This is a genomic window from Jeotgalibacillus sp. JSM ZJ347 (assembly GCF_044383825.1).
Lineage (GTDB): Bacteria > Bacillota > Bacilli > Bacillales > Jeotgalibacillaceae > Jeotgalibacillus.
On sequence record NZ_JBISEN010000001.1, the window covers coordinates 461,372 to 576,714 of the forward strand.

123 protein-coding genes, 1 other RNA gene and 1 riboswitch (2 of these 125 running past the window's edge) are annotated in these 115,343 nt (G+C 39.9%); of the genes, 111 read left to right on the top strand and 13 right to left on the bottom strand.

Annotated elements, in window-relative coordinates; genetic code table 11:
• The 3 genes from ACH6CZ_RS02360 to ACH6CZ_RS02370 form a co-directional block, all read left to right on the top strand.
• On the top strand, positions 1–1,553 hold the 3' portion of the coding sequence (locus ACH6CZ_RS02360; RefSeq protein WP_374095819.1) for an ATP-binding protein. 214 nt of this gene lie to the left of the window's left edge; 1,553 of the gene's 1,767 nt are visible here — the last part of the coding sequence; its start codon lies off the left edge, out of view; the stop codon is at positions 1,551–1,553.
• A 296-nt stretch (positions 1,554–1,849) separates the two neighbouring features.
• Positions 1,850–2,374, top strand: a complete 525-nt coding sequence (gene sigX / locus ACH6CZ_RS02365) for an RNA polymerase sigma factor SigX (RefSeq protein ID WP_374095820.1) — start codon at positions 1,850–1,852, stop codon at positions 2,372–2,374.
• Positions 2,367–3,614, top strand: coding sequence for a hypothetical protein (locus ACH6CZ_RS02370; RefSeq protein WP_374095821.1), 1,248 nt, complete (start codon positions 2,367–2,369; stop codon positions 3,612–3,614). Before sigX ends, ACH6CZ_RS02370 begins: the two co-directional genes overlap by 8 nt.
• 31 nt (positions 3,615–3,645) lie before the next feature.
• Here the strand turns inward: ACH6CZ_RS02370 and ACH6CZ_RS02375 are convergent, their stop codons facing one another.
• Positions 3,646–3,894 carry a ferredoxin gene (locus tag ACH6CZ_RS02375; RefSeq protein WP_204727721.1) on the bottom strand — a complete coding sequence of 83 codons (249 nt, stop codon included), beginning with the start codon at positions 3,892–3,894 and terminating at the stop codon, positions 3,646–3,648.
• A 194-nt stretch (positions 3,895–4,088) separates the two neighbouring features.
• On the opposite strand from ACH6CZ_RS02375, the gene ACH6CZ_RS02380 reads away from it, so the two are divergent.
• From ACH6CZ_RS02380 to ACH6CZ_RS02415, 8 genes are all read left to right on the top strand, one after another.
• Positions 4,089–5,219, top strand: a complete 1,131-nt coding sequence (locus ACH6CZ_RS02380) for a YpbB family protein (RefSeq protein ID WP_374095822.1) — start codon at positions 4,089–4,091, stop codon at positions 5,217–5,219.
• Entirely contained in the window at positions 5,141–6,589 is a 1,449-nt protein-coding gene (locus ACH6CZ_RS02385) for a RecQ family ATP-dependent DNA helicase (protein ID WP_374095823.1), read from the top strand. Before ACH6CZ_RS02380 ends, ACH6CZ_RS02385 begins: the two co-directional genes overlap by 79 nt.
• A complete protein-coding gene (locus tag ACH6CZ_RS02390; RefSeq protein ID WP_374095824.1) occupies positions 6,579–7,145 on the top strand; it encodes a CPBP family intramembrane glutamic endopeptidase in 567 nt (188 codons plus the stop codon). Before ACH6CZ_RS02385 ends, ACH6CZ_RS02390 begins: the two co-directional genes overlap by 11 nt.
• A gap of 1 nt (position 7,146) precedes the next feature.
• Positions 7,147–7,836 (top strand): LysM peptidoglycan-binding domain-containing protein, encoded by a 690-nt coding sequence (locus tag ACH6CZ_RS02395; protein WP_374095825.1) that lies wholly within the window; start codon positions 7,147–7,149, stop codon positions 7,834–7,836.
• A gap of 81 nt (positions 7,837–7,917) precedes the next feature.
• Entirely contained in the window at positions 7,918–8,550 is a 633-nt protein-coding gene (locus ACH6CZ_RS02400; protein WP_374095826.1) for a CBS domain-containing protein, read from the top strand.
• 148 nt (positions 8,551–8,698) lie between these two features.
• Positions 8,699–9,451, top strand: a complete 753-nt coding sequence (locus ACH6CZ_RS02405) for a metallophosphoesterase (protein WP_374095827.1) — start codon at positions 8,699–8,701, stop codon at positions 9,449–9,451.
• 91 nt (positions 9,452–9,542) lie between these two features.
• A complete protein-coding gene (locus ACH6CZ_RS02410) occupies positions 9,543–10,454 on the top strand; it encodes a MerR family transcriptional regulator (RefSeq protein WP_374095828.1) in 912 nt (303 codons plus the stop codon).
• A 90-nt stretch (positions 10,455–10,544) separates the two neighbouring features.
• Positions 10,545–11,510, top strand: a complete 966-nt coding sequence (locus ACH6CZ_RS02415; protein WP_374095829.1) for a YpdA family putative bacillithiol disulfide reductase — start codon at positions 10,545–10,547, stop codon at positions 11,508–11,510.
• Between the two features lie 24 nt (positions 11,511–11,534).
• On the opposite strand, the gene ACH6CZ_RS02420 is transcribed toward ACH6CZ_RS02415, so the two are convergent.
• Entirely contained in the window at positions 11,535–12,506 is a 972-nt protein-coding gene (locus tag ACH6CZ_RS02420) for an asparaginase (protein ID WP_374095830.1), read from the bottom strand.
• An 86-nt stretch (positions 12,507–12,592) separates the two neighbouring features.
• On the opposite strand from ACH6CZ_RS02420, the gene prsW reads away from it, so the two are divergent.
• From prsW to ACH6CZ_RS02600, 36 genes are all read left to right on the top strand, one after another.
• On the top strand, positions 12,593–13,258 hold the full coding sequence (prsW, locus tag ACH6CZ_RS02425) for a glutamic-type intramembrane protease PrsW (protein ID WP_374095831.1): 666 nt from the start codon (positions 12,593–12,595) through the stop codon (positions 13,256–13,258).
• A gap of 239 nt (positions 13,259–13,497) precedes the next feature.
• On the top strand, positions 13,498–14,244 hold the full coding sequence (gene sleB, locus ACH6CZ_RS02430; protein ID WP_374096501.1) for a spore cortex-lytic enzyme: 747 nt from the start codon (positions 13,498–13,500) through the stop codon (positions 14,242–14,244).
• A 17-nt stretch (positions 14,245–14,261) separates the two neighbouring features.
• Positions 14,262–15,572, top strand: coding sequence for a germination protein YpeB (ypeB, locus tag ACH6CZ_RS02435; RefSeq protein ID WP_374095832.1), 1,311 nt, complete (start codon positions 14,262–14,264; stop codon positions 15,570–15,572).
• An 82-nt stretch (positions 15,573–15,654) separates the two neighbouring features.
• Positions 15,655–16,284: a flagellar brake protein gene (locus tag ACH6CZ_RS02440; protein WP_374095833.1), complete on the top strand. Its 630-nt coding sequence runs from the start codon at positions 15,655–15,657 to the stop codon at positions 16,282–16,284.
• A gap of 127 nt (positions 16,285–16,411) precedes the next feature.
• Positions 16,412–17,092, top strand: a complete 681-nt coding sequence (gene cmk, locus ACH6CZ_RS02445; protein ID WP_374096502.1) for a (d)CMP kinase — start codon at positions 16,412–16,414, stop codon at positions 17,090–17,092.
• Positions 17,089–17,670 carry a lysophospholipid acyltransferase family protein gene (locus ACH6CZ_RS02450; protein ID WP_374095834.1) on the top strand — a complete coding sequence of 194 codons (582 nt, stop codon included), beginning with the start codon at positions 17,089–17,091 and terminating at the stop codon, positions 17,668–17,670. Before cmk ends, ACH6CZ_RS02450 begins: the two co-directional genes overlap by 4 nt.
• A 126-nt stretch (positions 17,671–17,796) precedes the next feature.
• Complete coding sequence (rpsA, locus tag ACH6CZ_RS02455; protein WP_374095835.1) at positions 17,797–18,942, top strand: 30S ribosomal protein S1; 1,146 nt, start codon at positions 17,797–17,799, stop codon at positions 18,940–18,942.
• A 14-nt stretch (positions 18,943–18,956) separates the two neighbouring features.
• Complete coding sequence (fni, locus tag ACH6CZ_RS02460) at positions 18,957–20,006, top strand: type 2 isopentenyl-diphosphate Delta-isomerase (protein ID WP_374095836.1); 1,050 nt, start codon at positions 18,957–18,959, stop codon at positions 20,004–20,006.
• Positions 20,007–20,179: 173 nt separating this feature from the next.
• The gene (der, locus tag ACH6CZ_RS02465) at positions 20,180–21,496 is read left to right on the top strand and encodes a ribosome biogenesis GTPase Der (RefSeq protein WP_374095837.1); all 1,317 of its coding nucleotides are present in this window, start codon (positions 20,180–20,182) and stop codon (positions 21,494–21,496) included.
• On the top strand, positions 21,477–22,568 hold the full coding sequence (locus ACH6CZ_RS02470) for an NAD(P)H-dependent glycerol-3-phosphate dehydrogenase (protein WP_374095838.1): 1,092 nt from the start codon (positions 21,477–21,479) through the stop codon (positions 22,566–22,568). The genes der and ACH6CZ_RS02470 overlap by 20 nt, the downstream gene beginning before the upstream one ends.
• Before the next feature lie 144 nt (positions 22,569–22,712).
• A complete protein-coding gene (locus ACH6CZ_RS02475) occupies positions 22,713–22,898 on the top strand; it encodes a DUF2768 domain-containing protein (protein ID WP_374096503.1) in 186 nt (61 codons plus the stop codon).
• Positions 22,899–22,915: 17 nt separating this feature from the next.
• Entirely contained in the window at positions 22,916–23,632 is a 717-nt protein-coding gene (locus ACH6CZ_RS02480) for a hypothetical protein (protein WP_374095839.1), read from the top strand.
• Positions 23,633–23,714: 82 nt separating this feature from the next.
• Entirely contained in the window at positions 23,715–25,193 is a 1,479-nt protein-coding gene (gene spoIVA, locus ACH6CZ_RS02485) for a stage IV sporulation protein A (RefSeq protein ID WP_374095840.1), read from the top strand.
• A gap of 416 nt (positions 25,194–25,609) precedes the next feature.
• On the top strand, positions 25,610–25,882 hold the full coding sequence (locus tag ACH6CZ_RS02490) for an HU family DNA-binding protein (protein ID WP_039809415.1): 273 nt from the start codon (positions 25,610–25,612) through the stop codon (positions 25,880–25,882).
• 150 nt (positions 25,883–26,032) lie between these two features.
• Positions 26,033–26,647 carry a GTP cyclohydrolase I FolE gene (gene folE / locus ACH6CZ_RS02495; RefSeq protein WP_374095841.1) on the top strand — a complete coding sequence of 205 codons (615 nt, stop codon included), beginning with the start codon at positions 26,033–26,035 and terminating at the stop codon, positions 26,645–26,647.
• An 11-nt stretch (positions 26,648–26,658) separates the two neighbouring features.
• Positions 26,659–26,895 carry a trp RNA-binding attenuation protein MtrB gene (mtrB, locus tag ACH6CZ_RS02500; RefSeq protein ID WP_374096504.1) on the top strand — a complete coding sequence of 79 codons (237 nt, stop codon included), beginning with the start codon at positions 26,659–26,661 and terminating at the stop codon, positions 26,893–26,895.
• A gap of 179 nt (positions 26,896–27,074) precedes the next feature.
• Positions 27,075–27,851: a heptaprenyl diphosphate synthase component 1 gene (locus ACH6CZ_RS02505; RefSeq protein WP_374095842.1), complete on the top strand. Its 777-nt coding sequence runs from the start codon at positions 27,075–27,077 to the stop codon at positions 27,849–27,851.
• A gap of 2 nt (positions 27,852–27,853) precedes the next feature.
• A complete protein-coding gene (locus tag ACH6CZ_RS02510; protein WP_374095843.1) occupies positions 27,854–28,567 on the top strand; it encodes a demethylmenaquinone methyltransferase in 714 nt (237 codons plus the stop codon).
• 11 nt (positions 28,568–28,578) lie between these two features.
• A complete protein-coding gene (hepT, locus tag ACH6CZ_RS02515) occupies positions 28,579–29,541 on the top strand; it encodes a heptaprenyl diphosphate synthase component II (RefSeq protein ID WP_374095844.1) in 963 nt (320 codons plus the stop codon).
• 92 nt (positions 29,542–29,633) lie between these two features.
• The gene (gene ndk, locus ACH6CZ_RS02520) at positions 29,634–30,080 is read left to right on the top strand and encodes a nucleoside-diphosphate kinase (RefSeq protein WP_374095845.1); all 447 of its coding nucleotides are present in this window, start codon (positions 29,634–29,636) and stop codon (positions 30,078–30,080) included.
• Between the two features lie 100 nt (positions 30,081–30,180).
• Complete coding sequence (locus ACH6CZ_RS02525; protein WP_374095846.1) at positions 30,181–30,954, top strand: CheR family methyltransferase; 774 nt, start codon at positions 30,181–30,183, stop codon at positions 30,952–30,954.
• Positions 30,955–31,045: 91 nt separating this feature from the next.
• Positions 31,046–32,218 carry a chorismate synthase gene (gene aroC / locus ACH6CZ_RS02530; protein ID WP_374096505.1) on the top strand — a complete coding sequence of 391 codons (1,173 nt, stop codon included), beginning with the start codon at positions 31,046–31,048 and terminating at the stop codon, positions 32,216–32,218.
• A gap of 1 nt (position 32,219) precedes the next feature.
• Positions 32,220–33,296, top strand: a complete 1,077-nt coding sequence (aroB, locus tag ACH6CZ_RS02535) for a 3-dehydroquinate synthase (protein ID WP_374095847.1) — start codon at positions 32,220–32,222, stop codon at positions 33,294–33,296.
• Entirely contained in the window at positions 33,293–33,676 is a 384-nt protein-coding gene (gene aroH / locus ACH6CZ_RS02540; RefSeq protein ID WP_374095848.1) for a chorismate mutase, read from the top strand. The genes aroB and aroH overlap by 4 nt, the downstream gene beginning before the upstream one ends.
• Positions 33,676–34,761: a histidinol-phosphate transaminase gene (hisC, locus tag ACH6CZ_RS02545; protein WP_374095849.1), complete on the top strand. Its 1,086-nt coding sequence runs from the start codon at positions 33,676–33,678 to the stop codon at positions 34,759–34,761. The genes aroH and hisC overlap by 1 nt, the downstream gene beginning before the upstream one ends.
• A gap of 13 nt (positions 34,762–34,774) precedes the next feature.
• Positions 34,775–35,878 (top strand): prephenate dehydrogenase, encoded by a 1,104-nt coding sequence (locus ACH6CZ_RS02550; protein ID WP_374095850.1) that lies wholly within the window; start codon positions 34,775–34,777, stop codon positions 35,876–35,878.
• A gap of 23 nt (positions 35,879–35,901) precedes the next feature.
• Complete coding sequence (gene aroA, locus ACH6CZ_RS02555; protein WP_374095851.1) at positions 35,902–37,194, top strand: 3-phosphoshikimate 1-carboxyvinyltransferase; 1,293 nt, start codon at positions 35,902–35,904, stop codon at positions 37,192–37,194.
• Positions 37,195–37,339: 145 nt separating this feature from the next.
• A complete protein-coding gene (locus tag ACH6CZ_RS02560; protein ID WP_374095852.1) occupies positions 37,340–38,593 on the top strand; it encodes a tetratricopeptide repeat protein in 1,254 nt (417 codons plus the stop codon).
• 14 nt (positions 38,594–38,607) lie between these two features.
• Positions 38,608–39,147, top strand: a complete 540-nt coding sequence (locus ACH6CZ_RS02565; RefSeq protein ID WP_374095853.1) for a ReoY family proteolytic degradation factor — start codon at positions 38,608–38,610, stop codon at positions 39,145–39,147.
• A 72-nt stretch (positions 39,148–39,219) separates the two neighbouring features.
• A complete protein-coding gene (locus ACH6CZ_RS02570; protein WP_374095854.1) occupies positions 39,220–39,681 on the top strand; it encodes a YpiF family protein in 462 nt (153 codons plus the stop codon).
• Positions 39,682–39,830: 149 nt separating this feature from the next.
• A complete protein-coding gene (locus tag ACH6CZ_RS02575; RefSeq protein WP_374095855.1) occupies positions 39,831–40,340 on the top strand; it encodes a QcrA and Rieske domain-containing protein in 510 nt (169 codons plus the stop codon).
• 17 nt (positions 40,341–40,357) lie between these two features.
• The gene (qcrB, locus tag ACH6CZ_RS02580; protein ID WP_374095856.1) at positions 40,358–41,032 is read left to right on the top strand and encodes a menaquinol-cytochrome c reductase cytochrome b subunit; all 675 of its coding nucleotides are present in this window, start codon (positions 40,358–40,360) and stop codon (positions 41,030–41,032) included.
• Between the two features lie 36 nt (positions 41,033–41,068).
• Positions 41,069–41,833, top strand: coding sequence for a menaquinol-cytochrome c reductase cytochrome b/c subunit (locus ACH6CZ_RS02585; protein WP_374095857.1), 765 nt, complete (start codon positions 41,069–41,071; stop codon positions 41,831–41,833).
• 92 nt (positions 41,834–41,925) lie between these two features.
• Positions 41,926–42,528 carry a lipoprotein heptaprenylglyceryl N-acetyltransferase LhaT gene (gene lhaT, locus ACH6CZ_RS02590; RefSeq protein ID WP_374095858.1) on the top strand — a complete coding sequence of 201 codons (603 nt, stop codon included), beginning with the start codon at positions 41,926–41,928 and terminating at the stop codon, positions 42,526–42,528.
• A gap of 35 nt (positions 42,529–42,563) precedes the next feature.
• On the top strand, positions 42,564–42,707 hold the full coding sequence (locus ACH6CZ_RS02595) for a hypothetical protein (RefSeq protein WP_374095859.1): 144 nt from the start codon (positions 42,564–42,566) through the stop codon (positions 42,705–42,707).
• A gap of 56 nt (positions 42,708–42,763) precedes the next feature.
• Positions 42,764–43,441 carry a zinc metallopeptidase gene (locus ACH6CZ_RS02600; RefSeq protein ID WP_374095860.1) on the top strand — a complete coding sequence of 226 codons (678 nt, stop codon included), beginning with the start codon at positions 42,764–42,766 and terminating at the stop codon, positions 43,439–43,441.
• Positions 43,442–43,481: 40 nt separating this feature from the next.
• On the opposite strand, the gene ACH6CZ_RS02605 is transcribed toward ACH6CZ_RS02600, so the two are convergent.
• The gene (locus ACH6CZ_RS02605; protein ID WP_374095861.1) at positions 43,482–44,351 is read right to left on the bottom strand and encodes a YitT family protein; all 870 of its coding nucleotides are present in this window, start codon (positions 44,349–44,351) and stop codon (positions 43,482–43,484) included.
• A gap of 76 nt (positions 44,352–44,427) precedes the next feature.
• On the opposite strand from ACH6CZ_RS02605, the gene ACH6CZ_RS02610 reads away from it, so the two are divergent.
• The 18 genes from ACH6CZ_RS02610 (at position 44,428) to ACH6CZ_RS02695 (ending at position 60,214) form a co-directional block, all read left to right on the top strand.
• Positions 44,428–44,766 carry a nucleotide pyrophosphohydrolase gene (locus ACH6CZ_RS02610; RefSeq protein WP_374095862.1) on the top strand — a complete coding sequence of 113 codons (339 nt, stop codon included), beginning with the start codon at positions 44,428–44,430 and terminating at the stop codon, positions 44,764–44,766.
• 1 nt (position 44,767) lies between these two features.
• Positions 44,768–45,568, top strand: a complete 801-nt coding sequence (dapB, locus tag ACH6CZ_RS02615; protein ID WP_374095863.1) for a 4-hydroxy-tetrahydrodipicolinate reductase — start codon at positions 44,768–44,770, stop codon at positions 45,566–45,568.
• Between the two features lie 12 nt (positions 45,569–45,580).
• Positions 45,581–45,964, top strand: coding sequence for a methylglyoxal synthase (gene mgsA, locus ACH6CZ_RS02620; RefSeq protein WP_374095864.1), 384 nt, complete (start codon positions 45,581–45,583; stop codon positions 45,962–45,964).
• Positions 45,957–46,649, top strand: coding sequence for a bacillithiol biosynthesis deacetylase BshB1 (gene bshB1, locus ACH6CZ_RS02625; protein ID WP_374095865.1), 693 nt, complete (start codon positions 45,957–45,959; stop codon positions 46,647–46,649). Before mgsA ends, bshB1 begins: the two co-directional genes overlap by 8 nt.
• The gene (bshA, locus tag ACH6CZ_RS02630; protein ID WP_374095866.1) at positions 46,649–47,794 is read left to right on the top strand and encodes an N-acetyl-alpha-D-glucosaminyl L-malate synthase BshA; all 1,146 of its coding nucleotides are present in this window, start codon (positions 46,649–46,651) and stop codon (positions 47,792–47,794) included. The genes bshB1 and bshA overlap by 1 nt, the downstream gene beginning before the upstream one ends.
• Entirely contained in the window at positions 47,787–48,974 is a 1,188-nt protein-coding gene (locus ACH6CZ_RS02635) for a CCA tRNA nucleotidyltransferase (RefSeq protein WP_374095867.1), read from the top strand. Before bshA ends, ACH6CZ_RS02635 begins: the two co-directional genes overlap by 8 nt.
• Positions 48,959–49,933 (top strand): biotin--[acetyl-CoA-carboxylase] ligase, encoded by a 975-nt coding sequence (locus ACH6CZ_RS02640; RefSeq protein WP_374095868.1) that lies wholly within the window; start codon positions 48,959–48,961, stop codon positions 49,931–49,933. The genes ACH6CZ_RS02635 and ACH6CZ_RS02640 overlap by 16 nt, the downstream gene beginning before the upstream one ends.
• 218 nt (positions 49,934–50,151) lie before the next feature.
• Positions 50,152–50,991 carry a 3-methyl-2-oxobutanoate hydroxymethyltransferase gene (gene panB, locus ACH6CZ_RS02645; protein WP_374095869.1) on the top strand — a complete coding sequence of 280 codons (840 nt, stop codon included), beginning with the start codon at positions 50,152–50,154 and terminating at the stop codon, positions 50,989–50,991.
• The gene (panC, locus tag ACH6CZ_RS02650) at positions 50,988–51,836 is read left to right on the top strand and encodes a pantoate--beta-alanine ligase (protein WP_374095870.1); all 849 of its coding nucleotides are present in this window, start codon (positions 50,988–50,990) and stop codon (positions 51,834–51,836) included. The genes panB and panC overlap by 4 nt, the downstream gene beginning before the upstream one ends.
• Positions 51,836–52,222 carry an aspartate 1-decarboxylase gene (panD, locus tag ACH6CZ_RS02655; protein WP_374095871.1) on the top strand — a complete coding sequence of 129 codons (387 nt, stop codon included), beginning with the start codon at positions 51,836–51,838 and terminating at the stop codon, positions 52,220–52,222. Before panC ends, panD begins: the two co-directional genes overlap by 1 nt.
• A 25-nt stretch (positions 52,223–52,247) precedes the next feature.
• Positions 52,248–55,010: an ATP-dependent DNA helicase DinG gene (gene dinG, locus ACH6CZ_RS02660; protein ID WP_374095872.1), complete on the top strand. Its 2,763-nt coding sequence runs from the start codon at positions 52,248–52,250 to the stop codon at positions 55,008–55,010.
• A gap of 55 nt (positions 55,011–55,065) precedes the next feature.
• The gene (locus ACH6CZ_RS02665) at positions 55,066–55,236 is read left to right on the top strand and encodes a YpmA family protein (protein ID WP_374096506.1); all 171 of its coding nucleotides are present in this window, start codon (positions 55,066–55,068) and stop codon (positions 55,234–55,236) included.
• Between the two features lie 12 nt (positions 55,237–55,248).
• Complete coding sequence (locus ACH6CZ_RS02670) at positions 55,249–55,716, top strand: hypothetical protein (RefSeq protein WP_374095873.1); 468 nt, start codon at positions 55,249–55,251, stop codon at positions 55,714–55,716.
• Between the two features lie 12 nt (positions 55,717–55,728).
• Positions 55,729–56,919, top strand: a complete 1,191-nt coding sequence (locus ACH6CZ_RS02675) for a pyridoxal phosphate-dependent aminotransferase (RefSeq protein ID WP_374095874.1) — start codon at positions 55,729–55,731, stop codon at positions 56,917–56,919.
• A gap of 77 nt (positions 56,920–56,996) precedes the next feature.
• The gene (gene asnS, locus ACH6CZ_RS02680; protein ID WP_374095875.1) at positions 56,997–58,289 is read left to right on the top strand and encodes an asparagine--tRNA ligase; all 1,293 of its coding nucleotides are present in this window, start codon (positions 56,997–56,999) and stop codon (positions 58,287–58,289) included.
• 67 nt (positions 58,290–58,356) lie between these two features.
• Positions 58,357–59,037: a DnaD domain-containing protein gene (locus ACH6CZ_RS02685; RefSeq protein ID WP_374095876.1), complete on the top strand. Its 681-nt coding sequence runs from the start codon at positions 58,357–58,359 to the stop codon at positions 59,035–59,037.
• 14 nt (positions 59,038–59,051) lie between these two features.
• Positions 59,052–59,711 (top strand): endonuclease III, encoded by a 660-nt coding sequence (nth, locus tag ACH6CZ_RS02690; RefSeq protein ID WP_374095877.1) that lies wholly within the window; start codon positions 59,052–59,054, stop codon positions 59,709–59,711.
• Between the two features lie 2 nt (positions 59,712–59,713).
• Positions 59,714–60,214, top strand: a complete 501-nt coding sequence (locus ACH6CZ_RS02695) for a YpoC family protein (RefSeq protein ID WP_374095878.1) — start codon at positions 59,714–59,716, stop codon at positions 60,212–60,214.
• A 19-nt stretch (positions 60,215–60,233) separates the two neighbouring features.
• Here ACH6CZ_RS02695 and ACH6CZ_RS02700 read toward each other — a convergent pair whose 3' ends face one another.
• Positions 60,234–62,915, bottom strand: coding sequence for a PBP1A family penicillin-binding protein (locus ACH6CZ_RS02700; protein ID WP_374095879.1), 2,682 nt, complete (start codon positions 62,913–62,915; stop codon positions 60,234–60,236).
• Positions 62,916–62,932: 17 nt separating this feature from the next.
• Complete coding sequence (gene recU / locus ACH6CZ_RS02705) at positions 62,933–63,544, bottom strand: Holliday junction resolvase RecU (protein ID WP_374095880.1); 612 nt, start codon at positions 63,542–63,544, stop codon at positions 62,933–62,935.
• A 147-nt stretch (positions 63,545–63,691) separates the two neighbouring features.
• On the opposite strand from recU, the gene ACH6CZ_RS02710 reads away from it, so the two are divergent.
• From ACH6CZ_RS02710 to ACH6CZ_RS02755, 10 genes are all read left to right on the top strand, one after another.
• On the top strand, positions 63,692–64,054 hold the full coding sequence (locus ACH6CZ_RS02710; RefSeq protein ID WP_374095881.1) for a YppE family protein: 363 nt from the start codon (positions 63,692–63,694) through the stop codon (positions 64,052–64,054).
• Between the two features lie 284 nt (positions 64,055–64,338).
• Positions 64,339–66,630, top strand: coding sequence for a DEAD/DEAH box helicase (locus tag ACH6CZ_RS02715; RefSeq protein ID WP_374095882.1), 2,292 nt, complete (start codon positions 64,339–64,341; stop codon positions 66,628–66,630).
• Positions 66,620–67,852, top strand: a complete 1,233-nt coding sequence (locus ACH6CZ_RS02720; protein WP_374095883.1) for a ribonuclease H-like domain-containing protein — start codon at positions 66,620–66,622, stop codon at positions 67,850–67,852. Before ACH6CZ_RS02715 ends, ACH6CZ_RS02720 begins: the two co-directional genes overlap by 11 nt.
• Positions 67,853–68,235: 383 nt before the next feature.
• Positions 68,236–68,796, top strand: a complete 561-nt coding sequence (locus ACH6CZ_RS02725) for an SLOG family protein (RefSeq protein ID WP_374095884.1) — start codon at positions 68,236–68,238, stop codon at positions 68,794–68,796.
• A gap of 60 nt (positions 68,797–68,856) precedes the next feature.
• Complete coding sequence (gpsB, locus tag ACH6CZ_RS02730) at positions 68,857–69,180, top strand: cell division regulator GpsB (protein ID WP_374095885.1); 324 nt, start codon at positions 68,857–68,859, stop codon at positions 69,178–69,180.
• A 62-nt stretch (positions 69,181–69,242) separates the two neighbouring features.
• An RNA gene (gene rnpB / locus ACH6CZ_RS02735) (RNase P RNA component class B) lies at positions 69,243–69,622 on the top strand.
• Positions 69,623–69,747: 125 nt separating this feature from the next.
• Positions 69,748–70,890, top strand: a complete 1,143-nt coding sequence (locus ACH6CZ_RS02740; protein WP_374095886.1) for a THUMP domain-containing class I SAM-dependent RNA methyltransferase — start codon at positions 69,748–69,750, stop codon at positions 70,888–70,890.
• Positions 70,891–70,902: 12 nt separating this feature from the next.
• Complete coding sequence (locus ACH6CZ_RS02745) at positions 70,903–72,813, top strand: ATP-dependent DNA helicase (protein WP_374095887.1); 1,911 nt, start codon at positions 70,903–70,905, stop codon at positions 72,811–72,813.
• Between the two features lie 112 nt (positions 72,814–72,925).
• Positions 72,926–74,461, top strand: coding sequence for a carboxypeptidase M32 (locus ACH6CZ_RS02750; RefSeq protein ID WP_374095888.1), 1,536 nt, complete (start codon positions 72,926–72,928; stop codon positions 74,459–74,461).
• Positions 74,462–74,473: 12 nt separating this feature from the next.
• Positions 74,474–75,247: an SDR family NAD(P)-dependent oxidoreductase gene (locus ACH6CZ_RS02755; protein WP_374095889.1), complete on the top strand. Its 774-nt coding sequence runs from the start codon at positions 74,474–74,476 to the stop codon at positions 75,245–75,247.
• Between the two features lie 60 nt (positions 75,248–75,307).
• On the opposite strand, the gene ACH6CZ_RS02760 is transcribed toward ACH6CZ_RS02755, so the two are convergent.
• Positions 75,308–75,760 carry a chemotaxis protein CheX gene (locus tag ACH6CZ_RS02760; RefSeq protein ID WP_374095890.1) on the bottom strand — a complete coding sequence of 151 codons (453 nt, stop codon included), beginning with the start codon at positions 75,758–75,760 and terminating at the stop codon, positions 75,308–75,310.
• Between the two features lie 180 nt (positions 75,761–75,940).
• On the opposite strand from ACH6CZ_RS02760, the gene ACH6CZ_RS02765 reads away from it, so the two are divergent.
• The 4 genes from ACH6CZ_RS02765 (at position 75,941) to ACH6CZ_RS02780 (ending at position 81,731) form a co-directional block, all read left to right on the top strand.
• A complete protein-coding gene (locus ACH6CZ_RS02765; protein WP_374095891.1) occupies positions 75,941–79,510 on the top strand; it encodes a dynamin family protein in 3,570 nt (1,189 codons plus the stop codon).
• 177 nt (positions 79,511–79,687) lie between these two features.
• A complete protein-coding gene (locus tag ACH6CZ_RS02770) occupies positions 79,688–80,557 on the top strand; it encodes a sulfurtransferase (RefSeq protein ID WP_374095892.1) in 870 nt (289 codons plus the stop codon).
• Between the two features lie 41 nt (positions 80,558–80,598).
• Positions 80,599–81,465: a 5'-3' exonuclease gene (locus ACH6CZ_RS02775; RefSeq protein WP_374095893.1), complete on the top strand. Its 867-nt coding sequence runs from the start codon at positions 80,599–80,601 to the stop codon at positions 81,463–81,465.
• Positions 81,462–81,731, top strand: a complete 270-nt coding sequence (locus ACH6CZ_RS02780) for a DUF6123 family protein (RefSeq protein ID WP_374095894.1) — start codon at positions 81,462–81,464, stop codon at positions 81,729–81,731. The genes ACH6CZ_RS02775 and ACH6CZ_RS02780 overlap by 4 nt, the downstream gene beginning before the upstream one ends.
• 12 nt (positions 81,732–81,743) lie before the next feature.
• Here the strand turns inward: ACH6CZ_RS02780 and ACH6CZ_RS02785 are convergent, their stop codons facing one another.
• Positions 81,744–82,142: a reverse transcriptase-like protein gene (locus tag ACH6CZ_RS02785; protein ID WP_374095895.1), complete on the bottom strand. Its 399-nt coding sequence runs from the start codon at positions 82,140–82,142 to the stop codon at positions 81,744–81,746.
• Between the two features lie 91 nt (positions 82,143–82,233).
• Here ACH6CZ_RS02785 and ACH6CZ_RS02790 point away from each other — a divergent pair, with 91 nt between their 5' ends.
• Together ACH6CZ_RS02790 and ACH6CZ_RS02795 are read left to right on the top strand one after the other, a co-directional pair.
• A complete protein-coding gene (locus ACH6CZ_RS02790) occupies positions 82,234–82,902 on the top strand; it encodes a reverse transcriptase-like protein (RefSeq protein WP_374095896.1) in 669 nt (222 codons plus the stop codon).
• Between the two features lies 1 nt (position 82,903).
• Positions 82,904–83,080, top strand: a complete 177-nt coding sequence (locus ACH6CZ_RS02795) for a zinc-finger domain-containing protein (RefSeq protein WP_374095897.1) — start codon at positions 82,904–82,906, stop codon at positions 83,078–83,080.
• Between the two features lie 58 nt (positions 83,081–83,138).
• On the opposite strand, the gene cspD is transcribed toward ACH6CZ_RS02795, so the two are convergent.
• Positions 83,139–83,342, bottom strand: a complete 204-nt coding sequence (cspD, locus tag ACH6CZ_RS02800) for a cold-shock protein CspD (RefSeq protein ID WP_374095898.1) — start codon at positions 83,340–83,342, stop codon at positions 83,139–83,141.
• Positions 83,343–83,576: 234 nt separating this feature from the next.
• Between cspD and mntR the strand changes: the two genes are divergently transcribed.
• The 8 genes from mntR (at position 83,577) to ACH6CZ_RS02840 (ending at position 91,268) form a co-directional block, all read left to right on the top strand.
• Positions 83,577–83,996 (top strand): transcriptional regulator MntR, encoded by a 420-nt coding sequence (gene mntR / locus ACH6CZ_RS02805; RefSeq protein ID WP_374095899.1) that lies wholly within the window; start codon positions 83,577–83,579, stop codon positions 83,994–83,996.
• An 83-nt stretch (positions 83,997–84,079) separates the two neighbouring features.
• Entirely contained in the window at positions 84,080–85,765 is a 1,686-nt protein-coding gene (locus ACH6CZ_RS02810; protein ID WP_374095900.1) for a formate--tetrahydrofolate ligase, read from the top strand.
• Positions 85,766–85,833: 68 nt separating this feature from the next.
• The gene (locus tag ACH6CZ_RS02815) at positions 85,834–86,361 is read left to right on the top strand and encodes a hypothetical protein (protein ID WP_374095901.1); all 528 of its coding nucleotides are present in this window, start codon (positions 85,834–85,836) and stop codon (positions 86,359–86,361) included.
• The gene (locus tag ACH6CZ_RS02820) at positions 86,358–86,969 is read left to right on the top strand and encodes an HD domain-containing protein (protein WP_374095902.1); all 612 of its coding nucleotides are present in this window, start codon (positions 86,358–86,360) and stop codon (positions 86,967–86,969) included. Before ACH6CZ_RS02815 ends, ACH6CZ_RS02820 begins: the two co-directional genes overlap by 4 nt.
• Positions 86,966–88,837: an ABC-F family ATP-binding cassette domain-containing protein gene (locus ACH6CZ_RS02825; RefSeq protein WP_374095903.1), complete on the top strand. Its 1,872-nt coding sequence runs from the start codon at positions 86,966–86,968 to the stop codon at positions 88,835–88,837. Before ACH6CZ_RS02820 ends, ACH6CZ_RS02825 begins: the two co-directional genes overlap by 4 nt.
• Positions 88,838–88,909: 72 nt before the next feature.
• Positions 88,910–90,046: a conserved virulence factor C family protein gene (locus ACH6CZ_RS02830; RefSeq protein ID WP_374095904.1), complete on the top strand. Its 1,137-nt coding sequence runs from the start codon at positions 88,910–88,912 to the stop codon at positions 90,044–90,046.
• 4 nt (positions 90,047–90,050) lie between these two features.
• Positions 90,051–90,485, top strand: a complete 435-nt coding sequence (locus ACH6CZ_RS02835) for a BrxA/BrxB family bacilliredoxin (RefSeq protein ID WP_374095905.1) — start codon at positions 90,051–90,053, stop codon at positions 90,483–90,485.
• A 9-nt stretch (positions 90,486–90,494) separates the two neighbouring features.
• The gene (locus ACH6CZ_RS02840; RefSeq protein WP_374095906.1) at positions 90,495–91,268 is read left to right on the top strand and encodes a class I SAM-dependent methyltransferase; all 774 of its coding nucleotides are present in this window, start codon (positions 90,495–90,497) and stop codon (positions 91,266–91,268) included.
• A 27-nt stretch (positions 91,269–91,295) separates the two neighbouring features.
• Here ACH6CZ_RS02840 and ACH6CZ_RS02845 read toward each other — a convergent pair whose 3' ends face one another.
• Entirely contained in the window at positions 91,296–91,871 is a 576-nt protein-coding gene (locus tag ACH6CZ_RS02845) for a YpjP family protein (protein ID WP_374095907.1), read from the bottom strand.
• 273 nt (positions 91,872–92,144) lie between these two features.
• Between ACH6CZ_RS02845 and ACH6CZ_RS02850 the strand changes: the two genes are divergently transcribed.
• Both ACH6CZ_RS02850 and ACH6CZ_RS02855 read left to right on the top strand, forming a co-directional pair.
• Entirely contained in the window at positions 92,145–93,086 is a 942-nt protein-coding gene (locus ACH6CZ_RS02850; protein WP_374095908.1) for a thymidylate synthase, read from the top strand.
• 11 nt (positions 93,087–93,097) lie between these two features.
• Entirely contained in the window at positions 93,098–93,580 is a 483-nt protein-coding gene (locus tag ACH6CZ_RS02855; protein ID WP_374095909.1) for a dihydrofolate reductase, read from the top strand.
• Between the two features lie 34 nt (positions 93,581–93,614).
• Here the strand turns inward: ACH6CZ_RS02855 and trhA are convergent, their stop codons facing one another.
• The gene (gene trhA / locus ACH6CZ_RS02860) at positions 93,615–94,250 is read right to left on the bottom strand and encodes a PAQR family membrane homeostasis protein TrhA (protein WP_374095910.1); all 636 of its coding nucleotides are present in this window, start codon (positions 94,248–94,250) and stop codon (positions 93,615–93,617) included.
• Positions 94,251–94,497: 247 nt separating this feature from the next.
• Here trhA and ACH6CZ_RS02865 point away from each other — a divergent pair, with 247 nt between their 5' ends.
• From ACH6CZ_RS02865 to ACH6CZ_RS02925, 13 genes are all read left to right on the top strand, one after another.
• The gene (locus ACH6CZ_RS02865) at positions 94,498–95,319 is read left to right on the top strand and encodes a DegV family protein (RefSeq protein WP_374095911.1); all 822 of its coding nucleotides are present in this window, start codon (positions 94,498–94,500) and stop codon (positions 95,317–95,319) included.
• Between the two features lie 151 nt (positions 95,320–95,470).
• A complete protein-coding gene (locus tag ACH6CZ_RS02870) occupies positions 95,471–96,280 on the top strand; it encodes an SGNH/GDSL hydrolase family protein (RefSeq protein WP_374095912.1) in 810 nt (269 codons plus the stop codon).
• A gap of 1 nt (position 96,281) precedes the next feature.
• Entirely contained in the window at positions 96,282–96,857 is a 576-nt protein-coding gene (locus ACH6CZ_RS02875) for a YpmS family protein (RefSeq protein ID WP_374095913.1), read from the top strand.
• 12 nt (positions 96,858–96,869) lie between these two features.
• The gene (gene msrA / locus ACH6CZ_RS02880) at positions 96,870–97,409 is read left to right on the top strand and encodes a peptide-methionine (S)-S-oxide reductase MsrA (RefSeq protein WP_374095914.1); all 540 of its coding nucleotides are present in this window, start codon (positions 96,870–96,872) and stop codon (positions 97,407–97,409) included.
• Complete coding sequence (gene msrB / locus ACH6CZ_RS02885; RefSeq protein WP_374095915.1) at positions 97,406–97,828, top strand: peptide-methionine (R)-S-oxide reductase MsrB; 423 nt, start codon at positions 97,406–97,408, stop codon at positions 97,826–97,828. Before msrA ends, msrB begins: the two co-directional genes overlap by 4 nt.
• Before the next feature lie 94 nt (positions 97,829–97,922).
• Positions 97,923–98,423, top strand: a complete 501-nt coding sequence (locus ACH6CZ_RS02890) for a PTS sugar transporter subunit IIA (protein WP_374095916.1) — start codon at positions 97,923–97,925, stop codon at positions 98,421–98,423.
• A gap of 156 nt (positions 98,424–98,579) precedes the next feature.
• Positions 98,580–98,795, top strand: coding sequence for a YozE family protein (locus ACH6CZ_RS02895; protein WP_374095917.1), 216 nt, complete (start codon positions 98,580–98,582; stop codon positions 98,793–98,795).
• 100 nt (positions 98,796–98,895) lie between these two features.
• Positions 98,896–99,600: a purine-nucleoside phosphorylase gene (gene deoD / locus ACH6CZ_RS02900; RefSeq protein WP_374095918.1), complete on the top strand. Its 705-nt coding sequence runs from the start codon at positions 98,896–98,898 to the stop codon at positions 99,598–99,600.
• Between the two features lie 164 nt (positions 99,601–99,764).
• Positions 99,765–101,258 carry a S41 family peptidase gene (locus ACH6CZ_RS02905; protein WP_374095919.1) on the top strand — a complete coding sequence of 498 codons (1,494 nt, stop codon included), beginning with the start codon at positions 99,765–99,767 and terminating at the stop codon, positions 101,256–101,258.
• Between the two features lie 57 nt (positions 101,259–101,315).
• Positions 101,316–102,230 (top strand): CobW family GTP-binding protein, encoded by a 915-nt coding sequence (locus ACH6CZ_RS02910; RefSeq protein ID WP_374095920.1) that lies wholly within the window; start codon positions 101,316–101,318, stop codon positions 102,228–102,230.
• On the top strand, positions 102,227–102,484 hold the full coding sequence (locus ACH6CZ_RS02915; protein WP_374095921.1) for a hypothetical protein: 258 nt from the start codon (positions 102,227–102,229) through the stop codon (positions 102,482–102,484). The genes ACH6CZ_RS02910 and ACH6CZ_RS02915 overlap by 4 nt, the downstream gene beginning before the upstream one ends.
• A 300-nt stretch (positions 102,485–102,784) precedes the next feature.
• A complete protein-coding gene (locus ACH6CZ_RS02920) occupies positions 102,785–103,573 on the top strand; it encodes a CAP domain-containing protein (RefSeq protein ID WP_374095922.1) in 789 nt (262 codons plus the stop codon).
• A 187-nt stretch (positions 103,574–103,760) separates the two neighbouring features.
• Complete coding sequence (locus ACH6CZ_RS02925; protein WP_374095923.1) at positions 103,761–104,534, top strand: SDR family oxidoreductase; 774 nt, start codon at positions 103,761–103,763, stop codon at positions 104,532–104,534.
• A gap of 11 nt (positions 104,535–104,545) precedes the next feature.
• On the opposite strand, the gene ACH6CZ_RS02930 is transcribed toward ACH6CZ_RS02925, so the two are convergent.
• A complete protein-coding gene (locus ACH6CZ_RS02930; protein ID WP_374095924.1) occupies positions 104,546–105,907 on the bottom strand; it encodes an MATE family efflux transporter in 1,362 nt (453 codons plus the stop codon).
• Positions 105,908–106,009: 102 nt separating this feature from the next.
• On the opposite strand from ACH6CZ_RS02930, the gene ACH6CZ_RS02935 reads away from it, so the two are divergent.
• The 6 genes from ACH6CZ_RS02935 (at position 106,010) to ACH6CZ_RS02960 (ending at position 111,911) form a co-directional block, all read left to right on the top strand.
• Complete coding sequence (locus tag ACH6CZ_RS02935) at positions 106,010–106,762, top strand: carotenoid biosynthesis protein (protein WP_374095925.1); 753 nt, start codon at positions 106,010–106,012, stop codon at positions 106,760–106,762.
• On the top strand, positions 106,759–107,463 hold the full coding sequence (locus ACH6CZ_RS02940) for a lysophospholipid acyltransferase family protein (protein WP_374095926.1): 705 nt from the start codon (positions 106,759–106,761) through the stop codon (positions 107,461–107,463). The genes ACH6CZ_RS02935 and ACH6CZ_RS02940 overlap by 4 nt, the downstream gene beginning before the upstream one ends.
• Before the next feature lie 29 nt (positions 107,464–107,492).
• Complete coding sequence (locus tag ACH6CZ_RS02945; RefSeq protein WP_374095927.1) at positions 107,493–108,581, top strand: glycosyltransferase family 2 protein; 1,089 nt, start codon at positions 107,493–107,495, stop codon at positions 108,579–108,581.
• Positions 108,578–110,050, top strand: a complete 1,473-nt coding sequence (locus ACH6CZ_RS02950) for a phytoene desaturase family protein (RefSeq protein ID WP_374095928.1) — start codon at positions 108,578–108,580, stop codon at positions 110,048–110,050. The genes ACH6CZ_RS02945 and ACH6CZ_RS02950 overlap by 4 nt, the downstream gene beginning before the upstream one ends.
• A 46-nt stretch (positions 110,051–110,096) precedes the next feature.
• A complete protein-coding gene (locus tag ACH6CZ_RS02955; RefSeq protein WP_374095929.1) occupies positions 110,097–111,173 on the top strand; it encodes an undecaprenyldiphospho-muramoylpentapeptide beta-N-acetylglucosaminyltransferase in 1,077 nt (358 codons plus the stop codon).
• Positions 111,174–111,263: 90 nt separating this feature from the next.
• Entirely contained in the window at positions 111,264–111,911 is a 648-nt protein-coding gene (locus ACH6CZ_RS02960; RefSeq protein WP_374095930.1) for an SDR family oxidoreductase, read from the top strand.
• 30 nt (positions 111,912–111,941) lie between these two features.
• Here ACH6CZ_RS02960 and ACH6CZ_RS02965 read toward each other — a convergent pair whose 3' ends face one another.
• Positions 111,942–112,493 (bottom strand): GNAT family N-acetyltransferase, encoded by a 552-nt coding sequence (locus ACH6CZ_RS02965; RefSeq protein WP_374095931.1) that lies wholly within the window; start codon positions 112,491–112,493, stop codon positions 111,942–111,944.
• A 292-nt stretch (positions 112,494–112,785) separates the two neighbouring features.
• Positions 112,786–113,907, bottom strand: coding sequence for an amidohydrolase (locus ACH6CZ_RS02970; protein WP_374095932.1), 1,122 nt, complete (start codon positions 113,905–113,907; stop codon positions 112,786–112,788).
• A 150-nt stretch (positions 113,908–114,057) separates the two neighbouring features.
• Positions 114,058–114,192: riboswitch (FMN riboswitch) on the top strand.
• Positions 114,193–114,299: 107 nt separating this feature from the next.
• Between ACH6CZ_RS02970 and ribD the strand changes: the two genes are divergently transcribed.
• Positions 114,300–115,343: the 5' portion of a bifunctional diaminohydroxyphosphoribosylaminopyrimidine deaminase/5-amino-6-(5-phosphoribosylamino)uracil reductase RibD gene (gene ribD / locus ACH6CZ_RS02975; RefSeq protein WP_374095933.1), read on the top strand. Its footprint extends 57 nt past the window's final position; the window shows 1,044 of its 1,101 coding nt (coding positions 1–1,044); its start codon is at positions 114,300–114,302; its stop codon lies off the right edge, out of view.

Consider the following 115,343-nt stretch of genomic DNA (forward strand, 5'->3'; position numbering starts at 1 on the left):
AAGTACTCGATGATCCGGTTCATTCAATTGTCAATATGAATGATGAAATCGTATTTTATTCAGATGAACAGTCTCATCGTGATATTCTTCAGATGATTAACAGGAGTGAAACACTGAACCGGGTACATTCAGATGGTGCAGTTGTTCAGGGTGAATTTCCATCCGGTGAAGATACAGACAACCGGTATAACAATGTGATTGTGGTCGGCGCCCCGATTGCTGATGAAAGTGAAGAGCGCACAGGTGTAGTTTATGTCTACCAGTCTCTTGAAGCCATTCAGCAAACAACTGAACAGACGACTCGATTGATTATTCTCGCGGCTGCAATTGCCATTATACTTACAACCATTTTTGCTTTTTTCCTTTCCACAAGGATTACTGCACCGCTTAGAAAAATGAGAGAAGGCGCGTTTGAAGTAGCACGTGGAAAGTTTGACACAAAAGTACCAATTCTCTCAAACGATGAAATAGGTGAACTTGCCACAGCCTTTAATCAGATGGGCAGACAACTCAAACATCACCTTGATGCCTTGAGCCAGGAAAAAGAGCAGCTTTCAAGTGTTCTCAGTTCAATGGCAGATGGCGTCATTACGTTTAACAAAGATTTTACTGTACTCGTATCTAACCCGCCTGCAGAACGTTTTCTGCAAAATTGGTACGATGAACAGGAAGGATATACAAAGTTGGCATTGCCGCCGACGCTTGAACAATTAATCACATTGGTGATGAAAACCAATGAAGAACAGATTGGCGAGCTAGAAGTAAACGGACGTTCATATACAGCCATTATCAGCCCTCTATACAGCGGTCATACCGTCAGAGGAGCGGTTGCAGTACTTAGGGATATGACTGAAGAAAGAAAGCTCGAGACACTCAGAAAAGATTTTATTGCGAATGTTTCTCATGAGTTACGTACACCTATTTCAATGCTGCAGGGATATAGTGAAGCAATGATTGATGATATCCCACAAAGTGATGAAGAGAGAAAAGAGATTGCCAGGGTTATCTATGATGAATCATTAAGAATGGGCAGGCTCGTAAATGAATTGCTGGATCTGGCGAGAATGGAAGCAGGTCACATCGTCTTAAATAAAGAAGAGGTTAAGGTGAATGAATTCTCCTCGAGGGTTTTAACTAAATTCAAGCTTGGATTAAACGACTTGGATATATCGATGGATTTTCAAACAGGCCTGGAAGATTCTACTGTTGTTATTATTGACCCTGACCGGATTGAGCAGGTTCTTACCAATCTGCTTGATAACGCGATCAGGCATACGAAACCGGGTGGCGAAATTACAATCAGTGCTCAAAAAGAGACCCAGTTTATCAGGTTCGATGTGATTGATAACGGTGTAGGTATTCCTGAAGAAGATCTCCCATTTATTTTTGAGCGGTTTTATAAAGCTGATAAAGCAAGAACCAGGGGGAGAGCCGGAACAGGACTTGGTCTTGCGATTGTTAAAAACCTGATAGAAGCGCATAAAGGCAAGATAAAAGCTGAAAGTAAACTGGATCAGGGCACTGTTTTTTCATTTTATTTACCATATCAATAGCCTATACAGCTTGAAAGAGCCTGAACTTAAAAGGGCAGACGCAATGCGATAACTGTAAATAACAAACTTGGAGCATGTACCATTCATCTTCCTGGTTTAATTGCAGACGCAAACGTCAGCCCTTTTTTTCATGTATTGGAATAAAATATAAATCGAGCTTTATAAGGTTTGTCAGGTCATGTAAAATGAAAAAGTGAAAAAACACGCATGATCAGGAAATAAATATAAATGTGCTGAAGGCAGAAACTTTTTTAATGTTAATACGACTAATGGTATGAACGGGGAGGAGACGGTTAATGGACTCCGTTTTTAATAGGCTTTATACAGAATATCAACAGGATGTTTTTCAGTTTTTAATCTATATGGTTAAAAACAGGGACACTGCAGAAGATTTACTGCAGGAAGTGTTTATTAAAGTGATGAACTCTTATCACCGGTTTGAAGGAAAGAGTTCAGAAAAAACATGGTTATTCTCAATCGCTAAAAATGTAACAATCGATTATTTCAGAAAGCAAAAAACAATACGAAAAAGAGTGCAGGAGCATTTTGACTGGGGAGAGCGCGAAATTACAGGCTCTGAACCTTTACCTGAAGAGATCGCAGAACAGAATGAAGAAATTAAAAAGCTTTATATCTGTCTGGACCATTGCACTACTGATCAGAGAATGGTGATCATCACAAGGTATATTCAGGATCTGAGCATTACTGAGACGGCTGAAGTACTCGGCTGGTCTGAAGGTAAAGTTAAAACGACTCAGCACAGAGCAATTAAAAAGTTAAAAGAACTTATGTCAGAAGATGGGAGGGAGTCAAATGACTAAACATAAGTGGACGGAACAGGAAATAGAAAATCAGCTGAAGAAAATGCCGGTCGTAAAAAACCGTTTGAATCCTGAAGACATTTATCAGCATGTGGGTTTAAGAAAACGGGCCGTTAAACCGTTCCCATGGATGCCTGCAGCAGCCGGGACAGCAGCGGCTGCATTGATGCTTATACTGGCACCGGGGCTGTTTGATCAAAGCACTCCTTCTGATCAGGAATCATCTTCTGACATGGCAGTGCCATCAAATGAATCAGCATCCGAAGAATCAATGTCAGATGCTGAAATGAAACAGGATTCTTCTGAAGATCAGCATGCTGAAACCAATATTACTTCAGAACCGGAAGATACTGCAGAAGAGTCCGTGCAACCTGAAAGTGATACAAGTGATTCTGAAGGTGATAATCAGGAGCTAGAAACAGTGACAATGAATCATACAAGCGAACCTGCGCTGCTGTTTGAAAAAGACCTTGGTAAAAACAGGTATTTTGAAGCGGGGCTCGTTACTGAAGATGCTTATGTGATTCCATTTACAATTGTAGTACCTGAAGGCGATGAAAATGAGTCCATAGCAGCACTTTACCAGCAGTGGGCCGATAAAATCGATGAGTCTTCACTCGGTTTTATGGACTATCACCCTTTAAGCGACAGTCTTAATGAGGAAGGAAGCATGCTGACAGGGCTGATCAATAACCTTGATGAAAAAACACAGGGTGCCTCTGCAGCGATTTTAATAGATGTATTAAGAGAAACATTTGGATCTGACTACGAACAATTCAGAATCATCAATGAAAAAAATGAAACAGCTGAAGTTGGAGAGTTTGGACGCGTTGAATCCTACGAACTGGACAATGATCAAAAAGGTTTTTACTTATATGAAATTGAAAACGGCAGTTATTATTACGCAAAGAGCTACGAAAATTTTGATTCAGTGGAAGATGCACTGTCTGCGATCGAGGAGCAAGTTCCAAATGACCGGTACACATCACCTGTGCCAGAAGAGATAGATGTTAACTATCAGGCATCCGGTACAACGATCACAGTTTCATTTGAAGGTGAACCGAATCAATTACCGGAAGAGGAGCGAAGGCAGCTGATTGAGTCAATTCTTTTAACAGCTGAATCGTTTGCCTTACAATCAGTTCAATTTGAAGGCCTTGAAGAGGACTTTCTTGATGGCTATGACTTTAATCAACCTGTAAATGTACCGCTCGGTGGAAATATTGCATATCTGGAATGAAAAAAAGCTCCGTTTTGAACGGAGCTTTTGTCTATTCGAATTTTAAAGCATCGCCATCGAATGGTTCATCAGCTACTTTGATTGAATCTGTAGGGCAGCCTTCAAATGCATCAAGCATATCATCATAAAGCACCTCTGGCACCTCAACTGTTCCATCATTGTCATCAAGCACGACAAATGCAATGCCTTCATCATCATAATCATAAATGTCAGGAGCTGCAGCGCCGCATGCACCACATGCAATACATGTATCTTTATCTACGATTGTATACTTAGCCAATTGGATTACCTCCTTGTTCAAGCGTTTAAATACTGTAAAAATGTCCAATCCTTATTTTACTCGTCCGTGTATTGATTTTCAACACTGAAGCGTACTTATTTTCATATTACCCACCTTCATAGGAAAGAAAACTGTTGAATGACACCAGGTGAGTGTTAATATGTATTTACTACACTAAGTGGAGGAGAAACGGCATGAATTATCTGGATGCAGTCATACTCACAGGGCTCGATATTATTAATGGCGAAAGAACACAATCCTCTATCTATCATCTCCTAAAAGGTAAAAAAACCTCCCAAACGATTCAGGACGCCCAACTATATGGGATCTCTCCCTTATTCAAACTTTATCGCAATATGAAAAGACCTTACTATGATCAAAGAATCACAGGTCTAACAAAAGAGGGGTTAATTCATGAACTGGACAACCTGAAATACGGTTTGACTGCTCAAGGAAAAGTTCAGCTAAGTGAATTTTTTCAACATCACCCTTTTCCTCTGTTTTTAAATGGATGGAAATATCACGAAATGACGTATGTTTTCTGGAATAGACTCACTCTTATCGTCCAGACTGTTTCAAACCTTGTATACAAAGAGCATCAGTTTATTCCTGTTAATCGCGAAATACCTGTTCAGCAATGGGTAAAGAAGGTCATCAATCAAAACAGGGATAGTCTGCAGGATTATACGCAGCAGTTAAACCGGGAATTAGTTGCAATTTTTGACAGACAGGACTTCCCTGATTCTCCGGAGATCATCGTTCAGCAGCTATCCGGATACAAAATGATTGGTAAAACCAGCCGTCAGCTTGCAGATCAATTCAAATGTGGACCTGATGAAATTTACACAAGGTTTATAAATGAAATTCATTTTATGTTCAGTCTGATTGAAAATGATAAAGGTAACTTCCCGGTAATAGCTGAAATGATGAATGTAAACCCGGAATCGATTCCTTTTACCAGGTCAACTGCAGAAACTTATCAATATATATCAAAGGATTTTTCCATTGACAGAATTGCTTCAATCAGAAGGTTAAAAAGAAGTACGATTGAAGATCATATACTTGAAATTGCATTATTGGATAAGAGTTTTTCAATCAGTTCATTTGTGCCGGATACTATGTTAAAGATGATTGAAGATGTCAGCGAAAATAGTAACCGTCTGAAAACAATTAAAGATCAAATTCCTGAGGCAGAATATTTTCAAATCAGATTAGTACTAGCAAAAGCAGAAAGGGGTGAACGGATATGGAAGAATTACTTGAAGAAAAATTTGGGCATCGCTCATTCCGTACAGGACAAAAAGAAATTATACAGACCATCCTGAAAAAGCAGGATACAATTGCGATGCTGCCAACCGGGACAGGGAAGAGCCTTTGTTACCAATATCCTTCTTATGTAAACAACGATAGGGTGCTGATTATATCCCCTCTGTTATCACTAATGCAGGACCAGGTCGATCAGATCAAGTTAAGAGGAGAAAAGAGAGCGGTCGCGATTAATTCATTTTTATCATTTAATGAAAAAAAGTATGTAATCAAGCACCTTGAATCGTACAGATTTATTTTTCTATCACCTGAAATGCTCACATCCGACGAGGTGTTACAGAAACTAAAAAAGGTTGGTGTCGGACTTCTTGTTATTGATGAAGCCCATTGTATCTCACAGTGGGGGCCTGATTTCAGACCGGATTATTTAAAACTGAGCACGTTAAAAGAAGCATTAAATCACCCATGCACACTCGCACTTACTGCTACTGCAACAGAAGAAATCAGACAAGATATTGCACTGAAGCTTAACATGAAGGACTGCAAAGAATGGATCTTCTCAGTCAATCGTCCAAATATAGCCCTTGAAGTTGTAAAATGTTCAAGTGTAAAAGAAAAAGAAGATAAACTGCTCGCTGATATTACTGTCTATCAGTCGCCGGGGATTGTGTTTTTCTCAAGTAAAAAAAAGGCTGAAGAGCTTCAGTCGAAAGCAAATGTCAAAGGGATCAGATCAGCTGTTTATCACGGCGATATTGAAACAGATCAGAGAATCCTCATTCAGCAGCAGTTTATTACAGGGCAGCTGGACTGGATATTTGCAACAAATGCATTTGGTATGGGGATTAATAAAGAGAATATAAGAACTGTCGTCCATTTTCATATGCCGTCGTCAATTGAAAATTTTCTTCAGGAAATTGGAAGAGCAGGAAGAGATGGAATTGAGGCACGCTCGATTTTATTATACAGTGGTTACGATGAGACTATCCCTCTGCAACTCGCTGAATTTGAAAAGCCCGATTATCACCAGATAGAATCATTTTATTCCATGTTCAGGAAAGGGAATTCATCGGAATTGATTCAACAGCAATTAATGCTTTCGGATACACAATTAAAAGTTTTGACATATTACGCGGAACAGAAAAGTCGACATTCCTGGGTAAAAGAAGTGGATACACTGCTTGAAAACAGATTTAATCATAAAAAGAAAAAAATAATGGATATGAAAAGCTATATCGATACCAAAATCTGCAGACGGCAATCATTACTCGGTTTTTTTGATGAAACACTATCAGTTAACCAGCAACAGTGCTGTGACATTTGCGGCTTAAAAGACATTGATGCTACCGGTGAAAAAGAGGATAGAATTGAGTATCATTGGAAAGAAAAGCTGAACCGGCTGCTGATTGGAACTTCTGATGGATCATAACCATGTTTATCCCTGTCATCTATTAAAGCAGGCAGTCGTTTATACTCAGCTCCTTATTTTAGGTATTGCTGCTGTTTTATCATTATTTTTATTCAATAGTTTTAGAGAATTTACTGCCATTTTCTCAATAGACAGCAGCATCGTTTTGATTGGGGTTGCGATTGGCGCACTGTGTGTCACTGCGGATCTGCTGTTGATAAGGTTTCTTCCTGAAAAGGCTTTTAATGATGGCGGGATTAATCAGCGCCTTTTCAGCTGCTTAAATCCATATGAGATATTTTTTATTACTTTACTTATCGCATTCAGTGAAGAACTTTTATTCCGTGGTGTTCTGCAGACACAGGTCGGAATCATTCCGGCAAGTATCATATTTATCGCAGTCCACTTCCGGTATTTGAAAAACGTCTACTTACTAATAAATGTTACTATTTTAAGTTTTCTTTTGGGATATGTGTATGAATATACCGAAAGTCTATGGTCAGTTTTCGTCATTCACTTTATAATAGACTATATATTAGGTATTTATATTCATTATTCCAACAAAGAAGGGGTTTAATATGAAAAGAGATCCTTACAGAGACAGGGCCGAAAAAGACCGGAAAGAATTATTAACTGCAAAAACTGAACACGATCCTGAAGAAAATCATGAAGAAGTAAAGTCAAGATTAGAATTGCACGGAAAAAAACGTGAAGAAAAGAAATCCGGGAAAAAGCCATTTCCGTTAATCGGACTGCTACTTGCGTCATTTGTACTGCTGCCGTTATCAGTTGTGTTATTTTCAATTTTTCTTTCATCAGGTGATGAATCGGGCGTGACAAATGCCACACTAGAAAATTCAAATGAATTTCAAATTGAAAAAAATAGAGAAACCGCTTTAAGTAATAAGCCGGAGCCGGTGCTAGCAGGAATGTCAACTGATGAAGAAGATACTGAGGAAAATGAGGCAGAAACTGCTGAAGAAACATTAACTGATGAAGAAACTTCAGAAACGGTTGAAGAGGTAACGGAAGCTCCTGCTGAAGAGACTGTTGAGACGCCTGCAGAAGAAGTAGAAGCGCCTGAAGAGACTACAGAACAGCCGGAAGACAATCAGGTTTCATCAACACATACTGTTCAGGCGAACGAGACCTTGTACAGAATCTCTGTCAACTATGGACTGGGGCCGGATGGTGTTGATCAGATAAAAAGGTTAAATAACCTCGGTGACAATGAAATTTATGTTGGTCAGGTTTTACAACTGCCATAAATGGATAAAGGGTTTTATCCATCTTGTATAGAATAATAGAATGTGCAGCTAAGCTGTTATAAATCAACTGGGGGGAATAAAATGTTTGTAAAAAGTGCCATGGTGCCAGCAGCGAAATGTTATACCGTGCAATCTGGTGACTCTATCGAAAAAGTCATTAACCTGCTTGAAGAAAATGAAGTTGACGCACTTCCTGTATTGAGTGGAGATACATATGAGGGAGTTACAACCAGATATCATATTTACCAGGATTACTTTAAATCCGGTCTGTCGAAAGAAGAGTTCTATTCTTCTAAAAAAGCCGGGGATATTTTAACGCATGAGAATAATTTTTTACAGGGCGATGAAATATTCGAAACAACACTATACCAGCTGAATGATTTTCCTTTAATGTCTGTTGTTGATCCTGACAGACGTTTTAAAGGGATTGTCACGAGGTATGATGTGTTTAATCAGTTTAAAAGTGCTTTTGGAATGCATAAAAAAGGCGTACGTATTGCATTTACATCAGTTGAAACTGAAGGCAGAATCTCGAGGCTTGCAGAAATTATTCATCAATTCCATGAATCTGTTATTTCTCTGGTTACATTCGATGAAACAGATAAATTGGTCAGAAGAATTGTGCTGAAAATTGAAAAGAAGGATAACCTGGATAAGTTTTTAAAAAAGCTTGAACAATCCGGGTTCAGAATTCTTGATATTAAAGAGGACTAACACACAATCATTTCTCCAAAACCCTGGGGGAATGATTTTTTTATGAGTGCTGTACCTTTTAGACAATAGGCATTGTTTTATAATAAAGGAATATCGTTTATAATAAATCGTTGTGAAACATTAATGATAGGCTACTCAGGAGGAAGATATGAAATATTTATATACAGGAATTGTTTTCTGTATCGCCTTTGGTTTTTACATGATCAAAAAAGCTTTTGAAAACAACCTGGTCACACATCATATAAAATTGGACGATACGGATATGGAGCGGCCATTAAAAATTTTATTCATATCGGATATTCACCGCCGGAAAATTCCTGAAAAGTGGTTCTCTTCACTGCCCGATGTAGATCTGGTGCTGATCGGAGGGGATATAACTGAAAAAGGGGTTCCTTATGACAGGATCGCACATAATGCAGCACTGCTTTCATCTGCGGGTGATACCTATTTTGTCTATGGAAATAATGATGAAGAAGTCAATAAGGAAAAGCTGGGAACCTTGCTGAAAGAAAAAGGTATAAACATACTTGAAAATGATGCTGAAGTTTTGCAAAGTCATTCAAATATTGTGATTGCAGGTATAGGTGATATCAATTACCAAAAAGATGACCTGCAACACACACTCGGAATGATCGGTGATCAAAAAGTGATTCTGCTAAGTCATGACCCGAGAGTCACCAAAAAAATGAAACAAGTTGCTGAAGCAGAGAAAGTAAAACTGGTCCTGTGCGGTCACACTCACGGGGGTCAAATCAGAATTTTTGGTTTTGGTCCTTATCAAAAAGGCAGGCTGACAAAGACTGCGAAATTCACCAAACTGGTCAGTAATGGCTATGGTACAACTGTGATTCCAATGAGGCTTGGTGCAAAACCTGAAGTTCACCTGATTCAGATCGACTGATATCGTTATAAAAAACCTATACAAATTTTACATCTTTGTATAATGAATATATAATGAGGGGGCATATAGAGTCTGGAGCAGGAGGTTGGCCATGAAAGCAGAAGAAGGAAAATACAATATTAAAGCAGTATCTAATATGCTTGGTATACAACCTGGTACGCTGAGAGCCTGGGAAAGGCGTTACCGGATGATTGCTCCTGTGCGCAATGAATCCGGACATAGGCTATACACAGATGATCATATTAGAAAGCTAAAATGGCTGGTTTCAAAAGTAAATGCCGGATTTACAATTAGTCAGGCAGTAGCGCTCTCTGAGCAGGAAAACGAACATATAACGTCCGGTGATCAAAATGAAAATCAGCTGACGGTATTAAGAGATGATCTATTAAGCGCCTTGATGAAATTTGATGAGAGCAAAGCGCATGACCTCATAAATGAAGCTTTCTCTTTGTATACGGTTGATAAAGTCCTGATTGACATACTTGGTAGTATATTAATAAAGATCGGTTTACTTTGGGAAGAGGGGCGGATTACAACTGCCCATGAGCATTTTGCAACATCTATCCTAAGATCAAGGATCGGGATTTTAATGCACTCTTTCCCTCAAAACAACTTTTTACCAAAAGTTGTAGCTGTTTGTTCTCCTGGTGAGTGGCATGAGCTGGGCTTATTAATTTTTACGCTATACATCCGCAGAAAAGGATTCAACGTCATCTATCTTGGTTCAAGTATTAAAGAAGGGGATATCCAAACTGTTCTTGATACGGTAGAACCGAAATTTCTTTTCATGTCATGTACATTGCAAGCCAATCTGTCACGCGCCAAAGATCTGATCAAAGAACTCGAAACAGAATATAAAGATCTAGTTATTGGGCTTGGCGGGCATGCGGTTAATATGATGAAAGATGAGGAAAGAAAAGGATTTGAAAAAAACCTGGTCGGTCTGAATAAAGAAGATTGGGAAGACTGGATCAGTAAATCACTGAATATGTCTGCAAATTAATTGTATCGGATAGTAAAAACTCCTATTATGATAAAATAGGAGTTTTTTAAATAACCGGGGTTCTCCGGTTTGCATCGAGGAGTGAATGTAGTGAAAAATGAACAGGTAATCGTAATTGGTGGAGGACCATGCGGACTTTCAGCGGCGATTGAGCTGAAGAATAAAGGCATAAATCCGTTAATTATAGAAAAAGGGAACATTGTGAACGCCATCTATAATTACCCTACTCACCAGACATTTTTTTCATCCAGTGAAAAGCTTGAAATTGGTGATGTTCCATTTATTATAGAGCAGCATAAGCCCAAACGGAATCAGGCGCTAGTGTACTATCGTGAAGTGGCATCAAGACATCGCTTGCGCATAAACCGTTTTGAAAAAGTGGTAAACGTGACAAAACAGGATGAACGTTTTTTAATCCAGACAGATAGAGAACTTTATTCTGCAGAAGAGGTAATTGTTGCAACAGGTTATTATGATCATCCAAATCAGTTAACCTGTCCCGGTGCGGAACTTCAGAAGGTTCATCATTATTTCAAAGAGGCACACCCATATTTTGATATGGACGTTGCTGTGATCGGCGGTAAAAATTCTGCAGTCGATGCTGCAATTGAACTCCAAAAAGCGGGAGCAAGAGTAACTGTATTGTATCGGGGCAGTGAGTATTCACAAAGCATAAAGCCGTGGATCCTGCCGGAATTTGAAGCGCTGGTGAAGAATGGTACGGTGAACATGATCTTTAATGCTGAGTTGAAAGAAATTACGCACCATTCGCTCATTTATACAGATGGGTTCGAGGAACGTGTGATAGAAAATGATGTAGTATTTGCAATGATCGGTTATCATCCGGACCATTCTTTTATTGAAGCAATGGGAGTGGAGATCGATTATGATTCCGGACGCCCATTATTTAATCCAGATACAATGGAAACGAATGTAAAGGGGATTTATATTGCAGGAGTCATTGCAGCAGGAAATAACGCAAATGAGATTTTTATAGAAAATGGCAGATTTCATGGAAAGCAGATCGCGGAGGCAATCAGTCAAAAAAGAAGCTGAACGTTCAGCTTCTTTTTTGTATGTTTATTTGAACATTGAAGCGATATAATCCGGATCATCTGACTGTGATAACCCAATCATCAGCTTGAGTCTGGCTTTCTGACCGTTTAAACCATTTGAAAATATTACGCCCTTATTTTTTAAATCACGGCCGCCGCCTTCGTATCCATATACATCCTGAGTGATACCGTTAAAACATCTTGATACTAAAACGACAGGAATATTATTATTAATTAACGCTTCAATCCCTTCAACAGTCGCCGGCGGCAGGTTTCCCTGACCCAGCGCTTCAATAATGACGCCATCAAAATTCAGGTTTGCAAGAGCACTGAGAAGCCTGGAGTCCATACCTGCATAAGCTTTTATGATCGCTACGTTTTTACTCAATTGTGAAATTGAATATTTCACATCTAATTTGGGCGTATGATGAAATAACACGCCTCCTTTTGTGACAATACCGATCGGACCATACTGCGGACTTTGAAAAGTGGATACATTACTTGAATGCGTTTTTGTCACGTTAACAGCAGTATGAATCTCGTCATTTAAAACAACCAGTACCCCTTTACCGAACGCCTCGTCAGAAGTGGCCACTCTGACAGCGCTGATAAGGTTATAAAGACCATCTGAGCCGACTTCATTGGACGATCTCATAGCTCCTGTTAGGACGATCGGTATAGAAAGTCTTAGCGTCAGATCAAGAAAGTATGCAGTCTCCTCCAATGTATCAGTACCATGTGTAATCACCGCACCATGAATTCCCTGCTCCAAATAATACTTTTCAATCAGCTTCTTTAACTCGAGCATATGATCCGGGGTAATATGCGGGGAAGGAAGTGTAAAAGGAGTCTCCACAATAAAATCTGCATAATCGTTCAGATTTGGCGTATGTCTCATTAGAGGGTTATCGCCTTCCGGTTTGACTGCTCCTGATTCATCCTCAGACATTGAAATTGTGCCACCGGTATGTATGAGCAGTAATTTTTTTTTCGACATTAGTTCCCTCCTGAAAAAAGTTATTTGTATAAATCAATTCTTTTCCATGATACGATGAGAAAAACGGATTGAAAAGAGGCAACAGCATGATCGCTCTTATTTCAGCTGCGATAGCACCGGGACTTGCTCTTCTTAGTTACTTTTATTTAAGAGATCAATATGAAACAGAGCCAATCAGAGTCGTATTCAGGGCCTTTATATTAGGGGTCGCTGTAACGTTTCCCGTGATGTTTTTACAATATGTCATTGAAGTGGAAATAGTTTTTTCAAACATGTTATTGCAGTCTTTTTTGACTTATGGATTGTTAGAAGAGTTTTTTAAATGGTTTATTTTATATTTTTTCATTTTCCATCTTGTTGAGTTTGATGAGCCTTATGATGGAATTGTCTATGGTGCTGCAGTTTCACTCGGCTTTGCTACGCTCGAAAATGTGTTATATCTTGCAGTATACGGTCTTGAGGCTGCATTAGGAAGAGCGCTGCTCCCTGTATCAAGTCACGCATTATTTGGTGTGGTGATGGGCTATTACATAGGAAAAGCTAAGTTTCACATAAATAAAAAACTGTTCATCCTGGTTTCGCTTCTGCTGCCAATTCTACTTCACTCAACTTACGATTTTATTCTGATGAGCAGCCAAAACTGGATCTATTATATGGTGCCTTTCATGCTGTTTTTATGGTGGCTGGGATTATGGAAAGTAAAAAAAGCTCATATCCTGACAGATGCGCACCATAACACCAGAGTGACATAGCCCTTTAAGGTTTACTGCTGAATCGATATCACATGTTAAATCTCCAGAGTGAATATGTGTAAAGCGCCTGAGACAACGTTGTCTCAGGTTTTTTTATTTTTACCATAAAGTCCGGTTAGTAATGAACGTACTCTATTTATTCAAAAAAATTTACCTGTATAGATTACCCGAATTGGTTCAGATTAATATTATTCAGTTTGACAGGAGGGTTCTGTATGAAGAAAAAAGTTTGTCTGGTAATGATTGCTTTTTCGATTCTATTTGGCAATGCATCTTACACTGATGCCTTTAGCGGACAGGTCATTCAAAAAGGGGCTTTTGGAGATGATGTCATTGAACTTCAGTCCCGGCTGCAGTATATAGGCTATTACAAAGGTCAGATTGATGGAGATTTCGGCTGGGGAACTTATTGGGCTTTAAGAAATTTTCAGAATGACTACGGGATGGAGGTAGATGGCCTTGCCGGACCGGAAACAAGACAAAAACTGGTGAATGCGAGTAATTATAACGAATCATTTGTCCGTAATAATCTTAATAAAGGGGTGAAATTCACACATTACGGGGGGACTCCTTTAGAAAATCAGGTGAAATCGGAAACAGTATCTAAAAAGTTAACATTACCAAACGGTTATTCAGAAAATGATATAAAACTAATGTCAAATGCAGTCTATGGTGAAGCAAGAGGAGAGCCTTATGAAGGACAGGTTGCTGTTGCTGCGGTGATTCTGAACAGAATTGAAGATGAGGCTTTTCCAAACACAGCTTCAGGCGTTATTTTCGAACCGCTTGCATTCACTGCAGTAGCGGATGGACAAATCTGGCTGACTCCGAATGAACAGGCCAGACGTGCTGTAATGGATGCAATTAATGGCTGGGATCCATCTGAAAATGCATTGTATTATTTTAATCCGGTTACAGCTACCAGCAAATGGATATGGTCAAGACCGCAAATTAAAAAGATCGGTGAGCATATTTTCTGCCTATAAGTAAGGAGAATGAAAAGATGAACTGGAAAAAAACAATACTGATTATTTTATTTTTATTAGCATTTTCAGCAGCAGCTTTTGCAGCTTACCAAAAAGGTCAGGCGAATGCCCTGCAGAACCATATGGAGAATCAGTATCAGCGTGCATTTCATGAAATGACCTTTCAAATGGATCTGCTTCACGATGAAATTGGGTCAACTCTTGCTATGAATGGCGGCCGTACGCTATCTCCCGCTCTCACTGAAGTGTGGAGGCTGACTTCTATGATTCATTCTGATATTGGTCAGCTTCCACTAGGGATATTACCTTTTAGCGAAATGGAAAAGTTTCTGATGAAAATAGGTGAATTCAGTTATAGAACATCAGTCAGAGACCTGTCTTCAGAACCGCTTACTGATGATGAATATAGCAAACTTGAACAGTTATACAGTCAGTCTGCAGAGATCCAGAATGAACTGAGAAATATACAGCAGCGGATTCTGGATGAAAACCTGAGCTGGCTTGATCTTGAGGACCTGATGGCAACGGGAGATGCAAAAGCTCAGCCGATAGTGGACGGTTTTGCGAAGGTTGACGGTACAGTTAAAGGGTATGCTTCTGAAACTTTCGCTCCTACTGAACAGGAAACAGCTTCCCAGCGCAGAAAACAGCTGCAGCACTTAAGCGGTGATACGATTGATAAAAATGATGCATTAAAAATTGCTGAAAGTTTTACGGGTAAAAAATTAAATGATGCCAATGTTTCACAAAGTCTAGATGGCTCATCTTATCCTTTTATGACTGTAACTGATCCTGAATCATCTTTCTCAATGGATCTTTCACTGAAGGGCGGATATCCGCTTTATATGATTAAAGACAGAGAAATTACGTCAACATCGCTCAGTCTGAATCAAGCATCCGCTGAAGCTGAGAAGTTTCTTAAACGCAATAATCTGAATGACCTTAAGCTTGATAAAGGCCAGCAGACTGATCATAGTGCGTCATTTACATTTTCAAAGTATTTGCAGGATGACGACGTGTGGGTGCTTGATGATTCAATCTACTTAAAGGTAGCCCTTGATAATGGTGAGATTCTCGGCTTTACAGGATATGATTACTGGGCAGGGTACGGGGAGATTGATCTTCCTGAAGCTAAGCTGACCGAAGAAGAAGCGTTAGCACTGCTGCACTCAGAGTTTGAAAATGCCGAAACCAGAATGACGCTGATCAGAAATGAACTGGATGAACATGTCATATGTTATGAATTCACCGGTGTGACAAATGATGAGACGTTTCGCATCTATATTAATGCATTGAATGGTCAGGAAGAAAAAGTAGAAAAGCTCTAAGTATATTTACTAAAAAAGGAATTGAAAAAGTCGTGTTCCATGAGATAATACCTATATCGCGTAATTTAGGTGGGTGTATCAGATGAAAATTGGAACCGTTTTAACGATTGAACCGATGCATGCTTCACAGAATGATAAATATAGAAGCAGACTTGTAGAAGTAAATGAAAACAGACTGTTTATAGATTATCCAATTAGTATGACAACAAATAAAACCGTTTTTCTGGTTGATGGCATGCAGTTGCGCATCAGTTTTACGAATGAGAATCATAACGCTTTTTCATTCGAAACTGAAGTGAAAGGGAGAAAGCAAGGGAATATTCCCATGATTCTCCTTGATAAGCCGGATGAAAAAGATTTGATAAAAATTCAGCGCAGGCAGTTTGTCCGTGTTCAGACTTCTATAGATGTTGCTGTAGACGCAGGTTCAGCGAAGTGTAATACTGTTACAGAAGACATCAGTGCAGGCGGACTGTCATTTATCATGAAAGATCTGCACCTGCAGTCAGGGGACCGGATCACGCTCTTTTTAGTACTTCCGATGAGAAATGGGGAAACGCAATATTTAAAAGCTGAAGGACAAATTACCCGGACCAAAACAGTAGACCAGATTCAAATAGGAATGGTGAAATTTCTAAATCTGGCAGCGAATGAAAGACAACTTTTACTGAGGTATACATTTGAATGTCAGTTAAAAATGAAAGAAAAATAAGTCATGAGCGCTCATTTTACAGATTTACCTGAAATGAGCGCTTTTTTACTGTTCATTTTTTTGAGAAATCACTGTTTGTGATACAATAATTGAGATTATATTAGATTGAGGAGAATTAACAGTGACTATGAAAAAGAATATCCGCATTGCGCTTGATGGACCCGCAGCCGCAGGTAAAAGTACTGCTGCGAAAAAAATTGCAGAAAAGCTGGGGTTTATTTATATAGATACAGGTGCAATGTATCGCACACTCACGTATAAAGCATTGAAAAATCAAATTGAACCAAAAAATGAGCAGGAATTGTACACCCTTTTAATGAATACTGTAATAGAGCTGAAACCTGGTTCAGATGGACAACTTGTATTTTTAGATGGAGAAGAAGTAACGTCAGAGATTAGACAACAGGATGTGACAAAAAATGTTTCTGATGTGGCGCTTCATCAGCTCGTCAGAACCGAAATGGTAAGAAGACAGCAGGAGCTTGTCAAAAATGGTGGGATTGTAATGGATGGACGCGACATTGGAACAGCTGTTATTCCTGACGCTGAATTAAAAGTATTTATGTCTGCAACAGCTGAAGAGCGGGCAAAAAGACGCTATGAGGAACATAAAAAACAGGGAATCCACTCTGATTTCAATCAGCTTAAAGCTGAGATTGAACAGCGGGATCATATTGATTCAACAAGAGCTGTATCCCCTTTAGTTAAAGCTCATGATGCTGTTGAACTGGATACAACTCATATGAGTATATCTGATGTAGTAAATAAAGTAACAGCGTTAGCTGCTGAGCGGGGGGCGACAATATGAATTTATACGCATTTGCCAAAGGATTAGTAAAATCTGTTCTGACACCTGCATACAGAATACGTATTGTGGGTAAAGAACATATACCTAAAGATGGTGGAGTCCTGATTTGTGCGAATCATATCAACGTTCTTGATCCGCCTGTTGTGGGAATTACATCTCCACGCCCTGTGTCATTTATGGCTAAAGAAGAGTTATTCAAGATGCCGGTATTAAAAAAACTTCTTCCAAACCTGAACGCTTTTCCAGTCAAAAGAGGAATGAGTGACCGTGAAGCACTTCGTAAAGGGTTATCTCAATTAAAAGAAGGCCATGTTGTCGGTTTATTTCCTGAGGGAACCAGAAGTAAAGACGGTGAAATCGGAAAAGGATTAGCGGGAGCAGGCTTCTTTGCTTTAAGATCAGATGCTGCAGTGGTCCCGTGTGCTATTATTGGACCATACAAGCTGACAAAACGTTTAAAGGTTGTATACGGAAAACCAATTAATATGGCAGAGCTGAAAGAGAGAAAAGCATCCGCAGTGGAAGTGACAGAAATCATCATGAATGAAATCAAAACACTTTCCGACAATCATCGCTAAAAGTTCTCGCTTGACAAACAGGGCTATTTATTAGAAGTTAGTAGTATATTCTGAATTTAACATTAAACTGTGAATTTTTTCACATTTAAGTCAATTTCAGCAGTCTTGGATTAAGGAGGAGTACATATGACAGAGGATATGAACAACATCGAAGTAAACTCATTAGAGGTAGGAAATCGGGTTACCGGTACTGTAACCAAGGTGGAGGAAAAACAGGTTCTTGTAGATGTGAAAGACAGCAAGATAGACGGTATTATTCCGATTTCAGAACTTTCGAGCCTCCATGTAGAAAAAGCCTCTGACGTTGTGAAAGAAGGCGACGAGCTTGACCTGGTTGTGACGAAGGTTGAAGAAGAACTGCTCGTGCTTTCTAAGCGTAAAGTCGAAGCTGAAAAAGCCTGGGAAGAAATGAAACGCAGGTATGAAGCAGAGGAAGTATTTGAAGCAGAGGTTAAGGACGTTGTAAAAGGCGGACTTGTCGTAGACCTTGGTGTCAGAGGGTTTGTACCTGCTTCTTTAGTCGAAGATTACTACGTAGAAGATTTTGAAGATTACAGAGGGAAGTCACTTACTTTCAAAATTGTTGAACTGGATGAAGAAAAGAACAGACTGATTCTCTCTCACCGTGCTGTAATTGAAGGTGAAAAGGCTGAGAAGAAAAAAGAACTTCTTGAAAAAATTCAGGCTGACGATGTACTTGATGGTACCGTGCAGCGCATCACAGATTTCGGTGCATTTGTAGATATTGGCGGTGTCGATGGACTTGTCCATATTTCACAGCTCTCACACCAGCATGTAGAAAAGCCGTCTGATGTTGTTGAAGAAGGACAGAAAGTTCAGGTGAAAGTACTTTCGGTAGATCGTGACAATGAAAGAATATCATTATCTATTAAGGAAACACTGCCTGGGCCTTGGTCTGACATTGAAGAAAAAGCGCCAAGAGGTGCAGTGCTGGATGGGAAAGTAAGACGCCTTGTATCATATGGCGCATTTGTAGAAGTGTTCCCGGGTGTAGAAGGTCTGGTTCATATTTCACAGATCTCCCATCAGCACATTGGCACGCCTCATGAAGTACTTGGTGAAGGCGAAGAAGTACAGGTTAAGGTGCTTGATGTAAATGTTAACGATCAAAGATTGTCATTATCAATTAAAGAACTGAAAGAAGATAAAGGTTCAGCAGTTCAAAACTATGATATGCCAGAAGAGTCATCAGGCTTCCAGCTCGGTGAAATGATTGGTGACAAACTAAAAGATTTAAATAATGATAAGTAATTAGGTGAATAATTGTGAGTAGAGCGAAAAGAAAACTGGATCATATACAATATGCTTTAACTGATAAACAATCCGGAATGACCGGTTTTGATGATGTCTTAATCGTTCATCAGAGTCTTCCTGATTGCGCTGTTGATGATGTTTCTCTTCACTCTGAAGTTGGCGGACTTATACTAAGTTCGCCTTTTTTTATCAACGCGATGACTGGCGGTGGTGGAGAGAAAACATCAGAAATCAATGCATCACTTGCCAGGGCGGCTAAAGAAACCGGTATTGCGTTATCTGTCGGTTCTCAAATGTCTGCCATTAAAGATAAACAGGAGCGCCATACATATGAGGTGGTTCGCAAGGAAAATCCTGATGGTCTTATTTTTGGAAACATCGGTAGTGAGGCAACCGTTGCACAGGCGATCGAAGCAGCAGAAATGATTGAAGCAGATGCATTGCAAATTCATTTAAATGTGATTCAGGAGCTTGCAATGCCTGAAGGAGACCGTGATTTTAACGGGGCACTTGAAAGAATCGGGCGAATTGCAGATGAACTTCCAATTCCGGTTATTGTAAAAGAAACGGGCTTTGGAATCAGCAGTGAAGCTGCGCAAAAATTAAATCAGACATCAGTTGCTGCGATTGATGCAGGTGGATATGGCGGAACCAATTTCTCAAGTATTGAAAATAACCGTCAGGAAAGAAAAAAATCATTTTTTAATGAATGGGGAATCCCCACAGCTGCTTCTATTGTTGAAACTGCAAGTGTGACTTCAAAAAGCGTTCTCTCATCTGGTGGCATCCATCAAAGTTCAGACGTACTGAAAAGCTTGATTTTAGGCGCATCTGCTGCGGGTATTGCCGGATTATTTTTAAAAATTTTAACTGAGCAGGGTGAAATGAAATTAATAGAGGAAATCATAAATTTTCAGGAAGATCTTATGATGATGATGACTGCCTTAGGGTGCAGATCAGTTTCAGAATTACATCGTGTACCTGTTGTGATCAAAGGTAATTTATACCACTGGCTTAGTGTAAGAGGCTTAAATCCTGAACTATTGAGTGTGAGATCCTGACTTTTTCTCTCCTCTTTTTTAACAAAAAAGCTGATTTCCTTAAAAAGAAATCAGCTTTTACTTGTATGGCCGGATATTGTGCATTAAATTAAATACTGATACAATGATTTGGCTGTATAGAACGAATAAATTGAAAGTACACTTATATTAAGTGTGTAGAAAGGGTGAACGTCATGGCAAAAGCAAAGCCGGTCGTTGCGATAGTTGGTCGCCCAAATGTAGGGAAATCCACTATTTTTAACAGAGTTGTAGGAGAAAGAGTGTCTATTGTGGAAGATACTCCTGGTGTAACAAGAGATCGAATTTACAGTTCAGCTGAATGGCTGAATCATGATTTTAATATTATTGATACAGGCGGTATTGATATAGGAGATGAACCATTCTTAGAGCAGATCAGGCAACAGGCTGAGATTGCGATTGATGAGGCTGATGTCATTATTTTTATGACGAACGGCCGTGAAGGGCTTACATCTGCAGATGAGCATGTAGCAAAAATTTTGTATAAATCAAATAAACCGGTCGTACTTGCAGTCAATAAAGTCGATAACCCTGAGATGAGAGATCAGATTTATGATTTCTATGCGCTTGGTTTTGGTGAACCTTATCCAATCTCAGGCTCACACGGGTTAGGTCTTGGTGATCTGCTTGATGCAGCAGCTGAACATTTTGATAAGCGTGAAACTGAGGACTACGGTGATGAAGTTGTTAAGTTCTCTTTAATTGGACGTCCGAATGTAGGGAAGTCATCTCTTGTCAATGCTTTACTTGGAGAAGACCGTGTTATTGTCAGTAATGTAGCGGGAACTACCCGTGATGCAGTAGATACGCCTTATAAGTATGATGGTCAGGAATATGTGATTATTGATACTGCAGGGATGCGGAAGAAAGGTAAAGTGTATGAGTCCACTGAAAAATATAGTGTACTTCGTGCACTCAGAGCGATTGAACGCTCTGACGTTGTGCTTGTACTGATTGATGGGGAAGAAGGCATTATCGATCAGGATAAAAAAATTGCAGGATATGCTCATGATGCAGGACGAGCGGTCATTATTGTGGTGAATAAATGGGACGCAGTTGAAAAAGATGAAAAAACGATGGACAAGTTCGAAAAGTCTATCAGAGCTCATTTTCAGTTCCTCGATTATGCACCAATTGTGTTCGTATCTGCACTCACGAAAAAGAGAATCCATACACTGCTTCCAGTAATTAATATGGCAAGTGAAAATCATTCAATGAGAGTCCAGTCAAGCATACTGAATGAAGTTGTGATGGATGCTGTAGCAATGAACCCAACACCTACTGATCACGGTAGAAGACTGAAGATTTTCTACGCAACTCAGGTAGCAGTCAAACCACCTACATTTGTTATATTTGTAAATGAACCTGAGCTGATGCACTTCTCATATGAAAGATTTCTTGAAAATCGAATCAGAGAAGCCTTTGGTTTTGAAGGGACACCGATCAGGTTAATTGCAAGAGCTAGAAAGTGAGACGGAGGAGGAGTTTGGATTGGCAAAACTTCAAATCGCTGTACTTGGAGCCGGGAGCTGGGGAACAGCTCTGGCGATGGTACTAGCAGAGAACCATCATCAAGTTAGGCTTTGGACACATACTGAAGCACAGGCTGAAAAAATCAATGAGTCTCATCAAAATGAAAAATATTTACCAGGTATTGAGCTGCCTGAAAATTTGATTGCTTATTCTAATATTGAAGAAGCAGTAACCTCGGCAGAGATGATTGTTTTTGCAGTACCTGCTAAAGCTACGCGTGAAGTAGCGGAAAAAGTAAACCTTGTCACAAAAAAACCTTCTGTCATTGTTCATGTCAGTAAAGGGATTGAACCGGATACACATTTAAGAATATCTGAAATTCTTGAAGACACGTTATCTGAAGCGATGACAGACCTTGTTGTTCTCTCAGGTCCAAGTCATGCTGAAGAAGTTGTGAAGAGACATCCGACTACAGTAACGGCAGCTTCAAAAAACATCGAAGCTGCAAAACAGGTGCAGGATGCATTCATGAATCAGCACTTTAGAGTCTATACTAACAATGATGTAATTGGTGTTGAGGTTGGCGGTGCACTTAAAAATATTATTGCACTTGCTGCCGGCATCACAGATGGTCTCGGGTATGGAGATAATGCAAAGGCTGCCCTGATTACACGTGGTCTTGCTGAAATCGCCAGACTTGGAACTAAAATGGGTGCAAATCCACTTACTTTTTCAGGACTGACCGGTGTGGGGGACTTAATTGTTACCTGCACAAGCGTCCATTCAAGAAACTGGAGAGCAGGTAATATGCTCGGAAAAGGTCATAAGCTTGATGAAGTACTGGACAGTATGGGTATGGTAGTAGAAGGTGTCAGAACAACGAAGGCTGCTTATCAGCTCGCTGACAAATACCAGGTATCTATGCCGATTACAAAAGCGCTCTATCACGTGCTTTTTGAAAATGTACATCCGAAAGAAGCTGTGGATCAGTTAATGGCGCGTGTTAAGACGCATGAAATGGAAGATCTGGTTAATATACTTGAAGATCAGGACGAAAAAACCGGGGGTTAATCCCGGTTTTTTCAATTGCCTGAACAGAAAGAATGAACATTTTCTGAAACTTTTAATCAGGATACATAGAATATTTATCCGTTATGCTATAATGTAACGGCACGTTTTGTGAAAGGGTGAGCTTTAGTGGATGCATTAACGAAGATGTGGATTTCATTTGGTTCAATGGGGTTTATGTTTTTAGCAATTATCATTATTTATTTTAGCAGATACAAAATTTCAAATAAGATTTTAAAATTTATTACAGCATTTGCCGCTTATATTTTCATGATACTTGCAGGATTGATTATGCTGTGGGTCGTATTAAGCGGTCCAACGATGGAAGCCTGACCCGGGGGGATAAATAAATGTATAAACGTCTGATTGCACTAGCTGCGCTTTCAGTCCTATTAACAGGGTGTATGTTTCCTTCACAGGAAAGAGCGGGAAACGAAATCGCTTATGAAGAACAGATTGAAAGTGTGCAATCCGCTGTTGATCAGTACCAGGAAAGCACCGGCGGATTGTTACCGATCAAAACGGTGGAAAACGATACACCGATGTACAGGAAATATCAAATTGACTTCTCAATGCTGAAGCCGAGATTCATGGCTGAATTACCAGGGAATGCATTTGAAAATGGCGGTGTTTTTCAATATACACTGTTAAATGTAGAAGAAGACCCTACAGTCTATGTGTTTGATCTGAGAGTTGCAGAGATGATCCGGACAATCCAAATCAGAATACAGGCTAACAGGGGGATTCCATTTAAAGAACAGGTTGGAGATAATATGTACGCAATTGATTACTCCAAGCTTGGTTTTGATGAAGACCCGACAATTGTTAGTCCTTATACAGGTAATGAGCTTCCGTTTGTTGCAAGTGGTGACGGAACGATTTATTTAGACTATATTACTGATCTCTATCAGCTTACGCAGGATCAAGACCTTACTATACTGCAGGGTGAGCAGGATATACGTTCTATTTTGTTTGAAGATTCAAGGGTAGTGCCCGCTTACAGTGTGCCTTATTATGTAGGAGATGACATTGAAATCAAATATGGCAGAGAAGAAACCGGTTCTTAATGAGACCCGGTTTTTTTTGTTCTTTTTGCAGCATGTCCTCATAGAATATTAATGCGTGATGCTGAAACAGGGGGGCTTGCAGATGGAAAAACAAAATGTATTTGAACATATTGCAGAGAGAACCGGAGGGGATATTTACATTGGTGTGGTTGGACCGGTCAGGACCGGGAAATCGACATTTATTAAGAAAATGATGGAACTTGCCGTAATACCTCATATGAAAAATCCTGCAGAAAAAGAACGTGCCCAGGACGAACTTCCTCAAAGTGCAGCGGGACGGACGATTATGACAACTGAACCAAAGTTTATTCCGAATCAGGCAGTTAAAATTGCTGTGTCAGAAGGTTTAGAAGTCAATGTAAGAATGGTTGACTGTGTAGGCTATACGATACCGGGAGCTAAGGGTCATGAAGATGAATATGGTCCCAGAATGGTGCACACACCATGGTATGATGAACCGATTCCGTTTGACGAGGCTGCTGAAGCAGGTACAAGAAAAGTCATACAGGATCATTCAACGATCGGTGTAATGATGTCAACGGACGGAACGATCGGTGAGATACCGCGTGAAAGTTATGAAGAGACAGAGGAAAAAATTATTGCCGAGTTAAAAGAAGTCGGAAAGCCATTTATCATGGTGCTGAATAGTGCTAGACCTTATCAGGAACAGACAGAAACATTAAGAAGAGAATTACAGCTTAAATATGATATTCCGGTTGTTGCCATGAGTGTAGAGAGCATGCGTGAAGCGGATGTCATGATGGTATTAAAAGAGGCATTATATGAATTTCCTGTTTTAGAGGTAAATGTACAGCTTCCAGGATGGGTGATGGTGCTTGATCAGAATCACTGGTTGAGATCACACTTTGAAACTGCCATTGGTGATGTCATTCATGATATCAGAAGAATAAGAGATGTCGACAGGGTAGTAAGACAATTTGAAGAGTTCGATCACGTTGATGCTGCACAGCTCTCAGGAATGGATATGGGCGGAGGGGTTGCCAATATTGACCTCCATGCTCCAGAAGAATTGTATGATCAGGTCATTGAAGAACTGATCGGTGAACGCGTAACAGGAAAAGATCATTTCCTGTCACTAATAAAAGAGTATACTGAAGCGAAAAGGGAGTACGATCAATTTTCAGATGCATTGAAAATGGTCAGACAGACCGGATATGGAATCGCAGCCCCTGTATTGTCGGATATGAGTCTTGATGAACCGGAAATTATTCGTCAGGGTGCAAGATATGGTGTCAGACTGAAAGCAGTTGCCCCGTCCATTCACATGATTAAAGTTGATGTGGAGTCAGAGTTTTCACCAATTATCGGTACTGAAAAGCAAAGTGAAGAGTTAGTTCATTATTTAATGCAGGACTTTGAAGATGATCCTCTGTCGATCTGGAGCTCAGACATTTTTGGCCGAAGCTTAAGTTCGATTGTCAGAGAAGGCATTCAGGCAAAGCTTGCGATCATGCCAGAAAATGCAAGATACAAATTAAAAGAGACATTAGAAAGAGTGATTAATGAAGGTTCAGGCGGTATGATCGCGATTATACTTTAATCAGACGTTTGTAAACAGCCCGTTTTAAAGGGCTGTTTTTTTTTGAATGCCTATATATATATCGATTTAATGGTAAATTGCGATCTGATATGATATGATGCATATCTTACAAAAAAGGTCAGCACAAGCCTGGTCGATCCAAAATAAAAACCCTGTTATCAAGCGATATCTGAAGTGTTTCGGTATCAAAATCAGGTTTATTTTTCCTGAATGAGGAGATAATAAGAAGAGATTGCCAATAATTATCGTATTATTCTTGCTAATGTATTTTTTATATGATAATCTTTTAACAGAATTGATCTAAAACATTGATTCTATGGGCTTTTAAGCGATTTATTAAAATCGTGAAGATCCTTTTCAATGTTCACTAAGTAACAGAGACTTGCCCATAACTTTTTTGGGAGGAGGTGAATGACGTGAACAAGACTGAACTAATTAATGCAGTTGCTGAATCTGCTGAGCTTTCTAAGAAAGATGCAACTAAAGCAGTTGATGCAGTATTCGATACAGTACAAGATGCACTTGCTAAAGGTGATAAGGTACAACTGATCGGTTTTGGTAACTTCGAAGTACGCGAACGCGCAGCCCGTAAAGGCCGTAACCCGCAAACTGGTGAAGAAATCGAAATCTCAGCGAGCAAGGTGCCTGCTTTCAAACCAGGTAAAGCGCTAAAAGATGCTGTTAAATAATACATATCTTTAGCGAGGAAACCGCACAATTTGTGCGGTTTTTTATGTTATTGCAAACCATCCGCGCATTTACTGAGCAGTTGCCTTTGCGCCTGTTTCGTCCGTTGTGCTAATATGAAGTGAAATATAGCAGTGTAGGAGGATTGGACAATGGACCAAACAACTGAACAGTTAACAACTCTACCAGAAACGAATAATGGCCGGGTTGATCGCGAGAAGATACAAAAAGCAATTACAATGCTGCTTGAAGCAGTCGGGGAAGATCCTTCAAGAGAAGGCTTACTTGATACACCTAAAAGGGTTGCGAAAATGTATGAAGAAATGTTTTCAGGTCTTCATAGTGACCCAAAGGAATATTTCAAAACCGTTTTTAATGAAGACCATGAAGAACTGGTGTTTGTAAAAGATATTCCTTTTCATTCAATGTGTGAACATCACCTGGTACCGTTCTACGGGAAGGCACATGTTGCCTATCTGCCTAAGAACGGAAAAGTAACAGGTCTGAGTAAATTAGCCAGAGCTGTTGAAACAACGGCACGCAGACCTCAGCTGCAGGAGAGAATTACATCAACTGTTGCAGATGCAATCATGGAAATGCTGGCACCACATGGCGCATATGTCATCGTTGAAGCTGAGCATATGTGTATGACTATGCGGGGTGTTAAAAAGCCTGGCGCAAAAACAGTTACGACTGCTGCACGCGGTGTATATGAAGAAGATTCAGTACTCAGAAATGAAGTAATGACTCTTCTGAAGATGGATTAATAAAGGAGCGAATCTCTTTGAGTGACCAGAGTAATTTTATTAGCATCAAAGCGCTTGAAGATGGTGTAAATGTAATCGGGCTGACACGCGGCACGGATACAAAGTTCCATCATTCTGAGAAGCTTGATAAGGGTGAAGTGATGATCGCCCAGTTCACTGAGCATACCTCAGCTGTAAAGGTACGAGGAAAAGCTTCCATTTTGACTGCACATGGTGAAGTGCTCAGTGAAGAAAAAACAAAAAAATAAATTGAATGACTGAAGCCAGCAAGTGCTGGCTTCTTTTGACTTCACACCTCATGCAATTGGTATGCTATAATAGTATGGATTTCTAATACAAGTACAAATTACATGATTACATCCAAAGCAGCAATAATGCGGATAAAATAAGTGACTTACATACGAACTAACGAAACGGGGAGAGAACGATGAGCTTTAAACAATATGAGCGCTGGATGAATGAAACCGTGCAACACATATCCGATCAAATTCATCATCCATATCTTCATGCAGCAATCGGACAGCCTGAAATAGATATCGAAAGGCTGTCTCTGCTTTTACTCCCGTTTTATCTGAAAAATAAATATACAAAACTCGATCAATCATATGTGGCGACCGCCATATTGATTCAACAGGCGCTTGATACCCATGAAAAGGTTTCTTCTAATAATGAATCCCACCGGATGAAGCAGCTTACAGTGTTAGCCGGAGATTATTACAGCGGACTTTATTATAAAATACTATCTGATATACCTGATATAGAGCTGATCAGAAAAATTGCACGTGCGATTGAAGTAATCAATGAGCATAAAATTGAAATTTCTCCTGAGCACTCACTATCTGAAGATGAATATTTGCATAGTCTCACAAAGATTGAGTCATCAATCATTACAAGTCTTTTCAGACATCTTGAATTTCATGATCTGGTGCCTCTTGCTGAAAATCTGCTATTAATACAGCGATTAAAAAAAGAAGAAGCAGCTTATTCACAAGGGCAATTCTCGAGTTTGTTTTATTTTTTCAAGCACGGTAAGAACCATATCAAAACATCTGATTATTTAAGAACGTATAAAAACATCATTAAAAGAATTTCAGAAAAGGTCGAACATCAGGTAAAGGAACTTAACCTTCCTTCATCAACCAGAAACCTGCCGATCTTCAGCTCTTTTTATGAAAGATTGATTATGTATGCAGAGGAAGGGTAATTATGCAAACTGAGAAAGAACAAAAAGTGCATGGCGTATTTGAGAAAATACATGGCCGTTACGATAAAATGAATTCAATTATCAGCTTTCAGCAGCACGTCCGCTGGAGAAAGTATACGATGGAAAAAATGCAGGTCGCTAAAGGTTCGAAAGCACTCGATGTGTGCTGCGGAACAGCTGATTGGACAATTGCATTAGCTGAAGCTGCAGGTCCTGAAGGTCAGGTGATTGGGCTTGATTTCAGTAAGAATATGCTTAAAACAGGTCATGAGAAGGTTAAAAGCTATCCTCAGATTCAACTAATACACGGAAATGCGATGTCACTGCCATTTGAAGATGACTCATTTGATTATGTGACAATTGGCTTTGGGCTGAGAAATGTTCCTGATTATTTAGCAGTATTAAAAGAAATGAACAGAGTATTGAAACCTGGCGGAATGGCAGTTTGCCTCGAAACGTCTCAGCCGACACTGTCGGGATTCAGACAAGTTTACTATGCTTATTTCAAATACATTATGCCGGTATTTGGAAAACTTCTCGCTAAAAGCTATAATGAATACTCATGGCTGCAGGAATCAGCTAAAGACTTTCCGGGAGCCAAAGAGTTAGCGGATATGTTTGAAGACGCCGGTTTTACGAGTGTACATTTTAAACCTTTCAGTGGCGGAGCGGCAGCAATGCATATTGGCTATAAAAAAGCTCAAAATGTAGATTAGGTGGAAGTATAATGAAATTAACGATGCTTTATTCGTTTTTAAAAACGGATATCGAAGAGATAGAAAAAGAGCTGAGCCTTGCTATTCACTCAGATACTGCATTACTTAAAAATGCATCGCTGCACTTACTTCAGGCCGGAGGCAAAAGAATCCGACCTGTTTTTGTACTGCTTTCTGCAAAAACAGGACATTATGATATTCACAAAGTGAAAAACGCTGCTGTAGCGCTGGAGTTGATTCATATGGCATCTCTTGTCCATGATGATGTCATTGATAACGCGGATATGCGCAGAGGAAGAACCACGATCCAGGCAGAATGGAACAACCAGGTAGCGATGTATACAGGGGATTACATGTTTGCAAGGGCTTTAAACTATATGACTGTCATTAATGACCCGACAGCCCATAAAATACTGTCTGACGCGATTGTAGAGCTTTGTATTGGCGAAATCGCTCAGATTCAGGATAAGTATCGATTTAATCAAAGTCTGAAGGATTACTTCAGACGGATTAAAAGAAAAACAGCGCTTTTAATCGCAGTCAGCTGCCAGCTTGGTGCAGTAACCGGCGAAGCTAGTCCTGAAATTCAAAAGAAACTATATCGCTTTGGGTATTATGTTGGGATGGCTTATCAGATTACCGATGATATTCTTGATTTTACCGGTACTGAAAAAGAGCTTGGAAAACCTGCAGGAGGAGATCTGCTGCAAGGTAATATTACATTGCCTGTATTTTTTGCAATGGAAGATCAACAGCTTGCCAGTAAAATAAAAAAAGTTCATGAAGATATGTCTAAAGAGGATTTGCAGGTAATTATAGATGGAATCCTTCAGACAGACGCGATTAAGCGTTCATCAATGATCAGTCAGCAGTATCTGGTAAAAGCGCTTGAACAGCTTGATACAATTCCCCAGTCAAAAGCTAAAAAGTCATTGAGGGATATTGCGATTTTCATTGGTAAAAGAAAGTATTAATATGTAATGAAAACGTTGCCAAAAAATGAAATGAGTGATAATCTTTTATAGGGTCTTCTGAAGGCCGACATACATAGTTGGGGGAATAGGCGATGGAAAAGACATTTTTAATGGTTAAACCAGACGGTGTACAAAGAGGGTTAATTGGGGAAGTAATCAGCCGATTTGAAAGAAAAGGTTTTAAGTTGGCAGCAGGTAAACTGATGGTCATTTCAGATGATCTGGCTAAAAAGCATTACGGGGAACATGCAGATAAGCCGTTCTTTGGTGAACTGGTAGATTTCATTACATCAGGACCTGTTTTTGCAATGATCTGGGAAGGTGAAGATGTTGTAAAAACTGCGCGTCACATGATGGGTGCTACTAAGCCTAGTGAAGCTGACCTGGGCACGATCCGTGGTGATTATGGGCTGACAGTAGGGAAAAACATCATCCATGGTTCTGACTCTCTTGAAAGTGCAGAACGCGAGATGAATCTTTTCTTTGGTGAAAGTGCAGCACTTGAATATAAAAAGTCTAGTGATGAGTGGGTATATTAAGATTTAAAAGCACCTTAGCAGGTGCTTTTTTTAATGGCAATATTGTTCATTGTTTAATATAGTAATTTATAATAGGTTTTTACTAAATGAGGTGTATGATATGTCAAATGACTATGCAGGGTTTGTAACATATATAAAACATAAAACAGGAATCGATCTGGCGCTATATAAAGAAGCTCAAATGAAAAGGCGCTTAACATCTCTTTATGAAAAAAAGGGTTTTCGTTCATTTAATGATTTTTCATCTGCACTTTCTTCTGAACGTGAATTAATGGATGAATTTTTAGATAGAATGACCATTAACGTTTCAGAGTTTTACCGGAACCATAAGAGGTGGGAAGTTCTCGAAAACAATATTTTACCGGAGCTGCTAAAAATAAATCGTCCTCTGAAGGTATGGAGTGCAGCCTGTTCAACAGGAGAAGAGCCATATTCGCTTGCGATGGTTTTAAATCAGTTTAAAAAAGGAAGCTTCACAAATGTCCTTGCTACTGATCTTGACCGGCTGGCGCTTGAGAAAGCTAAAATCGGTCTGTATGCTGAAAGGGCACTGGGTGAAGTCCCGCAGCAGATCAGACAAAAGTATTTTACAAAACAGGGTGCTTTTTATAAAGTTTCAGACGAGATTAAACATAATGTGGTATTCAAACAGCAAAACCTCTTAAATGACCGTTTTGATAGCGGATTTGATCTGATTGTCTGTCGTAATGTGATGATTTACTTTACTGAAGAAGCAAAAGAAGAACTTTACTTTAAGTTCAGTAAAGCTTTACGGAGCGGCGGTGTTTTATTTGTAGGAAGTACAGAACAGATATTTAATCCGTCTAAATACGGCTTAGAATCAGTCGAAACTTTTTTTTACCGAAAAATTTGAATTTGCCCGATAATTTCTCTACTTACATATTAAAAAATATGTTAGACTGTACAAATATCACTTTAGCGAGTTGAAGGAGGAAAGCGTTATGATGAGATACTTAACAGCAGGTGAATCACATGGACCACAACTTACTACAATCATTGAAGGTCTTCCTGCAGGTCTCGCACTTGAAGCGTCTGACATTGATGAACATCTAGCAAGAAGACAAAAAGGTTACGGCCGTGGAAGAAGAATGCAAATAGAAACTGACCGTGCGCAAATCATGAGTGGTGTTAGGCATGGTAAAACGCTCGGTTCCCCAATCGCGCTGGTCGTTGAAAATAAAGACTGGACACACTGGACTAAGATCATGGGTGCAGAGCCTTTGACTGACGATGAAGAAAAAGAAGTAAGACGTAAAATTACAAGACCAAGACCGGGACATGCCGACTTAAACGGCGGCATTAAATATGGTCATCGGGATATGCGTAATGTACTGGAAAGGTCTTCTGCAAGAGAAACAACTGTGAGAGTGGCAGCTGGTGCACTTGCCCAAAAAATTCTAAAGGATCTTGGCATTAACATTGCCTGTCACGTAAAAGAAATTGGCGGGGTAATTGCAGAAGAACATTCTGGTTTGACTGCTGCTGAAATTCGTGAGAAATCTGAAGAAAGCGAAGTACGCTGCGTTGACCCTGAAGCTTCAGAACAAATGAAGCAGGCCATTGATGCTGCTAAGAAAAATGGCGATTCAATAGGTGGCGTTGTGGAAGTCATTGTTGAGAATGTCCCTGCCGGTTTAGGCAGCTATGTTCATTACGATAAAAAGCTTGATTCAAAAATTGCTGCAGCGATTATGAGCATTAATGCTTTTAAAGGTGTGGAATTTGGATTAGGTTTTGATATGGCAAGACTTCCAGGAAGTAAAGTACATGATGAAATTGCCTGGTCAGAAGATAGAGGTTATTACAGAAAATCAAACAGGCTCGGTGGATTTGAAGGCGGTATGACAACTGGCATGCCGATTGTTGTCAAAGGGGTTATGAAGCCGATTCCGACTCTTTACAAGCCGCTTGAAAGTGTTGATATTGATTCGAAAGAACCTTTCAGTGCGAGTATTGAACGTTCTGATAGCTGTGCTGTACCTGCAGCTGCAGTTGTAGCTGAAGCGGTTGTAGCCTGGGAAATTGCATCTGCAATATGTGATCAATTTAACAGCGACCGTTTTGAGCAATTAAAAGAATCAGTTGAAGAACACAGAGCATACGCAAAGGATTATTAATATGGAGCAATTAATGATCAATGCAGGGAATGCATACCCGGTCTTAATTGGTAAGGGTGCTCTATCTGAATCAAATCGTGTGATTAAGGAGTTGCAGCCTGCAGTCTCGTCAATATTAATACTGATTGATGAACAGGTTTATGAACTTCATAAGGAATATATAGACCTGCATATTCCTTATAATGCGCTCTACATCCTTCCTTCAGGAGAAAAAGCAAAGTCGTTTGCCATCTATGAAAAAGCAATGGGTGCTGCACTTGAAGCAGGGCTTGACAGGCATTCATTGATTGTTGCATGTGGCGGTGGAGCGACAGGCGACTTGGCAGGGTTTACTGCTGCAACTTATATGAGAGGCATCAGATACATTCAAATTCCAACGACCATTCTCGCTCATGACAGCGCTGTTGGCGGCAAAACGGCGATTAATCACCCGCTGGGCAAGAATATGACGGGCTGTTTCCATCAGCCATCAGCAGTCATTTATGACAGTCTTTTTCTGGATACACTTCCTCTCAGAGAAGTCAGATCTGGATTTGCTGAAGTTATTAAGCATGCGCTGATTGCAGACCAGGAATTTCTATCAGAAATCATGAACGAAGTGACTGATCTTAACAATCTTGACGGCAGCTTCTTACAGTATGCTCTAAAAAAAGGTATTCAGATTAAAGGAAACATTGTCAGTCAGGATGAACGCGAACAAAACATCCGTGCGTACCTGAACTTCGGTCACACCTATGGACATGCTGTAGAAGCGTGGTCAGGTTTTGGTGATAAGCTGCATGGAGAATCTGTCATGATTGGTATGATCTATGCGCTGTTATTAAGTGAAAAAAAGTCAGGGCTCGACTTAGATATTGATCAATTTATCCAATGGGTTACCTCTATTGGATATGAGATTCAAACCGAAGCACCTTTTGAAGAACTGTTAAATCTCATTAAAAAAGATAAGAAAAACCTGAACAGCCGTATTCGTTTTGTGTTACTGAAAGCAGTTGGAGAACCGGTCCTTGAAAATATCGATCCTTCTGAGCTTGAGGATATTCATTTTTTATTAAAGCAAAAGGGGGAGATCCAGTGATACGCGGAATCAGAGGCGCTACAACAGTAGACAGTGATCAGCAGGAGTCGATTGTAAGTGCAACCTATTTTCTCCTGGCAGAAATGATCGAGAAAAATCATATCGATCCTGAAGATACAGCTTCAGTGTTTATCTCAACAACAGATGATATCAGTTCTGTATTTCCCGCCAAAGCTTTAAGACAAATTGAAGGCTGGGAATATGTACCTGTCATGTGCATGAGGGAGATTCCTGTTAAGGATGCACTGCCACTCTGCATCAGGGTGATGGTACACGTGAATACAAAGAAGAAGCAAAAAGAGATTCAGCATATCTACCACCACGAAGCTGTAAAATTGCGCCCGGATCTTGTGGGTGCAAATAGAAAGGCGGATTCATGATGTATATAAAAGATCAAGTAAAAAAACTGACACCGTATAAACCTGGAAAAACAGTAGATGACGTTAAAAAAGAACTCGGTCTGAGTGAAATCATTAAGCTTGCATCTAATGAAAATCCATTTGGGAGCTCTCAAAAAGTGGGAGAAGCCCTTACCGCTCATGCGATGAATTATGCAATCTACCCGGACGGAGGCGGATCCGTCCTCAGAGGGGCACTGGCTGATTTCTATCAGCTGCCTGGCAATCAGTTTATATTAGGTAATGGATCAGATGAAATCATTCAGATTATATCAAGAGCAATGCTTGACTCTTCGAAAAATACCGTAATGGCTGCTCCGACTTTTCCTCAATATAAACATAATGCAGTGATTGAAGGAGCAGAAGTAATTGAAATTCCGCTCATTAATGGAAGACATAACCTTGATGAAATGGCTCAGGCGGTAAATGAAGACACTGCCGTTGTATGGGTTTGCAGTCCAAATAACCCAACAGGTATCAGCATCAGTGACCACGACCTAAAACAGTTTTTAAATAAAATCCCACAGGATGTAGTGGTGGTTCTGGATGAAGCTTATTTTGAATATGTAACTGCTGATGATTATTACAATGCGCTGGAATTAATTCAGGATTATCCTAATTTGATTGTCACAAGAACATTTTCAAAAGCTTATGGACTTGCCGGCTTCAGAGTAGGCTACGGAATTGCACAACCGGAGTTAATTCAGGCCCTTGAGCCTGTTCGAGAGCCTTTTAATACAAACTCATTGGCACACCTTGCAGCGGCATCTGCAATGAAAGACCAGCAATTTATTCAATATTGCAGGGAACAGAACAGAGAAGGCATAGAAAAGTTTGAACAGTTCTGTACTGAACATGGATTAAGTTATTTTCCTTCACAGGGTAATTTTATTCTCGTTCATTTTAATAGAGACGCTGATGAGATGTTTCAGGCATTAATGCAAAAAGGGATTATTGCCAGAAGCGGACAAGCACTTGGATACCCAAAAAGCTTAAGAATTACTATCGGAACAGGCGAGCAAGTGGATAAAACGCTCGAGTCAATTCGTGAGATCATAACGCAATAAAGGGTGTGAAGGTATGAAAGGAAATGTTTTAATTGTCGGGCTGGGGCTGATAGGAGGCTCCATCGGTCTTTCTATCCTGAAAGAATACCCTGAAGCAAAAGTGACAGGTTATGATATATTGCCGGAGGAAATGAAGCTTGCCAAGGCACTTCATGCAATCAGCCACACATCAACATCACTTGAAAATGATGCGGAGCAGGCTGATTTAATCATTATCTGCACACCGGTGAATGAAACTGAGAAGCTGATGAATGCACTGTCAGAACTAACGCTTAAGCCCGGTGTGATTATAACAGATGTAGGCAGTACCAAGAAGAAAATTATGAATTCAAGTCATGTTTTATCTGAAAAAGGAGTGACTTTTATCGGTGGTCACCCAATGGCCGGCTCCCATAAAAGTGGTGTATCTGCTGCAAAAGCATTTTTATTTGAGAACGCTTTTTACCTCCTGACACCAGGAGACACAGTTTCACAGGAAAGTGTCGACAAATTAAAAATGTGGCTGATTGGAACCCGTGCGAAATTTTTGGAAGTAAAACCTGAAGAGCATGACCATATAACAGGGATCGTCAGTCATTTTCCACATATTATTGCTTCTTCTCTCGTCCATCAGGTGAAGCAGAACTACCAGAAACAACCGCTGATCTCAAGTCTCGCAGCAGGGGGGTTCAGAGACATCTCAAGGATTGCGTCTTCAAATCCGTCCATGTGGAGGGATATCACACTTCATAATATAGATACGTTAAAAGACCTGGTGAAAGAATGGCAGCAGGAAATGAACAGGGTGATTGATCTGCTTGAAGAAAACAGCCCTGATGAGATTTATGACTATTTTTCTGAAGCAAAAGTATTCAGGGATTCCATGCCGATTCTTCAAAAAGGTGCGATTCCGTCTTTTTATGATCTATTTGTAGACGTCCCGGATTATCCTGGTGTAATCTCAGAGATTACCGGTCTGCTTGCGAAAGAAGAAATCAGTATCGTTAACTTGAGAATTATGGAAACAAGAGAAGATATATACGGTGTGCTGACGATCAGCTTTCAGACAGAAGAGGATCGAAAGCGTGGCGCAGACTGTATATCAGCTGTTACAGACTATGATGTATTTACAGTATAGAAAACATATAGAGGAGTTTTTTGATGAAAACACTTCAATTTAAAAACCCTTCTGTTCAGGGGGAGCTGAAAGTACCCGGTGACAAATCAATCTCTCACAGATCGATTATGTTTGGTGCAATTTCTGAGGGTGTAACAAAGGTAACAGGATTTCTCAAAGGAGATGACTGTCTCAGTACAATCGATTGCTTTAGAAAAATGGGTGTCAATATTACTGAGAAAAATGATGAGATCCTGATTGAAGGTAAAGGATTTTCAGGTCTGCAGGAACCAAATGAAATTTTATACACCGGTAATTCCGGGACAACTACCAGACTGCTGCTCGGTATTCTGGCTGGACTTCCATTTCATTCCGTTGTAACTGGAGATGAGTCTATTGCAAAGCGCCCGATGAATCGTGTCACAGACCCTCTGAAGCAGATGGGGGCAAAAATCGATGGCAGAGATCACGGGAATTTAACCCCTCTATCTGTCAGAGGCGGTACCCTAAAGCCTTTTCATTATAAGCTGCCAGTAGCAAGTGCGCAGTTAAAATCTGCTTTAATCCTTGCCGGTCTTCAGTCTGAAGGGGAAACAGTCATTGTGGAACCTGAGAAGACGAGAGACCATACTGAAAAAATGATCCGTCATTTCGGAGGTGAGATCTCAAGAGAAGAAAATCGCATTAAAGTAAGTGGTAACCAGGCTTTTCAAGCGAAAGATGTACACGTTCCGGGTGATATTTCATCTGCGGCCTTTTTCCTAACCGCTGCAGCGATTACAAGCGGCAGTAATCTTTTACTTAAGGATGTAGGAATTAACGAAACAAGGACCGGCATTATTGATGTCTTAAAAGAAATGCAGGCAAACGTCAGTGTGTCACAGACCAACAATGATGAAGAGCCTCTCGGTGACATCTCAATGACAAGCAGCGGCCTTAAAAGCTGTGAAATTGGCGGAGAACTAATTCCAAGGCTGATTGATGAAATTCCGATCATTGCACTCCTCGCTACGCAGGCAGATGGTCAGACAGTGATCAGGGATGCAGAGGAACTGAAAGTAAAAGAAACAAACCGGATTGATGCTGTCGTTGAAGAACTTAAAAAGCTTGGGGCAGATATTCATGCAACAGATGACGGAATGATTATTAACGGACCGGTCAAGCTGCATGGAGGACAGGCGGATTCCAGGGGTGATCACCGGATCGGTATGATGCTTGCAGTTGCTTCGCTGATAACAGAAGACGCGGTACATGTTGAAAATCCTGAGTGTATCAGTGTTTCATATCCATCATTTTTTGAGGACCTGTCATATGTAACAAATCAGGTCCGGAATTAAAAGAGCAGAATATTCTGCTCTTTTTATATGGAAAAAAAGGGTTTTGAAAAGATAAAGCGAATGAGTATGTATAAGGGGTTATAGTTGAATCTGAACCTAAGTTCTCTTATTCTTTTATGAGATAAGTACGAAATGAGGTTTTAAAATGAATGAACTACAAAAAATGATTGAGTATCTTCATGCAGGCAGTCTTGAAGATGCGATGCAAATATTCCATGACTTAAAGAGAAGTGGATCTGATGAAGAAAAATACGAGGCTGCTGAAGCCCTCTACAGTCTTGGATTTCAGGAAAAAAGCATAGAGCTGTATGAAGATTTACTTGAGCTTTATCCTGAAGAAACAGAACTGGTGATATTAAAAGCTGAAGCCCATGCGGAGATTGACCAGATTGAGGAAGCAATGGTCCTGCTTGAGCAAATCAATCATTCAAGTGAGTTTTACGCACGTGCAATGCTCCTATCAGCTGACCTTTATCATATGCAGGGTCTGCATGAGGTAAGTGAGCAGAAACTGCTTCAGGCTTATGAAGCTGATAAAAAAGAAGAAGTTATACAATTTGCTTTAGCTGAGTTTTATATTCAGCAGGGAAGATTCTTAGAAGCGATCAGGTTTTATAAAATGTTATCTGAACCTGAGATTGCAGGCGTACTGATCAGCAAGCGCCTTGGTGAATGCTACAGCGCGGGCGGATCATTTGAAGAAGCCCTTTCTTATTATGAGGAGGCGCTCGAACATGAAAGAGATGCAGAGACGCTTTTCCAGTATGGTTTTACAGCCTATCAGGCGGGACATCATATCACTGCTGCAGAGATGTTTGAAGAGTTAATTGAACTTGATCCGGAATATCACAGTGCATATAAACTGCTCGCTCATGCTTATGAGCATGAAGAGGATATTGTAAAAGCACTTGAAGCTGCTGAGAAAGGTGTAAAAAGTGATCCTTTCAACAAGGAGCTCTTTTTAACAGCAGGTAAATTATCATTAAAATCAGGTGATGAGCTAAATGCAGAGCAGCATTTAAGACAGGCCATTGCAATTGATCCTGATTACCTTGAAGCTGCATTAATTTTAAATAAAATTCTGTTAAGGCAGGAAAAGCCTGACGAATGTCTTGAAATTATCCATACTGTGAGGGAATCAGGAGAAGATGATCCTCAATTCTTATGGGACGCAGCGAAAGCTTATGAATTAAGAGAAGATTTTTCTGAAGCAGCAGAAGAATATAAAAAAGCGTATGTGGTATATAATGATCATAGTGATTTCCTTGAGGATTATGGAAAATTCCTGTTAGAAGAAGGCAGACACAAGGAGGCGCTCGAAATATATCTGAAGCTTTCTAAGAAAGATCCTGCTAATGAAGAGTGGCAGCTGAATATAGAACATTTAAGTCAGGAATAAAAGGAGGGATTGGCTTGGCCCCATCCATTTCAGCAGATGAGAAAAAAGACTTTATCAAATGGTTTTTGCAGCATTATCAGTTGAAAAAGAGAGAATCAGTCTGGATTATGAATTATTTGCTGAGCCATGAGCAGTTGATAGAGAATCTGCACTTTGTAGAAGATGCCAGATATTGTCCGCGTGGAATTGTGATGTCGACAGCATGCAGTGAGGAAGTACCCTTCAGATTCTATAAGGGACAGGTCATGACAACTGATGCAGAGAAATCCTTTCATGATATCAGGCTCCATCGTGAAGAAGACTTATATGTTCAGCTGAACTTCGATTCAGCCTATTCATCATACCAGTATGCAGCCGTATTGGAAGATAACCCATATACACCGAAAGAAAGTCAGCTGTCCAAGAAAGAAAAAGAGCTCGCAGAACAATTTCTGACTGACAGTATTTCTGCGAATCAGCGCACACAGCTGATGAAAGAGATCGATGAAGCATTGGACCGGCATGATGAAGACAGGTTCAGACAGCTGACAGAAAGATTAAAAAGTCTTACTTGAAATATAGACAGCGCCTGCTGTCTATATTTTTTATGCTACAATTTACTAGAACATGATAAAAGGAGAGATAAAATGATCTGGAATACAAAAGATATAGAGCTGTTTTTTCAGGAACAAAAATATATAGATACTGCAGTTGTGCCGTTACTACCAGTCAGTTTTGGTGACCAGGCAAAGCAGGAAGCTGATCAGGCGGAATTTATTCCGCTGGTAACGGCTATGCTTGAGAAGCAATTTAAAGGCCGTATGATGCTGCTGCCGCCTTTTACATACTTTTCGTCAGAAGATCAGGCACAAAGGAAAGCAAGAATGGAAGAATGGGCAAACACATTGGAAGGTAACGGCTTTGATCACATTTTTCTTGTCACTTCCGATCCATTTTGGAGAGAGGTAGAAGCGGGACTGCCGGCAGATTTAATATGGCTTCCATCTATTCCGATGGAGCATATGGAAGGAAAGTATAAGCAAAAAATCATAGAAGATCAGGTCAGCCAACTGTTGAAAATTGTCGTGGGGAAATGGCAGGCGAACTAACGTTCAAAAAAACTTCACATAGTTGAAATGAAAAGGTTTAACGGATTATTGACCTTGATAATATATTGATATATCATGAATATGTCCTAGTTATATATTTGTGCGAAAAATGTCCGAGGGACTGACCTGACGGTAGAGGGGGGAAATTAATGAGTAATCAGCGTGTTTCACGTCGTCAATTTTTAAACTATACATTAACTGGTGTAGGCGGTTTCATGGCTGCAGGAATGCTTATGCCTATGGTGCGTTTTGCGATTGATCCTGTTTTAACTGCTGAAGCTGGAGGGGATTTTATCTCAACTGGTACTTCAGTTGATGAATTGAGTGACGTACCAACCCGCGTAGACTTTTCTTACGAACAGGTAGACGCATGGTATACGTCCGAAGTCACTCAGACTGCTTGGGTTTATCTTGATGAAAATCAGGAAGTAGTTGCACTTAACCCAACATGTAAACACTTAGGCTGTACAGTTAACTGGGAAGGAAGAGAAAGTGATCCTAACAGATTCTTCTGCCCTTGCCACAATGGATTGTATGAAAAGTCCGGTAAGAACGTACCGGGAACGCCACCGACTGCTCCACTTGACATGTTCGAGACGAGAGTATCTGATGATGGCATCTTGCAGCTTGGACAAGTTGTTCCAAACACAATTGCATAGTAAAGGAGGCGTAATGGGTGCTTAATAAGATTTATGATTGGGTAGATGAACGGTTGGATATTACCCCAATGTGGCGTGACATTGCTGACCACGAAGTGCCAGAGCACGTTAACCCGGCTCACCACTTCTCAGCTTTCGTATACTGCTTCGGCGGATTGACATTCTTCGTAACCGTTATACAGATCTTATCCGGAATGTTTTTGACCATGTATTATGTACCGGATATCGAAAATGCATGGCGTTCAGTTTATTACTTACAAAATGAAGTTGCCTTCGGCGTAATCGTCCGCGGGATGCACCACTGGGGAGCCAGTCTTGTTATTGTCATGATGTTTCTTCATACTTTACGGGTGTTCTTCACAGGTGCCTACAAAAAACCACGTGAGCTTAACTGGGTAGTAGGCGTACTTATTTTCTTCGTTATGCTTGGACTAGGTTTCACAGGTTATCTTCTGCCTTGGGATATGAAAGCTCTATTTGCAACTAAGGTAGGTATTGAAATTGCTGCTGCAACACCACTGATTGGTGAGCAGATCCGTGTTCTATTAGCAGGAGATGCGAGCATACTGGGTGCTCAGACATTAACCAGATTCTTTGCGATTCACGTATTCTTCCTGCCAGGTGCACTACTTGGTCTGATGGCAGCCCACTTTATTATGATTCGTAAGCAGGGTATCTCAGGACCGCTATAAAATAGCAAAACACCTGGACTAAAAGGAGGGAAAACTATGCATCGTGGAAAAGGGATGAAGTTTGTCGGAGATTCTCGTGTGCCGGCAAATCGTAAACCGAATATTCCAAAAGATTACTCAGAGTTTCCTGGAAAAACGGAAGCTTTCTGGCCAAACTTTCTATTAAAAGAATGGTTGGTAGGTTCTGTGTTTTTAATTGGCTTCTTAGCCTTAACTGTGGCGCACGAACCACCGCTTGAGAAAATTGCTGACCCGACGGATGCAGGATACATTCCTCTTCCTGACTGGTATTTCTTGTTTTTATACCAGCTGCTGAAATATGATTTCGCTTCTGGTCCTTATAATGTAATTGGTGCTTTCGTTATTCCTGGTATCGCGTTTGGCGCTTTACTGCTCGCACCATTTATCGACCGCGGACCTGCGCGCCGTCCTGGTAAACGACCACTTGCAACTGGATTTATGCTGCTCGGTGTCGCTGCAACGATTTTCCTTACTTGGGAATCAGTTGCATACCACGACTGGGAGAAGCAGAAGACACAGGGTGAAATTGTTGCAGAAGTGGAAATTAACACTGAAGCAGAAGGTTATGCAATATATGAACAGCAGGGCTGTATCAACTGTCATGGTGAAAACCTTGAAGGTGGAGCGGGACCTGCACTAGCTGAATCAGGTCTATCACCTGAAGAAATTGCTGAGATTGCAGTTAACGGTCAGGGCAATATGCCTGCCGGACTGTTCGAAGGTTCAGATGAAGAACTTCAGCAGCTTGCTGAATTCATATCAGATCCTGCAGCAGAATAATACGAAAAGAGCCGGTAGTTCCGGCTCTTTTTTTAATCAGATTTAGGAGAGATATTCAAACTGAGTAAACCATTTGACCTAGAGGTGAGTAAATGAAAGAATATATCTTCTCGTGGCTGTCAAACAGATATTTTTTAGTCCTTTTATTTATTGTGAATTTACTTGGCACGATTTACGGTTACTACTGGTACAAATTTCAGCTGGCTGAAACAGATCCCGTTTTTTTGATGTTCGTCCCGGATAGTCCAACAGCAAGTTTATTTTTTACAATTGTTATTTTTGGTTATTTAATTCACAAACAATGGCCGCTCATTGAAGCACTGGCTATTATCACTTTATTTAAGTATGGGATCTGGGCAGTAGTCATGAACTTTCTTACATGGGGAGTAACAGGAGAAATGTCTGCGGTTGCATGGATGCTTGTACTGTCTCATGCTGCAATGGCTGCTCAGGGGCTGTTGTATGCGCCTTTTTACAGGATAAAGCTTTGGCATATTGTTCTCGCTGCTGTATGGACATTTCATAATGATGTGATTGATTATGTCTATATGCAATATCCTGTTTATTCAAGATTGTCAGAAATGATCGATCATATTGGTTATTTCACGTTCTGGTTAAGCGTATGTTCTGTCTTAATTGCGTGGTATGTGGGAATATATCGAAAAGACTGGCAAAGGTCTTTACATACAACCTAATAACCGGCATAGCATAGGTCAAGGAGGAATGACTTATGCTTATTGCGGTGTCTAATATTCCGTTTATCGTGTTAAGTCTATTCACAGCATGTTCGATAATATCAGTACTCGGTTATGTCTCGTGGCGAAAATATGACAAAGAAAAAAAGAATGTGTCAGAGCGTGAACGTAATAATTGACAGTAAATTTAGTTCAAAGGTAAAATTTAATCAAACAATAATAATGGAGGGTCTGAATGGAAATCCTGATTTATTTTGCGCTGATTTTAATCCTGCCTTTATGGGCAAGCAGCCGTGTTAAGAAAACGTATAAGAAATACTCTAAAGTTCAGACAACTGCAAATATGACCGGTGCTGAAGTTGCACAGAGAATTCTTCATGAAAACGGAATTTACGATGTATCTGTAAAACCCGGTAAAGGATTTTTGAGTGACCATTATAATCCGAGAACAAAAGAAATTGTGCTCTCACCTGATAATTATCATGGAATGTCAGTTGCAGGAGCTGCAGTAGCAGCCCATGAAGTAGGACATGCCATTCAGGACGCAGAGAGTTATGCATTCTTAAGACTGCGTCATAAGCTTGTTCCTGTTGCAAATCTGGGCTCAAACTTTTCTTTTATCTTAATTATTGCGGGTATGCTCCTTGGTTCTATGGAATTTATGCTCGGTGGCATTATCTTCTTTGCAGCAGCAGTTCTCTTTCAGTTTGTAACACTGCCTGTAGAATTCAATGCATCGTCACGCGCGATGAATCAGATGATTGGGATCGGCTTAATTAGAAATGAAGAAGAACCGCATGCAAAAAAAGTACTAAATGCTGCAGCACTTACGTATGTAGCAGCTGCACTTGTTGCACTGCTTGAATTACTGCGATTCATTCTGATGTTCATTGGAATGAATGGAGACGATTAATAAAAAACACGGAAGCTTCTAGTTTGAAGCTTCCGTTTTCTTATGATTCGATCGGTTTTTTATTTTCATCGAGTGTAAATCCCTCGCCTAATACATCGTGTACATCCGTCACAGATACAAAGGCATGCGGATCTACTGATGTGATCAGGTTTTTGAGCCTGACCAGTTCATTTCTGCCAACGACGCAATATAATACCTCACGCTTCTCTTTGGAATAATGACCGTACCCCGACAAAACCGTAACGCCGCGATCCATTTCAGAAGCAATCAGATCAGCGATTTGCTTCTGGTGAGGGGAAATAATCATGGCACCCCTGGCTGTATAAGCGCCTTCCTGCATGAAATCAATCACTCTCGCACCAACAAATACCGCAACCAGCGTATACATACCTTCACGGTAATTCAAATAAGTGACAAGAGACAGTAAAATTACAGCTGCATCAAAGATAAACATCGTACGGCCCATGCTCCATCCCGCATACTTTTTTACGAGTCTCGCGATGATATCCACACCGCCGGTCGTCCCGCCATACCTAAAAATAATGCCAAGCCCTATACCAATTGATGCGCCTGCAAACAGTGCTGCCAAAAACAAATCATTTGAAAGTGGGATCGAGAATTGATAAATATAAAATAATTCGAGAAAAAGTGATACACTTAATGTGCCAAGCAGTGTATACAGAAAAGATCTTAGTCCCAGCAGCTTCCAGCCGATGATAAAGACCGGAATATTCAGCAGCAGATTCGTAATAGAAGGCTTCAGATCAAATATAAAGTATAATAATAGCGTAATCCCTGTAAAACCGCCTTCAGCCAGGTTGTTCTGAATGTTAAAATGAACGATACCGAAACTGAAGACGGCAGCACCAAACATAATAAAAAGTATATTTTTAATTTTTAATCCAAACAATTAAATCCCCCCTTATACATACGTTCAACATTATATGCTAATTGACGATCTATTAGCAATATCACGGAGGTAGAAAATGAAAGATCATGATTTTACTGTAAAGGAAATGCAAAAAGATGTAGATCAGTACATCAGTCAATTTAAAGAAGGGTACTTTAAACCCTTAACAATGCTAGCCCGGATGACAGAAGAGCTGGGAGAGCTCTCAAGAGAAATTAATCATCATTATGGTGAAAAACCGAAAAAAAATACTGAAGATGCAAGTACGATTGAAGAGGAACTTGGAGATTTACTTTTTGTCCTCACCTGCTTTGCCAATGAGCAGGGGATCAGCCTTGAAGATGCACACCATAAAGTAATGAATAAATTCAGAACCAGAGATAAAGATCGCTGGACTAAAAAGGAGGATCATTAATATGGCACAGGAAATTTCAGTCGTGATCGCAGGACCGCGTGGAAAAATGGGAAGAGAAGCGGTCAAGCTTGTAGAACAGACAGAAGGGTTAAAGCTGTCTGGCGTGATAGATAGACAATATAATCAGCAAGTGCTGTCAGAAATAGAAGGATTCAGCTCAGATGCTGTCATCTACACCAGCCCTGATGAATGCTTCGATACAGTAAAACCTGATGTATTGGTAGATCTTACAACACCGGAAACCGGATACCTGCATGCAAAAACAGCTTTACTTAACGGCGTAAGACCGGTTATCGGGACAACGGGTTTTTCACAGGAAGAATTGGAAGAATTAAAAGAACTTTCAAGAGAGCATCAATTAGGGACAATTATTGCACCGAACTTTGCGATTGGCGCAATTCTGATGATGAAATTCTCACAAATGGCAGCTAAATATTTTGAGGATGTAGAAATCATTGAAATGCATCACGATCAAAAACTCGATGCCCCATCCGGTACAGGATTAAAAACAGCTGAAATGATTAAAGAACAGCGGGTTAGTAAGCAGCAGGGACATCCTGATGAAAAAGAGACGGTCGATGGTGCCCGTGGCGGTGATGTTGATGGTATCCGCATTCATAGTGTCAGACTTCCCGGACTCGTTGCTCATCAGCAGGTCATGTTTGGCGGAGAAGGCCAACTTTTGACAATTAAGCATGATTCTCATGACAGAGGTTCATTTATGTCAGGTGTAAAGCTTTGTATTCATTCAGTCATGGATCTTAAAGAACTGGTCTATGGCGTGGAAAACATTATCGACTAAGGAGATGGTCACATGAATATTGCATTGATTGCACATGATGAAAAAAAAGAAGAGCTCTTAAAATTTGTAAATGAATTCAAAGATGAATTCGCTAAGCATCAGTTATTTGCGACAGGAACGACAGGGAAAAAAATAAATGAGCTCACCAACCTGCCTATTCACAGGTACAAATCTGGTCCACTTGGCGGCGACCAGGAAATTGGGGCGAGGATCGCAAATCAGGAGCTTGATGCGGTGTTCTTCTTCCGCGATCCATTGACTGCACAGCCTCATGAGCCGGACGTATCTGCACTTGTCCGACTTGGAGATGTCTATAATATTCCAATGGCCACGAATATCGGATCTGCTGTCATTCTTATTAAGGGAATTATTAGAGGGGACCTTGATCATGTGTAAGACGGATATTCTGGCGATTGGCGCTCATTCTGATGATGTAGAGATCGGGATGGGTGGAACGCTGGCGAAATGGATCAGTGAAGGAATGTCAGCAACCATTTGTGATTTAACGAAAGCGGAGCTGTCTTCAAACGGGACACCTGAAAACAGACTCATTGAGGCTGACAATGCAGCAAAGATTCTTGGAGTGAAAAGAAGAATAAATCTGGATCTTGGTGATCGTAAGTTTTCCGCTGACCAGCGCGCGATCGAACAGGTTGTCCGTGTGATCAGAGAAGTAAAGCCGAAAATGGTTTTTTCACCTTACTATGAAGACAGACACCCTGACCATGTTCATGCAGCAAAATTAGTAAAAGAAGCTGTATTTTCAGCAAGAATCAGAAATTATGAAACCGGTCAGGAACTGCATAAAACAATGCATTACTATTATATGATCAATGGCATACATAAGCCGGACTTTGTGATTGATATTACTCATTTTAAAGATCAGAAAGTGAAAGCTCTTTCTGCATTTGAGAGTCAATTTATGCCGGAGGGTGGAGTGAAGACGCCACTGACTGATGATTACATAGAAACAGTACTTTCAAGAGATAAGGTATTTGGCAAGGAAGTTGAAGTGAAAATGGCTGAAGGATTCAAAAGTGATAAGCCGTTATTAATAAATAAGGATATTGCAGGTGTGTAATGAAAAAAATGAAAATAGGTATTACATGTTATCCGACAGTAGGCGGATCAGGTGTAATTGCAACAGAACTTGGGAAATTGCTCGCTGAAAAAGGTCATCAGGTCCATTTTATTACATCAAGTATTCCTTTTCGCCTAAATAAGATGTATTCAAATATTTACTTTCATCAGGTAGAAGTTAATCACTATTCAGTGTTCCAGTATCCACCATATGATATCGCACTTGCGAATAAAATGGCTGATGTAATCGAGCGTGAAGAGCTGGATATTCTCCATGTCCACTATGCGATTCCACATGCAGTCTGTGCGATTATGGGCAAACAGATGGCGAAAAGCGACGTGAAGATTGTCACTACACTCCATGGCACTGATATTACAGTACTTGGCGTAGATGACAGTCTCACAAAAGCGATCAAATTCGGGATTGAAAAATCCGACCGTGTAACAGCTGTTTCCAATGCTTTAGTCAAGCAGACGAAGGATCTGATCGCGCCTGATAAAGAGATTGACGTGCTTTATAACTTTCTTGATGAAAGAATCTATAGAAAAGTACAGTCTGACTATTTAAAAAAGGATTATGGAATCGGGGAGAATGAAAAAATCATTATCCACGTCTCTAATTTCAGAAAAGTAAAAAGGGTACTTGATGTCGTCAGTGTGTTTGCACATATTAATAAAGAGCTGCCTTCAAAGTTAATTCTTGCAGGAGACGGCCCGGAAATGTCTGCTGTGCTTAAAAAAGTTGATGAGCTCGGTATTAAAGATCAGGTACTGTTTCTTGGCAAACAGGATAATCTTGAAGAGCTATATTCAATTAGTGATCTGATGCTATTACTTTCTGAGAAGGAAAGTTTCGGACTGGTGGCTCTAGAAGCGATGGCCTGTGGTGTTCCTTGTATTGGTACCGATGCCGGCGGAATACCGGAAGTCATTATGGACCGGAAAAACGGTTATATTTTCCCGGTGGGTGATACAGTATCAATGGGGAAAGCAGCTGTCAACCTTCTGAAGGATGAAGAACTTCACTCATCTTTCTCGCGGGAGGCGGTTGTAACGGTTCAAAATGACTTTCATTCAAGTAAAATCATTAGACAATACGAAGCGATGTACAATGAATTATTGAATGGGGACATGCAGAATGAATGAATTATTCACTCAGGCGCTCCCGGTTTTAAAAGAAATTGAAAGGCACGGATTTGAAGCCTATTTTGTTGGCGGCTGTGTTAGGGATTTTTATTTAAACAGAAACATCAATGATATTGATATTGCAGTGTCTGCTACACCGGAGGAAATCAAGAAGATTTTTAACCGGACAATCGATATTGGCATTGAGCACGGAACCGTCCTTGTCCTGCATGAGAGAGGTCAGTTTGAAATGACAACTTTCAGGACTGAAGGAACGTATTCTGACAGCAGAAGGCCTGATGAAGTTCAATTTGTCAGATCTCTTGAAGAGGATTTAAAAAGAAGAGATTTTACAATGAATGCAATGGCGTTATCATCAACTTATGCACTGACTGACCTTTTCGGTGGAAGAGAAGATATTAATAAAAATGAGATCCGTACTGTAGGTGCTCCGCGTGACAGGTTTGAAGAGGATGCGCTAAGAATGCTGAGAGCAATCCGATTTGTATCTCAGCTGAATTTTTCCATTGAAAAGAAAACGTATGAAGCGATACAGGCGCTTGCACCGCGTCTCTCATTCGTTGCAGTTGAAAGAATAACTGCTGAATTTGAAAAGCTGATCGGTGGGCCTGCTGCGGACAGAGCTTTATCTTATGCTGTAGAAACGGGATTGGCGGATTTTATGCCGCCACTTATCAATCAAAAAGTTGTGACCGCAGTGAGCAGAATGAATTATCACACGCTTACAGCAGATGAGCGCCTGGTGCTTTTACTGCTGGTTGGTCAAAATCAGGATATAAAGGAAATTTTGAAGCAGTGGAGGATGTCTAATAAAACAATTAAAAAATGCGTTTTATTAGCAGAATTAGTTGCGATCAGACATGAAAGATCATTTGAGAAAGCGGATATTTATTACTCAGGGTTTGATCAGATCAGGTCTGCCGAAAAAATAACTGCTGTGCTATTGGACAATCACTATGATGAAAGATGGCTTGAAGATTTATATCACGCTATGCAGATTAAATCTAAACAAGACCTCGCTTTTAAAGGCACGCATTTGATTAAATGGACAGGAAAAAAAGGCGGGCCATGGGTAAAAGAATGTACGGCTGAAATTGAAAAGAACATTTTAAATGGTGTGCTTAAAAATCAATTAAGTGACATAAAAGATTGGGTGGAGACAGAATGGCTTCGAAAATAAGAGAATCAATACTGGATGCACTCTCATCTGCAGAAGACAGCTATTTTTCCGGTCAGGAACTTGCAGATAAGGCAGGGTGCTCAAGAACGGCTATATGGAAGCATATAGAAGATTTAAGATCATCCGGATTTATCATAGAATCAAAACGGAAAAAAGGTTACCGGTTGCTTGGAAAAGCAGATGAATTAAATGAAAATAATCTGCTCGTCGGTCTAAAAACTGAGCGGCTTGGCAGAGCTGTTCACTTTTATGAGTCAGTGGAGAGCACACAAAAAATCGCTCATCGGCTTGCTCAGGAAAATGCAGCTGAAGGGACATTGGTGATTGCTGAGGAACAGGTTTCAGGAAGGGGAAGAATGGCACGTTCATGGCATTCACCGAAGGGAACGGGTATTTGGATGAGTTTATTGCTGAGACCCTCACTTCCTCCGCAAAAAGCCCCTCAGTTTACATTAATTGCTGCAGTCGCCATTGTAGAGGCAATTGAAAAAATATGCGGACTAACCGTTGATATAAAATGGCCGAATGATTTGCTGATCAACGGAAAGAAAGTAACTGGTATTTTAACTGAACTTCAGGCGGATAGTGAACAGATTCACTCGCTGATTGTCGGCATGGGAATCAATGTAAATCAATCTTCTGAGGATTTTTCAGATGAGATACAGCAGATTGCAACCTCACTTCATATTGAGAGCGGAAAGACATTTTCAAGAGCTGGAATTGTACAGGAGATCCTCTTTAATCTCGAAAAATATTATGCTGTTTATATTAAAGAAGGATTTGAGCCGATTAAAGAAGTGTGGGAAAAATATGCGATCACGATTGGAAAGCAGATTACTGCAAGAACATTAAACAATGAAATTAAAGGATTTGCTTCCGGGATCACAAATGAAGGCGTACTGAAACTGATAGATGAAAGCGGCAAAACACACCTGATCTACTCAGCTGATATTGAGTAGTTTTTATAGCTGGGAACCAGTTGGATCTGTTATACTGTGAGTGGGCAGTATCTTAAGTGAACTGCACCTTTGATTGAATAACTGTAATGATCTGCCTTGATCCATTATGTGACAGGGACAGAGGACCGGAATAACCTGCGGCATCCTTCTGTCTATCAGAAGGTTTTATTTATGTCTGCAGACATTTCGTTTCCCTCTGAAACAAAGGAGGAGAAAACATGAAAACAACAGCAGATTTTTTGAAAATGAAACAAAACGGTGAGAAAATTACAATGGTAACTGCGTATGATTACCCATCTGCTAAAGCGGCAGAACAGGCTGAGACGGATATGATCCTTGTTGGTGATTCTCTTGGCATGGTTGTACTTGGGTATGATTCAACAGTTCCGGTCACAATAGAAGATATGATTCATCACGCAAAAGCGGTCAGACGTGGCGCGAAAAATACATTTGTAGTAGTGGATATGCCATTTATGACGTATCACTTATCGCGGGAAGAGACGCTTAAGGCTGGTGCACGGATTATGCAGGAATCAGGTGCCGATGCTGTTAAAGTTGAAGGAGCAGGAAATGTCCTGCCAATGATTGAAGCGCTGGTTGAAAGTGGTATCCCTGTAATGGCGCACTTAGGATTAACTCCACAGAGTGCAGGCGTACTTGGTGGTTTTAAAGTTCAGGCTAAAACTGCAGCGCAGGGGAAACAGCTGATCAATGATGCACTCGATTGTGAACGCGCAGGTGCATTTTCAGTTGTGCTAGAGTGTATCCCGCAACAGATCACTGAGAAAGTGTCTGCAGAATGTCAGATCCCGACTGTAGGAATCGGTGCAGGGGTTCAATCAGATGGACAGGTACTGGTCTTCCATGACCTGATTGGATATGGTGATCATCGCGTCCCTAAATTTGTAAAAAAATATACGGAAGTTTATCCGGACATTATTCATGCAATCAGACAGTATAACAAAGAAGTGAAAAATCAGGAATTCCCGGCTGAATCACATTCGTTTAACCTGAAAGAAGAGGAAAAGATTTCACTCTATGGGGGAACGAAGTCGTGATTACAGTCAGCTCTGCAAAGGAAATGAAGAATATCATTCAAGATTTAAAAAAACAGGATAAAACGATTGGGTTCGTTCCAACAATGGGTTATTTGCACGAAGGTCATTTATCATTAGTTGATCAATCAGTCAGACAATGTGATATTACTGTCATGAGTATTTTCGTTAACCCTTTACAGTTTGGACCCGGTGAAGACTTTGAAAGATATCCGAGAGATCCAAAAAGAGATACACTGCTTGCAGAAAAAGCGGGTGTGGACATGCTCTTTTATCCTGATGTAAAAGAGCTCTACCCAACAGAACCGTCTGTAAAGGTAAAAGCAGTTGACCGTACCGAAGTACTCTGCGGCGCTTCAAGGCCCGGACATTTTGATGGCGTGGTAACTGTTTTATCAATTTTATTTAATATTGTAGATCCAGATAAAAGCTTTTTCGGACAAAAAGACGCGCAGCAGGTTGCAGTTGTTGAGGGTCTTACGAAAAGCCTTCATTTCCCGACTGAAATCATTCCCGTTGAGACTGTCCGGGAAGAAGATGGACTCGCAAAGAGTTCAAGAAATGTATATCTGAATGAAGTAGAACGGAAAGAAGCCCCTGCCATTTATCAGGCTTTAAATGCAAGTTCTGATATCTATAAAAGAAATGGCAGAAATGCGGCGATTGAGCACTTTAGACAAGCGCTTATAACAGTCAGCGGTGAAATTGATTATATTGAAATTCTGACCTATCCGGAACTGAAAGTCCCTTCTGAGTCAGATACCCGTCTGATTATAGCTGCAGCTGTGAAGTTCGAGCGCGCCAGATTAATCGACAATATCATATTTACGACTGAGGAGGAATCATGATGTTCAGAACGATGATGAGTGGAAAAATCCATAGAGCAAGAGTAACAGAAGCAAACTTAAATTATGTTGGCAGCATCACGATTGATGAAGACATTTTAGATGCAGTCGGCATGTATCCTAATGAAAAAGTTCAAATTGTAAACAACAATAATGGGGCACGTTTTGAAACATATATTATTAAAGGTAAGCGTGGCAGTGGGGTCATGTGTGTAAACGGCGCAGCAGCAAGGTTAGTCCAGGAAGGTGACGTGATTATCGTCATTTCATATATGATGGTTGAAAACGAAGCTGCCAGACACCACCAGCCTAAAGTGGCAATTATGAATGAGCATAATGAGATTACTGAGATGATCCATCATGAACCTGAAGCAACAGTGATGGGATAGAAATCGTATAAAGGCTGTGAGAGGTATGAGATCAGAAAAAATTGCAGTGGTGGATATTGAAACAACAGGAAATTCATACAGAAGAGGCGACCGCATGATTCAGATTGCGGTCGTTCTGATTGAAGACATGCAGATTACAGAGACATATTCATCATTTGTAAATCCAGTGCAGCCAATTCCTGCTTTTATCACTGAACTTACCGGTATATCAGATAAAGATATTAAAGATGCACCTGATTTTGACATGATTGCTCCCCGCATCCAGGAAATGCTGCAGGGGGCTGTTTTTGTTGCGCATAACGTTCAATTTGATCTGCCGTTTTTAAATGGTGAATTAATGAGTGCCGGCTATCAGGAATTCTCCGGACTAACCTGGGATACAGTTGAGTTATCGCGTGCACTGATGCCAGAGGCAGCCAGCTTCAAACTAGGTGATCTGACCGATAATCTGTCACTTGACCATGACCGCCCTCATCAGGCAGACAGCGATGCGCTTGCAACTGCTGAATTATTAATCAGCTTACATAATAAAGTGATGTCTCTGCCGTTAATTACAGTAGAACAACTCGCAGAACAATCTGCCTTTTTAAAAAGCGATCTGAGCCTCTTTTTTGAAGCTTGTATAGACGAAAAGAAAGAAAATTTATCGGATCTCCCGGAAGAGCTGGAAGTCTTCAGAGGAATTGCTGTGAAGAAAAAACAGTTTTATAAAAAGCAGAGTCAATTAACTGATTTTGAAATTGAGCCCTTTATCAGAGAGCTGGTTCCCGGCTATCAGAAAAGGGATGCGCAGCTCAATATGATTCATGATGTCTTATCTGCTTTTGATCAGGGGCTTCACGCAGTGATCGAAGCAGGAACCGGTGTTGGTAAGACGCTTGGTTTATTAATTCCTGCGATTAAAAAGGTCCGTGAAGGTAAAAAAGTGTTAATTACAACACAGACACTCCAGCAGCAGGATCAGCTGCTTATGACTGCTGAAAAAATAAACCAGCTGCTCGGTGACTCCGTGGCAACTGCAGTTCTTAAAGGAAGAAGCAATTATATTCATATGCTGAAGTTCGAGCAGTCTTTAAAAGAATTGGATCGCCAATATGATACTGTTCTTGCAAAAATGCAGCTGCTCACCTGGTTGACTGAAACTGAAACAGGCGATATAGATGAGCTGAATCTCTCTGGCGGAAGTCTATTGTACTGGAACAGAATCAGACATAGCGGCTGGTATCTGGATAAAAACCAGGATCCATGGGCTGAAAGGGATTTTTTCAGTTACTCTCTGATGAAGGCTGAACATTCAGACATTGTGATTACGAATCATTCAATGATTGCTGCTGATAAATACAAAGATGTACAGACGTTTCCGAGGTATGATTTTTTAATGATTGATGAGGCACATCATCTCGAAGACACTTGCAGAAATCAATGGGGAAGCAGACTTGACTATATGAAAATAAAGTTTGCGATCACAAGACTGACTGGCGGTCAGGAGGATGGAATATCTGAAAAGCTACATTTGATTCTGAAAAAATATAAGGTGAAATGTGACAGATTTATCCCTGATCGCTTTGAGAGGCTGAACCAGGAAACTGATGCATCTTTTTATCAGCTTGGCCAATATTTCAAAAATCATGTTAAACGTCAAAAAGGTATCCAAAAGCACAAACTGCTTTTGAATGATGAAACTGAACGTGACTGGACACATGTAAAATACAGTTTTGAGAGGCTGTTTTTCGAGCTGAAAAGCTGCCTGAAAGTGTTATCCGCACAGCTTGAAGCCATTGGCAAAAAGAAGAATGATTTGACTGTTAATGAAAAAGCCGCAGTTGAGGATGCAGGTGCGCTGGTTCAGGAATGGGAAAGACTGATTGAAGTGATCAGAATGCTTTTTATCAGAAAACAGGATGAGTATGTAAAGTGGATAGAAGGTGATTTGAGATCAGTTCCCGGCAGCCTGACGATTGTAGCAAATGAACTCGATCTTAAGCTGAAAATTCAGGATGCATTTTTTAATGATGATTGTCCTGCTGCAGCTGTAAGTGCGACAATTGCAGTGAATGACTCATTTAATCATTTTTTACAGACAACCGGTCTTGAAGGAAAGAAGCTTGTTTTAAAAAAGTATGAATCTCCTTTTGATTATCAGAACCATGTCAGGCTGATGGTGCCAAATGATCTGCCGGATATAAAAGCTGTGTCACCTGAAGAATATGTGGAATGGATTACAGGACATCTAGCGGTGATTGCTGAAGCGACGTCAGGCAGAATGTTAGTCCTCTTTACTTCCCATGAAATGCTCCGCAATACGTATGAACTGATAAAAGAAAGTCAGCAGATGGAGGATTTTGTATTAATCGCTCAGGGGATTTCAGCAGGTAGCAGGTCAAAGCTTTCAAAAAATTTCCGTAAATTTGATAAGGCTGTTTTATTTGGAACGAGCAGCTTTTGGGAAGGGCTCGATATTCCGGGTGAGGATCTGTCCTGTCTTGTCATGGTTAGGCTTCCGTTTTCTCCTCCTGATGAGCCGCTGATTAAAGCACAGTGGGAACGTGCAAAAAAAAGCAATAGAAACCCATTTCAGGAAGTATCCCTTCCAAAAGCAGTCCTCAGGTTCAGGCAGGGATTTGGAAGACTGATCAGACATGAAAATGACCGTGGTATTTTTATGGTGTTTGACAGACGGCTGCTCAGTGCTTCTTATGGTAAAGCTTTTACAGATTCAATTCCAAAAATGAAGGTTGAAGAAAAAAGTCTGGATGAATGCATCTTTGACATCGAAGAATGGTTGTAGACTGAATAAACCTGTTATACTGTTTATGATAAAACTGATGAAAGAAGTGAAGCTGATGGGTGAAAAGATTGAAATCATTTCAACAGTCACAGTAGATCATTCCAAGGATCTATATAAAATTGTAGACGCACTAAACCGCTCTTTAAAAAGAGATGATCTGATGTTCGGTCTTGCACTGGATCAACAGGATCAGTCAAAAGCAGTTTTTACGATTTACAGAACATAAGTGAGGGTTAATATGAAAAAATGGATACTCCTGTTAAGTGCTATCGTTGCAGTGTTTATCATCTGCTTTGCCTTAATTTTTTTCACTGCAAAGCAACAGGTTAACACAGAACTTGAAGTAGCTGAAGAAGCTGCCAGGTCAGCTGGGATGGATGTTTCAGACAGCTATCATTACCATGGCAGTGAAGCTTATTATGTTGTTTCCGGTAACGTTGAAGGATCAGATCAATTATTCTTTTATCCGGAGAACGACGAGCTTGACACTGTGCTGATTCCTTTTAAGGATGGTATCTCAGAAGAACAGGTTCTTGAAATGCTGTACAGTGATGATGAACCGCAAAAGATTCTTTCTTCTAAAATCGGGATGGAATCAGTGGGGCCTGTCTGGGAGATTGTATATGAAGATGAGGATGAGCTGCTGAATTATTATTATGTGAAATTTGAAAGCGGCGACTGGTGGAGAACGATTCGTAATCTATAAGGAGTGAAAATCATGAGAGAATTATTAGCAAACAGAGTAAAGTCTTTAACACCATCAACTACTTTAGCAATTACTGCAAAAGCGAAAGAGTTAAAAGCAGCAGGTAAAGATGTAATCGGCTTAGGGGCTGGGGAACCGGATTTTAATACGCCTGAACACATCATTGAAGCAGCTTACCAGTCAATGAAAAGCGGCGAAACAAAGTATACGCCTGCAGCGGGTACTGTTGCATTAAAACAGGCAATAGCAGATAAATTTAAGAGAGACCAGCATATTACATATGATCTTTCTGAGGTTTTTGTCGGCAGCGGAGCAAAGCATGTACTTTACTGTTTATTCCAGGCAATTCTGAATGATGGAGATGAAGTGATCATTCCGACACCTTACTGGGTAAGTTACCCTGAACAGGTGAAGCTTGCAGGTGGTAAACCTGTCATTGTGGAGGGAAAGGAAGAAAATCAGTATAAAGTAACTGCGGATCAGATTCTTAATGCCGCAGGTCCAAATACAAAAGCTGTCATTCTTAACTCACCCAGCAATCCGACAGGTATGGTCTATACAAAGGAAGAACTTGAAGCAATTGGACAGGCATGTATTGAAAAAGACCTTTTAATTGTTTCAGATGAGATTTATGAAAAGCTGCTTTATGATGGAACAGAGCATACGTCAATTGCAGAAATCTCACCCGCTTTAAAAGAGCAGACGATGATCGTCAACGGCGTCTCAAAGTCACATTCAATGACCGGCTGGAGAATCGGTTATGCTGCAGGCAGACAGGACCTGATCAAAGCAATGACAAACCTTGCAAGCCACTCAACTTCGAACCCGACTACGACTGCTCAATTTGGTGCGCTTGCTGCGTATGTTGGGCCTCAGGATGCAGTGGAAGAAATGCGGTCAGCGTTTGAAAGCCGCCTGAATAAGGTCTTTGATCAGGTCAATCAGATCCCTGGTTTCAGATGCATTAAACCGCAGGGAGCATTTTATTTATTTCCGAATGTGAAAGAAGCGGCATCAATCTGCGGATTTGATTCTGTCGATGAGTTTGCAAAAGACCTGTTAAGTGAAGCGAATGTAGCAGTAATCCCAGGGTCTGGCTTTGGTTCACCGGAAAACATCCGGTTATCCTATGCAACTGATCTGGAGTCTCTGGAAAAAGCTCTCTCAAGAATCAGTGATTACGTTGAAAATAAAAAACGCTGATTGAACCAGATACTTAACAAGGGTATAATACGTTAGTGATGAAACAATAGATTTTAATGTTCCTGGAGGGAAATCAAGTGAAAACATCTATAACTCAAGCCGGCAGCCACGTTGGAGAAGAAGTCACAATAGGCGCATGGCTCGCAAATAAACGTTCAAGCGGAAAGATCGCTTTCTTACAACTTCGTGATGGTACAGGATTTATTCAGGGAGTTGTTGTGAAAGCTGAAGTAGGAGAAGACATCTTCCAAAAAGCAAAATCTTTAACACAGGAATCATCAATTTATGTAACTGGTGTCATCAAAGAAGACACACGTTCTCCTTTTGGTTATGAAATGGACGTGAAAGATTTAACTGTCATTCATGAATCAACTGATTACCCAATCACACCAAAAGAGCACGGTACTGAATTCCTGATGGATCACCGTCATTTATGGCTTCGTTCAAACCGCCAGCACGCCGTGATGAAAATCAGAAATGAGATCATTCGTGCAACGTATGAATTTTTCAATAAAGAAGGCTTTGTAAAGGTTGATCCGCCTATTTTAACAGGCAGTGCGCCTGAGGGTACTTCAGAGCTTTTCCATACAAAATACTTTGAAGAAGATGCTTATCTCTCACAAAGCGGTCAGCTGTATATGGAAGCTGCTGCAATGGCACTTGGTAAAGTATTTTCATTCGGTCCGACTTTCCGAGCAGAAAAGTCTAAAACCCGTCGTCACCTGATCGAGTTCTGGATGATCGAACCTGAGATGGCTTTTTATGAGTTTGAAGATAACCTGGAAGTACAGGAACAATATGTATCATTTGTTGTTCAGTCAGTCCTTGAAAACTGCCAGCTCGAGCTGAAGAGACTTGGTAGAGATACTTCTGTACTTGAAAAAATCAAAGCACCATTCCCGCGTATTACGTATGATGATGCACTTAAGTTTCTTCATGAAAAAGGCTTTGACGATATTAAATGGGGAGATGACCTTGGAGCACCGCATGAAACAGCGATTGCTGAAAGCTATGATAAGCCTGTATTCATTACGCACTACCCAACAAGTCTAAAACCATTTTATATGCAGCCTGATGCAAATAACGAAGACGTCGTATTATGTGCTGACCTGATTGCTCCTGAAGGTTACGGGGAAATCATCGGCGGCTCAGAGCGTATTCATAATCTTGAGTTGCTTGAACAGAGAATCAAAGAGCACAATCTTGAACCAGAAGCTTATCAGTGGTACTCAGAACTTAGAAAATACGGTTCTGTACCTCATTCAGGATTTGGACTCGGGCTTGAAAGAACAGTAGCATGGATCAGCGGTGTGGAACATGTAAGAGAAACGATTCCATTCCCAAGACTTCTAAATAGACTATACCCTTAATGACAAATGACCGGATAAGCGATTAAAGCTTTTTCGGTCATTTTTCAACCTGAAAGGAGGGGACAGAATGACACAGCTTCCGCTTCAGAAGTGGATCAAAGAAGGATATACTGCAATTCCAGTCATGCTATTAAAATATTATAAAAAACTGAATCTGACAGAGACTGAAAGTATGCTTCTGATTCATCTGCATGCATTTATAGATAAAGGCAACCTTTTTCCAACGCCGGATGAGATTGCAGAAAGAATGACATTAACCTCTTCTGAATGTCTGAAAACTATTCAAAAGCTTGTGAAAAAAAACCTTCTTGAAATTAATGAAGGTGAGGAAGAAATAAAAACGGAGCATTATTCACTTGAACCTTTGTGGAATTGCATATTGACAGTGGCAGGGCAGGAGCAGTTCCAGGAAACAGTTGAGCAGACAATGGCGATGCAGACCGATCTTTATACAATGTTTGAACAGGAATTCGGGCGTCCGTTATCACCACTGGAATGCGAAACACTTGCCATGTGGATTGATCAGGATCATCATACACCGGAAATCGTTAAATCTGCGTTAAGAGAGGCAGTGATATCTGAAAAACTGAATTTCAGATATATTGACCGTATTTTATTTGAATGGAAAAAGAAAGGTATCAAGTCCCCGGAGGATGCAAAAAAACAGGGGGAGCAATTCAGAAAACCTAAAATTCAAACTGAAAAACCTCATGAGCCTGCACCTTTTTATAATTGGCTGGAGAACTGACAGGAAGTGAAATGATGCTGACAAAATCTCAAATCAGAGAATGTCTAGATGAAATGGAAAACATGTTCCCTGATGCACACTGTGAATTAATTCATGATAATGCATTTGAATTAACCATCGCTGTTTTATTATCGGCACAGTGTACAGATGCCCTTGTAAATAAAGTGACAAAGGATTTATTTAAAAAGTATAAAACACCTGAAGACTATCTGAATGTTTCTCTTGAGGAGTTACAACATGATATCAGGTCTATTGGATTATATAGAAATAAAGCTAAACATATACGAAATCTGTGTGAGAGGCTGATCGAGCATTATAATGGTGAAATACCGGCGGATCATAAGGAATTAACGACGTTACCAGGTGTGGGGAGAAAAACTGCAAATGTGGTCATGTCGGTAGCTTTTGACTGGCCTGCCATCGCTGTTGATACACATGTAGAACGTATATCGAAAAGGCTTGGGATTTGCAGGTGGAAAGATTCAGTTCTTGAAGTGGAAAATACGCTGATGAAAAAAATCCCCAAAGACGAATGGTCGGTAACGCATCACAGAATGATTTTTTTCGGCCGTTACCATTGTAAAGCTCAAAGGCCTGATTGCGTTAATTGTCCTTTGCTCCACCTGTGCCGTGAAGGGAAAAAAAGGCAAAAGAAACTGGAGCAGGAGATATGACGATGAACTTAAAACTGCCGGAGCAGTATAAGCATACTTTATTTTATTCATCACAAACTCACGAGATAGAAGTATCAGAAGATAGCAAATTTGACCCGTATTTTGCAGCTGATTTAATTGCGCTGCATCATGACGAAAAGCCCTGGGAAGCACTTGAGAAGTGGACAGGACTTATACAGGAAGAGTGGAATGATCTTTCAGCAGAGATGAGGCCATTATTTGAAGGACATGCCGATCAGACGTATGACCCGATGGTTAAAGGGCTATCATTATTCCTGACTCTTTTATATTGGACAAATGAAAAGCATGTATCGGTTTTAACATGGGAACAAGACATTAAAGAATTTGAAGTTTCAATCATGAACGCCCAGGAAAGAATATCATTTGTTATGAAACGGCCAGCTGTATATTTTTCTTTCATACAACTTGATGAAATGTTTCGTGAACTGTTGAAAACTTCAGCAAAATTTTCTGCAATAAGAAAAAGAAAGCGCGGAATTTAAACGTTCCGCGCTTTCTTTTTTATTCTTCTGAATCTGTAGTGTTATCAGAAGGTTCTTCTGAAGGCTGTTCAGTATTTTCGTCACCAGTATTATCTTCCTGGCCGGAATCCTGCTCTCCGTTACCTTCTGAGCCATTATTTCCATCGCCTTCATTACCCTGACCTTCACCATTTCCTTCTTCAGGATTTTGTTCATCCTGATTTTCATCGGCATTGTCTTCGGAATCTTCATCGTCCTCTGATTCTTCTTCAGTTTCCTCATCTTGTTCCTCATCTTCTGAACGGGCTATTTCAATATTTGTATTTGCTGAGCTGCTTCGTTCTTCATCTGCAATCGCTGTGACTGTGAATGTATAAGATGAACCTTCCTGTACCTGTTCGATATTCAAGCCATTTTGTGAAGTAACAGCCAGTTCACGTTCTTCACCGCCATCAACGCTGACGAGAACCTCAAACTCAACTTCCCGATCATCATTTTCATCCTGGCTGTGATCCCATGTCAGCTGGATTGAGCCACTTTCATTATCATACGCTGCTGACAGGTTGGAAGGGGCCTGCAGATCAGGCACTACGTATTCTTCAGAAACAGAAGTCGGTTCTGTTCCGCGAATAAATAGTTCTGTTGACTTCTGATCGTTAGGCGTGTATTCACTCGCAAGTTGAACAGGTGATGTTCCTTTTTCAATCTCAACTTCAACAACACTGTCAGGTTTCTCGAAATCAGGCGTTTCAATTCCTTCATGAACACCTCTCATAATATCTCTGAATAGATATTGAGATACCCAGCGGTCCTGAGGAGATAGATAGTTTTCATTTTGATTTGATGCATATCCAAGCCAAACCGCCGCAGTGTATTGTGTAGTAAATCCTGCAAACCATGAGTCAGGAGCACCATTAGACGGGATGTTATTTGCATTCAAGACATCACTTGGATAGTTAGTTGTTCCAGATTTACCAGCCAGCGGCAATCCATTCACCTGAGCAAGTTCACCAGTGGCACCAGGCTCAAGTACGTCTTTAAGCATATCAGCCATCATATAAGCTGTAGAATCTTTCATGACAACTTCTGATTCGGCTTCAAGTTCCATAGAAGAACCGTCTCTGAACTCAATGCTTGTTACAGAATGAGGCTCATTATAAACACCTTTATTACCAAAGGCAGCATAAGCGCCTGCCATTTCTAACGTGTTTGTTTCAGGCTCTCCTCCAATTGCAGCACTTTCACAAAGTACCTCTCCACAATTTTCTGTTTTGAAATCCCAGCCAAGATCTTTCAGGAATTTAGTTCCCTGTTCCTGACCAACTTCCAGATAAGCTTTAATCGCAGTAATATTTCGTGAATCTGCTAATGCATCTCTCATCGTCATCGGTCCTTTGAACTGACCGTCATAGTTATTTGGCGCAAAGCCATTTGAATATTCAAATGGTTCATCTACAATTGTGTGAGCCGTAGACCAGTCCAGGTACTCTATTGCAGGTGCATAGTCGAGCAATGGCTTGATTGCTGAACCGGGCTGGCGTGTCTGATCAGTTGCATAGTTGAAACCACGCTGGACTTCATCACCATAACCACGGCCTCCGCCAATGGCTCTGATGGCGCCGCTTTGAGTATCAAGTAAAGTTACGCCTGCCTGAGCCATTACATCATTCATATCTGCTGGAAATTGTATATTCCCATTGTTAAGTGTATTTTCAACGATCGTCTGTGCATTCGGATCAAGCGTTGTATTAATCTTCAATCCATCTTCATATGGATTAACATCTTCTAAGTTTTCAATTTCATCAAGGACAACATCTACAAATGCGTCATACTTAGATTCTTCTGCAGAAAGCTGCTGCCTTGGGTTACCTGACCCTTCACTTCTATCCACTACACCATCCATAATATCCATTTCAATTGCCTGGTTCATTTCCTCTTCAGAAATTTTACCGTGGTTATGCATTTGTCTCAATACAGTATCACGGCGTTCCTTAGCCAATTCAGGGTCTACATACAGATTGTAAGCATTAGGTCGCTGAGGAAGACCTGCTAAGTATGCTGCCTGATGAGTTTCCAAGTCAGCAAGGTCAGTACCGAAATAATACTGGGAAGCTGTGCGGATTCCATAAATCCCATCTGAATAGAAAATTTTATTTACATACATCTCAAAGATTTCTTCTTTCTCGTAATCCTGCTCGAGCTGATAGGCAAGCCATGCTTCCTGTGCTTTTCGCTCAAGAGATTTTTCAGGTGTCAGGACAGACTGCTTGATCACCTGCTGCGTTAGCGTACTCGCTCCTTCAGCACCAAAACCTTCAGTAATGTTAGCAAGTACCGCTCCCATCAAACGGAAAAAGTCAACGCCCTGATGTTCGTAAAAGCGGTTGTCTTCAATTGCCAGGACTGCATTTTCGACTTTGGGTGGAATTTCATCATAGGATACGAATTCCCTGTTTTCAGCACCAATTCTTGCAAACACGTCACCGTTTACATCAAGCAGCTCTGTTGTAATCGGATCAATAAAATCTTCTTCATTTAATTCAGGTGCCTGTGAAGCATAATATGCAAACAGTCCACCACCAAATAAAAGGCCGGCTAATCCGACTATCAATACGGTTATGAAAATCTTTTTAAAAATTGATCCTTTTTTCTTCTTTTTATTTTTCGATTTGGAATTTCTTTGCGCATTCCTTTTTTCTTCGCGTGATTTATAATCAGCCATTTAACATTTCCTCTCTTTCAAAGCTCTATCAGCAAATGATCTATAATTTTAAGATAATCTATTCTGGGGTGCAAGCCTAAAGGGATAGAGTAAGATGTTTCCTCTATTTCTTTTTTGGTCATCGACTTTCTACCGCCTTTTAACATCCTCTCCCAAAAGAGATTTAATTCTCTGTAAGGCATGAGGAATATTTCTTCAGATATAGAAAATCTGATGATCACAAAAGCAATTCCCTTTTGTGCAGCAACCTGTTTCATATGATCAAGCTGATGCTGGTGAAAATTCTGTAGTGGAAAAGATGTACGGTTCCTCGTTTCTTTTGCCTCAAAATCGATGTAGTATCCGTTATATACGCCATTATAGTCAGTAGTGGAAGCCTGCTTAAAATAAGCTTCTTTGATCACAGCAGCGCTTCTTTTCGGGTAATCTACATTCACAATCTGAACCGGCACCGGCTTTTTATGGATAACCGCAATTCCTGCATGAACATAATATTCATTCGTTTCATTCAGGTCTTCTTCGAGGGTCATACCTCTTTTTCCGTGAGAATAAGATTTTTCTTTTTTTACCAGACTTTTATTTTTCTTTACGGGACTGAATTTTTTCCCATTTGGATAATGAAATTCCATGCTTAACACCTCACCTGAACATCATACCACAAGCATGATCAGGTCAAACTGATCGGGTCTGAACATTAGACGTATTTATATCAATTGAAGTTACAGTTTTGTATTCGTTTGTTAAACTATCAGTATAACAGGATTGAGGTGTTACATTTGAAAACGGCTAAGATTTTAGAACAAACAAACCAGTTAATTGATATAACGAGGCAGGCGGATCACGAATATAACAATAGAAGAGAATCAAAAGTGAAGGGTGATTTTTATCAGGAGGTAAAACCGTTCGCAGATGATGCGCATGAAATTTTAAAAGAATGGAAAGAATCAGCATCTGCATTTTTGATTGAGCAGCCTAGGAAAAATATTCATCAGAATCAGATTGCTGCGACAGCTGAAAATATTGAATTAGTTGTGGTCCAGTGTTTTTTCCCTGAAACAAGTTATAAACGTTTTAAAAGCTATATACAATCATGCCTTTACGTATTAGAACAGTTGAGTGCGATTTTAGAGGATCATTAGAACTGCTGTAGGCATATGTTATTAAAAAAGGGGAATGACTATGTACTTTTGTCCATATTGTGGTCGTCCGTACCATCCCGACAGCTTTAAGGAACCCGAGCAAACAAAAGATAAAAAACCGAGAGTAGACATTAATAATATTATGTCAACCTGTAATCAATTTGTCAGCACGTGCAGCCAGGCTAACCAGCTGATTTTATCAATTACGAAGGCAATAAGACCTTAAGGCGCATAGTTGCCTTAAGGAATATATGTTCGTATAATGGGTATACAGAGGTGATCGCATGCGTAAAAAGACGCTCAGTGAAATCGCAGAAAGTTTTAGACAAAATCGTGAAATTTCAGATCAAATTATTAAATGGCATACAATAGAACCTAAGGAAGCGGTATACTCCCCGCTTCCGAACCGCGTTCACCCTGATTTACTAAAAGCACTGGAACGCAGAGGAATAGGGCAGCTTTACTCACATCAGTCTGAAGCGTTTGAATCAGTCAGTAAAGGCCATTCGATTACTGCTGTTACACCAACAGCATCCGGGAAAACGCTTTGTTACAATCTTCCTGTCATCCATCAGATTATGAATGACAAATACAGCCGTGCTTTATATATCTTCCCGACAAAAGCACTCGCACAGGACCAGAAAACCGAACTGAATGAACTGCTTGAGTTAGCAGAGGCCCAGATCAATTCCTATACTTATGATGGCGACACCCCGGCTGGAATCCGTCAGAAGGTTCGTAAAGCCGGTCATATAGTGATTACAAATCCTGATATGCTGCATTCAGCGATACTTCCACATCATACAAAGTGGGTATCGCTTTTTGAGAATCTTAAATATGTCGTAATTGATGAACTTCATATTTATCGCGGGGTTTTTGGCAGTCATGTCGCAAATGTAATCAAGCGGTTAAAAAGGATTTGTAAGTTTTACGGAAGTGATCCGGTATTTATATGTACGTCAGCAACCATTGCCAACCCTAAAGAGCTTGCAGAAAATCTGACCGGTAAAGCAATGAAACTGATCGATCAAAACGGCGCGCCATCAGCTAAAAAGCACTTCGTGTTTTATAACCCTCCGGTTGTGAACCATCAGATGAATATCAGACGGAGCGCCACTTTAGAAGTTAGAAGGATCGCAGGTTTACTGTTAAAAGAAAAAATTCAGACCATTGTATTTGCCAGAAGCAGAGTAAGAGTTGAAATTATACTTACTTATTTACAGGAACTGGTCAAAAATGAGCTGGGACCAAAATCAATCAGGGGCTACCGTGGAGGATATCTTCCTACTCAACGAAGAGAAATCGAGAAAGGTCTCCGGACAGGGGACGTATACGGCGTCGTCAGTACCAACGCATTGGAACTCGGTGTGGATATTGGACAACTTCAGGCCTGTGTCATGACCGGGTACCCGGGAACCATCGCGAGCGCCTGGCAGCAGGCAGGTCGCGCAGGACGAAGACAGGGGGAAGCTTTAATTATCATGGTGGCGAGCTCGAGTCCGCTTGATCAGTTTGTGATCCAGCATCCGGACTATTTTTTAGAAGCTAGTCCGGAAACTGCAAGAATTAACCCTGAAAATATTATCATCATGCTTGATCATTTAAAGTGTGCAGCATTTGAACTGCCTTTTGAACAGGACGAGCTTTTTGGAGAGATTGACCCTGCCGACCTGCTCGAATACCTGACCGAAGAACGCGTACTGCATTTTTCAGGAGGAAAGTGGCATTGGATGAATGACGCTTTTCCCGCGCATAACATCAGTCTTCGTTCAGCTTCCCAGGAAAACGTCGTGATCATAGATCAAACCGAAACCGCAGATCACAAGGTGCTTGGTGAAATGGACCGCTTCAGTGCAATGACGCTGCTGCATGATGAAGCCATTTATCTTCATCAGGGCGTTCAATATCAGGTTGAATTTCTTGATTGGGAAGAGAAGAAAGCTTTCGTCAGAGAAGTTGAAGTCGATTACTATACAGATGCTAATCTTGCCGTTCAGTTATCTGTCCTGGAAGAAGATAAATGTAAAGATACCGATCATGCCAGGGTTTCCTACGGTGATGTGTCAGTAAGGGCAATGGCAACGATCTTTAAGAAAATTAAATTTGATACACATGAAAACATCGGTTCCGGTCCGATTGATCTTCCGGAAGAGGAGCTACACACAAGTGCTGCATGGTTCGCATTAAGTGAAGATCTTCACGAAATGACTGATGAGCGTATTGAACAGGGTCTCATTGGTGCTGCACATGCATTAAAGGCAATTGTCCCGGTGTATGTTATGTGTGACCCTCAGGATATTCAGATTACGCCACAGGTGAAAGCAGTGCATAATCAATTACCAACTATTTTCATTTATGACCGTTATCCGGGCGGAATCGGATTGAGTGAAAAAGTATACGAAACAGGCAGCACGCTGATCAGAGAGGCAGCATCATTAGTGAAGGAATGCCATTGTGAGCAGGGATGTCCTTCCTGCGTAGGAACCGAGATTTCATTCACTGGTGGAAAAAAGGATGCTTTTACACTGCTTACATTATTTGCGGATGCGATGGAGAGTAATGCAAATGGATCTTAAAAAGAAACTCGCAAGAATGAAACCACATCTGAATCAGAGTGAGGAAAAACCCTTAATTAATGCTGAAAAACTGCCTCATATGGATATTTGGAAAGAAAATCATACAGATGTCTTTACTTATGAGGATCAGCATTGTCTGATCAGAGAAGTTCATTTCCCGGTAAATTATCAGCATGGGCAATACCTGCTTTCGGATTTTTTAAACGTTGTTGAAGCATGGAATCGGACTGACTTTAACCATTCTTTGTCTGCACAAGGCTATCAAGCTCAGGATCTATTCTTTTTTGATACAGAAACAACTGGTTTAAGCGGAACAGGGACTTCAATTTTCCTGCTTGGATATGCGAAGTTTGAGAGGGATAAATTAGTTTTAAAACAGCATATTTTAACTGACCCTTCTAATGAAATTGCGCTATATTTAAGTTTTTTAGAGAATGTTAATTATGAAACACTTGTCACCTTTAATGGTAAGTCATTTGACTGGCCGCAGGTACAATCCCGTCATACGCTGATTCGAAACCATGTACCAAAATTACCTCAAACAGGTCATTTTGATTTATATCATGCTGCAAAAAGGATTTGGAAAAGCAGTTTGAAGTCACTGAAACTAAAAAGTCTGGAGGAAGAGAAGCTCGGATTTCAAAGAAAAGACGACATACCGGGGTATCTTGCTCCTGCCATTTACTTTGATTTTGTAGAAAGAAAGCACCCTGAGGGGATGCTGAAAGTGCTTGATCATAATGAAAAAGACATTTTATCTTTAATCACTTTGTACACCCACATCAGTTTACAGCTGCTTGGAACTGATCAGCATCAGAACAGTATAGAAAAGCTGGAAACAGGAAAGTGGTTTAAAAAAGAAGGAGAATATCAGCGTTCAGAGAAATATTTAAAAGATTCTTATGAAATGGACCAGAATCCTTCAGCTGCTTTTCACCTGGCATTTGAATATAAAAAACAGCAGCAGTTCAATCATGCAGTAGAGTTATTCAATATTTCCCTTGAAAAAGGACTTCCCAAAGAGCAGAGGATTTCAGCAATTGAGATCTCAAAAATATATGAACATAAAGAAAAGGATTTCAGCGGGGCCTATTTCTACGCTGCTAAGGCGATAAAAGCCCTTGATGCTGAAACGATGAAAGAAGAACAAAAACAAAAAAATCTTGATCATATTAAGCACAGGTTAAACCGTATTTCCGGGAAATTAAGTGGAAATAAATAAAATAATATTTCCCGGGGAAGCGCATAATACGACGATTAAAACAGCTTTTCTCCAATCTAAATCAACAGGAAAACAGCTCAAGTTACAGAATTGTCACAAAATAGACAAGAATCTATGTTTGCTAGGTGGTTGTTTACTTTTCGAAACAATTGTACTATTAAATTATTGATATTATTTGGGGTTGAAAGTATGAGAAAATTACTGTTATTGTTGTTTTTCTTCGTGATTGGAGCTACTGCTTACGTATTCTCAGCAATTGGAGATCAGCTTTCTGTATTATAATAAGTGATGAACCGGATAAAGTAGCTGAGTTTCGGCATCCAGAAGCGGCAGGATAAAATAGTCCCGCCGCTTTTATTTCTTTTAGAAATTGCGGTGATAGTATGAAAACACTTATGATCTCCGGATATAAAGCGCATGAGCTCGGCCTTTTTAAGTCCAGTGACCCTGCTGTTGGCATTATAAAAAAAGCGATTAGACAGCGTTTGACAGCACTTATTGAAGAAGGTCTGGAATGGGTGATTGTATCCGGCGGGCTCGGTGTAGAACAATGGGCTGCTGAAGTGGTTATTCAGTTGAAAGAAGAATATCCCGAACTGCAGCTTGCTGTCATTACACCTTTTTTAAATCAGGAAGAAAACTGGAATGAAGAAAATCAGATGAACTATGAAACGATTTTAAAAGGCGCTGATTTCACAGCGTCAGTGTCTAACAAACCTTATACAGATCCTTCCCAGTTCAGAAACAGGGACGACTTTTTACTGGGTAAGGCTGATGGATTACTTATCATCTATGATGAAGAAAAAGAAGGTTCTCCAGGCTTTCTGATAAAAAAAGCCAAAAACTTTGCTGAAAAAAATAATTTGGAAATCATTAGAGTTGATTTTCAGGATTTGCAGTGGATTGCAGATGAAGAAGCGCTGAATGAATCAGAACCTGATTGACAAGCGACCTCCTTTTTGGAAAAATAAATATACTGTATATGATAGCCGAGGTGAATATGAATGAAAAATGACGTGGCACAATTAACAGCTAAAGAAATACTTGAACGTGAATTTAAAACAGCAATGAGAGGCTATAAGCCGGAAGAAGTAGATGCTTTTCTTGATCAGATCATCAAAGATTACGAAACATTTAATGAGCGGATTGAAACACTTGAAAATGAATTGAAAAAAGCGCAAAAAAGCAATGAACCTCAGCGCAGATCGGCAGTTCAGCAGACGCAGCCGCAAACAACTGCAAGTGGAACAACTAATTTTGATATCTTAAAGAGGCTGTCAAATCTGGAAAAAGAAGTGTTTGGGAGAAAATTATACGAAGACAGGTAATAAAAGCTGCTTGCTAAACGTGACTGTTCACTGTATAATTTGATTTTGGCTAAACCGGCTAAATGGTTGGGCAATTGCTGCTTTATGCAGAGGAAAGTCCATGCTCACACGGCGCTGAGATGCCCGTAGTGTTCGTGCTTCGCGAAAAAATAAGCGGAGGCAGCCTGATGAGTCAGGCTGACGGCAGAGAGGATACCTAAGTCTTAATGATATGGTATGCATCTCTTGAAAGTGCCACAGTGACGAAGTTCTGTCAGAAATGACAGAAGTGGAACGAGGTAAACCCCACGAGTGAGAAACTCAAACAATGGTAGAGGCACTTTCCCGGAGGAAATGAACAAAGGGAGAGGCCGGCATGATTGCCGGCAGATAGATGATTGCCACTTGTCGTACGAGCTTAACAGGCGCTTAAGTACGCTTGAACAAAACATGGCTTACAGACCATTAGCTGGTTGACCAATTTTATAATGACATGATCAGAAGGCATGACCGATTTCAGGAGGTCTGCCTTTTTTCTTTCGAATCAGGGTATGATGAATATAGAATAAACATTATCAGAGGTGACATATGGCTATTTATAAATTAGTTGCTACTGCAGCGATGGGTCTTGAATCAATTGTTGCAAGAGAAGTAAAAGACCTTGGTTATAAAACAACGGTAGAGAACGGGAAAGTATTCTTTGAAGGTGATGAGCTTGCGATTGTAAGAGCTAATATGTGGCTGCGTACTGCAGACCGTGTAAAGCTTGTCATGGGTGAGTTTAATGCCTATTCTTTTGACCAATTGTTTGAAGGTACTAAAGCGATACCATGGGAAACATTAATGCCTGTGGATGCTGCATTTCCGGTATCTGGAAAGTCGGTTAAATCAAAGCTTTACAGTGTGCCTGACTGTCAATCCATCGTGAAAAAAGCAATCGTAGAGCGCATGAAGGCAGCGTATAAGAGAATGAGTTTTCTTGAAGAAAGCGGCCCGACTTATAAAATTGAAGTAGCGATCAGAAACGATAAAGTTACACTGACAGTAGATACAAGCGGGTCTGGACTTCATAAAAGGGGTTATCGTACAGGTCAGGGGGAAGCGCCATTAAAAGAAACAATGGCTGCTGCACTGATTAAATTAACAAACTGGCGTCCTGACAGACCTTTTCATGACCCGTTTTGCGGATCAGGTACCATTCCAATTGAAGCAGCATTAATCGGACAGAATATCGCGCCTGGTTTCAACCGGGAATTTATTTCAGAGGAATGGCCAATCATTCCTGATTCAATCTGGGATAGAGTAAGAGAAGACGCAGAAGCAGCTGCAAATTATGATCAGCCGCTTGAAATCTACGGAACAGATGTAGATCATAAAATGATTGAAGTGGCCAAAGAGAATGCGATTGAAGCAGGTCTTGGAGACTTAATTCAATTTAAACAGATGCAGGTAAAAGATTTTACTGCTGACAATGATTACGGTGTGATTGTAGGAAACCCTCCATACGGTGAACGGATCGGGGAAGAAGAAGAGGTTGAAAAAATGTATCGTGATATGGGTCAGGTATTTGAACAATACCCGACATGGTCAAAATATATTATTACATCTCACCCTGACTTTGAAGACTTATATGGCAAGAAAGCAACGAAAAAACGTAAACTGTTTAACGGCTTTATCCGTACTGATTATTATCAGTATTTTGGTCAGCGTCCTAAACGTAAAAATGATTAAGGGAATGATTGAATGAATACAAAAAGCCTTCCTTTTCCAGTAACGAGTGATCAGTCATTTTATGAAGCACTAGGTGACTGGATTGGTGATGTGTTTTACGATATTTTACCGGAAAAAGGATTAGAATTACGAGATGAGCAGATTTTTATGGCTTTTCAGCTTGAACAGGCATTTAAAAATAAATCTGTCATCTTTGCTGAAGCTGGTGTAGGCACAGGTAAAACCATCGCTTACCTTCTTTACGCAGTGGCGTATGCCAGATATACAGGAAGACCTGCAATCATTGCATGTGCTGATGAAACGCTCATTGAACAGCTGGTTAAACCAACTGGGGATATTAAAAAAATAGAGCAGATGCTTGATCTGGAAATCGATGTTAGACTTGCGAAATCAAGAGAGCAGTATTTATGTTTAAAGAAGCTCGATGAAGCCGATAAACGTACAGAAGATGAAGCAATTGAAGATGTGTACCTGCAGCTGCCGGAATTCGTCTACGGGGCTGGGTCTATGTCCTCGTTTTATCCTTATGGTGACCGCAAAGAATATCCGTATTTAGATGATGAGCAGTGGCAGGCTGTCAATTATGATTCTCTACAGGATTGTCTGAGCTGTGATGTCAGACACCGTTGCGGACAAACGCTTCACAGGGAATACTACCGGCAGGCTGGAGATCTGATTGTCTGTTCACACGACTTTTATATGGAACATATCTGGACAAAGGATGCCCGGGTCAGAGAAGGTCAGCTGCCCTTACTGCCGGAAGCAAGCTCTGTTATTTTTGATGAAGGGCACCTGCTCGAATATGCTGCACAAAAAGCGCTGACTTATAAAACTTCCCTTCAATCTATGGAGAAAGTTCTATCCAAGCTTTCCGGAAATGATGTAAGAGAAAAAACGCTGTTACTCATTGATTCCATTCTGGAATTACATGATAACTGGTTTTCATTAATCAGCCGGAGTGCTGACAGAAGCTCGGAAAGAATGAAAATTACGAAAACCGATCGATTGATACAGGCTTCTGCAAACTTAAAAAAATCCATCGATTCTTTACTTGAAGAGCTGGTTTTTGAATCAGAATTATATGTCATAGATGAATATGACCTGAAAATTTCAGAAGAGTACCTTGAAACCGTATTATTCTCTTTAAAGCTGCTGGTTGAAGATGATAACGCCATAATCTGGCTTGAGGAACATTTTGATGATGAAAGGTTAGTCATTATGCCGAGAATGGTTGAAGAAATTTTGAGAGAAGAGGTCTTTTCGAAAAAACTGCCATTTATTTTTTCATCGGCCACACTTTCAGTAGATGAAGACTTTTCATATTTAGCATCAAGTCTTGGTATTGATGACTATTCATCATTTACTGTTGAATCACCATATGACTATGACGACGTGATGAACATTCAGATCCGGATACTTGAACAGCATGAACGTGCAGCTGTTGTTTCTGAAATTGTAAATCTCAATGATGGCGGATCTCTGATTTTATTCAATAATCATGAAGATCAGGATTTATTCAGGTTTACAAATCAGATCGACCAAAAGCAATGTCTTTTTGAGGGGGATGAAGAAATCAGCACCCTTGTCGAAAAATTTCAGGAGGATACTTCATCGGTTCTTTCTTCTATTAATCTATGGGAGGGCCTTGATGTACCAGGTCTGAGTCTGAATCAGGTTATTATTGAGTCCCTGCCATTTCCGCCTGATGATCCGGTTTTTGAAGCGAAGCGCAATCACACTTCAAATCCAATCGAAGATGTAGATCTGCCTTACATGCTGCTCAGATTACAGCAGGGGGCAGGCAGACTGATCCGTTCTTCTTCTGATAAAGGAAAGATTACGATCTTCCTGTCACCTGATGAAGAAAAATGGATTCCTGAAATTAAAAAGATACTGCCTGTTGAACCGGAAATAATTAAATAAGCTTAAAAAAGAAACTGAGATTCACTTTCTCAGTTTCTTTTTGTATATTATTTCAGATACCGAAATAGATTCATCATTTTTTCAGAAAAGTATGATAAGATGTAAATGATAAATGACTGGAGGGATTAGTTTGACTTTAGAAACAGTAAAGACAGATTTTGTTAACCATCTTAAGAAGATTTCTGCATATCAGGAAGCTTTAGGCTTAATTTTTTGGGATTTACGCACAGGTGCCCCTAAAAAAGCGATTGAACAGCGCTCAGAAGTGATCGGCACCCTTTCATCTGAGGTGTTTAACCTTTCAACATCCGATCAAATGGCTGAATACATAAATGAACTGAATCATCATAAAAGTGAACTTGATGAACTTACAGTGAAAATGCTTGAAGAATGCGAAAAAGAATTTAACCGCAATCGTAAAATTCCTGAGGATGAGTTCAAAAAGTATGTCGTGTTAAAATCCAAGTCTGAAAGTGTCTGGGAAGAAGCACGTGAAAACTCGGACTTTGCTTTGTTTGAACCTTATTTAAAAGAGCTTGTGGACACGACTAGACGATTTGTTGAGTACTGGGGCTATGAGGACAATCCTTATAACACACTTCTTGATATGTATGAGCCAGGCGTTACAGTTGAGGTGCTAGATGAGGTGTTTGGGCGTGTCAGAGAGGCAATTGTGCCGCTTGTTAAAGGCATTGAAGCTTCACCTGTTAAGCCTGAAACCTCATTTATATATAAACGCTTCCCGAAATCGGCACAGCGTGAATTCAGCTTACATGTTCTAAAAGAACTCGGCTATGACTTTGATGCCGGCAGACTGGATGAAACCGTTCATCCATTTGCAACAGGACTGAATACTGGAGATGTACGAATCACTACACGTTATGATGAACTGGATTTCCGCGGGGCAATCTTTGGCACAATTCATGAATGTGGTCATGCACTGTATGAACAGAATATTGACCCGGCACTTACCGGTACACCACTCAGCGGTGGAACTTCTATGGGGATTCATGAATCACAATCATTATTCATGGAAAATTTCGTAGGTCGTCATCCGGAATTCTGGCGTTGTCATTTGCCTGCACTGAAAGAATATTCACCTGAACAATTCAACGACGTAACTGTTGAAGAGTTTCTATCAGGGATTAATGAATCAAAACCCTCACTGATCAGAGTCGATGCAGATGAGCTGACATATGCCCTGCACATTATGATCAGATATGAAATTGAAAAAGGTCTCTTTAACGGTGTATATGAAGTGCATGAACTGCCGAAAGTATGGAATCAAAAGTATGAAGAATATTTAGGTGTAACACCAACTGATGATGCTGAAGGAATTCTGCAGGATGTTCACTGGTCAGGAGGCGCATTTGGCTATTTCCCTTCATATGCCCTTGGCTATATGTACGCTGCACAATTCAAGCATGCGATGCAAAAAGATCTTCCTCAGTTTGATAAATACATCAAAAATGGTGAAATCGCACCGATTAAAAACTGGATGACAGAAAAAGTCCACCGTTTCGGTAAGACGAAAAAGCCGCTTGAAATACTGGAGGAAGCTACTGGTGAAGGGCTAAATGCAGACTATCTTATTAAATATCTGCAAGACAAATATGCTGAATTATATGACCTTGAACTTGCAAAATAAGGAGTGGGAAATATGGAGCTTCCTTCGTTCAGATTAGAAGGGAAAAAAGCAATTATCACAGGAGCAGGCAGAGGGATTGGGCGCGCTCTGGCAATTGGATTTTCCCAGGCAGGGGCTGAAGTCATACTTTGTTCACGTACACAATCAGAACTTGAACAGGTAAAGAGTGACATTGAACAGCTCGGAGGCAAGGCTTCAGTCTACCCGGTAGATGTGACAAACACTGCAGAATTAAAATCCACTGTTACTGAGATTTATAAAGAACATCAGCAGATTGATATTCTGGTAAATAACGCGGGTATGAATATTCGATCAAAAGCAAATGATGTTACAGAAGAAGAGTGGGTCAGAATTATGGATACGAATGTGAAATCAGCGTTTATGATGTCGCAGGCTGTAGGAGCAAAAATGCAGGAGCAGATAAGTGGGGGCAGCATTCTATCTGTATCATCTGTTGCAGGTCATGTGGCACTTAAAACAGGTGTGGTTTATGCAGCATCTAAAGCAGCGATGATCCAGATGACTAAAGTCCTTGCCTACGAGTGGGGAAGCAAAGGCGTCAGAGTGAATTCAATTGGACCATGGTATTTTGAAACACCTTTGACAAAACACTTACTAGAAGATGAAAATTATCTTAATGAAATTTTAGCCGTTACACCTTTAAAAAGAGTTGGTCAGGTGGAAGAACTGATTGGACCTGCACTCTTCCTTTCTTCAGAAGCGGGAAGCTATGTGACAGGACAAACATTGTTTGTTGATGGCGGGATGACGATTAACGGGTTTTAAAAAGTTTAGTTTATATCAGCTTCACATAAAAAACAGAATTCTATAGTAGAATTCTGTTTTTTACTGTTGAATAGAGACCAGAATTGAAAATTGACCAATTCCTGCAGCGTTAAAAGGTAAATGAATTGCCTGTTTGAAGTTATGAAGAGTAGCTTCACCCGACATGACAGAAGGAGGTGTAATATCCATTTCTACTCCTTCAGAAGAAATATAAGTTGTCAGATTACCCGCGATCATGTTGCCGATCTCTCCGATGAAAGAAACAAGCATGTCACCTTCCAGGTGCATACCATACATTGTATGGCCAAGACTGCTAAAATGCTGCTTACCGCCATCAATAAGAATATTTCCTTTTATCTCCCCAGTCATTCCGATTAATACGGCGATCTGATCCTGTTTATAAGGGACTGTTAAAACAGATGGATTACTATGTTCAATTGATACAGGAACAACACTCCGGATAGAATGAACCATTCCATTTAATAAATTACTCACTACTTTTGAAGTGCTCATCTTTACCTCCACTATAAATAATGATTATATTATACCATTACTTTATACTTATTAAATAGTTTATTGAATTTTCTTTTTAAAATGATTTAATTTCTTTAACGTTCTAATCTATTTTTCGATACAATGGTAAATGAATATAGAAATGTCTTATTATCAATCGAATTTAAAGGAATGGTTACTGTGAATAAAACGGATTTTGACATCCGGAAAGACGAATTATTAGATAAACTGATCGGATTTTATAATAAAGCTGCTCATTATGGTGATCATGAAAGAGCAGAAAAAACGATGCATCTTGCAGAAAAGCTATACCGGGAAGAAATCGTTATTGCGTTTTGCGGACATTTTTCAGCAGGAAAGTCAGCAATGATTAACTATCTGACTGGTGAAAAACTCCTGCCTTCGAGTCCTATTCCAACGAGTGCCAATTTAATTGCCTTACATACAGGTGTTGAAAAGCCGGTGCATGTGACGACTTCTGACCAAAAGGTTTATGAACTGCAGCCGCCTCTGGATGAAACGGCGATTATTAAGCTGGGTAAAGAGGGTCTTACTGTAAAAAGAATTGATATCTATAAGCATTCAGATACACTTCCTGAAGGCGTCACTTTACTGGATACCCCGGGAATAGACTCAGTTGATGATGCCCATAAAAGATCAACTGAATCGGCAGTACATCTGGCTGATCTTCTCTTTTTTGTCATGGATTATAATCACGTACAATCAGAAATGAATTTTGAATACATAAAACATATGTCACAGCATAATAGAAAAATTTACGCGGTCATTAATCAGGTAGATAAACATAGAGAAGAGGAGCTTTCCTTTAACACCTACCAAAACGCAGTTGAAAGAGCTTTTTTTGACTGGGGTGCAATGCCGGAAAAGTTTTTCTACACCTCTTTAAAAAAACCTGACCATTCAATGAATCAAAGCTTACAGCTTAAAAACGAAATCACTGAAATGACAGGAGAAAAGTATGACCTGTTAATTGATTCAGTTGCAAGTTCACTCGATGTATTAATGTCAGAGATGAAGTCATATCTGGAAGATGAAATAGTTGAAGTCGTTGAGACATATTCTTCAATTGTGAGTGATGAAGATATTAAAAATAAAGAAAAGATATATCAGGAAGCTGAAGAGCTTAATGATAAACGGATACATTCTCTTGAAGACTGGTCATCTGACTTTGATCTGGAAATGAATAAAATACTTAAATCAAGTTATTTAATGCCTGCAGAAGTAAGAACGCTTGCTGAACGGTACTTAGAATCTATTCAGCCTAATTTTAAAGCAGGCGGGTTATTTGCCGGTAAAAAGACCAGGCAGGAAAAGGAACTGAGGGAAGACCAGCTGAATAAAAATCTAAAAGAGATCATTGATGAACAGCTGGTATGGCACGCAAAGTCAACACTATATAAGTTTCTCGATCATGCAGGTGTTTCCCGCACCGGTTGGAGTGAGAAAATTGAAAAAATCTCAATTCCTGAACCGATTGTTATTGCCAGAGAGAATGTTAAAAGTGGTGCAGGAATTACCGGCGAAGCTTTACTCAATTATTGTGACGGGATTGCAGCGGATTGCAGAAAAGAAATCAAAACCCAAATGACGCAGATCAAACAGGAAGTCATGGAAACAATGGATGACCAGATAGAAGAACATGCGGTGAGAAACACAGCAAAACAAACTGAATTTACAAAGAAAGTGAATGTATTAAAACAAATTGAGGAATTAGAAAATAAGATCAGTCAATTTAATCGTATTGAACCTAATCAGTCTCTTAAAGAAGAGTGGATATCAAAATGGAATCATGAAGCCGGAGTGGAAAAGTTATCTCAGCTTGATCACCTGATTACTGAAGAAGAGTCTGCTGAGAGTGAAGATGCTGTTGTAAATACAGTGCCGGTTACAGAATTGGACGAAGAAACTTTATTGCAAAACAGCCTTCAGCTGGCTGAGGAATTAAAAGATATTAATGGGTTTGAACAACATTCAAAAGTACTGGCAGAACAGGCTGGACGATTAAAAAATAAGCAATATACAGTTGCGCTTTTCGGGGCTTTCAGTGCCGGGAAATCAAGCTTTGCCAATGCGATGCTTGGAGAAAAAGTGTTGCCCGTTTCTCCAAATCCGACGACGGCATCCATTAACCGGATCTATCCGCCGGATGCCGAACACCCGGACCAAACGGTTAAAGTTCATTTTAAGCAGGCTTCAGAGCTGCTCGAGGATCTGCAGGAGGCAGCTGACGCAAAGGACGTTCAATCATTAGATAAAATGGTTGAAACACTTCCTGCCGTATTAAAAAGTAGCCATCATTTGTCAGAGTCCAAAAAGAATTTCGTCAGGGCTTTTTTAAAAGGCTGGGAGAATTACAAATCTGATCTTGGTCTGACGAAAAAAATTCCGTATGATGAATTTCAGGGTTATGTATCCAATGAGCATCAATCCTGTTTTGTAGAAGCAATTGATTTATACACAACATCTTCTATATCAAAAAAAGGTGTTACACTGGTTGATACACCAGGAGCGGATTCAGTGAACGCCAGACATACTGATGTATCATTTGATTATATTCGTAATTCAGATGCCATTCTTTTTGTTACTTATTTTAATCATGCTTTCGCAAGGGCAGACCGCGAGTTTTTGATTCAGATGGGCAGGGTTAAAGAAAGTTTTGAGCATGATAAGATGTCTTTTATTGTTAACGCAGTAGATCTGGCTGAAAGTGAAGAGGAAAAGCAGGATGTCATCAACTATGTCAGAAAGCAGCTTCAGACGTTTGGTGTTAAAGAACCTAAAATATTCGGCGTATCAAGCTTGCAGGCTTTAATGAATGATGAACATTCCGGCCTGAAGGCGTTTCAGGATGAGTTTTCACTGTTTATTGATCAGGAGCTGGATTCAATTGTTAAAAACAATACAGCGGAATATTATGAACAAACAGTAAACAGAATGACCATTCTTTTAAAACAGATGAGAGCTGATGAAGAAGAAAAGGAAAAGAGAAAGTCGAATTTGTCCTTACTTTCAGAAAACCTTGTCAGCTACTTCGATTCTTCTTTTAAAGAAAGCGTAAAATCTCAAGCTGATCAGGAGTTAAAAGAACTGCTGCATTATGTAAATCAACGTGTTTTTTACAGATTTTCAGACTTTTTTAAAGAAGCATTCAATCCAGCAGGCTTTCATGACAAATCAAATAAAGCAGCACTTGCTCAGGCGATGACTGAATGTATTGATATGGTCAGGTTCGATTTTTCTCAGGAATTTAAGGTGGTCAATTACAGACTGGAGCAGCAGATCCTTAAGCTTTACAGATCTGAGCTGAATCGTATATGGGATCAGCTGACCGAAGTATTTCCTGAAGGAGTTAAACCGGATACAGCCTTAGAACCTGCCACTTTACTGTCATTTAATCATGTCTTCGAAGAGCTTCATGAATCTGACTTTAACGAGGAGAAATCAATGTTTAAAAATACGAAGTCTTTCTTCGAAAAAAATGAGAAAAAGTTTATGCAGCATGCACTTGAAGATAAGTTTAAAGATAAAGCAGCAGCTGAAATTGATGACGTAACAGCACAATTATCATTATGGTTGAATGGGGAATTATTAAGAGTTGAAGAAACTTTATATCAGCGCTGGCAGCAAGACCTGTCAACTCAAATTGAAACAACAGAGAAGAACTTATATTCTGAAGCGTATGCTTTAAAACTTGAGCATGCACTGAACATGGTTTCTGATCATGGATGAACGTGAGTATCATGTATGTGCCACCTGTATTCATTTCCAGGTGGAAAGAAACAATGCTGGTAAAATCGTCTACTATTGCAGAAGGCTAGGTTATGAAACAATGCCTGATTATAAATTCAGGTGCTGGGAACCGAAAGAACATGTGTTAAAATTAATGAGAAAAAGGCGGGGGTAGGTATGCAGGCAGCAGTATCTGCTGAATGGTTATTAGAACAGATTGAACTGAATCGCAAGGTTACAATCCTGGATTGCAGATTCGAATTAAGCTCACCTGATTCAGGGGTACAGTCATACAAAAAAGCACATATTCCGGGTGCTCATTACTTACATCTCAATGATGATCTGTCAGGAGAAGCTCAAACACACGGCGGACGTCACCCACTGCCGGATCTGGTCCGTTTAAAACAGAAGTTGGAACGCTCAGGCGTATCAAATGATATTCCGGTCGTTGTTTACGATCAGGGTGAGGGGGCATTTGCAGCTAGAGCCTGGTGGCTGTTAAAGTATACCGGGCATGAGCAGGTGTATTTATTGAACGGCGGTTTTAAAGAGTGGTCTGATAAACAATATCCGGAAACTGACGTCATTCCGGAAAAGCAGAATACTGTTTTTAACGTCAACGTTCAATCTGATATCGTTGCAGACAGAAAAGAAGTTGAAGATGTTGTACATGGAAAGCAAAGTGCATGTCTGATTGATTCGAGGGATTATACAAGATATATTGGAGACCATGAGCCAATTGACCGTGTCCCGGGCCATATTCCCGGCGCAATCAATAACGAATGGGTGAACAGCTTTAAAAACGGCTGGCTTCTTGATACTGAAGAGCAGTCTAAAAGATTCTCAGAATGGGATAAAAAACAGCCTTTAATCGTATATTGCGGAAGCGGCGTAACAGCTTGTCCAAACTTTATTGCATTAAAAATGGCGGGGTTCAGTAACGTAAAGCTTTACCCGGGCAGTTACAGTGATTGGGTATCATATGATGACCATGAAATTGAATTAGGGGATGCCACACACATCCCACAAAAAAAACAGCAGGATTAATTCACTTCGTTTAAATTGTGCTCGGCAAAAAGGAGATTACCATGAAACACGTACTTTTAATAGATGGAATGGCGCTTTTATTCAGGTCATTCTTTGCAACAGCGGTGTCCAATCAATTTATGTACAATCAGGAAGGTACGCCGACTAATGGCATACAGGGATTTATAAAACATACAGTAACAGCAGCTGAGATCATTCAGCCGACCCATGTCGCGATTTGCTGGGATATGGGAAAGGAAACATTTCGGAACGAAGAATTTTCACTTTATAAAGCGAATCGCAATGCACCACCTGAAGAACTGATTCCGCAATTTGATCTTGTTAAAGAAATAGCTGAAGAGCTCCATTTTCATAATGTTGGTGTAAAAGGCTATGAAGCGGATGATTGTATCGGTACAATTGCAAGAAATGAAGCTGACAGTAAAGTAAGTATCGTCAGCGGCGACAAGGATTTACTTCAACTGTTAAGACCAAATGTAGATGTCTGGTTAGTTAAAAAAGGTTTTGGCTCTTATGATACGTATAATCTTGAAAGGTTTCACAAAGAGTATGAAATCACACCACGTCAATTCATTGATGTAAAAGGGTTAATGGGTGACACAAGTGACGGCTACCCGGGTGTGAAGGGTATAGGAGAGAAAACCGCTTTTAAGTTAATTAAAGAGTTCGGCTCAATTGAAGGAATTCTTGAAAACATTGAGCGGTTAACGCCCGGTCAGAGAAATAAAATCATACAGGATCAGGATATGCTGCATCTGTCGAGAAAGCTTGCAGAGATTTATTGTGAAGTACCGATCGAAGCACCTTCAGCAAAAGACTGGAATGGTTTACCCGGACATGCTTTCGAAGTAGCAGAGAAGTATGGTTTAAGATCTGTTAAAAAATTCATGGAGCAGGGTATAAAATGAATAAATCCTTAGATGACTTTGTCGCTGATCTTCATGCCCGCGGGTTTAAACTGGATGATGAAGCAATAGGCTTTATCTATTTCGGAAAAAAATTTACCGGTGCAGATGATCAATTGATTAAAATGGCAATTGAAACTACCCTTAAATGTCAAAAAAGATTTGATTCCAGTTTTTATATGTCTGTATTGGAAGAATTGTCAGGAAGAAAGTGGAAAGATAAAAATGAGATGACAGAGCATTTAAAAGCAAAAGGTATGGCATTATAAAAGAAGAGCTGCTCAGCTCTTCTTTTTTTGTTTGTAAATGGCTTCTCTTGCAAGCTTATCAGCAACAGCATTTTCTTTGCCCGGGATCCACTTAATGAAAAAGAGATCAAACTGATCCAGTAACTGGGTCATCTTCGGTAGATAATGTGCATATTTTCTGTTTTTGATAAACCTTTTCTCAACTGCTGCATATACAGCCTGAGAATCCGTTTTGCATGAAATAATCTGATCTTTATACGGCAGACATTTTTCAAGGCCGATGATAAATGCTTCATACTCAGCTTCATGATTTGTCATTTCATCTAAAGGAATCGAATACTGAAGACTGTTATGGCCGTTCTTGACAAAAATACCTGCACCGCTTAACCCTGGATTACCTGCACTTGCACCATCTATATAAAGCTCAATCATCTTGACCACCTCTATATGTAGTGTATCAGCAGTTGCATACGTGAACAATTCGGTTGTACAATAAAATGAATGAGGGAAGGGGGATCTGCACTTGGAAATTTATTTTTCGGCTCAATATGAGCACCCTTCAGGCGCAAAAGTTTCATTTCAGAGTGATTGGATTCATGATAATCAGGCGTTATTATTTTTAGCTGATTTTGAAAAAACCGGACGTTTCTCTGATATTGTCATTCACGATGATCTCGATCAGCAGTGGAATATAAAAGAATTTAAAAAGCTGATGAGTAGAACATCAGGTTCTGCAAAAAATATAACGATTTATTTTGATGCTGCATTTTCCAAGACGGATCAGACGGCGGGTCTCGGATGGACATTGGAGTATAAAAAAGACGAAGAATCATTTATTGAGAAAAATAATAAACAATTAGGTCAAATTACTTCTAACAACGAAGCTGAATATGCAGCGCTTTATTATGCAATTGATCACGCAATAAAAGTTGCTGACGGTCATCAGCAGATCATTCACTGTTACGGAGATGCATTAACTGTTGTGAATCAAATGTCAGGTGAATGGCCATGTTACGATCAGGTTTTGTCTAATTGGGCTGATAAAATTGATTCACTAATAAATAAACATGGTATGTCTGGTGAATACCATCATATAGGCAGGAATCAAAACAAAACTGCTCATAAATTAGCCAGTCAGGCATTCAATAATAGAGATATTAAAAGTCTGAACAGAAACGAGAAGGATGATTGAAATGGAAAAACAAATGGCGATTTCAGCTGTTGATGAACTGATGAACACATATTGTAATGCCTGCCCGATAAAAAAGCAGCTCAGATCAGAAAAAGGGAAAATTTCCGCCCATAAATTCTGTATTTCTGAATGTTCAGTCGGTTTAAAAATTCAGGCAATCGGCAGGCTGCTTAGTTAGTCCTTGTGATAAATAAAAAGCGTACAAAAAAAGCCGGCTGATCAGCCGGCTTTTTAAATTAATCTTTTTTTACCACATTCGCAGCCTGAGGACCCCGATTACCTTCAATGATTTCGAAAGAAACTTCCTGACCTTCCTCTAGGGATTTGTAGCCATCACCCTGCACGGCCGTAAAATGCACAAATACATCATCGCCACCTTCAACTTCCAAAAACCCGTAGCCTTTTTCGTTATTGAACCATTTTACTTTGCCATTATGCATCTGATTTCCTCCCTGCTATTTCCCTAAAAGATTTCCACTATCAGCTTTTCGCCAATGAATGATATTTTTACTATACACATCATTAAAAATCGAGTCAATAACAAGATTGAATTTTCAAAATCATTTCTATTCTTTATCACGGGAATTAGCCCCCTGTAAGAGTTGTTTCACTTAGTCCGTTATAGTACACTTTACAAGTAGTAAAATCATGGTTCCTGGAGGAGGGGTCCCCGCATGCCAACGCCCAGCATGGAGGATTATATTGAACAAATTTATTTATTAATTGATCAAAAAGGGTATGCAAGAGTTTCAGATATTGCTGAAGCCCTTTCAGTACATCCATCCTCTGTAACAAAAATGGTTCAAAAACTGGATAAAGATGAATATTTGATCTATGAAAAATATAGAGGGCTTGTTCTTACAAAAAAAGGAAACAAAATAGGAAAAAGACTTGTTTTCAGACATGAACTGTTAGAACAGTTTTTAACTGTTATTGGAGTAAAAGCCGAAAATATTTATAATGATGTTGAAGGAATTGAGCATCATCTCAGCTGGAATTCAATTGACAGAATCGGTGATTTAGTTCAATTATTTGAAAATGAACCTGAGCTGATCGAGAAGCTTAGGAAATTACAGGAAAAGGAAGACCAATAAACCGCCTGCAGGGCGGTTTTTGTATGTTTATATCCAGGTTTCACATGTTATAATTAGATTATTACATGTAGCGGAGGCTTGTTATGACGACTAATAAAACTGTTCCTTCTGATATTGATATTGCTCAGGCTGCTTCGATGGCACCAATTCACGAAATAGCTGCCGGAGCAGGACTGGCTTTTGAAGACATCGAAATGTATGGTCAGTATAAAGCCAAAATTAAATTTGACACCATCAAACGCTTAAAAACTGCCCAGGACGGAAAATTAATCCTGGTTACCTCAATTAACCCGACGCCTGCCGGCGAAGGGAAATCGACTGTCACCGTTGGTCTTGCTGATGCACTGAAAGCTTCAGGCAAGAATTCCATGGTTGCTTTAAGAGAACCATCTCTCGGACCTGTAATGGGTGTAAAAGGCGGTGCTACCGGCGGAGGGTATGCGCAGGTGCTGCCAATGGAGGATATTAATCTTCACTTTACAGGCGATATTCATGCGATCACGACAGCTAATAATGCTTTATCTGCTTTTGTCGACAACCATATTCATCAGGGGAATGATCTTCAGATTGACCCGCGAAAAATCATATGGAAGCGGGTCATGGATATGAATGACCGTGCACTCAGACAAATCGTTATTGGTCTTGGAGGTCCTGCAAGAGGCGTACCGAGAGAAGACGGATTTGATATTACTGTTGCATCAGAAATCATGGCTGTATTATGTCTTTCTTCAGATCTAAATGATATGAAAAACCGATTATCAAATATTGTCATTGCTTATACATATCAAGGAGAACCAGTCACGGTAGCTGACCTTGATGTACAAGGTGCACTGACGCTATTACTTAAAGATGCACTAAAGCCAAACCTTGTTCAGACGCTTGAACAAACACCAGCTTTGATACACGGTGGACCATTTGCCAATATAGCGCACGGATGTAACTCAGTACTTGCGACTAAAACTGCTTTAAAGCTTGCTGATTATGTGGTGACTGAATCGGGATTCGGAGCTGATCTTGGTGCTGAAAAGTTTTTGAACATTAAAACCAGAAATACTGAAAAACACCCGGATGCTGTTGTGATCGTTGCTACAGTAAGAGCTCTTAAGATGCATGGCGGGAAGTCAAAAAAAGAATTAATTCATGAAGATACACAATCACTGAAAGCAGGATTAACAAACCTTAAAAAGCATATTGAAACCATTCAGGAGTTTGGACTTCCGGCTGTCGTAGCCATTAATAAATTCCATACAGACAGTGCAGCTGAAATCAGTATTCTTGAAGAATTCTGCAAGAGTGTACAGGTACCTTTCTCATTAACTGAAGTCTGGGAAAAAGGTGGAAACGGCGGAATTGACCTTGCTGGAAAAGTCATTGAAGCGATAGAAAATCCAGGTGATTTTTCTTATCTTTACAAACTTGATCTGCCAATTAAAGAAAAGATCAATACGATTGTTACAAAAGTATATGGTGGTTCTGAAGCAGTATTTTCTAAGAAAGCAGAAGCACAGATTAAACAGTTTGAAGCCTATGGATGGGGCACTTTGCCGATTTGTATGGCGAAAACGCAATATTCGTTATCTGATGATCCAACGCAATTTGGCCGTCCTGAAGGATTTAAAGTCACAATAAGGGAAATTGTACCGAAACTTGGGGCAGGTTTCCTTGTAGCATTGACTGGAGACGTGATGACCATGCCAGGACTGCCAAAAACTCCTGCTGCTAAAAATATGGACGTAACTGACGATGGAAAAGGAATAGGCTTGTTTTAATTCCATCGCATAAATGCAAAGCATCCGATAAAAGGATGCTTTTGCTTTTTAATTACTGAATCTAAATAATGTCGAAGAAAGAATGTGGGGATAATATGTTTGATCCGACTGCGTTTGATAACTTAAAGACGGTTCTCGAAGGGACTGTCTATGATCGGGATCTGGATGGGACAATTAAGATTAAGACTAGATCTGATCAGGTAGATATAGCAACACTTTGCCGCAGCTTTACGCTTACTTTTTATGTAGATGAAGATGTATTTGAAGCGGATATGAATTTATATGCAGATTTAAAGAAATTATCAGCTGAGCTGCTGCCTGACACTCAGGGCAATGAAGCCGGAGCAGCCATTTCAATCGTCTTCAGAAAGTATGGGGTTGAATGGACTGATAAAGAATTGTCGGTTCTGTCAGAACAGTGGGGAGAAAACAGATGCTATGATATCAGAAAAATCTCTTCAACAAGAAATCAGGATTATTGCGAAGCAATCGTACGTTTTGAGCGAACCATTACGGAAGATATGCTACGAGATATAGAAGATATGGTTTATTTTGTGATTGAAACCCTGGATTTTCTAGAGGGAAAAAAACAATGATTGTTACGAATGAACAGTTAAAAATTGCCGAGTCAGCGGTTAAAACGTTTTATAAAAATGACCATACCGGTCACGGGTGGGACCATATTGTGAGAGTAAGAAATCTTGCGATGAAAATCGCCGATCTGGAAGGCGTTACAAATTTCAATCTGATCGAATTGCTTAGTCTTTTACATGATGCCGGAGACGAAAAACTTCACGAATCAAATCAGGCTGCTGAATCTTTTCTGAATAGTATCTTAAGCAAGTTAGGCCTTTCTAAAGAAGAAGAGGGTGAGCTTTTTAATGAAATTAAATCGATCAGTTATCGGAACCGGCACATATATAAGGGACAAATTGAAAGTAAAATCGTTTCGGATGCAGACAGACTGGATGCAATTGGTGCGATCGGTATAGCAAGAGCATTTACATATGGCGGTGCCCGTGGGGTAAAACTTCATAGTCAAAAAAAGGGTGAGTCTTCAGTGATGTCACACTTTAGTGAAAAATTACTGAACTTGAAGAATGAAATGCATACAAAAACTGCTTACAAAATTGCAGTTGAGCGTGACCGTTTTTTAAAATTGTATAGAGATCAATTTTTGAATGAATGGAATGGTAAAAAATGAAGCAGTGTAAAGTGTTAAATGTATATAAATCCTACGGTGAGAAATCCCTTTTTGAAGATTTGTCTTTTACGATTACTGACTCTGACAGAGTTGGATTGATTGGCGTAAACGGGACAGGGAAATCCACTCTGATGAAGCTGATCGCAGGGATAGAATACCCTGATGCCGGTGAAGTGTATAAACCAAAACAATATTCAGTAAAACTTTTAGATCAGGAACCGGAGCTGAATGGCGATCAAACGGTAATGGAGACAATATTTGAAAGTGATGCAGCAGTTACAAAGCTGATGACAGAATATCAGCTGGTGATGAGTGATTACGAAAACAATCCTGAATCTGAAGAAGTGCAGGAAAGAATGCTGAAAATTCAACAGAAGATGGATGAGGAAAATGCCTGGGATGCAGCTTCAAAAGCCAAATCAATTCTATCTAAGCTGGGTATAAATGATACAGAAAAAAGGATTTCAGCGCTTTCAGGCGGTCAGAAAAAAAGAGTTGCACTTGCGCAGGTTTTATTAGAAGAACCTGATCTTCTTCTGCTTGATGAACCGACTAACCACCTGGATTATGAAGCAATCCTGTGGCTTGGACAATATCTGCAAAAATATGCAGGTTCATTATTATTTGTATCGCACGACCGCTACTTTATTGACCAGGTATCAAATGCAATGCTTGAGATTGATAAAGGCAGAGCGTTCAGATATAAAGGAAATTACCAGCAGTTTATTGAAGCAAAAGCTGAGCGTGAAGAACAGGAAGCGTCAGCAGAAAAGAAAAAAAACAACTTATATAAAAACGAACTTGCCTGGATGCGAAAGGGTGCAAAAGCGAGGACAACTAAGCAAAAAGCAAGAATACAGCGCTTTGAAAGTCTGGAAAGTTCAATGGATAAAAATCAGGATCAGGAACTCAGTATTGGTGCATTAAGCAGCAGGCTCGGAAAACAGGTCATCGAATTGAAGAGTGTAACCAAGACGTTTGAACGTGAATTATTTAAAGACTTCAGTCTGCTGATTACACCGGGTGACAGAATTGGAATTGCAGGCTCGAACGGCAGCGGAAAATCAACATTAATGAATATGATTGCAGGTAAAATTGAACCTGACAGGGGAACTGTAGAAATTGGACAGACAGTTAAAATGGCATACTTTTCACAGGAAATAGAAGAGATGGATCAAAAGATGCGAATGATTGAGTATATCAGGGAGTCAGCAGAAGTTGTGGAAACCGCAGAAGGTTCAATTTCAGCTTCACAAATGCTTGAACAGTTTCTGTTTCCTCCTGAAGTTCACGGGACTCCTATATATAAGCTTTCTGGTGGCGAAAAGAGAAGACTGTATTTATTAAAACTATTAATGAAGCAGCCCAATGTTTTATTACTTGATGAGCCTACAAATGATCTGGATACTCAAACACTTACAGTACTTGAGAATTTCCTTGACATGTTCGGGGGAGTGGTCATTACAGTATCCCATGACCGTTACTTTTTAGATAAAGTAGCTGAAAAGTTAATTATTTTAAACGAGACTGCCACTCCTGAAATAACACTTGATGCTTATTCAACCTATCTTGAAAAACAAATTGATGATCAGGACAAAGCACCTGTTCAACAGGTTGTGAAGGCACAAAAACACTCAAATGAAAAAGAGAAAACAAGGCTTTCTTATAAAGAAAAATTAGAATGGGAAACCATTACTTCGGATATAGAGGAAATTGAAAACAGCATTACATTACTTGAAGAAGAATTAAATCAAACAGGCAGCGACTATATGCGGGCTGAGGAAATCAATCACGAAATAAAAGAATTAAATGAAAAGCTCGAGCAGGCCATTGAAAGATGGAGTTATCTTTCTGAATACGCTGAGTAAGCCCATTTCTTCAATAGAAATTTTACTTATGATACAATGCAACTAGATTTGGGAAATATCGGAGGGGTAAAAGTGAAAATACTTTCAATCGAACCAACACCTAGTCCAAATACAATGAAAGTCATTGTTGATGAAGCATTGGCGGGTGGTAAAAGTAATAACTATAAAAAAGATGACGCAAGCAATGCGCCTGATAAAATCAGGCAGCTTCTTGAAATTGATGGAGTAAAGGGAATTTATCACGTTGCAGATTTCCTGGCGGTGGAAAGGCACCCTAAGGCTGATTGGGAAGCGGTCCTTCCTGAAGTCCGTTCAGTATTTGGTGAAGATCAGGAAACTTTGGAACAGGAAGAAAAAGCTGATGAACACTTCGGTGAAGTAAATGTACAGGTGCTCCAGTTTAAAGGCATTCCGCTTCAGATTAAGCTGCTAAGCGGAGATGAAGAAAAGAGATATGGACTGCCTGATTATTTCGCAGAAGCCATGAGTCAGGCACAGCTAGAAGGTGACAATGTCGTACTTCAGCGTAAGTGGAAAGACTTTGGCGTCCGTTATGGTGACCTTGATAAAATCGCCGGTGAAGTGACAGATGAAATTTTGGCATCCTATCCATCAAGCAGAGTTCAGGCAATTGTTGAAGCTGCAAAAGAAGCTGGAGACACACCTGTACAAAGCAGAGAACTGAAAAAAGTTTCTGTAGATATGCTAAAAGCCTGTGATACTTGGCAGGAAAGATACCAGCTGCTTGAACAGATACCAGAACCAACAACAGATGACATCCCTATGCTCAATGTAGCATTAGAGGATGAAAAAGTGTCAGTGAGACGTCTTGCAGTTGTGTACCTTGGGATGATTGAAGATGAGCAGGTATTACCATCTTTATATAAAGGGCTGAATGATAAAAATGCTTCGGTCAGACGAACAGCAGGAGACTGTCTTTCAGACCTTGGTTTCCCGGCAGCAGAGGAAGAAATGATGAATGCACTTTCAGATAAAAACAAACTCGTCCGCTGGAGAGCAGCAATGTTTCTATATGAAGCAGGCACTGAAAAGTCTTTAACTGCCTTAAAAGAAGCAGAAGAAGACCCTGAGTTTGAAGTTAAGCTTCAGATTAAAATGGCGATTGAGAGAATCGCAGAAGGTCAGGAAGCAAAAGGTTCAGTGTGGAAACAAATGACTGAAGCAAGAAAACAGAGAATGGAGGAATAAGATCATGTCAATGGCATATGAAGAATATATGAGACAGCTGGTAAAACCAATGAGGCAGGAACTTACTCAGGCAGGATTTCAGGAGCTTAGAACAGCTGAAGAAGTAGAGTCATTTTTTGAAGAATCGAAAGGCACATCACTTGTTGTCGTTAATTCTGTCTGCGGTTGTGCTGCAGGACTTGCCAGACCTGCTGTCACTCAGGCATTAATTACCCATGATAAAGAACCTGATCATCTGGTTACAGTATTTGCGGGGCAGGACAAAGAAGCAACCGCTAAAATGCGCGCACAGTTTCCTCAGCTTGAGCCATCATCACCATCGATTGTTTTACTGAAGGATAATGAAGTGGCTCATTTTATTCCAAGAGAAGAGATAGAAGATCACGAAGTAGAAGATATTGTAAGTAATTTAAAATCTGCTATGGATCAGCACTGTTAGGACCGTTCATTGATCATTACAACATCCGGAAGACCGGGGAAAGCATCCTGTCATCATGTTGAAATCGCGAGACGTTTTTTCAAAGAGTCTTCTTGTGTAAATAGAGAAAAGAGATCAATAAAAGCATTATATGATCAATATCAGGATGATATATTAGTTGCAGGTGAAAAGACATTTGAACTGTTTAAAAATGGAGTAGATGATCCATTTTTTTACCATCCGAATTCTGCTTCATTCAGAATAAAAAGAATGATGAAGGGTGAAAAAGATCCGCTTATCGAAGCAGCGGATCTTTTACCTGAAGACAGCTTTTTAGACTGTACTGCCGGTATGGCCTCAGATTCACTTGTTGCATCATGGTATTGTGGCCCACCGGTGACTGCGATTGAGCGGAATAAAGAAATTGCATTTATCACTGGTCAGGGATTGAAAAGCTTTCAGCACAAAATAGATGACATTACACTAGCAATGAGAAGAATACAGCTTATACATGAAGATGCATATTCTTTTTTGCTGTCTGCTCCATCAGACAGTTATGATGTCATTTATTTTGATCCGATGTTTACTGAAACGATTGAGTCAAAAGGAATTACACCTTTGAAAAGATTTGCTGAGCGTTATAATGATGACTTATACAAAGCGATATCCGAAGCTAAAAGGGTTGCTAGAAAAAAAGTACTTTTAAAAGACCATTTCAGGTCATCCAGGTTTGAAGAGATGGGTTTTCAAAGATTGATCAGACCATCTACAAAACAGCATTATGGAATCATATCGATACACTAAAAAAACCAGTCTAAGCGACTGGTTTTTTTAGTGTATCTGATCTGATCCGAATTTGGCCGGCGTGTCTTTCCCCCAGTATACTTCAGCTAATTCATGATGCGTCTCAAAGCCATCTTCTACAGTATGATAGTGGAAGTTAAAGCTGTATCCCTCAAGAGGCGGGCGGTCTTTTCTCACATGGAAGTATAGTACTTCGTCGTTGGATTTTGTATCCATGATATGAAAAATTCTTTCTCCATCTCCTTTTCCGATAATCGGTGATATAGCAAGGTCAGTTATTTCTTCATCAGGATATGTATCAATAAGATCTAATATAATTTCTTCAATTTTAGGCAGTACTTCAGTTTCAAAATCTGTTTCAATTCTAGGCAGGATTCTGTTACCCAGTTTAGTTGCCGTAATCTCTCTGGCCTGAGCAATCAACTGTTCTACAGACTGCTCTTTGCTTAGTGCAGGTAATGCGGAAACCTCTAAATGATCCGGTACAACTTCATGGTCGTCTGATTTCTGATTGTTCCAGGCGAGTAGATCCTGAGGAGAAATCATGCCGAATGTCAAAATTGATATTAAAACAACAAAAGATTTTTTTATCCAGTTAGGCATTGTACTCTATTCCCTTCGATAAAGAATGTCCGAAATTAAAATCTAGAATGGACTCACATTGTTAAATCAATTATACTAGAATACGAAAAGAAAAGCGCTAGTTTATTAAATATTGTTCCTTGAATAGGGGGTAAATGTGTTGGAAGAAATGATGATCAGTATCGGATTTCTATTAATGCTTGTTTACTTTGTATACTTACAATTTGCTGAATAATAAAAAGCTGGCTGATGCCAGCTTTTTATTTACATATGATGATAAAGGAGAGCAATGAAATGAAACAATATCATGACTTACTTGAACAAGTCCTGAATCAGGGAATCAAAAAAGGTGACAGAACCGGTACAGGTACGATCAGCTCTTTCGGTCACCAGATGAGATTTGATCTTCAGGAAGGCTTTCCTCTTGTCACTACAAAAAAAGTTCCATTCAAACTGATTGTCAGTGAGCTTTTATGGTTTATCAAAGGGGATACGAATATCAGATACCTGCTTGAGCACAATAACCATATCTGGGATGAATGGGCGTTTAAGAACTGGGTTGAATCAGATGAGTACACTGGTCCTGACATGACTGATTTTGGTTTGAAGTCATTAAAAGATGAGGAATTTAAAAAGGAATATCAGCATCAAATGCAGTTGTTTCAGGAAAAAGTCTTAACAGATGATCAGTTCCAAGAGAAATATGGAGACCTTGGCTCTGTCTATGGTAAACAGTGGCGCCAGTGGCAAAAGTTGAGTGGTGACACGATTGACCAGCTGAAAGAAGTAATTGAATCAATTAAATACAACCCTGATTCAAGAAGGCATATTGTAAGTGCATGGAACCCTGAAGATGTTCCTTCAATGGCGCTGCCGCCATGTCATACTTTGTTTCAGTTTTATGTTGCAGATGGTAAGCTGTCGTGTCAGCTTTATCAAAGAAGCGGAGATCTGTTTTTAGGCATACCATTTAATATCGCAAGCTATGCACTGCTTACTCACCTCGTCGCGAATGAATGCGGTCTTGAGCCGGGAGAATTTATTCACACAATAGGAGACGCACATATTTATTCCAATCATATTGCTCAGGTAAATAAGCAGTTAAGCAGAGAATTCAAAACATTACCGACGCTAAAGTTAAATCAGCAGAAATCTTTATTTGACCTTGATCCATCAGATGTAGTGATTGAAAATTATAACCCGCATCCGGCAATAAAAGCACCGGTAGCTGTATAGGAGTGAAATTCATGATATCTATGATCAGTGCGCATGACCTCAACAGAGTTATTGGTCAAAATGGTGATATGCCCTGGCATTTGCCGGATGACCTTAAGTTTTTTCAACAAACCACAACAGGTCACAGTATACTAATGGGACGCAAAACATTTGAGTCAATGAATGGACCATTAAAAAACAGAAAAAATATCGTTTTGACAAGGGATGACAATTGGCACCATGATGGAGCCATAAAAGTCTCAGACCTTGATGAAGGATTAAAATTGTTGGGTGAAGATCATGAAGGGTTTGTTATTGGCGGTGGAGAAATCTATAAAATGGCCATTGATAAAGCTGACCGGCTGTATATTACTTTAATCCATGAGGAATTTGAAGGGGATACATATTTTCCTGAATATAATGAAGAGAACTGGAAGCTTACATCAAGGGTCCAGGGAGAAAAGAATGAAAAAAATCCTTACAATTACGAATATCTGATTTTCGACAGAATCTAAAAAAAAAACCTTCAGGTCATCCCTGAAGGTTTTTTTATGCATAAAAGTATACTGTAAAATACATAAACGCACTGCCTGCTATGACAAATAAATGCCAGATCGCGTGGTTGTAAGGAAGTTTTCTCCATACATAAAAGATTGCACCAACTGAATAAAACAATCCGCCTGCTAATAATAACCCAAAACCTGCAGCTGATAATTCATTATATAAAGGCACGGCTGCAATAATGATCAGCCATCCCATTAAGACATAAAATAAAGTAGAAATAATCTGATACCGGTCAACGAAGTAACATTTAAATACGATTCCAGCAATAGCAAGCCCCCATACAAGCCCAAAGATTGTCCAGCCGAGAGGATCGCGGATCGTAACAAGAACAAAAGGTGTATAAGTACCAGCAATTAACAGATAGATTGCGGAATGGTCTAGTATCGCAAAAAACCGCTTCAATTTTTCAGTTTTTACACTATGCAGTAAGGTAGAACATAAGTAAAGTATCAGCATGGTGGATCCAAAGATGGCGAAGCTGACAATGTGCCAGGCGGTCCCTCTTTCTACAGCAGCTAATATAATCATGACAAGCGCAGGGATTGATAGTAAAAAGCCTGCACCATGCGTAATCGCATTCCAAAATTCTTCTCTTTGATCTTTATAATCAAAAGTATCCATGCTGTTATCACCTCAATCATTTTTTCTCTGTATTATTGTACTGCTATCATATTATTCAGGCAAATACTAAAGAGGAACAAGCATTCCTGAATTCAAAATATTACACTGAAAAAGCGTTTTAAAACCTATCATATCAACTTAATATGACAACTGTCACTTCTTTTGAAAAATATACTGAAGTATTAGGAGAATTCCGGGATAGTTAGTATAATATGAAATAATAACTTATTGGATGAGGGGTAGTTTTATGATTAAAATTGTGACGGACTCAACTTCAGATTTAACAAACGATGAAATTGAAAAGTATGGTATTACAGTAGTTCCTTTAACACTAATAATTGATGGGGATTCATATCTGGACAGATTAGAAATTTCACCATCTGAATTTATGAAGAAAATGGCAGCATCTAAAGAACTGCCTAAGAGTTCACAACCTTCTGCCGGAGCATTTAAAGAAGTATATGATGAGCTTGGCAAAGATGGTTCCGAGGTTATTTCCATCCATATGACCGGTAAAATGAGCGGTACTGTCCGTTCTGCAGAAAGTGCAGCCGATATGACGGATACAAAAGTTACTGTCATTGATTCCGGTTTCATTTCCCGCGCACTTTCTTATCAGGTAATAGGAGCTGCACAAGCAGCCGAAAACGGAAGATCAGCTGATGAGATTGTGGAGATTATTAAAAATGTAAAAGATCGTTCATCACTGTTTGTTGTGGTTGACACACTTGAAAATCTTGTTAAGGGTGGAAGAATAGGAAAAGGAAGAGCATTTCTTGGATCACTTCTAAACATTAAACCAATCGCTTCTTTAGCTGGTGGAGAATATACACCAGTATCAAAAGCCCGTAATTACACACAGGTTGCAAAGTACCTTATCTCTCAATATGAACAGGAAACAAAAGGAAAAAAAGTGAAAGAAGTAAGTGTTGTACATGCTGATGGCATGCTGCTTGCTGAAAAAGTAATCAGTAAAATCAGTGAGGATGTATTTTTAAGTGAAACAACACCGGTAATATCAACCCACACAGGTAAAGGTGCAATCGGATTTATGTTCTATTATGAATAATGTAACTTTTAACATAAAAATTTAATAATATTAAAAAAACTGTGTCTCTTGTAAAGACACAGTTTTTTTACAGATTAAGCAGGCAGCGGATTGTTTGAACCTAATTTCCAGGTGTTATAATGTGAGTAGAGGAGTTAGGCAGGTGAGAATATTGAACAAACGTAAAATTGGAATTTTTATATTAGTTATGATGATAATGGTGCTGACGGGATGCAATAGCATTTCATCTGAACAGCAGATCAGAGAGGTTAACCTTCCGGAAAAAGAAGTTCCCGACGAAGGATTCTTTCCTGAACCACTTAAAATTGTTTCATTAGGTGATTCTCTGACTCAGGGAGTTGGAGACAGCCAGAAACTTGGCGGATATGTGCCATTACTTGAAGCAAGCCTGGAGGAGAGAAATAATATTGGCGAAGTGGATATCATAAATTTCGGCAAAAGGGGCAACCGCTCGGATCAATTATTAAAACGGATTAATGAAGAAAATGACATTCAGACTGCCATTGCATCATCAGATATGGCTATTATCACGATTGGTGGTAATGATGTCATGAAAGTCGTCAAAACAACTTTCCCCTCATTGTCATTCGAAAGCTTTGAAGGCGAAAGGCTGAATTATGAAGAGAATTTAACTGAAATTTTATCCAGTATTAGATCAATCAACCCTGATATATCAATTGTATTGATGGGCATCTACAATCCATTTTTTATGTTTTCAGCAGATGTGAAAGAAATGAAAATGATTGTAGATACATGGAATGCCAGCGGTGAGAGCATTGTGAATGATTATGATAATACTTCTTATGTAGATGTAGCTGACCTGTTCAGTCGATCAGATCAGAACCTGCTTCATACAGATTATTTTCATCCTAATGATGAGGGATATGATCTAATTGCTCAAAGAATTGAAACAGGCGTCTTAGACGTGTTAAGTGATGGCAGCAGTCAAGGAGATGATTAATGTGAAGAGTTTTTGGAAAGTGATGTTTTTTGGATTACTAGCTGTTGTTTTAATTAGTTCTGCACTCATTGTCTTTTTACTTCTCAGACCGGTAGAGGGGGAACAGGCGAACGCAACACCTGTTGCTCCTCCTGAAGCAGGTGCGGAATTTGAAGTCATTACTAATAGAGAAGACCTGACGATCGTTGCGAACCGGTTTATTGAAGAAGAGCTTGGAGGTTCAATTGATTATTCAGTTATGTTTGATGACAGAGTGAAGCTGAATGGTGAAATTCCTATATTCAGTACAAGTATAGACTTCCAGATGTCTTTTGAAGCAAATGCGCTTGAAAATGGAAATTTGCTGCTGACTCAGGAAAGTCTTTCACTTGGCGCGATTGATTTGCCAGTATCAAGTGTTCTTAAGTTTATTGACGACTCTTATGAATTTCCGGAATGGGTTGTCATGGAACCTCAGAACCAGCAGATCGTCGTTCAGGTTACAGAAATTGATGTAGCACAGGGTCTGAATGTAAAGACTAATCAATTTAACCTTGAGGATGATGAAATTTCATTTTCAATTTATGTCCCACAATAATAGGAGAGATGTATGATGGCTAATTATGAAAAAGCAACATTTGCAGGCGGATGCTTCTGGTGTATGGTAAAACCATTTGATCAGCAGCCGGGTATCCAATCTGTTACTTCAGGGTATACAGGCGGACATACTGAAAACCCAACTTACCAGGAAGTATGCAGTGAAACAACGGGTCACCGGGAAGCGGTTCAAATTGTATTTGATCCTGCAGTATATCCATACGAAAAGCTGCTTGAACTTTTCTGGATTCAAATCGATCCTACAGACTCCGGCGGTCAGTTTTTTGACCGTGGAGAATCTTATAAAACAGCAATTTATGTTCATAATGAGGAACAGAGAAAACTTGCCGAGGCTTCGAAAAGAGAACTTGACGAAAGCGGAAAGTTTAATCGACCGGTTGTGACAGATATCTTCGATGCCTCTGTATTTTATCCTGCTGAGGAAGGGCATCAGGATTATTATCAGAAAAATCCTGCTCACTACCAGGCATATTACACCGGGTCAGGAAGAAAAAGAAAGGTTGAACAAAACACAGAAAGGTTGAGACGATGAAAAAAAATATAGATCAGCTGAATAAAATGCAATATGAAGTTACTCAAAAAAACGGTACTGAGCCGCCATTTAAAAATGAATATTGGGATGAGTTTGGCGATGGAATTTACGTGGATATTATCTCAGGAAAGCCATTATTCAGCTCAAAAGATAAGTATGATGCAGGATGTGGATGGCCAAGCTTTACAAAGCCGATTGATCAGAAAGAGATTATTGAGAAAAAAGATACCAGTCACTTCATGATCAGAACTGAAGTAAGGTCCAATGAAGCTGACTCTCATTTAGGTCATGTTTTTGATGATGGGCCTGGTCCTGATGGGCTGAGATACTGTATCAATTCAGCTGCCATGCGGTTTGTACCAAAAGATGATCTGGAAAAAGAAGGATACGCAGTATATAAAAAGTTATTCAGTGAATAATACTTGTGAATAGATGAACAATCTGATAAACTGCATAATGCGAAAGTTTAGAGGGATGGAATTAAGTCTATATATACAAGAGGAGCGTGATTAGATGTTAAAAAAATTATTCGGAAAAAAAGAAGAAGCACCAAAAAATGTTGAAATTAAATCACCATTAACGGGTAATCTGCTAACGCTTGAGGAAGTACCGGATCCAGTATTTTCACAGAAAATGATGGGTGACGGAATTGCGATTGAACCGACTGAAGGAAAAGTAGTATCTCCAATTGATGGAGAAGTCGTTCAGGTATTCCCAACAAAGCATGCGATTGGCCTTAAAGCTAAAAATGGCGCTGAAGTGCTGATCCATATCGGTCTTGAGACCGTATCGATGGAAGGGAACGGTTTTGAAGCCCACGTTTCTGAAGGTTCTAAAGTAAGTGTTGGAGATCCGCTTGTAACATTTGATCTTGAATTGGTCAAAACTGAAGCGAAAAGCATTATCACGCCGGTTATTATCACAAATGGTGATGATCTTGCAGGCATTGAAAAGAAATCAGCATCAACTGTGCAGGCAGGACAAGATACAGTGATGGATGTATCATCTAAATAAATTTAACAACTGTTCCCTGAAACTTGGGGAACAGTTTTTTTTATGCTAAATTTAATAAGTTAATAAAAAGCGCATGTAATTCCGTATAATTCAGAGTAAAGCACTTTAAATATGAGCACTGTTATTCAGCAGCTATTATATAAAGGGGGGAGAACATTGAAAACATTTTATCATTTCGTATTAAGATACAGAGAACCTGTCCCACGAGACGGCAAAGAGAAGCTCGCCAACAAAATATACGAAGACGGAGATTTTCCGAGAAGGTCAAAAAACTACAATGAAATCAGCCAATATATAGAAACGACCGAACAGTATTTCTCGTTAGCAGTGATTTTTGACGAGCTTTGGGAGGAATATCGGACATCAAATTGATAGCAAAAAACTTAGTAGCAACTCCGAATCTATATATAAGTTGAAATAATGTAAAAAAAGAGCTACAATAAGGCTTCATAAAGGTAAGGGAGGAAATATGATGAGTATTCATATTGGTGCAAAAAAAGGTGACATCGCTGAAACGGTACTTTTACCAGGTGATCCATTACGTGCAAAATATATCGCAGAAACATTCTTAGAGGATGTAACGTGCTATAACGAAGTTAGAAATATGTTCGGCTATACTGGTACATATAAAGGCCATAGAATTTCAGTACAGGGTACTGGAATGGGTGTACCTTCAATTTCAATTTATGCTAACGAATTAATTGAAGAGTATGGTGTTAAAAATCTTATCCGCGTTGGAACTTGTGGCGCAATTCAAAAGGACGTTAAAGTGCGCGACGTAATCCTTGCGATGACTGCGTCTACTGACAACAACATGAACCAGAGAACATTTAAAGGTGTTGATTATGCACCTGCAGCTGACTTTGGACTTCTTAAGAATGCATATGATGCAGGTCTTGAAAAAGGACTGAACCTTCAGGTTGGTAACGTATTTACAGCTGATATCTTCTATGATGATAACGCTGAACACGAAAAGTGGGCTCAATATGGTATTCTTGCAGTTGAGATGGAAACTTCTGCGCTTTACACACTTGCTGCTAAATACGGAAGAAAAGCACTTTCAGTATTGACGGTCAGTGACCATATTTTAACTGGTGAAGCTACTTCTTCTGAAGAACGCCAGGTTACTTTCAATGATATGATTGTCGTTGCGCTTGACGCTGCGATCGCAGAATAATGTAAAACCGGCTGCATTTGCAGTCGGTTTTATTGTTTATTAAAAGGCACAACTGTTTAATTACAACAGATTGATGAATGATGAGATTTTGCTTTTCCTCTATACTTAAAGCTGTTAAGATATAATAGATTGTCCTAAGCGTAAGATTAGAAAGTGGTGAAAAAATGGATAACGAGCATCAAAATGTAACAAAAGAGGAAGCCAAAGAAACCTTATCAAACTACGTGAATATTAAAAAATTTCATTTCGTGATGCTATTATTCCTAACCGTATTAGCAACTGCCGGCATCTCAATTTTCGCTTTATCCTTCGGTGATGAGAAAGCAGTAACGGTAGGTGTTCAGGAGCGGACCGAATTTAATAAACTATATGAAGCGTATGATACGATTCAGGAGGACTACTTCCTGGAGTATGAAGAAGAAGATCTGATTAATGGAGCGATCAACGGTATGGTTGATGCACTGGGCGATCCATATTCAGATTATATGAATCAGGAAGAGACGGCTCAATTTAATGAAAATATTACTTCAAGCTTTCAGGGAATTGGTGCAGAAATTCAGTCAATGAATGATCTGATCACTGTCGTTTCTCCAATTAAAGGGTCTCCGGCTGAAAGAGCAGGTATTATACCGAATGACCAGATTCTCGCTGTTGATGGAGAGAGTATTCAGGGTATGAGTGCTTCTGAAGCAGTGATGCTGATCAGAGGTGAAAAAGGAACTGACGTTACATTAACAATTCAGCGTCCTGGTGTCTCTGAGACAATTGAAGTGACGATCACAAGAGATGATATTCCATTAGAAACCGTATATTACGAAATAAATGAACAAAAGGTGGCTACCATCCAGCTAACAAGTTTTTCTGAAACCAGTTATGATGAGTTGACAGAAGCTTTACAAGACCTGGAGTCACAGGGAATGAAAGCGCTAGTTCTTGATTTAAGGCAAAATCCGGGTGGCTTACTGCCACAGGCAATCTCTATTTCAAATCTGTTTGTCCCTGCTGGTGAAACAATTGTTCAAATTGAAGAGAGTAATGGAGAAAAGCAGGTCATTACAGCGCAGGATGGAGATAAAGTTGAAGTCCCAACAGCAGTGGTTATTGATGAGGGAAGTGCAAGTGCATCAGAAATTGTCGCTGCAGCTGTGAATGAAACGGCTGAAATTCCTTTGTTTGGTAAGAACACATTTGGCAAAGGAACTGTTCAGACTGCTGAAGACTTTAACGACTCTTCCAATATGAAAATTACAACAGCCAGATGGTTAACGCCAAACGATAACTGGGTGCATGAAGAAGGTGTTGCGCCAACCACTGAAGTTGACATGCCTGAATATGCCACCCTGCCTTATCTGAATATTGATTCAGACCTTGAAGAATCAATGCTTTCAGATGACGTTGAAATCGCAGAACAAATGCTAAATGCTTTAGGAATGAATCCTGGTAAAGTTGATGGGCTATATGACGCTGATACCGTTACAGCAGTTAAATCTTACCAGGAAGAAAATGAATTAGAAGTTACCGGTGTGATCAGTCCGGAAACAGCTTCATCGATCATGCTTAGCCTGAGAGAGCAGCTTGAGGAGAATGATCCACAGGTAAACCGTGCAATTGAGTATTTACTTGAAGAAGCAAATATCGAGGCTGATGAGGCTTCATAAATATCACAATCAAACCCGGCCTTCAGTTTGGCCGGGTTTTTTTGAAAGGATGAGTTGATGAGTAACAAAATACCCGTATATTTATTATCAGGATTTCTTGGTAGTGGAAAGACTACATTATTAAAAAATCTGATCCGTTTTGAAAAAGATCAGGGGCGTATGCCTGCAGTATTAATGAATGAAGCCGGAAAAGTATCTATTGATTCTGAAGAAGTAGATCGGGACATTCCATTAGCTGAATTACTCGATGGATGTATATGCTGTACAATTCAGGATAAGCTTGAAAGCCAGCTTCAAGAGCTTTTAATAAAGGGGGGTTTTGATACGCTAATTATCGAGACAACAGGCGTCGCCCATCCTGTAGAAGTAGTGGATTCAGTTCTGTCTCCACTATTTGCAGATCAGTTCAGCTTTAAAGGGATTCTGACTACTGTAGACGCACTTCAGTGGGAAAAAAGAGACGAGCTGTCAGTTCAGGCGCTGCAGCTCATGAGGGAACAAATTAAATTTGCAAGTATGGTACTGCTCAATAAAACAGATCTTATTCCAGAAGGAAAAATCCCGGTTATTTTAAATGAGATTCAATCACTGACATCATCAAAAATTTATCTGACTCAGCAGGCAAAAATTCATTACAAGAGCCTTGAGAATTTGAGTCTGAAAAATTATGATGGATCATCACAGGTGAGATTAGATCATGAACTCCAATTAAATGTGATTGTCTATACATTTGATCAGGAGGTTGAAAGAGGCGCATTTGACGCGTGGCTGAGAGAACAATCATCCTCTGTCTACCGGATGAAAGGGTTTATACCTTTTCATGATGAAAAGTATCCTGCATTATTTCAATATTCGTATGGGATGCCTTTATTCTTTGAGCATGATATGAAAATGACACCTAATCTTGTGATTATTGGGGAGAATTTAGATGAAGAACAAGTAAAGAAGGATCTCATGGAGCTTGAGAAATGACTGATAAACATTTGCTTTTAGAACTATATTCTTCACTATGGAATAACAGATTGTATGGTTCTTTTGAAGAAATGGAGCAGTCTATCTTAAGTGAACTGGCTGATCAGAATACTCACCCGAGACTGAGAAGGTCACCAGATACAAAACTGCAAATCACTTCTCAAATGATCAGACAGTCAAAGCTTGATGCCGAGCAGCAAAAGATCATGATTGATTATATTACTTTACTATATAAACAAAACTTTAATAAATGAAAACTAGTTGTCATAAACGTTAAAAACAGTGTGAAAATGAATCTTGTCAATCATTAGTTATTTGTAATGTTTACCGCATTAAGAAGATTAATAGTATAACTGGTAATTCATACAATACAGACAAGATTTTAGAAATCCTTTATATATTCATTAAGAATGAATAAAAGTATCTATTGTTGAATGATATTTTAGAAGAATGTTCCTACCATGAGATCCCTCCAAATTCTGGCTTCATTATTACATTAAAACGGGTGTTAAGATGAGGTTGTCGAAAGACAAAACACATTTGGAGGGATATTCATGTTTGGAAAAGTAGTTGCATCAGCAGCATTAGCAATCGCATTATTGGCGCCTGCAGGAACAGCAAGTGCGCATAGGGATAAGGATTTCTATCAAAATTACATTCAACAAGTTCTCAAGCATTATGATATAAAAGTACATTATAAGACTTCTGAAAAAATCACCTGGAAAGAAGCAGCTCCACTAAATGAAAATAAAGCATCTGAACCTGAAACTGCAGCACCGGTGGAAAAAGAGTCTGCACAAAATACTGAACAGCCGGCAGCACCTTCGGAAACAAATACAGAAGTTAAAGCACCAGTAGAAGAAACGGAAGCGCCTGCAGAGGAATATGAAGCACCAGAAGAATCTGTTGAACCGGAAATTAAAGCTGAGCCCCAAACGTCTCAAAATGAAACACCAGCTAATGAGCTTGGAAGTTTTGAAGCTCAGGTAATTGAATTAACAAATCAGGAAAGAAGTAAATATGGTTTGCCGGCATTACAGGCAGACACTGAGCTTTCAGCAGTTGCAGAAGAAAAGTCTGCTGATATGGCGAGAAATCAATATTTCTCTCATACGAGTCCAACTTACGGTTCACCATTTGATATGATGAAATCTTACGGAATTAACTACCGTTCAGCAGGTGAAAATATTGCGATGGGTCAGCAGACACCGGAGCAGGTTGTAACTGCGTGGATGAACAGTGAAGGACACCGTCAAAATATTTTAAGCACTTCATATACTCACATAGGTGTTGGATATATTGAGAACGGTAATTATTGGACTCAAATGTTTATTGGTAAATAAATTATATTTCAAAAAAACTCTCCTAGTATGGAGAGTTTTTTTGATTCATTTTTTTTCTAAACAAATTGATTGATGCCGAAATTACTTTGATAAGTACAGGTATTTTTGATTAAAAAGGTTTATATTTGCTTTCCGCAAACATTTATCCATACAATAATAGTAATTAAATCGTGTGGAGTTGAAGCCAATGGATAAAACAGTATTAATTACTGGCGGTACTAAGGGAATTGGGAAATACACTGCAAAATTTCTTGCTTCCAGTGGATATCGCATTATCGTGAATTACAGGTCAAATGATGAAGAGGCAATTGAATTTGCGTCTGAACTCAGTCAGATCAGCCGTCAGTCGTGTTCAGCAATTAAAGCTGACATTGCCTCAAAAGAAGGCAGTTTATCATTAATTAATCAATTAAATGACAAAGGGATTCAACATATTGATGTGTTGATTCATAATGCAGGACCTTACATTGCTGAAAGAAAAAAAATGACCGAATACTCCTTTGAAGAATGGGACCATATGATCAATGGCAATTTAAATGCAGTATTTTACTTATCGAGACATATAGTTCCCCTGATGAGAGAAAATCAATGGGGGAGATTAATTATGTTTGGATATGACCGCGTCGATACTGCTCCCGGGTGGGTTTACCGCTCAGCATTCGCTTCAGCAAAAAGCGGGCTTGCTTCGCTAACTAAAACGATCGCATTAGAAGAGGCTGAAAACGGCATTACTGCAAATATGATTTGCCCGGGCGATATTGAAGGCGCCTGGAAAGAACTCGGCATTAAAGATGCTGCCGGTTCTGGTGACCATGAAAATCCAGTCGGAAGACCAGGCAGTGGAGAAGATATTGCAAGGGTGCTTTCATTTCTGATTCATGAAGATTCGGGATTTATCACTGGGGCGATTATTCCTGTCACAGGCGGTAAAGATGTATTAGGCAAGATCTATAGAAAATAGAAAGCTCCCGGTTAATGACCGGGAGCTGCCTTCATTTTATTCCGCTGGATGATGACCATCCTGATTGTCAGTGTAATTGCCCCTGCTGTAAGTCCGGCAATTAAACCGATCCAGTATCCAAAGTATGCCCATTCGGTATAATTTGCTAATACATACCCAACCGGCAGGCCAATCACCCAGTATGAGATCATCGTCATAATGAGTGTTATATTGACGTCTTTATATCCTCTTAACACTCCCTGCACGGGTGCCTGAATTGCATCAGATAACTGGAATAATACTGCAAATATCAGAAACTGTGCCGTAAGACTGATTACCTGCTGATCCGTTACATAAATACCTGCAACAGCGTCTCTGAATATAAATGTCAGTACACCGCCAGTTGCAGCAATGAGTACAGCAATTGACACACCCATATAACTATAAGTTCTTGCATCTTTCATTCTGCCTGCCCCTGCTTCAAATCCAACGACAATTGTGAGCGCCATTGATATACTAAGAGGAATCATATATAAGAATGATGAGAAATTAATAGCTGCCTGATGAGCAGCGATAACCTCCGTCGTATAAACACTCATGAATAGCGTGACAGCAGAGAAAATGCTTGTTTCGAAAAAAATGGAAAACCCGATCGGAATACCAATGATCAAAATTTCTTTCCATTTTGTAAAGTCAGCTTTTACCTTGTTCCTGAATACATGATATTCGCTGAATGGACGGTTTCGGTGTACGATGACAATTGAAATGATACAGATCAGCCAGTAAGTAATTGCTGAAGCTACACCTGCACCTACACCCCCAAGAGCGGGTAAACCGAGCTTTCCGAAAATGAGAATATAATTAAATACAACATTAAGTGGCAGAGACATAAGCGTTACATACATCGTCACTCTGGTAAAACCCAGCGCATCTATAAAAGAGCGTAAGACATTGTAGACGAACAAGGGGATGATCCCTGCAGCGAGCGCAGCCAGATAAAGACCTGCAACTCTGCGGACTTCATTTTCTATATTCATCACAGAGAGAATGGGGTTAACCGCAATCAAACCGACGATTAAAATAAGGACTGCCATAATAATTGCCAAGTACACACCCTGAATGACTGTGTTTTTTACATACATTTCTTTTTTTCCGCCAATTAACTGTGCGACAATAGGCGTTACTGCAAGCAGGATACCGGATAGTCCGGTAAATACCGGCATCCAGAGTGAGGACCCGATTGCCACACCTGCAAGATCCGCGGTTGAGTATTGTCCTGACATAATCGTGTCAAAGAAATTCATGGCAAATAAGCCTAGTTGAGTGACAAGGATCGGGATCAGAATAATTGAAAACTGTTTCAGCTTTTGTTTCAAATTAAATGTTTGCTCCATAAAAAACCGGCTCTCTTTCTGTTACACCTGAAGTGACTGGTATTTTAAACCTCAGAGCATTATAACATAACAAACTATCGAAAAGGTCTGGAAGGTGATTGAATGAATATTGTCTGGAAGGTTTTTTTAGTGTGGTACGGAATAGGTGTTATATTAGTTGCATTTGACTTGTTGCCTCCATTTCTGGAGTGGGCAAATGCAGTATTTTTATATTTGGCAGGCATTCTGTCTATTTATTATGGAATGAAGGTCCTGGGTAATCTGCGAGGATTAATCATTAGCATAGTGATTATGGCATTTACTATGTGGGCTGAATCGCTTGGTGTAAAATATGGCATCATCTTTGGGGCGTATCATTACGAACAGGATTTTGGCATACAGGTTTTCGGGGTTCCACTTACAATCGGGTTTGCCTGGGTCATGGTCATATTTACTTCACTCAGTTTAATGACCGGTTTACTGGAGCAGCCAAAAAGCCTGTTAAAAGGCCTCGGCTTTGCATTTGTCACATCTCTTTTAGCAGTTTGTATGGATTTAATCATAGATCCCGTTGCTTATCAGGCAAAGCAGTACTGGGTTTGGGATGATACTGGCCCTTATTATGATATACCGACACAGAATTTTATCGCCTGGTTTTATGTATCATTTATTATTCAAATCATTGTTTATTTTATGGCGGCTCCACCATCTGATGAAACATGGACTAAACGCACAAATTGGCTGTATTTCCTGATGATTATTATGTTTGTTGTCACTGCGTTTGTATATCAGCTGTATTTTGCTATTTTTGCAACTGCAGCAGGGCTTCTGATCACATATCTCATTTATTCAGTGATGAAAAGGAGAGTCCGATGAACAATAAATCTTCGAGAACTGAATATATGCTTGGAAAGTATTTAACATGGCAATTGAAGAAACATTTTTACAGGGTTTATATCCACAATCAGCATCAGCCCTCTGATCAAGCGAAACTATATATTATGAATCATTCGAGCTGGTGGGATGGTTTAATTGTTTTTTATCTTAACCGGTATTTAATAAATGAAGACGCCTACGCCATGATGAGTAAAGATGGGATTGAGAAGTTTACTTTTTTCTCAAAGATCGGTGCATTTCCGGTTGATCCTGATTCACCAAAATCCCTGATCAGAAGCTTGCAGTTCGCTGATCAGTTATTGAAAGAAAAAAAATCTGTATGGATTTTTCCGCAGGGTAAAGAAGAGCATCAGGATAAACGTCCGCTTTCATTTATGAATGGTCCTGCATATCTGGCAGAAAAAAATCCGGAAGCAGAGATTATTCCGGTTTCAGCCAGTTATACTTTTCGTCACGACCAGCGGCCTGAGCTATTTATCTCAATAGGGGCTTCGATTAAACCTGAAAAGATAAACAGTCTCGATAGAACAGAAAAAAGTAGTGTTCTACGGCAGTCACTTGAGCAATCTTTGGATCTGATGAAGGCAGATATCATTAATGAGGACTTGAGTCGATATAAAGAATTCGTTAAAGGTTTTAAAACATCTAGTGAATGGCTGGAGGTTTTTAAAAGAAAGTAGGTTTGAAACGGCTGAAGGAGGACTGTGACGTGGCTGCTTATGTGTGTATTTTATTGATCTTTTTATTTCTGACAATCCTTAATATTGTTACGATGCCAAGATTAAAGGACAGAATGGATGACCATTCGGCTAAAGTCTCCTTTTTAATTCCGATGAGAAATGAAGAGGACAATGCAGCGGGAATCATTCAATCCATATTAGATAGTTCCTACTCAAACAAAGAAATTATCGTGTTAAATGACCACTCTGAAGATCGGACTGAAAGCATATTAGCGCAGTTCCGCAGTGAAATTAAAATTATTCAGGGAAATCCGTTGCCTGAGCAATGGGTGGGGAAAGTGTATGCTTGTCATCAGTTAAGCAAAGAGGCAACAGGGGACTACCTCTGTTTCATTGATGCGGATGTGAGAATGGAGCCGGATGCAGTGTCAAAAGCACTTCATCTTCTAAAAAAACGTAAAGCCGGCCTCATTACGGGATTTCCCCAGTTTCCGACGAAAACGTTTCTAGCAAAGCTACTCGTTCCACTGCAGCATTTTTTCGTATTTTTTCATTTACCTAATGCTGTAGCTAATCTGTCAACAAAACCTGCATTTACTGCAGCTCACGGCGCATTTATGTTATTTGATAAAAGTGCTTATCTGGATTCAGGGGGGCATGCAACCGTCAGAAATTCGCTGGTGGAGGATATTCATCTGACAAGGGTTTTAAAGCGGAATGGTTACAGGTGTATATTAAGCAATATCACGAATTCAGTTTCATGTGATATGTATGAGACAAATGCAGAAGTATGGGAAGGGTTTACTAAAAACATCTTCACCGGACTCGGACGATCTATTCTTGTAGCGGTGATTGTCGCATTGTTTTATATCAGCTTTTATTTTTTCCCGCTTGTCAGCTTCATATACGGATTGATCGGTCAGGAATGGCTGTGGTGTCTTCCGTTGCTCATCATCTATTTACAGACGTTTTTAATCGATGTAGCCACCGGCCAGTCAAAACTTCACTTTTTTCTCATGCCTTTATCTGCAATCGCATTAGTCATTCTTTTGTTTACTGCAGCAATTAAAGGGATAAGCGGCAGTGGTTATACGTGGAAGGGGAGAATCTACAGATGAAAGAGATTTGTATCGTCGGAGCAGGTCTTGGAGGACTCGCATCTGCGATCAGACTACAGTCTAAAGGTTATCAGGTGACGATTATTGAAAAAAACAGACATCCTGGCGGAAAAATGATGCCCGTTAAAATGGAAGATTACCATTTTGACTTTGGACCAAATACCATTACAATGCCCTGGGTTTTTGAAAATGTTCTGAACGAAACCGGATTCGATCTGAAAGACTACCTGTCTTTTATCAGACTTGAGCGTCATACAAAAAACGTTTTTTCAGACGGGTCTGTTTTTATACAATCGGTTCACCCTGACGAAATGATCAAACAGCTCGCTGAAATTGACCCTGAAGCTGCACCAGTATACTGGGATTACTTAAAGGAAATCGAACGGCTGTATAAAATCTCTGAAAAGGCTTTTTTCCCAAAAGCCATTACTTCACTGAAAGATTTTATGGACCCTCACACGGCAAAAGCGTTTATGCGTGTGAGACCGTTTGAAAAACTGGCTTATTTTAACCAGAAATACTTCACAAACCCTAATCTGCAAAAGGTGTTTAACCGCTATGCTACATATATTGGTTCGTCCCCTTATCAAAGCCCTGCAACGTTTGCGATGATTGGATACCTTGAAATGGTGTCAGGTGTTTTTACCGTAAAAGGTGGAAACACAAAAATTGCTGAGGCATATGATGACGTATTTAAAAAACTTGGTGGCACAATTATCTACAATGAAACCGTTAAGGAACTGATGATACAAGACAAAATTGCATATGCGTTAAAAACAGACAGCGGACGAACTTTTGAATTCGATCATATTGTGATTAACGGCGATTATGTCACTTCCACAAAAAATCTGATTAAAGAATTTGATCGTCCAGGCTTACCGGATCATAAGCTTGATCAATATGAACCTTCAATTTCTGCTTTTGTGATTCTGGCAGGTCTGAAGGAATTTCAGCCTGACATTCATCATCATCAGGTCTATTTTACTGAGGATTATCATCAGGAATTTGAAGATATTTTCAAACATAAAAAAATGCCTGATGATCCAACAATCTATATCAGCCACAGTGCTTTTACAGACAGAACCGTAACCAAAGGGAGTAACTTATTTATTCTGGTCAATGCACCGGCCGCAAATATACCTGATATTCATTCATATAAAGAAAAGGTTTACCGTACACTTGAAAAAAAGGGGATTCCAATTTGCGAACAGCTTGAATGTGAGAAAGTATTTACACCTGATACACTGAAACATTTATTCCATGCATATAAAGGGTCAATCTATGGTATTTCATCCAACTCAATGAAAGATGCTTTTTTAAGACCGGGGAATAAGAGTAAATTTATTCACAACCTATATTATACCGGCGGGTCTACTCACCCGGGTGGAGGTTCTCCAATGGTCGTGATGAGTGGGTTGAATGTAGCAGATTCAATCATAAAGGGAAACGGCTCTTTTCGTTTCGAATGATTCAGGTATAATAGATGGGTAATGAACTTTTAGATTGGAGTATCACATGAATAAAATATTATTTACCGGAGGAGGATCCGCAGGTCACGTCTCTGTGAACACTGCACTCATCCCTGAATTTCTGAAAAATAAATGGCAGGTTTCCTATATGGGTTCACATGATGGAATTGAAAAAGAGATTATAACTGAAAAATTCCCGGATGTTCCCTATCACGGGATCTCAAGTGGGAAATTAAGAAGATATTTCTCTATGAAAAACTTTACAGACCCTTTCCGTGTGCTAGCAGGAACTGTACAAGCCTACTTAAAAATTAAAAAAATCAAGCCTGATGTGATTTTTTCAAAAGGTGGATTTGTTTCTGTTCCGGTGTTACTTGCAGCTAAAATGGCTGGTGTGCCAGTGGCGATTCATGAATCTGATGTAACACCGGGACTAGCAAATAAGCTGGCTATGCCTTTTGCAACTAAAATTTACACTACTTTTAAAGAAACACTTCAATATGTCCCTGCAGAAAAATCCACGTGTGCAGGAGCCATAATCCGTGAGGAGCTTTTCAGCGGAACAAGAGAAAAAGGCATGACGTTTGCCGGACTTAATCAGAAAAAACCAGTTATTTTGATTATGGGTGGAAGTCTTGGTGCAAAAGGAATCAATGACACCGTACGTAATGCACTTCCTGAATTAATTGAACATTATTCAATTATACATCTATGTGGAAAAGGGAATGTAATCGAACATGATCATCCGGACTACATTCAATATGAATTTGTTTCAAACGAATTACCTGACCTGATTGCTGCATCTGATTTAGTCATTTCAAGAGCGGGTTCTAACTCTATATTTGAATTTCTGGCATTAAAAAAACCGATGATCCTGATTCCGCTATCAAAAGAAGCGAGCAGGGGAGACCAGATATTAAATGCAAACTCATTTGTTCAGCAGGGGTTCGCATTAAAGCTTGAAGAAGAAGAATTAACGACTGAAACACTGCTGACTGCTGTCAGACAGTTAAGAGATCAGCAGTGGACAATGATTGAAAAAATGGATGAAGCACCAACATCTTATACGATCAGTCAGATGGCTGAAGAAATTACCCGGTTATCTAAAAACAGCGGACATTAACTTGTCTGCTGTTTTTTGTATCAGATCAGCTGTTTATGTAGATTCAGATCGGGAAAAGAAAAGCATTATATGAATTGGAGGAATTATGTGATGGATGTTTTAGTAATAGGAGCAAATGGTACAACCGGAAGACTGACAATTGATAAGCTGGCAAAAAGAAATAAATATTATGCAAGAGGCATGGTCAGAAAGGAATCACAGTTTGAAGAAATTGAAAAGCTGGGAGGGCTGCCTGTACTCGGCGACCTCGAAGGTGATTTTGAAAAAGCATTTGATGAAGTCGATGCGGTGATTTTTGCAGCCGGGTCAGGTGGTCATACCGGACCTGAGAAGACTAAGTCTGTAGATGAAGAAGGAGCGATCAAAGCAATTGATCTGGCCGTTGAAAAAGGAGTAAAAAAATTCGTCATGCTAAGTGCGATTGGCGCAGGTGATTTATCATCCATGGACATAGGTGATGATATGAAAGCTTATTATGAAGCGAAACACGCAGCTGATCAGCATCTCGAAAAAAGCGGATTAAATTATTCAATTATCAGACCCGGGCTGCTGACTGACGAAAAAGGGACAGGTAAAATCAGAGCTGCTGAAGTGCTTATTGACCGGCAGGGTGATATTACGAGAAGCGATGTGGCGGAAGTGCTGGTTTTGGCACTCGACCATGAGAACCTGAACAATAAAGCGGTTGAAATTTTAAATGATGAAGAGGATATGATCACCGCTTTAAATAGAGCATAAAAAAAATCACCGGGCAAACGTCCGGTGATTTTATGCTTCGAGTGCATCTTCAGTTTCATCATGAGTACGCATATGGACAAGTGTATATAAGTCTTTTGAAATGACATACAGATTAAAGAGATTCTCATTTTTATTAATTTCATCATATAAAGCTTTATTCATTTCATTGGCAGAGACTACATAAGGCAATTTTTCAGCAGCTTTTTGTGATCTCAGGTTTGTTTTTCTGATTCTCAGATAGACATTTTCAATTCCAAGTTCATAAAAGAGCTCATTAAAAAAAACTTCTTTTGCAGCCTGATTATAACCCAGGCCGTGATACGGCTTTCCTAGCCAGGTGCCTAAAAACCCGCTATGATTGTGCACGTCAAATAAGCTGATCGTACCAGCAGGATTTCCCCATTCATCAAGAATTGTCCGTGAAATCACTTCTCCACGTTCTTCTGCCTCAATCATTTGCTTAATCATGAACATTAATTCTTCAGACGATGATGCTTTTTGTCTGACATATGGGAATACGTCGGGATGTGTCATTAATTCAAACAGCGCCTGGCTTTCGTGTACGTCACGTTTTTTTATCATGGTTTTGCCCTCCAAAAAAGGGCAGTATCCTAAACGGACCTGTAGAACACCACCCTCGAAATTTTTCATTGCGTTCATAAAAAATTTCGGGGTGGGAATCGAACCCACTAGAACCAGCTGGTCAGCTGGTGGCGCACCATTTGCCTTCCCTCCATAACAGACTCATATGACAGTCTTATGGCATCTTTGTATTGTAAACTTATTCAGTTTCTTCTACATCTTTGCATCTAAATCATACAAAATTTTAATTGGTTTGAGAATAGTTTTTTTGCCTTATTTAAAAATATTTTTTTCACACCTGATAGACGATTTCACCTTTTATCATCGTGAATACAGGAGAGGACATAAAATGAAGTGGATGCTCGCTCCACAAGACCAGATCAGCTTCTTTGCCAGGCTCGATACTGCCGATTTTCTGATCAATTCCAAGGTTGCGGGCAGGGTTAATGGTAATCGCTTCAAGTGCAGCCTGAATGGACAAACCCTCTCTGACGGCGATCGCTGCACATACGTTCAAATATTGTATAGGTGTATAAGGGTGATCTGTCGTAATGGAGACTTCAATTCCGGCGTCAGATAAAACCTGATAGGTTTTCCACGATTTATTTCTCAGCTCAACCTTTGACTTGCGTGTGAATGTTGGTCCTACACAAACCTTAGCCCCTGAGCGCTTCACTTCTTCTGTGATCAAATGTCCTTCAGTGCAATGTTCGATTCGCAGATCAAGGTCAAACTCTTCTGCCAGTCGGATGGCTGTTACAATATCATCAGCACGGTGAGCATGAATCCTTACAGGAATCTCCCTGTTTAAAGCTTTTTGAAGGGCACTGAGACGAAGGTCATTTGTTCCTTCAAAGTTTTTTGCCAGATACAGCTGTTCTCTTAACATACCCATAATACCCATTCGTGTAATAGAATCATTTGAACCGTTGGAATGCATCCGTTTCGGGTTTTCACCAAGTGCCATTTTAAGCCCGGATTCCGGATTCACAATCATTGATTGTACGGTTTTCCCGTCAGTCTTAATAATGGCTGTGATTCCTCCGATAACATTCGCACTTCCCGGCAGTATATTCACCGTCGTCACCCCGTGTGAACGGGCATTGAAAAAGCCTTCATCGAGAGGATATACCCCGTCAATTGCACGTATATGCGGGGTCATCGGCTCAATTGATTCATTTGCATCATTGCCAGCCCAGCCGGTACCTTCATCATACAGGCCAAGGTGCGTATGCACATCTATTAACCCCGGTGTTAAATGCTGCCCGGAGCAATCAATCACCTTTGCATCAACATGACCTGAAATTGTATCATTCACTTCTTTGATGATCCCGTTTTCTATTAATACATCACCGTATTGAATCATTGAAGCAGTAATTGGATAAACGACTGCATCCTTGAGCAAAACCTTCATATGACAGCCCTCCTTAAAGAATTGTTTATACTTTAATTCTACTTTAATCAATATAAAGAGAAAAGAATTTTCAGAAAGAATGCCGTATTGAACACTGTTTCCTTTACAAATGTAAGCGAAATCCGACATAATAGTAAGACAATAGTATAACGTACCTTTCGGGGCAGGGTGAAATTCCCTACCGGCGGTGATGAGCAGCTGCTCTTAGTCCGTGACCCGGTGTTACCGGTGGATTTGGTGAAACTCCAAAGCCGACAGTTAAAGTCTGGATGGGAGAAAGGAATTGCGTTTATCAGAAATGTTGAACGCTTATTTCGTCATGAACAAACTCCCGTATAAAGCGGGAGTTTTTTGTATTTATCCCTCAAGTTACGTATGGGCGTTACAGGGAGATGATATTTTTGTATAAAAAATGGATGAAAACTGCAATTAGTCTTGCTGTGGCTGCACAGGGTCAGACTACTCCTAATCCTGCTGTAGGTAGTGTTGTGGTAAAAGATGGAAAAATCGTTGGAATGGGTGCTCACCTGAAGGCTGGTGAAGCGCATGCGGAAGTTCATGCCCTTCAGATGGCTGGAGACAATGCAAAAGGTGCTACGATCTATGTAACGCTTGAGCCATGTTCCCATTATGGTAAAACACCACCTTGTGCCGACCTGATCATTGAAAAGGAAATAAAAACAGTTGTGATCGGTAGTACGGATCCGAACCCTAAAGTTTCGGGGAGAGGCATTAAAAGGTTAAGAGATGCCGGTATAGAAGTGATTACCGGGGTCTGTCAACCGGAAACTGATTCTCTGAATGAATACTTTTTTTATGCCATGAAGCATAAAAAGCCATTTGTCACACTAAAAACAGCTATGTCTCTTGATGGAAAAACAGCTACAAATTCCGGTCACAGCAAATGGGTGACTGGTCCGGAAGCAAGAGAAGATGTTCATCGTGACAGACACCTGCATGATGCCATTCTGGTCGGGGTGAATACAGTTAAATATGATAACCCTTCATTAACTGTCAGGCTTCCTTCAGGTGGCGTCTCCCCGACTAGGATAGTGCTTGATACGCACCTTTCAATTCCTCTTCATTCTAAGCTGCTGCATGACGAAAAATCACCAGTTCACATCATATGCGGCAACAATGCAGACAGCCATCTGGAACGTGAATTGAATCATCTTAAAGATGTAACTATCCATAGGATGGATGAAGGCACCATTCAAATTCAGCCGGTTCTGACTTATCTGTTCGAGCAGAATATTCATTCGGTATATGTTGAAGGAGGAAGTGAAATTCACGCCTCATTCATACATTCAAAAGCGGTTAACCGCTTTATCACGTATATTGCACCGAAGATGATTACCGGTCAGCGTGCGAAAGGAGTCATCGGAGGGTTGGGGATTGAGCAAATGGATGAAGCCATCAACGTGAGAATCGAACGG

Excerpts from the sequence above, each read along its gene's own strand:
- ACH6CZ_RS02770 (WP_374095892.1), top strand. The coding sequence starts at position 79,688 with ATGCAGGCAGCAGTATCTGCTGAATGGTTATTAGAACAGATTGAACTG.
- trhA (WP_374095910.1), bottom strand. The coding sequence starts at position 94,250 with ATGGATACTTTTGATTATAAAGATCAAAGAGAAGAATTTTGGAATGCG.
- ACH6CZ_RS02940 (WP_374095926.1), top strand. The coding sequence starts at position 106,759 with ATGAACAATAAATCTTCGAGAACTGAATATATGCTTGGAAAGTATTTA.
- rpsA (WP_374095835.1), top strand. The coding sequence starts at position 17,797 with ATGACAGAGGATATGAACAACATCGAAGTAAACTCATTAGAGGTAGGA.
- ACH6CZ_RS02725 (WP_374095884.1), top strand. The coding sequence starts at position 68,236 with ATGAAAACACTTATGATCTCCGGATATAAAGCGCATGAGCTCGGCCTT.
- der (WP_374095837.1), top strand. The coding sequence starts at position 20,180 with ATGGCAAAAGCAAAGCCGGTCGTTGCGATAGTTGGTCGCCCAAATGTA.
- hepT (WP_374095844.1), top strand. The coding sequence starts at position 28,579 with ATGAAATTAACGATGCTTTATTCGTTTTTAAAAACGGATATCGAAGAG.
- ACH6CZ_RS02475 (WP_374096503.1), top strand. The coding sequence starts at position 22,713 with ATGTGGATTTCATTTGGTTCAATGGGGTTTATGTTTTTAGCAATTATC.
- dinG (WP_374095872.1), top strand. The coding sequence starts at position 52,248 with ATGAGATCAGAAAAAATTGCAGTGGTGGATATTGAAACAACAGGAAAT.
- ACH6CZ_RS02850 (WP_374095908.1), top strand. The coding sequence starts at position 92,145 with ATGAAACAATATCATGACTTACTTGAACAAGTCCTGAATCAGGGAATC.
- msrB (WP_374095915.1), top strand. The coding sequence starts at position 97,406 with ATGAAAAAAAATATAGATCAGCTGAATAAAATGCAATATGAAGTTACT.
- ACH6CZ_RS02775 (WP_374095893.1), top strand. The coding sequence starts at position 80,599 with ATGAAACACGTACTTTTAATAGATGGAATGGCGCTTTTATTCAGGTCA.
- nth (WP_374095877.1), top strand. The coding sequence starts at position 59,052 with ATGCTGACAAAATCTCAAATCAGAGAATGTCTAGATGAAATGGAAAAC.
- recU (WP_374095880.1), bottom strand. The coding sequence starts at position 63,544 with ATGGAATTTCATTATCCAAATGGGAAAAAATTCAGTCCCGTAAAGAAA.
- ACH6CZ_RS02575 (WP_374095855.1), top strand. The coding sequence starts at position 39,831 with ATGAGTAATCAGCGTGTTTCACGTCGTCAATTTTTAAACTATACATTA.
- ACH6CZ_RS02380 (WP_374095822.1), top strand. The coding sequence starts at position 4,089 with ATGAATTATCTGGATGCAGTCATACTCACAGGGCTCGATATTATTAAT.
- ACH6CZ_RS02665 (WP_374096506.1), top strand. The coding sequence starts at position 55,066 with ATGGGTGAAAAGATTGAAATCATTTCAACAGTCACAGTAGATCATTCC.
- ACH6CZ_RS02740 (WP_374095886.1), top strand. The coding sequence starts at position 69,748 with ATGGCTATTTATAAATTAGTTGCTACTGCAGCGATGGGTCTTGAATCA.
- ACH6CZ_RS02955 (WP_374095929.1), top strand. The coding sequence starts at position 110,097 with ATGAATAAAATATTATTTACCGGAGGAGGATCCGCAGGTCACGTCTCT.
- mntR (WP_374095899.1), top strand. The coding sequence starts at position 83,577 with ATGCCAACGCCCAGCATGGAGGATTATATTGAACAAATTTATTTATTA.
- ACH6CZ_RS02835 (WP_374095905.1), top strand. The coding sequence starts at position 90,051 with ATGTCAATGGCATATGAAGAATATATGAGACAGCTGGTAAAACCAATG.
- panD (WP_374095871.1), top strand. The coding sequence starts at position 51,836 with ATGTTCAGAACGATGATGAGTGGAAAAATCCATAGAGCAAGAGTAACA.
- ACH6CZ_RS02910 (WP_374095920.1), top strand. The coding sequence starts at position 101,316 with ATGAGTAACAAAATACCCGTATATTTATTATCAGGATTTCTTGGTAGT.
- ACH6CZ_RS02675 (WP_374095874.1), top strand. The coding sequence starts at position 55,729 with ATGAGAGAATTATTAGCAAACAGAGTAAAGTCTTTAACACCATCAACT.
- ACH6CZ_RS02670 (WP_374095873.1), top strand. The coding sequence starts at position 55,249 with ATGAAAAAATGGATACTCCTGTTAAGTGCTATCGTTGCAGTGTTTATC.
- ACH6CZ_RS02700 (WP_374095879.1), bottom strand. The coding sequence starts at position 62,915 with ATGGCTGATTATAAATCACGCGAAGAAAAAAGGAATGCGCAAAGAAAT.
- ACH6CZ_RS02370 (WP_374095821.1), top strand. The coding sequence starts at position 2,367 with ATGACTAAACATAAGTGGACGGAACAGGAAATAGAAAATCAGCTGAAG.
- bshB1 (WP_374095865.1), top strand. The coding sequence starts at position 45,957 with ATGTGTAAGACGGATATTCTGGCGATTGGCGCTCATTCTGATGATGTA.
- panB (WP_374095869.1), top strand. The coding sequence starts at position 50,152 with ATGAAAACAACAGCAGATTTTTTGAAAATGAAACAAAACGGTGAGAAA.
- cmk (WP_374096502.1), top strand. The coding sequence starts at position 16,412 with ATGAAAAAGAATATCCGCATTGCGCTTGATGGACCCGCAGCCGCAGGT.
- aroB (WP_374095847.1), top strand. The coding sequence starts at position 32,220 with ATGGAGCAATTAATGATCAATGCAGGGAATGCATACCCGGTCTTAATT.
- ACH6CZ_RS02950 (WP_374095928.1), top strand. The coding sequence starts at position 108,578 with ATGAAAGAGATTTGTATCGTCGGAGCAGGTCTTGGAGGACTCGCATCT.
- ACH6CZ_RS02715 (WP_374095882.1), top strand. The coding sequence starts at position 64,339 with ATGCGTAAAAAGACGCTCAGTGAAATCGCAGAAAGTTTTAGACAAAAT.
- ACH6CZ_RS02720 (WP_374095883.1), top strand. The coding sequence starts at position 66,620 with ATGGATCTTAAAAAGAAACTCGCAAGAATGAAACCACATCTGAATCAG.
- spoIVA (WP_374095840.1), top strand. The coding sequence starts at position 23,715 with ATGGAAAAACAAAATGTATTTGAACATATTGCAGAGAGAACCGGAGGG.
- sigX (WP_374095820.1), top strand. The coding sequence starts at position 1,850 with ATGGACTCCGTTTTTAATAGGCTTTATACAGAATATCAACAGGATGTT.
- ACH6CZ_RS02755 (WP_374095889.1), top strand. The coding sequence starts at position 74,474 with ATGGAGCTTCCTTCGTTCAGATTAGAAGGGAAAAAAGCAATTATCACA.
- deoD (WP_374095918.1), top strand. The coding sequence starts at position 98,896 with ATGAGTATTCATATTGGTGCAAAAAAAGGTGACATCGCTGAAACGGTA.
- ACH6CZ_RS02890 (WP_374095916.1), top strand. The coding sequence starts at position 97,923 with ATGTTAAAAAAATTATTCGGAAAAAAAGAAGAAGCACCAAAAAATGTT.
- ACH6CZ_RS02390 (WP_374095824.1), top strand. The coding sequence starts at position 6,579 with ATGGATCATAACCATGTTTATCCCTGTCATCTATTAAAGCAGGCAGTC.
- ACH6CZ_RS02400 (WP_374095826.1), top strand. The coding sequence starts at position 7,918 with ATGTTTGTAAAAAGTGCCATGGTGCCAGCAGCGAAATGTTATACCGTG.
- ACH6CZ_RS02785 (WP_374095895.1), bottom strand. The coding sequence starts at position 82,142 with ATGATTGAGCTTTATATAGATGGTGCAAGTGCAGGTAATCCAGGGTTA.
- ACH6CZ_RS02925 (WP_374095923.1), top strand. The coding sequence starts at position 103,761 with ATGGATAAAACAGTATTAATTACTGGCGGTACTAAGGGAATTGGGAAA.
- ACH6CZ_RS02685 (WP_374095876.1), top strand. The coding sequence starts at position 58,357 with ATGACACAGCTTCCGCTTCAGAAGTGGATCAAAGAAGGATATACTGCA.
- ACH6CZ_RS02410 (WP_374095828.1), top strand. The coding sequence starts at position 9,543 with ATGAAAGCAGAAGAAGGAAAATACAATATTAAAGCAGTATCTAATATG.
- ACH6CZ_RS02745 (WP_374095887.1), top strand. The coding sequence starts at position 70,903 with ATGAATACAAAAAGCCTTCCTTTTCCAGTAACGAGTGATCAGTCATTT.
- ACH6CZ_RS02915 (WP_374095921.1), top strand. The coding sequence starts at position 102,227 with ATGACTGATAAACATTTGCTTTTAGAACTATATTCTTCACTATGGAAT.
- ACH6CZ_RS02480 (WP_374095839.1), top strand. The coding sequence starts at position 22,916 with ATGTATAAACGTCTGATTGCACTAGCTGCGCTTTCAGTCCTATTAACA.
- ACH6CZ_RS02635 (WP_374095867.1), top strand. The coding sequence starts at position 47,787 with ATGAATGAATTATTCACTCAGGCGCTCCCGGTTTTAAAAGAAATTGAA.
- ACH6CZ_RS02420 (WP_374095830.1), bottom strand. The coding sequence starts at position 12,506 with ATGTCGAAAAAAAAATTACTGCTCATACATACCGGTGGCACAATTTCA.
- ACH6CZ_RS02965 (WP_374095931.1), bottom strand. The coding sequence starts at position 112,493 with ATGATAAAAAAACGTGACGTACACGAAAGCCAGGCGCTGTTTGAATTA.
- ypeB (WP_374095832.1), top strand. The coding sequence starts at position 14,262 with ATGAACTGGAAAAAAACAATACTGATTATTTTATTTTTATTAGCATTT.
- ACH6CZ_RS02600 (WP_374095860.1), top strand. The coding sequence starts at position 42,764 with ATGGAAATCCTGATTTATTTTGCGCTGATTTTAATCCTGCCTTTATGG.
- dapB (WP_374095863.1), top strand. The coding sequence starts at position 44,768 with ATGGCACAGGAAATTTCAGTCGTGATCGCAGGACCGCGTGGAAAAATG.
- ACH6CZ_RS02960 (WP_374095930.1), top strand. The coding sequence starts at position 111,264 with ATGGATGTTTTAGTAATAGGAGCAAATGGTACAACCGGAAGACTGACA.
- ACH6CZ_RS02930 (WP_374095924.1), bottom strand. The coding sequence starts at position 105,907 with ATGGAGCAAACATTTAATTTGAAACAAAAGCTGAAACAGTTTTCAATT.
- ACH6CZ_RS02750 (WP_374095888.1), top strand. The coding sequence starts at position 72,926 with ATGACTGGAGGGATTAGTTTGACTTTAGAAACAGTAAAGACAGATTTT.
- ACH6CZ_RS02440 (WP_374095833.1), top strand. The coding sequence starts at position 15,655 with ATGAAAATTGGAACCGTTTTAACGATTGAACCGATGCATGCTTCACAG.
- ACH6CZ_RS02395 (WP_374095825.1), top strand. The coding sequence starts at position 7,147 with ATGAAAAGAGATCCTTACAGAGACAGGGCCGAAAAAGACCGGAAAGAA.
- aroA (WP_374095851.1), top strand. The coding sequence starts at position 35,902 with ATGAAAACACTTCAATTTAAAAACCCTTCTGTTCAGGGGGAGCTGAAA.
- ACH6CZ_RS02970 (WP_374095932.1), bottom strand. The coding sequence starts at position 113,907 with ATGAAGGTTTTGCTCAAGGATGCAGTCGTTTATCCAATTACTGCTTCA.
- ndk (WP_374095845.1), top strand. The coding sequence starts at position 29,634 with ATGGAAAAGACATTTTTAATGGTTAAACCAGACGGTGTACAAAGAGGG.
- ACH6CZ_RS02695 (WP_374095878.1), top strand. The coding sequence starts at position 59,714 with ATGAACTTAAAACTGCCGGAGCAGTATAAGCATACTTTATTTTATTCA.
- folE (WP_374095841.1), top strand. The coding sequence starts at position 26,033 with ATGGACCAAACAACTGAACAGTTAACAACTCTACCAGAAACGAATAAT.
- ACH6CZ_RS02935 (WP_374095925.1), top strand. The coding sequence starts at position 106,010 with ATGAATATTGTCTGGAAGGTTTTTTTAGTGTGGTACGGAATAGGTGTT.
- ACH6CZ_RS02525 (WP_374095846.1), top strand. The coding sequence starts at position 30,181 with ATGTCAAATGACTATGCAGGGTTTGTAACATATATAAAACATAAAACA.
- ACH6CZ_RS02450 (WP_374095834.1), top strand. The coding sequence starts at position 17,089 with ATGAATTTATACGCATTTGCCAAAGGATTAGTAAAATCTGTTCTGACA.
- ACH6CZ_RS02820 (WP_374095902.1), top strand. The coding sequence starts at position 86,358 with ATGATTGTTACGAATGAACAGTTAAAAATTGCCGAGTCAGCGGTTAAA.
- ACH6CZ_RS02795 (WP_374095897.1), top strand. The coding sequence starts at position 82,904 with ATGGAAAAACAAATGGCGATTTCAGCTGTTGATGAACTGATGAACACA.
- ACH6CZ_RS02865 (WP_374095911.1), top strand. The coding sequence starts at position 94,498 with ATGATTAAAATTGTGACGGACTCAACTTCAGATTTAACAAACGATGAA.
- aroC (WP_374096505.1), top strand. The coding sequence starts at position 31,046 with ATGAGATACTTAACAGCAGGTGAATCACATGGACCACAACTTACTACA.
- msrA (WP_374095914.1), top strand. The coding sequence starts at position 96,870 with ATGATGGCTAATTATGAAAAAGCAACATTTGCAGGCGGATGCTTCTGG.
- ACH6CZ_RS02385 (WP_374095823.1), top strand. The coding sequence starts at position 5,141 with ATGGAAGAATTACTTGAAGAAAAATTTGGGCATCGCTCATTCCGTACA.
- ACH6CZ_RS02595 (WP_374095859.1), top strand. The coding sequence starts at position 42,564 with ATGCTTATTGCGGTGTCTAATATTCCGTTTATCGTGTTAAGTCTATTC.
- ACH6CZ_RS02920 (WP_374095922.1), top strand. The coding sequence starts at position 102,785 with ATGTTTGGAAAAGTAGTTGCATCAGCAGCATTAGCAATCGCATTATTG.
- ACH6CZ_RS02570 (WP_374095854.1), top strand. The coding sequence starts at position 39,220 with ATGATCTGGAATACAAAAGATATAGAGCTGTTTTTTCAGGAACAAAAA.
- ACH6CZ_RS02825 (WP_374095903.1), top strand. The coding sequence starts at position 86,966 with ATGAAGCAGTGTAAAGTGTTAAATGTATATAAATCCTACGGTGAGAAA.
- hisC (WP_374095849.1), top strand. The coding sequence starts at position 33,676 with ATGTATATAAAAGATCAAGTAAAAAAACTGACACCGTATAAACCTGGA.
- prsW (WP_374095831.1), top strand. The coding sequence starts at position 12,593 with ATGATCGCTCTTATTTCAGCTGCGATAGCACCGGGACTTGCTCTTCTT.
- sleB (WP_374096501.1), top strand. The coding sequence starts at position 13,498 with ATGATTGCTTTTTCGATTCTATTTGGCAATGCATCTTACACTGATGCC.
- ACH6CZ_RS02640 (WP_374095868.1), top strand. The coding sequence starts at position 48,959 with ATGGCTTCGAAAATAAGAGAATCAATACTGGATGCACTCTCATCTGCA.
- ACH6CZ_RS02760 (WP_374095890.1), bottom strand. The coding sequence starts at position 75,760 with ATGAGCACTTCAAAAGTAGTGAGTAATTTATTAAATGGAATGGTTCAT.
- cspD (WP_374095898.1), bottom strand. The coding sequence starts at position 83,342 with ATGCATAATGGCAAAGTAAAATGGTTCAATAACGAAAAAGGCTACGGG.
- ACH6CZ_RS02905 (WP_374095919.1), top strand. The coding sequence starts at position 99,765 with ATGGATAACGAGCATCAAAATGTAACAAAAGAGGAAGCCAAAGAAACC.
- ACH6CZ_RS02585 (WP_374095857.1), top strand. The coding sequence starts at position 41,069 with ATGCATCGTGGAAAAGGGATGAAGTTTGTCGGAGATTCTCGTGTGCCG.
- ACH6CZ_RS02405 (WP_374095827.1), top strand. The coding sequence starts at position 8,699 with ATGAAATATTTATATACAGGAATTGTTTTCTGTATCGCCTTTGGTTTT.
- ACH6CZ_RS02560 (WP_374095852.1), top strand. The coding sequence starts at position 37,340 with ATGAATGAACTACAAAAAATGATTGAGTATCTTCATGCAGGCAGTCTT.
- gpsB (WP_374095885.1), top strand. The coding sequence starts at position 68,857 with ATGAAAAATGACGTGGCACAATTAACAGCTAAAGAAATACTTGAACGT.
- ACH6CZ_RS02845 (WP_374095907.1), bottom strand. The coding sequence starts at position 91,871 with ATGCCTAACTGGATAAAAAAATCTTTTGTTGTTTTAATATCAATTTTG.
- ACH6CZ_RS02505 (WP_374095842.1), top strand. The coding sequence starts at position 27,075 with ATGAGCTTTAAACAATATGAGCGCTGGATGAATGAAACCGTGCAACAC.
- lhaT (WP_374095858.1), top strand. The coding sequence starts at position 41,926 with ATGAAAGAATATATCTTCTCGTGGCTGTCAAACAGATATTTTTTAGTC.
- ACH6CZ_RS02810 (WP_374095900.1), top strand. The coding sequence starts at position 84,080 with ATGACGACTAATAAAACTGTTCCTTCTGATATTGATATTGCTCAGGCT.
- ACH6CZ_RS02855 (WP_374095909.1), top strand. The coding sequence starts at position 93,098 with ATGATATCTATGATCAGTGCGCATGACCTCAACAGAGTTATTGGTCAA.
- bshA (WP_374095866.1), top strand. The coding sequence starts at position 46,649 with ATGAAAAAAATGAAAATAGGTATTACATGTTATCCGACAGTAGGCGGA.
- ACH6CZ_RS02510 (WP_374095843.1), top strand. The coding sequence starts at position 27,854 with ATGCAAACTGAGAAAGAACAAAAAGTGCATGGCGTATTTGAGAAAATA.
- ACH6CZ_RS02550 (WP_374095850.1), top strand. The coding sequence starts at position 34,775 with ATGAAAGGAAATGTTTTAATTGTCGGGCTGGGGCTGATAGGAGGCTCC.
- ACH6CZ_RS02780 (WP_374095894.1), top strand. The coding sequence starts at position 81,462 with ATGAATAAATCCTTAGATGACTTTGTCGCTGATCTTCATGCCCGCGGG.
- ACH6CZ_RS02815 (WP_374095901.1), top strand. The coding sequence starts at position 85,834 with ATGTCGAAGAAAGAATGTGGGGATAATATGTTTGATCCGACTGCGTTT.
- mgsA (WP_374095864.1), top strand. The coding sequence starts at position 45,581 with ATGAATATTGCATTGATTGCACATGATGAAAAAAAAGAAGAGCTCTTA.
- ACH6CZ_RS02610 (WP_374095862.1), top strand. The coding sequence starts at position 44,428 with ATGAAAGATCATGATTTTACTGTAAAGGAAATGCAAAAAGATGTAGAT.